Here is a 95,410-nt window from a genome sequence, read left to right on the forward strand (position 1 = left end):
CACCCCGAAGGGATCAACTCGCTCGACTTGCATGTGTTAGGCATGCCGCCAGCGTTCGTCCTGAGCCAGGATCAAACTCTCAATAAAAAGTTTAATCTGTTGCTCAAATTACTTTGAGTCTTTAATAATTTAAAAACTCTCAAAAGAATTGCTGGATTTATTTTAACTATATTCTGTTCAATTTTCAAAGACCATATTTGTTATCGCTTCAAGCGACTTTCTTATCTTATCACTTACTTAACTTTATGTCAACAACTTTTTTCAAAGTTTTTTTCACATCGTTACCTCAGCGACGAGATTTATCTTATCACTTATCCGATTTACTGTCAACACTTTGTTTTTGTGTTTTCGTTTCTTCGGCATCAGCGACGAGATTTATCTTACCATCTGATATACTCTTTATTTTGTTTATTTACGTTCATTTTATAAAATTATAATAATATTACTTCTATTTTCTTTATTTTTCTCTATTTTTCTATTATTGATACACCAGGATAAGAGTATTATCTTTTTTATCATTATTATTATAATTCTGCCCTTATATCTACCTTATTTCCTAAGAAATTCACCTATTTAGTTATATATGTACGTTTTTTTATCTTAAATCATTTATAGGATTTTTGTTTTTTAATAAAAATGGAACCCCATATTTTATAGGATTCCATTTTAATCTATATTTTATTCTTCTTTTTCAGCTTCTTCTAATAATCTATCTAAACTATTATCTTTTACTTCTACAGCAACTTCATTACCTGCTATATTATCTATAGTAAGTTGCTCATCTTTTTCTTCTTCACCAGTATTAGAAATTTTAGCAATAGCAACTATTGATTCTTCTTCACCAGTTCTCATTAATCTAACACCCATTGTAGCTCTACTTGTTATTGATATATCTGATACATTAATTCTTATAGCAACACCACTTGTATTTATAAGCATTAATTCATCTTCTTCTTTACATACAGTTGCTCCAACTACTTTACCAGTTTTATCGCTTATCTTATAAGTTATAAGTCCAACTCCACCTCTATTTTGTCTCTTATATTCTGTTAATGGAGTTCTCTTACCATATCCATTTTCACTTATTACTAGTAATTCTTCTTCATCAGAAGCTATATCCATACAAACTGCCACATCTTCATCTCTTAAATTCATAGACTTAACACCTGATGCAGTTCTTCCCATTGGTCTTACATCTGTTTCATTAAACTTAATTGCATTACCATCTTGAGAAACAATTATTATATCTGCATCTCCTCTTGTTACCTTAACCTTAAGAAGTTCATCTCCTTCTCTTAAGTTAATAGCTATAAGTCCACTTTTTCTTAAATTCTTAAATTCAGATAATGGAGTCTTCTTAACAAGACCTTTCTTAGTAGCCATGAATAGATATCCATCCACTATATTATCTCTTACAGTTAATACAGTTTCAATTCTTTCATCTTGCTCAATTTGTATAAGATTTATTATGTTTATACCCTTAGCTGTTCTTCCAGCATCAGGTATCTCATATGCTCTCTTCTTATACACTCTACCTCTATTAGTAAAGAATAATACATCTGAGTGAGTTGATGTAACAAGTACATGCTCTACAAAGTCATCTTCTTTAGTAGACATTGCTTGTATTCCTCTTCCCCCTCTTCTTTGAGCTGAATAAGTATCAGCTGATATTCTCTTAATATATCCAGAGTGAGTTAAAGTAATAACTGTTTCCTCTTCTTGAATTAAGTCTTCGATATCAATATCGTTAACTACTTTTTCTATTTGAGTTCTTCTTTCATCACTATATCTAGCCTTAATTTCTAATAATTCATCCTTAATTACACCTAATAATTTTTCTTCACTAGCAAGGATTGAATTTAAGTAATCTATAAGCTTCATTAGCTCAGCATACTCTTCTTCTATCTTATCTCTTTCTAAACCAGTTAATCTTCTTAATCTCATTTCTAAGATTGCTAAAGCTTGCTTTTCTGATAATCCAAATCTTTCGATTAAAGTATTTTTAGCTATTTCACCAGTTTTTGATCCTCTAATTATGCTTATAACTTCATCAATATTATCTAAAGCAATTCTTAAACCTTCAAGAATGTGTGCTCTCGCTTGTGCTTTTTCAAGTTCAAATACAGTTCTTCTTGTTACAACTTCTTTTTGGAATTCTATATAATTGCTTAATATTTGCTTTAAATTTAATACTTGAGGTTCATTATTAACTAATGCTAACATTATTACCCCAAAAGTATCTTGCATTTTAGTATGTTTGAATAATAGGTTTAGAACTACACTTGGATTTGCATCTCTCTTTAATTCTATAACTATTCTCATACCTTCTCTATCAGATTCATCTCTTAAGTCAGATATTCCAACTATCTTTTTATCCTTAACTAAATCAGCAATATTTTCTATTAGCTTTGCTTTGTTAACTTGATAAGGAATTTCAGTAACTACTATTCTGTGTCTTCCATTTTCCTCTTCAATGTCAGTCTTAGCTCTTACAACTATTTTACCTTTACCAGTTTCATAAGCTGCTCTTATACCTGCTTTACCCATTATTATTCCACCAGTTGGGAAGTCAGGTCCTTTGATACAAGTCATAAGTTCCAATCCTGTAGATTCTGGATTATCTATTAGCATTACTGTTCCATCAATTATTTCTCCTAAATTATGAGGAGGAATATTTGTTGCCATACCAACAGCTATACCTGATGATCCATTAACTAAAAGGTTTGGATATCTTGAAGGTAATACTACTGGTTCTTGTTCTTCACCATCAAAGTTTGGCATAAAATCTACAGTATTCTTATTAATATCTCTAAGCATTTCTACTGCGATTTTATTCATCTTTGCTTCTGTATATCTCATTGCCGCTGCACTATCTCCATCTACAGAACCAAAGTTTCCGTGTCCGTCTACAAGCATGTATCTCATTGAGAAATCTTGAGCCATTCTTACTAATGCATCATATACAGATGAATCACCATGTGGATGGTACTTACCTAAAACTTCCCCAACTATTCTGGCACATTTTCTGTAACCTTTGTTTGGTTCTAATCCTAGTTCTTGCATTGCATAAAGAATTCTTCTATGCACTGGCTTAAGTCCATCTCTTACATCTGGAAGTGCACGACCAACGATTACGCTCATTGCGTAATCGATGTAGCACTTTTTCATTTCTTTATTTATATCTACATGTATAAATTTTCCCTCGTTTAAGTTCATGTACTCACCTCATAATAGTACTAAAAAACAAGTACTAAATATCTAAATTGCTTACTTTCTTCGCATTCTTTTGTATGAAATCTCTTCTTGGCTCAACTTTGTCTCCCATTAAGATAGTAAATATTTCATCAGCTGCAATTGCATCCTCAATAGTAGCCTTTAAAAGTATTCTATGTTCTGGGTCCATAGTTGTATCCCATAATTGAGAAGCGTTCATTTCTCCAAGACCTTTGTATCTTTGGATATTAATAGAACTATCTTTTCCACCAAACTCTTCTAGTATTTTATCTAGTTCTTCATCGGAATAAGCATATTCTTCTCTCTTACCCTTACTAACTTTATAAAGTGGTGGTTGAGCAATATATACGTGTCCACCGTCTATAAGAGGTCTCATATATCTAAAGAAGAATGTTAATAATAGAGTTCTTATATGAGCACCATCAACATCGGCATCGGTCATGATTATTATTCTATTATATCTTAGTTTTTCTTCATCGAAGTCTTTTCCTATTCCAGCACCAAAAGCAGTAATCATAGCTCTTATAGTGTCTGAATTAAGAATTCTATCTAATCTTTGTTTTTCAACGTTTAGTATTTTACCTCTTAAAGGTAATATAGCTTGGAACTTTCTATTTCTACCTTGTTTTGCAGATCCTCCCGCTGAATCCCCTTCGACTATATAGATTTCACACTCTGCAGGATCTTTAGATGAACAATCTGCTAGTTTACCTGGAAGCGTAGATCTTTCAAGTACTGATTTTCTAGTAAGTTCTCTAGCCTTTCTTGCTGCATCTCTTGCTCTTGCAGCCATTAAAGCTTTATCTATTATAATTTTACCTACTGCTGGATTTTCTTCTAAGAATGTACTTACACCTTCTCCAACTATAGAATCAACTACTCCTCTAACTTCAGAGTTACCAAGTTTCGTCTTTGTCTGTCCTTCAAATTGAGGTTCAGATATTTTTACAGAAATAACAGCTGTAAGGCCTTCTCTAGCATCATCACCAGAAAGGTTCTTATCATTTTCTTTTATATGTCCAAATCTTTTTGCGTAATCATTTATAGCTCTAGTTAACGCAGTCTTAAATCCTGAAAGGTGAGTTCCACCTTCAATTGTATCTATGTTATTGGCAAAAGAATAAAGATTTTCATTATATCCATCATTGTATTGAAGTGATATTTCTGCAATAATACCATCTTTTTCACCTTCAACATAAATAGGTTCTGGATGTAATACTTCTTTATTTCTGTTTAAGTACGAAACAAATTCTTTAATACCACCTTCATAGTGATATGATTCCTCTTGCCCGTTTTCTCTTTTATCTATTAATGTTATAGCTATTCCTTTATTTAAGAATGCTAACTCTCTTAATCTATGTGCTAATATATCAAAGTCATATTCTGTTTCTTCAAAGATTTCATGGTCTGGCTTAAAAGTAACCTTTGTTCCATGTAAAGATTCATCTGCCTCAGCAATTTCTGTTACTTCACATAAAACATTACCTCTAGAATATTTTTGTTGCCATACCTTACCTTCTCTTGTAACAGTAACTTCACAATACTCAGATAATGCATTAACTACAGAAGCACCAACACCGTGAAGACCACCAGACACCTTGTATCCTCCGCCTCCGAACTTACCGCCGGCATGTAGTACTGTCATAATAACTTCTACTGTAGATTTACCCATCTTTGGATGTATTCCAACTGGCATACCTCTACCATCATCAATTACAGTTATTGAATTATCTTCGTTTATAATTACTTCGATATTCTTACAAAAACCTGCTAGAGCTTCATCAATACTGTTATCTACTATTTCGTATACTAAATGATGAAGACCTCTAGAACTAGTACTTCCTATGTACATACCAGGTCTTTTTCTAACGGCTTCTAACCCTTCTAAGACCTGTATCTGACTTTCATCATAGCTTTGTTTATTTTCTTCCAACATAAATTCCTCCTAAAATACTAATTTTTATTACGTGTGAAGGCTAAATATTGGACTTAAGTATTATAATCAATATTTGTTCTCTTTGTTAAAGTAGAAGATGATATAGGTGATAAATATACCTTACTCATTTTATTAACTTCTGCAATCACAAACGACTTTGGCGCTTCCTTTGTGATTCTTTCAACAAATCCATCTTCTTCAGCCATTCTTAAAAAAGATATTGTATCTGAACTATACATAGATGTCTCAATATCAAAAATACCAATCACATCTTTTATTGGTACAACTACGTTTTCTCCTAAATGTAAAAACATAATAGTTCCTCCTCCTAGTTTAGGATTGCACCATCCTTTACTTTAAAAACTTTAGATTTATCATCTAAGTATTCATACAAGTCTTCTATCCCCGTGCAAGTAATTATGGTTTGAATTTCCCCAATGGTACTTAAAATATATCTCTTTCTACTAAAATCTAGCTCAGATAGTACATCATCAAGTAATAAAACCGGATATTCACCTGTTAATTCTTTAATTATTTTTAAAGATGAAAATTTTATAGTTAATACAGCAGTTCTTTGCTGCCCCTGTGAACCATAGCTTTTAGTATCAATCTCATTTATGAAAACCATAAAATCATCTCTATGAGGTCCAACTGATGTAAGCCCTTTATCGATATCCTTACTTCTATTTTTCTCAAGCTGAGAATAAAAGCTTTCTTTGATATTTTCTAGATTTTTAATAGTACTTACATATTTAAATTCTATATTTTCTTTACCAGATGTTATATCATTGTGTATCTGTTTTGAATATTGGTTTAATTTATTTATATAATTAATTCTCTGCATAACTATATTATATCCAAATTCAACCAATTGCATATCATATATATCTAAAATATCTTTGTTTATAGATCTATTTTTTAATACAGTGTTTCTCTCATTAAGAACTTTGTTATACTGAACTAAATTATAATAATATTTAGAATCTAGTTGACATAACTCCATATCTATAAATTTTCTTCTAACTCCTGGCGAATCTTTAATTATCTTTAAATCCTCCGGCGAGAACATAACAACATTAAAGTTACCAAATAGTTCTCCAATTTTGTTTATCTTTATTTTATTTATCCTTATAGCCTTTTTCCCATCTTTAAGGATACTTATATCTATTCTTTTATCTAATCTCTCTCTGCCTACAGTTACGCTTAAAAAGGCATTTTCAGACTTCCAATTGATTAATTCTTTATCTCTAGATGTTCTATGAGATTTTGCAAAAGCGCAATAATAAATCCCCTCGAGGATATTAGTTTTGCCTTGAGCGTTATCTCCCATAAAAACATTCACGTTTGGTCCTAAATCTATATTTAAAGCTTCATAATTTCTATAATTAAGCATTTGTAATTTTTTTATAAACATTTTTAAACACCCATAATTATAACATATTAGAGCTATAAAAGTGATAAAATGGGAATTTATTGATAATTAGACCACTTTATAGGCTTCTCCATTAAACTCTACTACGTCACCTACATATAATTTTTTTCCTCTTTGCGTGCATATTTCTCCATTAACAGAAACTAATTCGTCTAAAATATACATTTTAGCCTCTGATCCTAATGATGCTGCCCCACAAAACTTTAAAAACGAATCTAATTTTATAAATTCTGTATTAATTTTAACTTCTACCATTTCCATTTCCCTGTATTAATATGCATAGTTTATACAGGTTCCTCCTATCTAACTAGTCTAACTGGTAAGACTAAATATTTAGCATTATTAGTTTCACTTCCTCTAATAACACATGGACTAACTGCTGATGACATTTCTAAAATTACATTTTCATCTTCCATAGTCTTTAATACATCTAGGATATATCTTGAATTAAATGCAATTTCTATTCCTTCACCTTGCAGATTTATCGCAACTTCTTCCCTAACTTTTCCCAATTGAGAATTAGAACTAATTATAACACTCTCATCTTGAATATCTAATTTTATTAAATTACTATTTCCATCCTTAGCCATTAAAGATGCTCTTTCTAACCCATTTTGGAATTCTTGTTTATTAACATTAACAAGTAGTTTATATTCAGGTGGTAATAAAGATGCATAATTAACAAATTTACCATCTAATAATCTTGAAATTATCTTAGTATTATTTAAGTTAAATAATATATGATTATTAGTAAATGTTATTTGTACTATATCATTGTTATCTTCAAGTATTTTAGCAACTTCGTTAAATGTTTTACCTGGAATAACTACTTCGATACTATCATCAATATTTAATAATTCAGTTCTTACTGCTAATCTGTAACCATCTAAGGCTACTAAATTAAGATGTTTATCTTTAACTTCGAAAAGTATACCTTGTAATATTGGTCTAGCTTCATCTTGAGCAATAGCAAATGATGTTCCTTTAATCATATTTTTTAATATATTTTGAGGAACTTCAACTGTTATATCTTCATTGATTGTTGGTAATGCTGGATAATCAGCTTGGTTCATAAATACAACATTAAATAAAGATTTTTCACATGCTATTTGTATTCTATCATTTTCAACTACCTCTATTTTTACATCTGAATTAGGTAATTTTCTTATAATTTCAGAAAAAATCTTAGCATCTATTACTATTTTTCCTTCTTGTAAAACATCAGCTTCAACTTTAGTTTCTATACTTACATCCATATCAGATCCAATAAGTGTTAAACCAGTTTTAGTAGCTTCTATGTAAATACCTTCTAATACAGGCATAGTAGTTTTTCCTGTTATAGCTTTAGTTACTATAGAAATACCTTCCTGTAATTTTTGTTTAGAACAGATGATGTTCATAATATACCTCCTTAGTTATTCACAAGCATTTATAAATAAATATATAGATAAATATAAAATTTATATAATAATAATAGTAGTAGGGGCTGTTGATATGTGGATAAGTACTTCAACCCCTGATTTTTCAATAAATTTTATAAAAAAAATACTGTGGATAAGTAATTAAAAATTTCACTACGTTATCCACATTGTTAACATACAAAAGTGTACTAAGATTTTATCCACAGCCTATTCACTATTTATTATGTACAGTTGTTAGTTATTTTTGAGTTAGCTTCTTCGTTATATCATTTATAGTGTGTTGTAGGCTTTCATCATTATTCAAGCTTTCAGAAATTTTCTCATAAGCATGAATAACTGTAGTATGGTCACGTCCTCCGAATTCTTCACCTATTTTAGGTAAAGACATATCAGTTAATTTTCTACTTAAATACATTGCAATTTGTCTTGGATATGCAACGTTTCTTGTTCTTCTTTGAGATTTTAAATCCTCTACTCTAAGATTAAAATAAGCAGCGACTACATCTTGTATTATGTCTATAGTTATATTCTTATTTTGTTTATTAGAGATAATATCTTTTAAGGCTTCACTTGCTAAATCTACAGTAATATCTCTATTAGTTAATGAAGAATAAGCAACTATTCTTATTAATGCTCCTTCTAATTCTCTAATATTAGATTTAATTTTTGTAGCTATATATACCATAACTTCATTAGGAACATCTAGCTTTTCTACATCTGCTTTTTTCTTTAAGATAGCCATACGCGTTTCAAAATCTGGCGCTTGGATATCTGCTATTAGTCCCCATTCGAATCTAGATCTTAATCTGTCTTCTAATGTAGGAATTTCTTTTGGTGGTCTATCAGATGATAGGATTATTTGTTTATTCGCTTCATGTAATGTATTGAATGTATGGAAGAATTCCTCTTGAGTTCTTTCCTTACCAGCAATAAATTGAATATCATCTATTAAAAGTACATCTACATTTCTGTATTTATTTCTGAATTCTTCATTTTTATCATCCTTAATTGCATTGATAAGTTCATTTGTAAATTTTTCTGATGATACATAAACAACTTTTGCATTTGGGTTATTTTGAAGTATATAATGCCCTATTGCGTGCATTAAGTGAGTTTTTCCAAGACCAACTCCTCCATAAATAAATAAAGGATTGTATGCTTGAGCTGGAGATTCAGCAACTGCTAATGATGCAGCATGAGCAAATCTATTACTATTGCCAATGACAAAAGAAGCGAAAGTATATTTTGGGTTTAATGTGCTAGACATTTCATCATTTACTGTAACTGACATAGTGTCTTTATTATTTGAAGCTTTTTTCTTTTCAGGAACTTCCTCTATATCCTGAATTTCAGATGCAATTAAAAATTCAATTTTATATAGTTTTGAGCATGCAGCTTCAATTGAATTAATAACTAGATCTTTATATCTTTTCTCTAATATATCCTGAGTGAAGGAATTAGGAACACTGATTTTGATAGTGTTTGAAGAAATAGATATAGGTTCGCAACTTTTAATCCATGTATTAAAGCTGACCTCAGACATTTCACTTTTTATTATATTTAATGTTTTTTCCCATAATCCTTTTAACTCAGTCTCCATTTTGTTTCCTCCAAAAATAAATTTTAAAAAAGTTATTAACAATATAATAACATAGTTATTAACACTAAAGGGATTATGTTAATAACTTGATAAAAAATATTAACATGTAGATAATTATGTATATAAGTATATAACAAGAAAATTATCCACAAGTATGTTATATGTAAATATGAACAATATTAACAATGAATAATTAGGATAAATGTGATAATAATATATACGTATCGTGTAGTTATTCAGAAAAAATGAACAAGTTATACACAAAATAATCCACAGCTGTGGATAAGTAGGGTTATTCACAAACTTATTCACACTTAATTCTATAATAGCACACATAAATGTAAATTATCAATAAGTTATCCACAAAAAATAAACTGTGAATAATTTTATTAACATATTATTAGAATTTAATTCATATTGACAGTAAAAAGGGAAATCTATATAATATATTAAGTAAATCTCAAATTTTTAAAGTGGTAAAAAGTTTTTACTATATAAAATTTCACTCAAAGGGGGTGTATTTGAATGTTCATGACTTACCAACCAAAAAAGAGACAAAGAAAAAAAGAACATGGATTCAGAAAGAGAATGAGCACTGCTTCTGGTAGAACAGTTCTTAAGAGAAGAAGACAAAAAGGAAGAAAAAAATTAACAGCATAAGGGCCGCATTTAGTGGCCTTTTTTCTGCAAATAGCGGAAAATAAGGAGTTTTGTTGTACCTATGATATATAAAATTAGAAAGAATGCAGAATTTAGACTTGTCTACAGAAGAGGTAAATCTTACGCTAACAATCTTCTAGTTCTATATGTTTTTAATAATAGAAAGAATTCGTCATCGGATGGAGACCTATATAATAAGGTAGGGATTTCTGTTAGTAAGAAAGTTGGGAATAGTGTTGTTAGAAGCAGAAGCAAAAGATTAATATACGAAAGCTATAGATTAAATTGTGATAATTTGAAACAAGGATTTGATTTTGTATTTGTTGCTAGAACGTCTATTAAGGATAAAAAATTTAAAGATGTTGAAAATGCTATGATAAGCTTATTTAATAAGGCAGGACTACGTTAAAATGAAGAGATTACTTTTAAAGTTAATTCATTTGTATAGAAAATATTATTCTCCAACAAGGCCAGCTTGTTGTATTTTTGTACCAACCTGTTCTCAGTATGCAGAAGAGGCTATAACAAAGTACGGGGTGGCCAAAGGTGGATATTTAAGTATAAAGAGGATTTTACGTTGTAATCCTTTTAACAAACATGGGGGATATGATCCAGTTAAATGAGGAGGTTATTAGAAAATGTGGGATGCGATAGTTAACGCAATGGTAAATATGTTTAATGGACTACATAACTTCATTGTAAGTTTAGGAGTACCAGCAGAAAGAGAAGGTCTTTCTTATATTTTAGCAATTTTAATTTTTACAGTAATAATTAGATTATTAATTTTACCGTTAAACATTAAGTCAACAAGATCGAATGCAAGAATGCAAGAGATTCAACCGGAAATGAAAAAGCTTCAAGCTAAGTATAAAAATGATCCACAGAAGTTACAATTAGAAACTTCTAAATTAATGAAAGAAAATAATGTAAGTATGTTTGGCGGTTGTTTACCAACATTATTACCATTACCAATATTATTTGCTTTATATCGTGTATTTTATAGTATTACACCAACACAAGGTGCAGATTTATCATTCTTATGGATAAATAATGTATTCCAACCAAGTGGATTTAATATGACAGGTATACTATTAGCAATATTAGCTGCATTAAGCACATATATTCCATCTTTACTATTAAGTAAATCAATGCCAACTCCAGAAGAAGGCGGAATGAATATGAGCACAATGAACATAATGATGGCTGGTATGATGGGATTCATGTCAATTAACTTCCAACCAATCTTAGTTATGTATTGGATAGCAGGGGGAGTAATTCAATTAGTTCAAACTTATTTCTTAAATTACTTACCAGCTATGAAAAAGAAAAAGGCTAAAGAAGCAGCTGCTTTAGCATCAAAACCAAATAAAACTACAATAACAACAAAGAAAAAGAAAAAATAGTTTAATCTTATTAGGCGGGTGAATAGGGTATGAAAATTATTGAAATGACAGGTAAAACTGTTGATGAGGCTTTAAAAAATGCTTTACATGAATTAAATCTAACAGAGGATAAGGTTGAGTTTGAAGTACTTGAAGAAGGTAGTAAGGGACTATTTAATTTAATAGGAACTAAGCCTGCTAAAATTAAAGTTACTGTAAAAAGGGATCCAGCCTTAGAAGGTAAAAACTTCTTAACAAATGTTTTAAATTCTATGGGAGTTACAGCTGATATTGAAGTTAGAGAAGAAAATGATACTATCTTCATTAACTTATCTGGGCCTAAGATGGGATTAGTAATAGGATATAGAGGAGAAACATTAGATTCGTTACAATATCTAGTTTCTTTAGTAGTGAATAAAAATCACGATGTTCCTTATAAGAAAGTTGTGCTTGATACTGAAAATTATAGAAGTAAGAGAGAAGAAACTTTGAAAAGAGTAGCACAAAAAACAGCATATAAAGTTAAAAAGACTGGTAGACCTTATAAGTTAGAACCAATGAATCCATATGAAAGAAGAATTATTCACTCAGCCTTACAAAGCTATAATGATATAAACACATATAGCGAGGGAGAAGAACCTTTTAGAAGAATAGTTGTTAGTCTTAAAAGATAGAAAAAAAGGATGTTGCAAAAGTGCAGCATCCTTTTTTAAGTTAATAGACAATGGTTATGAGTACAAGGCGAAGCTGCTATGCAGTTTTTAATATTATTTTTCACAAATTTCGTGAAAATTTCATCTATTATTCTTAAATAGAAACTTTTAATTCTTAACGGCTATAACTTTGACTTATATAAAATAGTCTTGTAAAATGAATATTATTGAAATTAGGGTATAATAATTATAAGAAATGACAAGTGACAAATTAATTATTAAAGTAAGTTATAGCTTAATTTATAAAAAAATGTAATTTTTAGAAACTATGAAGTTAGCTTGATAAATAATTTGTCATTTTAACTTGTCACTATATTAAGCGGAGGATATTAAATGAAGGATTTTGATACAATTTGTGCCATTGCAACGGCATTAGGTGAAGGCGGAATTGCAATAATAAGAGTATCTGGTGATAAAGCTTTAGATATTGTCTCAAAAGTTTTTAAAGCTCATAGTGGTCAAGATATTAAAACTATGAAATCTTACACTATGAAATACGGACATATTTATGATATAGATAATAAAGAATTAATTGATGAAGTTATTATTAGCTTTATGAAAGGGCCTAAAAGCTTTACAGCAGAGGATACAGTAGAAATAAATTGTCACGGAGGAGTTGTTTCTACTAATAAGGTGTTAGAGACTGTTATAAAGGCTGGGGCAAGATTAGCAGAACCAGGAGAGTTTACTAAAAGAGCGTTTTTAAATGGTAGAATAGATTTATCTCAAGCAGAAGCTGTTATGGATATTATAAAAGCTAAAACTGATCTTGCTATGAAATCAGCTTTAATGCAAAGTACAGGACACTTATCAACTCAAATTAATAAGCAAAGAGAGTATATGTTAAATATATTAGCTTTAGTTGAGTTTGCTGTTGATTTTACTGAAGATGATGAAGATGTTGATCCTAGTATACCTCTTAAAGTAGCAGAAAGCTTAGAGAAGAGTATAAGTGAAATGAGTACATTATTAAGAGGTGCTGATGAAGGAAAGCTTATAAGAGAAGGTTTAAGCCTTGCTATAGTAGGTAAACCTAACGTTGGTAAATCATCATTATTAAATGCTCTTTTAAGAGAGAAGAGAGCTATAGTAACAGATATTGCTGGTACAACTAGAGATGTTATTGAAGAATATATTAATTTAGATGGTATTCCTGTTAAGGTAATAGATACAGCAGGAATAAGAGAAACAGAAGATATAGTTGAAAAGATCGGAGTAGAGAGATCTAAAGAGAAGCTTGAGGAAGCAGATTTAGTATTATTAGTATTAGATACTTCAAGAGAATTAGATCAAGAAGACAAGGATATAATTGAATCAGTAAAAGATAAAAAATGTATATTAATATTAAATAAAATTGATTTAGAGTGGAAAATTGAATCGGATATCTTAGATAGTTTTGAAAATGTAATTAAAATTTCTGCAAAAGAAGAAATTGGATTAGATGAGTTAAAGCAAACTATAAAAGATTTATTCTTTAATGGAAAAATAGATGCGGAAAGTTTAATAATTTCTAATTCACGTCATAAGCAAGCTTTATATAGAGCTTTAGAAAATGCTGAAAATGCTTTAGTAAGAGTTAAAAATAATGAGTATTTAGATTTAATATCAATCTATGTTACAGCGGCTTTAAGAGCTTTAGGAGAGATTACAGGTAGTGAGTTAGAAGAAGATTTAGTAAATAAGATATTTAGTGATTTCTGTGTAGGAAAGTAGGGAAGTAAAGATGAGATATAGTGCAGGAGAATATGACGTAATAGTAGTTGGAGCAGGGCATGCAGGATGTGAAGCAGGTCTTGCTTCAGCAAGAATGGGTTTAAAAACATTAGTATGTACTTTAAACCTAGATGCAGTTGGTTTAATGCCTTGTAATCCTAATATAGGTGGAACTGCGAAAGGGCACCTTGTAAGAGAAGTTGACGCTTTAGGTGGAGAAATGGGTGTTAACATAGATGAGACGTTCATTCAATCAAGAATGTTAAACACATCAAAAGGGCCAGCAGTTCACTCACTTAGAGCGCAAGCTGATAGAAAAAAATATCAAGATAGAATGAAGAGAACTTTAGAAAATCAAGAAAACCTTGAATTAAGACAATTAGAGGTTTTAGACATAGAAGTTGAAGATGGAAAAGTTGTTGGGGTATTAACTAAGAATGGAGCTTTTTATAAATGTAAGGCTCTTGTACTTACAACAGGTACATATTTAAGAGCAAGAATTATTATTGGAGATGTTTCTTATAATAGTGGACCAAATGGATTAGCAGCAGCTAATGAATTAACAGCTGCGTTAAATAGAATAGGTATTAAGACTAGAAGATTTAAAACAGGAACTCCTGCTAGAATTAATAGAAGATCTGTAGATTTTTCAAAAATGATAGAACAACCAGGGGATGAAAAAATAGTACCATTCTCATTTATGAATGAAAAGATTGAAAAAGATCAAATGTCTTGTTGGTTAACTTATACTAATGAAGAAACTCACAATATAATAAAAGAAAATATAGATAGATCTCCTATGTACAATGGTAGCATAGAAGGGGTAGGGCCTAGATATTGTCCATCTATAGAAGATAAGGTTATGAAGTTCCCAGATAAAAACAGACATCAAATATTCATTGAACCTGAAGGTGAAGATACTCTTGAAATGTATGTTGGCGGGATGTCATCATCTTTACCAGAAGATGTTCAAATTAAGATGTATAGAACATTACCTGGATTAGAAAATGTAGAATTTTTAAGAACAGCTTACGCTATAGAATATGATTCAATAGATTCAACAGAACTTAAGCCAACATTAGAATTTAAAGAAATTGAAGGTCTTTATTCAGCTGGTCAATTAAATGGAAGTTCAGGGTATGAAGAGGCTGCAGCACAAGGTTTAGTTGCCGGAATAAATGCAGCGTTAAAGGTTCAAGGAAAAGACCCTATGATATTAACACGTTCAGATGCATATGCTGGGGTTTTAATAGACGATTTAGTTACTAAAGGTACAAATGAGCCTTATAGAATGATGACTTCTAGAGCAGAGTATAGATTGCTTTTAAGACAAGATAATGCAGATTTTAGATTAACTGAGATTGGAAGAAAAGTTGGATTAGTTTCTGATGAAAGATATAACAAATTCTTAGATAGAAAAGCTAAAATTGAAAGTGAAGTTGAAAGATTAAAAAATCTTCAAATAACTAATAAGAGAGAAAATAACGAATTTTTAGTATCGCTTAATACAGCTGAGCTTAAAAAGCCAATAAGTATGTATGAGCTTATAAAAAGACCTGAAGTTGATTATTTTGTTTTAGCACCGTTAGATCCAGAAAGACCAGAATACACTGATGATATTGGTGAGCAAGTAAATATTATTGCAAAATATGAAGGATATATAACAAGTCAGTTAGAGCAAGTAAATCAATTTAAAAAGTTTGAAAAGAAGATATTGCCTGAAGATATAAATTATTCAGATGTAAAAGGATTAAGAATAGAGGCAATTCAAAAATTAAGTGCAATAAGACCAATTAGTATAGGGCAAGCATCAAGAATTTCAGGAGTTTCTCCTGCAGATATATCAGTATTATTAATATATTTAGAAAATCAAGCTAGAAGAGCAAAACAGGAGGACTAAAATGGAATTTTTTGATTTAATGTCAACAGCTGCAAAAGATGTAGGAATAGAATTAACTAAAGAACAATATGAAAAGTTCATTAAGTATATGAGACTTGTTCAAGAATGGAATGAAAAAATAAATTTAACAGCAATAACTGAGGATAATGAATTTGTAAAAAAGCATTTTATAGATTGTATAAAAGCGTTTAAATCAAATGCTATAAAAGAAGCAAAAACTTTAATTGATGTTGGAACTGGGGCTGGTTTCCCTGGTCTTCCAATAGCAATATTAAGTCCAGAGACTAAAGTTACTTTATTAGATTCACTTAATAAGAGAATCAATTTCTTAAATACAGTAGTAAGAGAATTAGATTTAAAGAATGTAACAACAATTCATTCAAGAGCTGAAGATGGAGCAAGAAATCCAGAATTAAGAGAGCAATTTGATGTTGCTACATCTAGAGCGGTAGCTAATATGGCTGTATTATCTGAGTTCTGTATGCCTTTTGTAAAGAAAAATGGGTACTTTGTTGCATTAAAAGGGCCATCTATAGAGGAAGAATTAGAAAATGGAGCTAACGCAATTAAAACTTTAGGTGGAGAATTAAAGAATATTATAGAAGTTGAGGTCGAAGGGACTGACTTAAATCATAATATAGTTGAAGTATTAAAAGTAAATAAATGTCCAAAAACCTATCCTAGAAAAGCAGGAACAATTAATAAAAAACCTATAAAATAGCATAAAAGTATATATTTTTATTGAAATTTATGGCATAATTAAACTTTAGAGAGAATAAATTGTATATTTGTGTAGAAATATAGATTAATATAGTTTAATTTGTATTACGAAAGTCTCATATATAAGAAGGAAATGATTAATTAATACAGAAATGTTAAAATATGGGATAAAATGTTGAGTAATTAGATATAAGGGATGGGCGGGAGAAATGAGTAAACAGATAATAAATATAAATGTAGATGAGATATTTCCAAATACATATCAGCCAAGAAGATATTTTAATGAAGAGGCTTTACAAGAATTATCTGCATCTATAAGGGAATATGGAATAATTCAACCAATAACGGTAAGAAAAAGAGGCGAAAAATTCGAACTAGTTGCTGGTGAAAGAAGATGGAGAGCTGCAAGAATTGCAGAATTAAGTCATGTTCCATGTAACATAATAGAAATTACTGATACAGAATCAGCTGAAATTGCTTTATTAGAAAACCTACAAAGAGAAGACTTAAACTTTATGGAGGTTGCCGAAGCTTATTATAATTTAATTAACGATCATAAGTTCACTCAGGAAGAATTAGCTAAGAGAATGGGGAAAAATCAATCTACAATAGCTAACAAGCTAAGATTGTTAAAGTTAAGCCCAAAAGTTAGAGCAATATGTTTAGAAAATAATTTAACTGAAAGACATGCTAGAGCATTATTAGCTTTACCGAACGAAGAGTTGCAATTAAAAGTTTTAGATAAAGTAATAAAAAATGGTCTTAATGTTAAGAAAACAGAGGAGTTAATCAATTCTGAGTTGTTAGAAAAAGCAGCAGAAGAGAGAAAAAGTAAAAGAAGAGGCGTTATGCCAGGAAAACTATATGTTAATACTATAAAACAAGTATTCAATAAATTTGATATACCAGCTGAATATAAATTAAAAGAATTAGATGATAGTATAGAGATTACAGTATCTATTCCTAAAAATAAATAGAAGAGAGCAGTACGGATTAAGTACTGCTCTTATTAATTTCTAAGGAATAATTAAGAGTTTTGATTTAAGGATAAAATTTATTATATATAACATGTAAATATATTTTTAAAATTATAGCAATTTTATTTTTAGTATATTACATAATTGAAGTCTAAATGTAAGAAAGATAAATATGAGATAAAGTCTTATTAATTTATAATTAAGTCATGCTTTGATAAAAGGAGTTGGCTTTTATGAAAAAAATAATGGCAATTATTAAGATTATATTTTTAGTTATATTTATAGGGTATGATGAAGAAAAATTTCATTTAGCATAAAAAATGTTTCACATGAAACATTTTTTTTATTTGACATAAATTTTTATTATGACGCCCTTTAATTATGGAAAAAAAGCAGATATAATAGAAATAAAAGGGAGGGGGGTGGAGTCCTTAATAGGACAAAACTTATGAAGAAAATATGTATTTTTAACCAAAAGGGTGGAGTTGGTAAGACTACTACTAATATAAATTTATGTGCTTACTTAGCAATGGAAGGATATAAAGTTTTAACTATCGATATTGACCCACAAGGAAATACTACTAGTGGATTAGGATTAGATAAGAAAAATTTAGAATTTTCAATGTATGACGTATTAACAGCTAATGTTTCTTTAAGTGATGTAATACTTAAAAGTGAATTAATACAAAACTTATATATAGCTCCGGCAACAATGGAATTAGCTGGTGCTGAAGTTGAAGTTATTAATAGAAGTGATAGAGAAACTATACTTTTAAATGAAATAGCAAAAGTTCAAGATGACTTTGATTTCATTTTTATAGATTGTCCTCCATCATTAGGAGTATTAACTATTAATGCACTTACTGCAGTTGATTCTGTACTTATTCCAATTCAATGTGAATTTTATGCATTAGAAGGTGTTGGACAATTAATAAATACAATTCAGCTTGTTAAGAAATCTTTAAATAAGTCATTAGATATTGAAGGGGTAATAATGACTATGTATGATTATAGAACAAATTTAAGCAATGAAGTCTATGATGAAGTTAAAAAGTTCTTCAATGAAAAAGTCTTTAAGACTACTATTTCAAGAAATATTAGATTAGCTGAAGCTCCAAGTTTTGGACTTCCGGTAATGTTATATGATGAAAAATGTAAGGGTGCAGATGCATATAAGGCTTTAACAAAAGAATTTTTAAGCAGACAATAGGAAGGTGAATATCATGAGCAAAAAATTTGGATTAGGTAAGGGATTAAATGCTCTTATTCCAGAAGATACAAATTTAGGTCCTTCAATTAATAAAATAGAGAAAAAAACTTCAGATAAAAATTTAATAGATATTAATTTAATAAGAAGTAATATAGATCAACCAAGAAAAACTTTTGATGATGAAAAAATTATTGAATTATCAGAGTCAATAAAGCATCATGGAATTGTTCAGCCGATTATCTTAAGAAAAGAAGAGGATAATTATGTTATAGTAGCAGGTGAACGTAGATGGAGAGCTGCTAAAATGGCAGGGCTTAAGGAAGTTCCTTCGATAATAATGGATTTAACAGATAAGCAAGTATTAGAAATATCATTAATAGAGAATATTCAAAGACAAGATTTAAATTCAATTGAAGAAGCGATGGCATATAAAAAATTAATTTCTGATTTTGATTTAACACAAGAAGAATTAAGTAAGAGAATAGGTAAATCACGTGTTGCTATAACTAATACAATTAGGTTATTAAATTTAGGTGAGGATGTTCAACAATATTTAATAGAAGGTGTAATATCAGAAGGACATGGTAGAACCTTACTAGGCATTTCAGATAAAAAATTACAGTATGAGTTAGCTCAAAAGGTTATAGATGATAAATTATCTGTAAGAGAATTAGAAAATATTATTAAACGAATAAAAAAAGATGTAGATAATTCTTCAAAAAAGAAGTCAGAGACTGAATTAACGAATCCATACTATAAGGATATAGTGGAAAGATTACAAAATTACTTCGGTACAAAAGTAAATTTAAGTAATAAAAATAATAAAGGTAAAATAGAAATCGAATATTATTCCGAAGAGGATTTACAAAGAATTTTAGAAATAATTAAATTATAATGTTTCATGTGAAACATGGAGGGACGGATAAAGGTGAGTAATATACTAAATATAATTAATGAGTACTCAGGACTTATAGTGATTGGATTAGCTATTATAACATTATTATTGTTAATAACTACAATAGTTTTATTACTTTCAGTTAATAAAGTAGAGAAAAAATATAGAAAAATGATGAGAGGAACAAATAGTAGAAATTTAGAAGAAGTTATAAATTCTAATTTAGATAATATTGATGTTGCTCTTAATAATTCTAAGGAATCTCTAGAAAGATGTGAAAAAATAGCTGAAGATTTAAAATCATGTGTAAACAAGGTTGCTATAATGAGATATAAGGCTTTTGAAGATGTAGGAAGCGATTTAAGTTTTTCTATAGCTATATTAGATTCTTATAATGATGGAGTAATTATAACTGGTATTTATTCTAGACATGATAGTACTACATATGCAAAACCTATAGATAAAGGAATATCAAGATATGATTTATCAGAAGAAGAATTACATGTATTAAATGAGGCTATAAATAAGTAGATAGCAAAAGGATAGTAAGTAAAATTACTATCCTTTTTTATTTAATTTGCTAATTGAAAATTTATTAGGTGAAGAAAAATCTATTGAAATTTTATTCAAACATTTTTGTATTCCGTTAGTAATACAATCAGCTAATGACATAACAGTAAATAATCTAGTATTTTGAAGAACAATAAATTCTAAGCTACCAGATATATTGACAACTCCTGTAATACTAAGATCTCCAACTGAGGGTAAATCTTTATTAAGTGCTAAACCTGGGTTAAGAGGTTTTTCCTCTATAAATATTTTACCAACATTTTGAACATTTCCTAAAGAAGAATCAATAGCTATTATATAAGGATTAATAAAATACTTTTCTATTTTTTCTAATATAGTAGTTATATTTTTTGAGTGAACTGGGGTTTCCAAACAACCATATATGTATATATTATTTTTATGCTCAGATTTCAGTTTATAACCAACTAAAGGACCAAGAGAATCACCAGTACATCTATCAGTTCCTATACATAAAAAAATAATAGGTCTATTATCTAGAATAGGTTCTTTTAGTTTTGAGTATAAATAATCTCTAATTTTATTAACTGTAGTTGGTGACATAGAATCTTCACAAAAATATTTATCCATAAAACACTCTCCTTATATAGAAATTATTGACAGTTTTTATAGAAAATATTCAAAATATAATAAAAAAAGTGCGAGCTAACGCTCGCAAGTGAAAGAGTGGTTTTGTCGAAGTAAAAATACTACTATTATAGCAGGGAAAAGTTAACTTAAGTTAAAGTAAAAAGTATATACTTCCTAATATTTACATATACGATATTTTTTTGTGATGCCTGTGATATTTTCTATTTTGATTAAGTAAAACTTTTCCTAAAAGTGCTTCGCACTTTATACATATAATTTGTTTATTTTATTGAGTGAGTCCACTGTATATTTTATTTCATCTAAAGTATTAAAGTATCCTAAACTTAGTCTAACGGTTCCGTTAGGATATGTTCCAATTGTTTGGTGAGCTAACGGAGCACAATGAAGACCACTTCTATTACTGATTCCGAAATCAGAATCTAAGATATATGAAAGTTCACTAACATCTAAGTTATTATGTGTAATAGATACACATGATGTTCCATTAGATGGATCTAAATCACCATAGATATTAAAGTTATTAATATTAGAAATCTCATTAATTAAATAAGATCTTAAATAAGAGTTATGTTCATAAATAGTATTAAGGCCTTCTTTTTCAATAAATTTTATACCTTCATATAATCCGATTATACCAGGAATATTTAATGTACCAGATTCAAATTTATCAGGTAAAAAGTCTGGCTGAGTTAATGAATGAGAAAGACTTCCTGTACCACCAAGAATATATGGATTACAGATTTTATTTAACTCATCATCTATGATAAATCCACCTATACCTTGAGGACCAAGTAAACTTTTATGTCCAGTAAATGCTAAAGCATTAAGATTAAATTTTTTAAAATCAACTTCTAATACCCCTGCACTTTGAGCAGAATCTAGTATGAAAAATATATTATTCTTTTTGCATAATTCTCCGATTCTTTGTATAGGTTGAATAGAACCAGTAATATTAGAGGCATGAGTAATTACTATTAGTTTAGTATTAGGTTTAATTGCTTTAGAAATTGAATTTACATCGAGTATTCCGTTTGATTTTGCAGAAACTATTTCTAGATCAATACCTATATTTTCTTTTAAATTATATAAAGGTCTTATAACGGAATTATGTTCCATAGAAGAAGTTATGATATGATCTCCAGGCTTTAATATTCCATTAATCAATATATTAAGCGATGAAGTTATATTATTAGTAAAAATTACATTTTCAATCTTATGAAAATTAAAAAAGTTAGCTATTGTTTCTCTAGCTAAAAATAAATATCTATTTGATTCTAATGCGTTAGAGTGATTAGCACGTCCAGGATTTCCACCAATGTTAGTTAAATAATTATAAATTGAATCTGAAACTGATTTTGGCTTTGGAAATGATGTACTTGCATTATCTAAATATACATTCATAGTGCTTACTCCTTGTAAAATTAGTCTTATAAATATGATAAAATAAATAGAGAAAAAAGCAAGAGTGTATTACAAAATTTTGAAATAGATGAGATATTAAAGTAATATATTTATTATAAGACCAAAGTAGGTATAATATAATTAAGAAGAAGATTTTAGGAGGACAAGATGAAGTATTACATAATAGTTTTTAAGAATACTCATACAGCTATGAGTGGAGAAAAAAAATTAAAGGAAATAGGGATGAATTTTAGAATTATGCCAACACCAACTACAATAACTCAAAGTTGTGGAATTTGTATAAGATTAGAAGATGAAGAAAGCGTTAATAGAATAATTAATGAAGAAGTCATAGAATTTAAGGCAATATATAAAAGAGATAACGGATGTTATGAATTAATAAAATAATAGGGAGGCGTTAGTAGGTGAATAACATTTTAGCTCTTGCTAAGATAGTTTCAACAGATGAGGGTAAGTATGCGTGGAGCTGGGAAGGTTTAAAAGTAAATCCAGATACTTTAAATTCATGGATAGAAACAGGTCTTTCTGTGATTTTGAGAATCGTTATCGTATTTATAGCTATAAATTTAGTTATAAAAATAGGTAATAAAATAATTAATAAATTTGTAGATAAGCAAGTAAAAAGTAAAATGAGTTTTTCGTTAGATCCTCAAAAGGCGATAACTATAGGTGAAGTCTTAAAGAGTGTACTGAAATATACTGTTTATTTAGTTGGGGTTGCACTTATGTTTTATGATGTTTTTGCAAAGATACCGGTTGCTTTAGCAAGTGCTGGGGGATTTGCAATAGGTCTTGGGGCTCAAAGTTTAGTTAAGGATTTAATTAATGGATTTTTTCTTTTATTTGAAGATCAATATGGGGTAGGGGATCACGTTACTATTTCTAACTTTACTGGTATAGTTGAAAGTATGGGAATCAGGACAACTGTTTTAAGGGATTTTACAGGCGATTTACACCTTATTCCAAATGGTTCTATATTAGAGGTTACTAACCATTCGAGAGGTGATATAAGATTTATAGTTGATGTGGATATAGCTTATGAAGAAAATATAGACCAAGCTACAAATGTAATTAAAGCTGTTAATGAAGCTTTTGAAGAAAAGCATAAAGATAAGCTAAGAGGGCATATTGAAGTGCTAGGAGTTACTTCATTAAATCCATCGGGAATAACTATTAGGGTTATCGGAAGAGCAAAACCATTAAGCCAATGGGAAATGGAAAGAGAATTAAGAAAAGAAATTAAAGAAGCATTAAATAAATCAGGAATAGAAATTCCTTATCCAAAGACTTATATTGTAAATAAATAATTTTATTTTTAGGAGGCTATTATAAATGATAGAAACTTTTGAACTAGGTGATATAGTAGAAATGAAAAAAGAGCATCCTTGTGGAAATAAAAACTTTGAAATCATAAGAGTTGGTGCTGATGTAAAAATTAAATGTACTGAATGTGGTAGAATAATAATGCTTCCACGTCGTAAATTCCAAAAAGATGCAAAAAAGGTAGTAAAAACAAAAGAATAAAATAAAAAAAGCTTGAAATAGTCAACATAAAGTGATAAACTTTTAAATTGTAATCCTGCTGCGTATGTAGCAGCCGTTAAGTCCAAAGGAGGTGAAAATGATGAGAAAGTACGAAACTATATTTATACTACACCCATCATTTGATGAAGAAGCTGTAAAAGCTAACATCGAAAAGTTTAAAGGTGTTATAGAAAATGGTGGAGGAACTATCGAAAACGTAGATTTCTGGGGTAAGAGAAAACTTGCTTACGAAATAAAGAAAGTTAACGAAGGTTTCTACACATTAATCAATTTCGAAGCTAACCCAGAATTACCAAGTGAGTTAGACAGAATATTCAGAATCACTGATGGTGTTATAAGACATATCATTGTTAAACAAGAAAACTAGTAGGTGGTGTTAAAGAATGAATAAAGTAATTCTAATAGGTAGATTAACTAAAGATCCTGAGTTAAAGTATACTCCAGGAACAGGGACTGCCGTAACAACACTAACTTTAGCAGTTGATAATTATAACAGCAAATCTGGCGAAAGAACTGCCGATTTTATTCCTGTAGTAATATGGGGAAAGCAAGCTGAAAACACTGCTCAATATATGAGTAAGGGTAGTCAAATTGCAATAAGCGGTAGAATCTCAGTTAGAACATATGATGCAAAAGACGGCACAAAGAGATATGTAACAGAAGTTGTTGCTGATACATTTAACGGTGTAAGCTTCTTATCAAAAGGTAATGGAGCAGGCAATAATGGAGGTTCATTCGGTGGCGGAAATGGATATTCTACTCCAGCAAGCAATGATGTGTTTGGTGGAATGAGTTTCGAAGAAGACATGACTCCAGTAGATGATGGAGATATGCCATTCTAGAAAGTCTAATTAATTTTATAAGGAGGGAACTAGCATGAGAGATATGAAAAGATCTGGAAAAATGAGAAGATCTAAGAGAAAAGTATGTGCTTTCTGTGTTGATAAAGCTGAATCAATAGATTACAAAGATGTAGCTAAGTTAAGAAAGTTTGTTACAGAAAGAGGTAAGATATTACCAAGAAGAATTTCTGGAACTTGCGCTAAGCACCAAAGACAATTAACAGATGCTATAAAGAGATCAAGAAACATAGCTTTATTACCATTTACAACAGAATAGTAATAAGATTATTAGCCCCTGAGAATCAGGGGCTTTTGTGTTATATAAAAATAAAAATAATTTACATAATTTGTAATACAATCCCTTATATAGTTGCATTAATATAAAAATAACTTTAAAATATAAGTTACAGGGTATTGGAATAGAGGTGAAATAATGAGAAAAGAAGAATTTAATATAATGGCCAATATTAAGATGATAGAAGAATTAAAAGCGAACTTATTGTGTCTTATAGGAGATCTTTATACTCTTTTAACTAGAGGTACTAATATAGCTAGAGACTCTATATTAAATTGTATATCTGGTGCTATTTTAATTCTTTATGTTTTAGCACAAAAGTTAGGATATAGTTGCGATGAAGTTGATGATGATATGAGTAAAAAGCTAAAGATTGGTATTACAGAAGAGCATGAATATGAGAGAGAAGGTAAAAATTTAAGTAAGCTTCAAAATCATATAAAGCAGCGTTAATAATATAAGGCTTAGGAGGCTTTCAATGAAGGAAAAACTTAAGGATTATCAACAAGTGATAGTACCAGCTATTTTTATATTTATAAGTATGATATTTTTCTATAATGATAAGTTTATAGTAGGAAGTATTATATTATTGGCGTTTATTATATACAGTTATTACTTAAATTTGAATGAGCGTTATAAAGATGAAAAGGATAAAAGAGTAGTATCTAAGCTTAAATTAAATATTAATGATAATATTTCAAACATGATAGCTCCAATTGCTCTTATTAATGAAAATGGAGATATTATATGGGCAAATAAAAAATTAGCTAATGAATTAGATTTAAAAGATAATGAAGTACAAAATATTGTTAGTATTACAAGAAGCATAGATTTACAAAAGCTTTTGAAATGTGATAAAGATTTAAGTCAGCGTATAAAGGTAAAAAACTATGTTTATAGTATATATGCTAGCAAAATAATTGGAGAAGATGAACTTATTAATGATGTATATGCAGTGTATTTTATAGAAGTTAGCAATTTGAGTGATTTAAATACAACTAAAGAAAGTGTAATGTTAATTGAAGTAGATAATTTATCTGAGGTTCTTGAAAGTACAGAAGAAAGTGAAAGACCTTTACTTGTAGCAGAAGTAGAAAGAACTATTAATTTATATGCTCAAAAGTTGAAAGCACTAATTGTTAAATATGGTTCTAATAGATATGCATTATCGATTATAGATAAGTATATTACTGAAGAAATAAATAATAAATTTGATATATTAGAAAAAATATCTGAAATTGAACGTGGTAATAAGTTTGAACTTACTTTAAGCATTGGAATAGGAAGAGGAGGAGCTACCCCTCAAGAAAATTATAATAATGCAGTTACTGCTAAGGAGCTTGCTTTAGGTAGAGGTGGTGACCAAGTTGCCATAAAAAATAATGAAAAGATAATTTTCTTTGGTGGAAATACTAGAGAGTTTGAAAAGAGAACAAGAGTAAGAGCAAGAGTTATTGCTCATGCATTAAAGGATCTTATCTATGAGAGTAGTAATGTATTAATTATGGGACACAAGAATCCAGATATGGATTGCTTAGGTGCTGCGGTTGGTTTATGGTCTACAATAAAGCAAATGGGCAAGAATTGTAATATTATTTTAGATAATGATAGAAATGCTATTGAATATTACATGAGTAGGTTAAAAAGTGATAGCAAGTATGATAAAACATTTATTTCTAGAGATGAGGCAGAAAAAAATATCAATGATAAATCTTTATTAATAGTAGTAGATGTTCATAATAAAGGGTATGTAAGTAATATTGACTTAGTTGAAAAAGTGTCTAGAAAGATAATTATAGATCATCATAGAAGAAGCCCTGATATAGTTGAAGGCACGTTATTAAATTATATTGAGGTATATGCATCATCTACCTCAGAAATGGTAACAGAACTAATTCAGTATATGGTACAAAAGCCTAGAATATCAAAGGTTGAAGCTGAAGGGCTTTTAGCTGGTATTGTTATGGACACTAAAGAATTCCAATTTAAGGCTGGAGTTAGAACATTTGATGCAGCGTCATTTTTAAGATCTATAGGTGCTGATACATTGGAAGTTAAAAAAATGTTTAATGATAGTTTAGAAGATTATTTAGTTATAGCCGATACTATTAAGAATGCAGATGTAAAAAATAAGGTGGCGATAGCTGTTTGTCCAAGTAATGTTGATAATACAGTTATAGTAGCTAGAGCAGCTGATGAATTATTAACTATCTCAGGAATAGAGGTATGCTTTGTTTTAGCTGAAATAAATAATAATGTAATAATAAGTGGACGTTCTCTTGGGGATGTTAATGTTCAAGTTATATTAGAAGAACTTGGTGGCGGTGGTCATATGAATATGGCTGGAGCTAAATTAAAACTTTCTATAGAAGAATCTATAGAAGCTTTAAAAAATTCTATAGAAAAGCATTTAAAGTAGAACAAATGTGACAAGAATAAAAGATAAAGGATAGGTGTATAAGATGAAAGTTATTTTATTACAAGACGTAAAGAAAATGGGAAAAAAAGGTGATGTTATAGAAGCATCAGATGGATATGCTAGAAACTATTTATTTCCTAGGAAATTAGCAGAAGAAGCAACAGCAAATGCTTTACACGTTGTTAATGCTAAAAAGGAAAATGAAAGAAGAAAGAAGCTTGCTGAACTAGAAGCAGCTCAAAAGTTAGCAGCTGAATTAAAAGGTAAAGAAGTTACAGTAAAAGCTAAAGCAGGAGAAAGTGGAAGATTATTTGGAGCTATAACAAATAAAGATATAGCTGAAGTTATTAACACAACATTTAAATTATCAGTAGATAAGAAAAAAGTAGTAATGGAAACAATAAAAATTGCGGGAACATATGATGTAGAAATTAAATTATATCCAGAAGTATCAACAAAGATAAAGGTTATAATTGTCCCTCAACAATAAGGAGGATTTAATTTGGAATTACAAAATATATTAGATAGTGATTTACCGTTAGAGTCAAAGGTGAATGTATTATTTGAGATACTTAATAATGTGCTTGATGAAGGTGCTGTAAGAGCTAGAACTGTTAGATTTAAGTTAAATAAGTATGTTAATTCACCAAAAATAAACGAGAGAATATATGCACTTAATGTTATTGCATCAGATGGAAAAGGAGCGAAGGTAGTTCCAAATGATGATACAGCACGAGATATATTAGAGGATGTAGTTTATTGGATATCTGAAAATATAGCTAAAAAATATGTGCAAAGACAAATAGAAACTGAAGTTGAAAAGAGTCTTGTTGAGAGACAAGAGAAGTTTATGGATGAACTTAGACTTTCTATAATAAGAAAGCAAAAAGGTTCTGAAAATAGCAAAACAGCACTTAAGCTTGAGAAGCTTGAGAAGCTTGATGCTAAAAAGATAAATAAAAATGTAATGAATCTTTTAAGACCAGAAACTTTTGAAGAGATTGTTGGGCAAGAGAGAGCTGTTAAGTCATTAATATCAAAGATGGCATCTCCATACCCACAGCATATAATCCTTTATGGGCCTCCAGGAGTAGGTAAGACATCAGCAGCAAGACTTGCTTTAGAAGAAGCTAAAAAACTTAAATTTACGCCTTTTGATGAGGAATCAAAGTTTGTTGAAGTTGATGGAACAACATTAAGATGGGATCCGAGAGAAATAACGAATCCTCTATTAGGCTCAGTACATGATCCTATATATCAAGGTAGTAAGAAAGATTTAGCTGAGATAGGTGTACCTGAACCAAAACCAGGTTTAGTTACAGATGCACATGGTGGAGTTTTATTCATTGATGAAATCGGTGAATTAGATGAAATACTTCAAAATAAACTTTTAAAAGTTTTAGAAGATAAAAGAGTAGAGTTTTCATCATCTTACTATGATCCAGATGATGAAAACATACCAAAATATATAAAATATTTATTTGATAATGGAGCACCGGCTGATTTTGTTTTAATAGGGGCTACGACTAAAGATCCAAGTGAAATTAATCCAGCTTTAAGATCAAGATGTACAGAGGTTTATTTTGAGCCATTATCTGCTACAGATATAGAAGGAATAATTGAAAATGCAGCTAAAAAGTTAGAAGTAACTTTAGAAGATGGTGTTGCAAAGCTTATTAGTCAATATACTATTGAAGGTAGAAGAGCTGTAAATATATTATCAGATGCTTATGGATATTCTTTATATAACTCTCAAGGGGAAGATACAAAAGGAATAATAAAGATAAGCGATGTAGAAGAGGTATTATCTATAGGTAGATATTTACCTTATGAAAGAATAGATAATTTAGACAGTTCTGAAGTAGGGCATGTATATGGATTAGGAGTAAGTGGATTTGTAGGATCTACTATAGAGATTGAAGCAGCTGTATTCCCTGCAAGAAAAAAAGGTGCAGGAACTATTAAGTTTAATGATACAGCAGGTTCAATGGCAAAGGATTCTGTATTTAATGCAGCTTCTGTTATAAGAAAGATTACTGAAAAAGATATAAGAGATTATGATATACACGTTAATGTAATTGGTGGAGGAAAGATAGATGGGCCTTCAGCAGGAGCAGCTATAACTGTTTGTATAATTAGTGCTCTTACTAATAGACCAATACGTCAAGACATTGCTATTACAGGTGAGATTTCATTAAGAGGTACTGTGAAGCCAGTTGGTGGTATATTTGAAAAAATATATGGTGCTAGAAGAAAAGGAATTAAACTTGTTGCTGTCCCTAAAGATAATGAAAAAGAAGTCCCTCTAGGGCTTAGTGATATAGAAGTTAAATCTATAACTAATATAGAGGAACTTATGGAGATAGTATTTGAGAAGTAATGTGGATTAAGCTTCCTTAGTAGGAAGCTTAATTTTATTGTGTGAAAAAAAGAATTTTAATATACATAATATAAATTTCTTTAGATTTTGTTATAATAAATTTAGAATACTTAGGAGGGAGGGTTACTTATATGGAAACACCAATGATGAGAAGTTTACCACAGAGTATTGAAGCTGAACAGTCTGTTATAGGTGCTATGATAATAGATAAGAGCGCTATAGCAAAAGTTCTTGAAAAGCTTAAAGAAGATGACTTTTATAGAGATGGTCATAAAATAATATATAAGGCTATACAGCATATGTTTTCGCAAGATATGGCTGTAGACTTAGTAACATTATTAGAATATTTAAAGACTACTGATAACTTAGATAAAGCTGGTGGAGTTACTTATATATCAGAGTTAAGTGCTTCTGTACCAACAACGGCCAACTTAAGTTCATATATAAAAATAGTTGAAGAAAAATCTACTTTGAGAAAGCTAATTAAGGCATCTACAGCAATCATAGAGGAAAGTTATAATAGCGGTGATGATGTAGGAAAGGTTATTGATATAGCTCAAAAGAAGATGTTTGATATAGCTGAAAAGAAAGACTCTAAAGAGTATGAACCATTATCAAACGTTCTTGAAAGAGGATTTTTAGAAATAGAAAGATTATTTAATAACAGAGGAGCAATAACAGGGGTTGGATCTGGGATAAAAGACCTAGACGCAAAAACATCTGGATTCCAAAAAGGTGATATGGTGCTTATAGCAGCCAGACCTTCAATGGGAAAAACAACTTTCTCACTTAATATAGCTGAGAATGCAGCATTAAAAGAGGGGAAGAGTGTAGTTATATTTTCTCTGGAAATGTCTAAGGAGCAATTAGCTTATAAGTTATTATGCTCTCAAGCAAATGTTGATATGTTAAAACTTAGAACTGGTAATTTAGATGATGATGACTGGGAAAGAATTGCGAGAGCTACAGGACCATTATCTAAGGCAAAAGTGTATATAGATGATACAGCAGGTCTTAGCGTTATGGAAATGAGATCTAAGTGTAGAAAGATAAAAATGGAACATGGTATTGATATGATACTTATAGACTACTTACAACTTATGTCTGGTAGCTCAGGTAGTGATAATAGACAACAAGAAGTATCGGAAATATCAAGATCTATTAAGGCATTAGCTAAGGAGATGGAGTGCCCAGTTATAGCTTTATCACAGTTATCTCGTGCACCAGAGCAAAGAGCTGACCACAGACCAATGCTATCTGACTTAAGAGAGTCAGGATCAATTGAGCAGGATGCTGACGTAGTTATGTTCTTATATAGAGATGAATACTATAATAAGGAAAGTGAAGACAAAGGAATTGGTGAATGTATTATAGCTAAGCAAAGAAACGGCCCGGTTGGAACTGTTAAAATGGCTTGGATTGGAGCACACTCTAAATTTGCAGATTTAGATTTAGTTCATAAAGAATAAATAATATTAAAATATTAAAAAGATGCTTATATTAAGAAAGCATCTTTTTAATTTAGAAATCACCTTGAAATATTATGAGAACTTGTATAGAATATATTTAATTATTAATAAAAACACTATTAAAGGATAGGTGAATGTATTGATTACTAAGGAAATGACTATTGGTGAAGTTATAAAGGCTAATGTTAATAAAGCTGATGTACTTATGCAATTCGGAATGGGATGCGTAGGGTGTCCATCTGCTCAAGCAGAGACGGTGGAAGAGGCTGCAAGAGTTCATGGTATAGATTTAAATGAGTTATTAGATGCTCTAAATAGATAATAGTATATATGGTATTTTAAAGTCAGCATTGCTGGCTTTTTTATTATTTTATAAAAATTAAATTATAAACTTAATTTAGAATTTTAATATTATAAAATTTATGTGGTAAAATATGTTTAGCAATAAATTAATGGAAAGTGGGCGTATTAAGTGGGAAAAAGATTTGAAAGAGAATATGAGATTCATTATTATGATGTTGATGTAAAATTACAATGCAAAATTGAATCTATAGTTAATTACTTTACAGACATAGGAACGAAGCAATCAGAGAAGCTTGGTGTAGGAATTGATTATATGACAGAAAGAAATTTGGCATGGGTATTCTGTAAGTATGATGTAAAGATAAATAGATATCCTAAATATGGAGAAAAGATTAGAGTAGCTACAAATGCTTTGGGATTTAAGAAATTTTATGCATCAAGATTATATGAAATATTTGATGAAGAAGGTAATAAAATTGTTGAAGCAGTTGGAATATTTTTATTGATAGATATTAATAAGAGAAGAGCGGTAAGAATACCTGTAGAGCAATATGAGTTTTATGGTGTTAGTGAAGAAGAAGAGTGCAATATAAATGTTTCAAAATTAGAAAAATTGAAAGAGGAAATGTACTCAAAAGAATTTAAAGTAAGATATACTGATATAGATTCTAATACACACGTTAATAATGTTAAATATATAGAATGGGCATTAGAATCAATACCGGTAGAGATATTATATAAAAATAACTTAGTTGAATTAAGCGTAGTCTTCGAGAAGGAATGTTCCTATGGAGATGAAATAAAATCAATATGTGAAATTAAAGAAAATGATGATCAATATATTATTTTACATAAGATAGAAAATGCAGAGGGAAAAGAATTAACAACATTAATATCAAAATGGGATAAATAGAATGGTAAATGACAAATGGAGAATGGCAAATTGATGAATAAAGTCAGTTATGATGACTTTTTAAAAATATTTTTAAGAAACTGCAAAGCAGGTTCACTATTTAATTTGCCACTTACCATTGTTAATTTGCCATTTGTTAATTTGCCATTACTTATTTGCAATTGATTTTGCAGCTACATATCCAGAACTCCAAGCCCATTGTAGATTAAATCCACCACAATCTCCGTGAACATCTATAAGCTCACCAGCAAAATATAGATTAGGAACTATCTTAGATTCTAATGTATCTGGATTAATTTCAGAAGCATCAACTCCTCCAATAGTTACTTGAGCTTGATTGAAATCATTTGTACCGATACAAGTAAATTTCCAACCTTTTAGCGTTTGAATTAATTTGTTTTTTTCTTTCCAAGAAAGTTCATAACATGGCATATGTAAATCAGTAATACCGCATTCTTTTAAAAGAACAGGTATTATTTTTTTGTTTATTACGCCTATGAAAGCATTTATTATAGGTCTATGAGAAAGAAGAGCAAAATGACATTCTAAGAAATCTATTAACTCATCTTTTGTATAGTTTGGCATAAGGTCAACAATAACTTCTGTTTTTTTGCTATTGCTAGTAGCTTGAGACGCTAAAGCTGATATTTGAAGTATCGGAGGACCAGAAATACCGTAATCAGTGAATAATATTTCACCAAAATCTTCTTTGACTTCTTTATCATCTACAAATAATTTTGCATAGCCATCAAATTTAACGCCTGAAAGTGCTTTAAGATGTTCATATTTTAATTTTAATTGAACTATTCCAGGTAAAAGCTTTGTTATTGAATGTCCTAAATTTTTTGCTAAATAATATGCAGAACCATCTGATCCTGTTTTTGGAGCAGATTTTCCTCCACAGGCTAATATTAAGTTTTCACATGTGAATAATTTATATTCTTCATTACTTGTGGATAATTTAAAAACTTTTCCCTTGTGGATATCTTTTATTTTGCAGCTTGTGTATAAAGGTATGTTTCTATCTTCTAGTGACATTTTTAAAATATCCACAACTGAAGAGGCTTGAAGGGACTGTGGATATAATTTTCCTCCTTTTAGAGGAACTATTGGAAGACCTAAAGATAAAAAATAATTTAATGTATCATCTACACCAAATTGACTTAAAACAGACGAAAAGAAATTATCACAATTACTATGATAATTAATAAAAGGTTCAGCAACACATCTATTAGATATATTACATCTACCATTTCCTGTAGTTAATATTTTTTTTCCAACTCTATCAGTACCTTCAACAATGGCTACATCTATCCCAAAATCTTTAGCAGTTATAGCAGCTATCATTCCAGAAGCTCCACCACCGACGATTATTAAATCATGATATATCAAAATAAGAACACTCCTTTAATATTAGTTTTATATAAAAAGTTTGAAATACTTTTTTAGTTAAGAGTTAATGATCAAAAGTTAATAGTTGAGATAAAACTATTATTTAGTTTATTGAAAATATATATTTTAAGAAAATTAATTTTAATCTAAATATATAACTCGTAACTTTTATCTTTTAACTATATATTGTGTAATTTTCATAAAGCAAATTAAAATTTAACAATACTAAATGAAATACACTACTGGCATATGTTTGTAGGTTTAAGTTAGCCTACCAAAATTAAAATTTGGAGAATTAAAGAAAACTCATACTCATATACGATTGAATGAGTAAGTTTCACCAACTAAATTTAAAATTAAATAGTTTAAGGAAACACACTACTCGCATACGCTCGTAGGTGTAAGTTCGCTTAACCAAATTGAAATTTGGAAGCTCACTTAATTCTATCACAGTAATATTAGTAAAAAAACTATGGAATACTATATTGAGAGGTGAGAGTATTGTTAGTTAAAATTATTGACCAAACTTTAGAGGATTATGAAAAAGAGTTTAAGGTTAGAAGGATGAATTATGATCAAGTAGTAGTAAATTATCCTAATAGTAAAGGTATTAAGGTATTTGATAATAATGAGATAGAATTTATCACAGAAAGTGAAGTAGATGAATTTTTAATAAAATATAATGATTTTTTAAAAATAAAATTAAATAGAGGAATATCAGTAGCACTATATAAGGCTCTTTTAGAAATTATAGAATCACAATTAAATATTGAATTTAAAAATTTAAACTTACTAAGAGATAAACATAATGTAAATAAAAGAGGTGTTTGGGAAAAAGAAATAATAGCTGTTATAAATAATAGTATTCCAGTTAAAATTTTAGCTGTAGGACAAAACTTTAAAAAAATAGGATTTAATATAACTTTAGATGAAATTAATAAAGATGAATTTTTTGAAATGTGTCTTTTTGAAATTGAAAAAATACAAAATGAAATAAAATTAAAAGAAGATTCATTAAGTAGATATGGTATGGCAATAGAAAATTTAAAAAAAGTAGAAAAAAATAAAAGTGCTGAAAAGCCAGTAAAAATGCTGACTTAAGGGTGGATAGTGATAAGCTAAAAATAAAAAATAAAAAAAAGTTTTTAAAAAGTGTTGACACCATATTTAATTTTATGTATTATAGTTAATGTGCTCGGCAGAGAACGAGCAAGAAACCTAGGCCCCTTGGTCAAGCGGTCAAGACACCACCCTTTCACGGTGGTAACAGGGGTTCGATTCCCCTAGGGGTCACCATTTTAATATGGAAGCATAGCTCAGCTGGGAGAGCATCTGCCTTACAAGCAGAGGGTCACAGGTTCGATCCCTGTTGTTTCCACCATAAATGGCTCAGTAGCTCAGTTGGTTAGAGTGCCGGCCTGTCACGCCGGAGGTCGAGGGTTCGAGCCCCTTCTGAGTCGCCAATTTTTTAAAAAAACTATATAATATGCTGGTGTGGCTCAATGGCAGAGCAGCTGACTTGTAATCAGCAGGTTGTTGGTTCGACTCCGATCACCAGCTCCATTATATGGCCCCTTGGTCAAGCGGTCAAGACACCACCCTTTCACGGTGGTAACAGGGGTTCGATTCCCCTAGGGGTCACCATTTTAATACGGAAGCATAGCTCAGCTGGGAGAGCATCTGCCTTACAAGCAGAGGGTCACAGGTTCGATCCCTGTTGTTTCCACCATAATGGCTCAGTAGCTCAGTTGGTTAGAGTGCCGGCCTGTCACGCCGGAGGTCGAGGGTTCGAGCCCCTTCTGAGTCGCCAATTTAATTTTGGTGATAAAATATAATATTTATGCTGGTGTGGCTCAATGGCAGAGCAGCTGACTTGTAATCAGCAGGTTGTTGGTTCGACTCCGATCACCAGCTCCATGAAACTCTAGATAATTCTAGAGTTTTTTTGTTTTTATATTATAATACAAAAATTAAATTTATTTATAAAAAAAGACACTTTACTTTGTAAAATTAATAGTTTAAAGATTTATTATTAATTTAAGTAAAGCGTCTTTCTTATTATTTATTGTTGTTGAGATCTCATTCTTGCAAGATTAAGCTTTATTCTAACATCATTACCGTAAAACTTAAAGAAAGTGAAATTACCAACTAAACGAGAATAAACTCTAGTAGTATAACTTTTTTCTATATCTGGAAGATTTAAATTTGTTGATATAATCATCTTTTTATTATTTAATAACTTTTTATTTATTAAGTTAAATAATTCATTAGTAGAAAAGTCTGTTACTTGTTCAGCTCCTAAGTCGTCTATTATTAGTAAATCACAATTTATTAATAAATCTTCAAGTACATAGTTATTATTGAAAGTTATTTCTCTTAAGTCTCTTATTAAATCGTTAGATGTCTTATAGATAACTAGATATCCTTTATCTAATAACTCTTTAGCAATACACCAAGATAAAAATGTTTTACCATTTCCTGATTCACCATAAAATAAAAGGTTAGTATTATCTGTATCGAAATTAGCTAAATAATTACCTCTTACAAACTCATAAATTTTCTCCATGTTTTTACGTTGAGAATTTTTATAATTACCGCTATTTTCAGAAGAAAATAACCTTATATCAAAGTTATTAAAATTGCAAGTAGCTAAGTTATTTGATAATTTAGAAGTTTCATAATATAAATTTACAAGTTTAGTTTTAAAGCAACTACATCTCTTAGTTCCTATATAACCAGTATCTTGGCATTTTGGGCATTGATAATGAAGTGTCAGATAATCTGTAGGATACCCATAAGACGTTAGTAACTCGTATTTTTGCTTTCTAAGCTCTTGTATATCAGCTTTAATATTATCTAAATCAGATTCAGATGCACCTTTTAATATAGCCATAGGTAAAGCTAAGGAAAGTTTTTGAATCGTATTATCTAATTCAATTATTTCAGGAGCTTTTTGAAGAATTTCATTTTTTCTATTTTTTAAATTACGATTTTCATCTTCACGTATTTTTTCGTAAATATTCATTAATTTTTCTTGATATCCCTTAATCATTGTTATACCATCCTAAAAGTTCTTTTTCCAAATCATCATAGTCTTTTGATGATTTATTATTAATATTTTGACCAATAAATCTTTTGCTATTATTACTAGTATAGTTCCCCTTAGATGGAGCAATACTAGAAGGTTTTGAATCTTTTTCCTCAATAGCAGCAATTGTTTTTAGGTTGTTCTTATTCCAGTTAGATAAGATTCCGTCAATATATTTAAAATCTGCTCTATTTAAGCGTTGAAAACATATATTGCAAGCTTTTTCTATGACATCTAGAGGAAAATTAAAATCATTTATCCATTTATCTAACATTTCTTCTTGTGGTTTCATTAATTCAGGATTTTTAATACCTAAGTAATTTAGAATATGTCTAATTTTTACCCATTTATCTTCATTTTTCTTGATATAGTTTTGAGCTTCTTCAACTGTGGTTATATTCATATCTTTCCAAGCCATTGCTACTTTTTCTATATATCTATAATCACTTTTTCCACGAGATACACAATATTCAAAAAGAATCAGTATTAATTCTGATGAGAAATTGAAATCATCTTGCCAACTTAAGTAAGTAGTCATTTCTTTAGGAGATAGAGGTCTTCCTAAAAGTCTTTCAATATCATTTAGCATATCCTTAGTTGAATTTTTATTTAATGCTTGAAGTAAGTTTATTTCTTTACTTTGAGATTTAGATTCTTTAACTAAATCAACAAATTCAATATTAAAATTACCCATTTTATCAATTGGAATAAGCTTTATTAGTCCTTCATCATTCCAATAATTTAAGGCATTTAGTACATCAGATTCAAGCAAATTTAATGAAGTAGCTAATATTGATGATGTTACACCCATTTCACCACAAGTATTATATTTAAGCATTAATAGATATACCTTTATAAATTCTCCACGGGCTTTAGGCATATATTTTTCTATAAATATATTACTAACGGGAGTAAAGTCTAGTTGTTTATTTTTTAGCATAAATGTGCTCATAAATATTCTCTACCTTTCTTGAACTATTACGTTTAAGCTAATTATAACAAAGGTGATATTAACCCTCAACATAACAATTAAAGAAATGATATGTATATTATTTTACTTCTTGGGAAAATTAAAAAATGTTGTAAATAAAACTAAAAAAGAGGAGTGATAAAAATGTACTCGCAGAAGAAGGATGAAAAGTGTGTCATACGAAAAACCACTTTATCCTTAATAGTATTAACAATATTGTTATTTCTTATATCAGAAATAACTAATGGCTATAGTATACATGGAAATAGGAAAACAGTTCAGTGTATTAATGTTATTAATGATTCAAATGAAATACCACAAGGAGTTTATTTGGCAAATTCAAGTGATATTTCTAATAACTATAATGATATTGTTAATTTGGAGAGTAAGAATCTAAATGCAAATATAGATAATATAAATAGAAATGTTAATGGCTTTGCTATAACTGTAGATAATAATATTTTTGGATATGTACTAAGTGCTCAAGAAAAAGATGAAATAATTGAGAGTGTATGCGAAAGTTATATTAGAGAATTAGGAGTTAATGTTGAAGATATATCTTATATGAAGATAAATGGAAATATAAAAGTGACGCCTACTGAATTAAAGTTGTGTCAATTGAGTAATAGTAGTGAAATATCAAAAGATATTTATGAGGCATCTATAATAAATAAAAGTTTGTTGGATTTAGAGTTAAGTTTAAGAACCTTTCAAGAAGAAAATATAGAATCACCAGTTATAGTTGAAGAAGATAATAGTATATATATGGGTGAAGAAGTTATTGTACAAGGATCTGATGGAACAAAAGAAGTTTATAAGGAAGTCGTATATGATGGACTTACGAAAGTAGAAGAAAATATATTAAATGAGAACGTATTAGTAGAGCCTATAGCTACTGTAGTACATAGAGGAAGTAAAAATCCATACTATGATGGAGTAAGTTTTTTAGAGAGACCAGTAGATGGGGGATATATATCATCATATTATGGAGAAGATAGAGTTAATTCGTATCATAAAGGACTTGATATAGCTGAAAATCTTGGAGAAGATATAATAGCTTCTTTCGAAGGTAAAGTAATATATGCTGGATATAATGATGGAGGGTATGGAAATTTAGTTATAGTTCAGCATAGTGACGATATGAAAACATATTATGCTCATTTAAGTGAGATATACGTGTCTCTAAATCAAGAAGTGAAAAAAGGAGAAATAATAGGTGCTGTAGGAAGTACTGGATATAGTACTGGACCTCATTTACATTTTGAATTAAGGATAAATGAAACACCTGTAAATCCTCTTAATTATATAGTCAAAAAGTAAAAGTGCTTTATGGCACTTTTACTTTTTAAATAATTTATTTAAATTTATACATCCTTCTCCCTGAGTATTTAGTGGTAGATCTAAGTTAGTAGATGAAGCTGTTAACATAGATACTATATCATCAAAGGAGAGTGTAGGTGTAAGTTCATATAATAAAGCACATATACCAGATATATATGCAGCTGATATAGATGTGCCGCTAAAGCTTTTGTATGAAGATGAAAGTTTAGGTGCATATATTTTAGTATTATTTTTTTCAGATATATAAGATGTATTACAGTTAAGAGATACAATATCTACACAAGCAGCACAAAAATTAGGTTTAAAATCTTTTTTTGGAGCACCTGTAGATGAGTATTCATAAGGAGTTGTTTTTGAAGTTGTATCTAAACCGCTTACTGTAATAGCATTTTTACTTAGAGCTATTCCCATAATAGAGCCTTCAATACTATTACTTCCACTAGGAAGTATAGGTGTAATACCTAAATCAACAGCTTTTTTTAGTATTTTATCAAAAAGTGAGAATATAAATTTATCATGATTTAAGCTTTCAAAGGGTAAACATAAAATTTTTATATTATACTTAGGACTTATAGATATTAACTCATTTATAGCATATAGTACATCTGAGACATATCCTTTTCCTAATCTATTAAAAGCTTTTATCACATGAAGCTCTGAGTTAGGAGCAATTCCTTTATATATTCCATTAGAGGATTCACCATTACCAGCAATGACTCCACAAGTGCATGTACCATGTCCGTTATCATCATATGGGAATGAGAGACCATTAATTAAGTCTGTGAAGGTAGCAATTCGATTAAAAGGTGTTGTTAAATCACGGTGAGGATATACACCAGAATCAATTACTCCAATACCTACCCCCCGACCAGAAGCATTTATACTATTAGATAATCTAACTCTATTAGCAGTTTGTACGCTTATACCACAAAGATTAAAAAATTGATCTAAGCATATATATTCAACTTCAGGGTATTCTAATAATCTATTTATAGATTGAGAGTTTAAAATAGCACATATAATATTATCAATATTAATATTTCTTAATATAGTTCCTTTATATGATAAGATTCTTTTTTCAATAGAATCCTGAAAGTTTCTACATTTAATTAAAACCCTATAACTCCTAGATGTATTAAATTCCATATAATTTTTAAGATTAGAGTCTAGTTTTTTATTTAAAGAGAACATAAAAAACTCCTTAAAATTAATCCACATTATATAGTATAAAACTAAGGCTATTTTTGTTAATTAAGAAAAGAAAAAAAGTGCGAAGCACACTTCGCACTTTTTTAATGCTTCCATTTAAAGATTACAATACCTGCAATCATAACGATTACTCCTATTATTTGGCTTATTCCAAAACTACTTCTTTCTGAGCCAAATAAACCAAAGTAATCTATAAGTCCAGCTGAAGCTAATTGAGCAACTAAAATAGTTCCAATTCCAAGGGTAGTTCCTAATGAACCAATACTAACCATAACAGTATAAGTAATTACTACGCCTATAAATCCCCCTAATAGATAGAGTTTATTGACTTCTTTTATAGCACCAAAATCACCTTTTCTGAAAAAGCATAAAATTATTAATGCTAATGCTAAGCCTGTTGCTTGAACTATTGTAGTAGTTTCCCATGAACCTATTTTTTCATTTAGCCTAGTATTAAATACGCCTTGAATAGTCATTGATATGCCTGAAATAATAGCACATATAAATCCAATCATTAATAATCACCTCAAGTATATTATGTGAAATTAATGGATTAATTATATAAAAAAAAGAAACTCTTTTGAGTTTCTTAATATTAATCTCCATAAATAAAAGAATTTATTATATCTTTTTCAGAATATCCAAGAGTTACTCCAAGACTTAAAGTATCTTCCAATAAAGTTAAAAAGTGATCAGAAGATGTTGATACTATTAAATCATTTATATCTATATATAAATTTAAGAATTGGTCACTTAAACAATAATCATTTGGTTTAAGTTGTACCTCATAATCTGATATATATTCTCTATATAATCCTAAGCTAATTATATGAGCAAGAAAATCAACATATTTTTTAAATATAATGTCTTTATTTAAGCTTGAAGAAACATTTTCTAAGTAAGTATAGCATTTAGTTTCTTCAGCAATTGAGCCTAATTTAACATGAAGCTCAAGATGCTTTCTAACCCACAGCTTATATTCAGGAAGCTCATGGTTTATTAAAAGTTGCTTATTTTTTTCAAGTTGTGATTCAACTATAGATGAAATATTCATAAATAACCTCCTAATTAGGATTAATATAATATATTTTACAGAAAGAATTTACTCTTGAAAAGGTTGGTAAACGAATACAAAAAAATAAATTTTTATAAAAAAAGCACTGACTATAAAAAATAGTCAATGCTAAAAATCTAATAGAAAATTAAAAATCTTTTAAAGGATATGTTTGAATTAAAGTTTCTCTCCTAGTATTAGATATTTTCCATAATTCTAGTCTATTTACTTTTAAAGTTGAAAGGTTAAATCTTGAATCTAATGGAGCGATAACTCTTTTATTGTCTTTGTTATTATAACTTATATTAGCTAAAGTAAGCTGTAAATTTTTATCAGATTCAATTCCTTTAACATTAAATCCATGTAATTGAAGGTTATCAGATAATAATCTATTTAATCTTTTAATATATCCAACATCTTCGATTTCTAAATTTAATGTTTTACTAGAATCACAAATGCTAACTTTTGAAGAAACCTCTACTTTAAAATTTTTATAAGGCTTAACTATTTTATCAACAACTGTATTAAGCTTATCTATATTTGGATTTTCTAAAATTTCTAATGGAATATATGGAATTGGAGAGTTTCTGTTAGCTCTATATTTTTTTGATAAATTTCTTTGTATAGGGCTTAAGTTTTTGTATGATTCATCATCGAATAATGCAACTAGATAATATTTCATATTATAACCTCACAAGTAAATTTTTGTATATACTTTCTAAAAATTATATCATATTAGTATATAGGTTTTCAAACAATATATTCACTAATATAATATATACGGTGAAAATAAAGGATTTTTGGCAGAAAAAAACCTATTAACTACTTATTAGTTTATGATATAATAAATGAGGTTAACTTAAAAGAGGAATAGTTAAAAAATTACCTCTTGAGATATATTTTGGATAATTTTATGAAAAATAGGATAGATTAATGTATATAAAAATAGATAAGGGTGAATAGGATGGAAACTTTAATTATAAATGGAGGCAATGCCTTAAGAGGGTCTGTTGAAATTAATGGTGCTAAAAATGCAGCAGTTGCCATTTTACCAGCGGCAGTTTTAGCAAGTAATCAAAAGTGTATTATTGATAATATACCGGACATAGAAGATGTTCATTGTTTAGAAAGAATATTACAAAGTCTTGGATGTGTTGTAAACAAAATTAATAATAATACTTTAGAAATAGATGCTACTGATATAACAACTGTAAATGCATGTACAGAAGATGTAAGAAGAATGAGAGCATCTTATTATTTTATAGGCTCTTTATTAGCTAGATTTAAAAAAGCTAGGGTTGAACTTCCAGGTGGATGTCCTATAGGGGTTAGACCAATAGATCAACATATAAAAGGATTTGAGGCATTAGGAGCTAAAGTAACTATAGAACATGGGGCAGTTTCAGTAGAAGCTGATGAATTACATGGTGCAAATATTTTCTTTGATGTTGTTTCAGTAGGAGCTACTATAAATGTAATGATAGCAGCTACTATGGCAGAAGGAACAACTATATTAGAAAATGTAGCAAAAGAACCTCATGTAGTAGATGTAGCTAATTTCTTAAATAAAATGGGTGCTGATATAAAAGGTGCTGGAACAGATGTTATAAGAATTAAGGGTGTTAAATCTATAAATGGATGTAATTATAGTGTAATTCCAGACCAAATAGAAGCAGGAACATTTATGATAGCTGCAGCAGCAACAAAAGGTGATGTAACTATAACTAATGTTATTCCAAAGCACTTAGAATCAATTTCTGCAAAGCTTATGGAAGTTGGAGCTATAGTTGAAGAGGGTGATGACAGTATTAGAGTTACTGTTGATAAACCTTTAAAGGGAGTAAATGTAAAGACAGCTCCATATCCAGGGTTCCCAACAGATGTACAACAGCCAATGGCAGCTCTATTAAGCATAACTGAAGGAAGAAGCTTAGTAGTAGAAAGTATATGGGAAAATAGACATAAGCATACTGATGAATTAAAGAAGATGGGTGCTGTAATCAAGGTTGAAGGAAGAACAGCTATAATAGATGGTGTTGAATCTTTAGCAGGAAGCAGAGTTAGAGCTACAGATTTAAGAGCTGGAGCTGCAATGGTAATAGCAGGATTAATAGCTAATGGAGAAACTGAAATAATAGATATAGAACACATAGATAGAGGATATCCTCATATTGAAAATAAATTTAGAGCTTTAGGAGCTGACATAAGAAGAGAAGATAGATAATTGGGGGAAAACAAATGATATTTTGCTCATTATATAGTGGAAGTAGTGGAAACAGTATTTTTGTAGGATCTGAAAAAGCTAAAATATTAATAGATGCTGGGTTACCAGGGAAAAAGATAGATGAAGCTTTAAAGAGTATTGGGCAAAAGGCGGAAGAACTTGATGGAATATTCATAACACATGAGCATAGCGATCATATTAAAGGTGTAGGTATTTTATCAAGAAAATATGATATACCTATATATGCCCCGCGAAGTACATGGCAGGCTATGGAAAAAAGCATTGGAAAGATAAAAGAGCATAATATAAAGGTTATGGATAAAAGATCCGTAGTATCAATAAATGATTTAGATATTAAATCATTTAATATACCTCATGATGCAGCAGCTCCAGTTGGATATACAGTGAACCTAGGTAATAAACAAGCTAGTGTTGCAACTGATTTTGGAATATTTACTAAAGAAATTTGGGATAATATTAAGGATTCAGAAGTTATGCTTTTAGAAAGTAATCATGATGTAAGTATGGTTGAGTATGGTCCATATCCATATAACTTAAAAAGAAGAATTTTAAGTGAGATAGGCCATTTATCCAATGAAGATTGTGGAAAAGCAATAGTTAATATATTAAAAGCTGGATTAGGAAAGAAAATAATATTAGGACATTTAAGTAATACTAATAATCATCCAGATTTAGCATACCAAACTGTTGTTGATGTATTGACGAATAGTGGAGTTAATATCGGATCAGATGTTATTCTAAGCATGGCTAATAGAAATAATCCAAGTGAAATAGTAAAGCTGTAGGTGAAAATTATGATAAAGTATGTATGTGAAGAACATATAGATGATATTATGGATGACTTAATTAACGAATATGAAACATTCCCTATTATGGAAGAATGTGAAGACAAGCAATGTGAGTATTGTAAGAATAGAAGTAAGTATTTAGTTAAAATAACAGATGCTTAAGTATTGAAAAAGATAGTAAATATTTAGTATAATTATGTAATAAGATAACATGTAATATAACATCGTAAGAAGAGGAGAAATTACAATGAGTTTATATAAGCAATGGACAGATATGGTTGTAGAGTACGTTAAGACAAAAGGTGAAAATGCTTTCTGGGCAGAGTACACTAAGATTGAAAGCAGAATCTATAAGGATTTATTAGCAAAACATACTGAAGTTCAAACAATAACAATTGCTGAGTTTGCTAAGAAATATGATACAACAGAAGAGTTTATCATGGGATTCGTTGATGGAATAAATGAAAGCTTAAAGACTGTATATGACTTAGAAAATTTAACTGCTAATGATGAAATAGCTTTAGATATCGATTTAGAAAAATTATACTTCAATATGTTAGAAGCTAAGGCTGAATACTTATATAACTTACCACAATGGGATGCTATATTCTCAGAAGAAAAGAGAAAAGAAATTCAAAAAGCATACAGAGAATCAACTATGGTTAGAAATGAAAACAAAGTTGGTAGAAACGATGCATGTCCATGTGGAAGCGGAAAGAAATATAAGAAATGTTGTGGAAAATAATATAGTTTACAAAAGAGCTTTGAATATCAAGGCTCTTTTTTTATAAGTTGTATTAAATAAAAGGAGAGAGTTTATGGATAGTAATGTTAAATGGGTAAATGAAGAGAAAATATTAAGAACTATTAATTCATTAGAAAAGAATAATATGAATGGGTATATTGTAAACAGCAAAGAAGAGTTGATAGATATGATAATAAGCCTAACTAATGAAGGGGATAAGGTGAGTTGTGGAGGATCTATGTCACTAGTGGAGACAGGCGTTATGGATCATTTAAGAAGTGGAAGATATGACTTTTTAGATAGAGCAAAAGAAGGCTTATCAGCAATGGATATAGATAGAATATATAGAGAAAGCTTTTTTGCAGATGCGTATTTTTCAAGTACGAATGCAATTACTGAAGATGGAGAGTTGTATAATGTAGATGGAAATGGTAATAGAGTTGCAGCTCTTTTATTTGGGCCAAAGAAGGTTATAATAGTTGCAGGGGTAAATAAGATAGTTAAGAACTTAGATGAGGCTATAAAAAGGAATAGAGAAATCGCAGCACCAGCAAATGCAAAGAGATTAAATAAAAGCACTCCATGTACTAAGGTTGGATACTGTATGGATTGTAAGAGTGCAGAAAAAATATGCAGAGAATATACTCTTATAAAAAGTCAAAAAGATAAAAATAGAATACACGTAATCTTTTTAAATGATAGTATAGGATATTAATATTTAAAGTTAATTAATACGTATGTTTTTGTATCAATATATGGTCAAATTAAATAAAGTATATTAAGTTATAATTATTATGATGGAGGATACTATGTTTGATGTATTTTCATACGTATTTTCTAATGTATTTGACTCTGTAATAAACAATAGTCAATTAATAGATAATATAGTAGATAGTGTGCTAAATAGTGATATTGTAAATGATATGGTTAATACTCTAGAGAATATGGTAAACTTAAATATAGATTGTAAAGAGTATAAAAGAAAATATTTGATAGAAGCAGATTTACCAGGGGTTTCAAAAAAAGATATAGATATAGATTATACCAATAATTATATATCTATAAATATAAAGAGAAATCAAGTATTCTCTAATGGTAAAAATGTTGCTATAGCTGTAATACAAGGTGGAAATGATATATCAAAAGATTTTTATGTGGAAAATATAGACCCATATAATATTAAGGCCGTTTTTAAAGATGGAAAGTTAAAAGTATATATACCAAAGAAGGATAGGTTAAAAGAAATAAGTCCTATAGTAGAAGTTAGTGATTATACTTGTGAATGATATTTAGTATTTAACATAGGAGGAAAGATAGATGAACATAACTGTAATTTCAGTAGGAAAGTTAAAAGAAAAATATTTAAAGTTAGCAATAGACGAATATGCAAAAAGGCTAGGGAGATACTGCAAACTAGATATAATAGAATTACCGGATGAAAAAACTCCAGATAATGCATCGGAAAAAGAGGAGTTAATTATAAAAGATAAAGAAGGACAACTAATATTATCTAAGATTAAAGATAATATGTTTGTTATAGCTATGGACTTAAATGCTAAACAGATGACCTCAGAAGAGTTCTCAAAGTTTATTGAGACTCAAGGGGTTATGGGTAACTCTAACATAACTTTTGTTATAGGAGGCAGTCTAGGGTTATCACAAGATGTTATTAAGAGAGCAAATTATAAAATATGTTTTTCTAAGATGACATTCCCACATCAATTATTTAGAGTAATGTTATTAGAGCAAATATATAGAGCTTTTAGAATAATGAAGAATGAACCGTACCATAAATAAATGAGGTTTTGGATAGAATTGGATATATAAATGGACGATAGGTGTGCTTTAATTTTTGCAATGAAACTTACAAAAATCTAAAGTTTGAATTTTTGTTGGGTATTTTAATTTTATTTATAGATTCTTCATTTTTCACTACTTGAGAAAATTAGAATTTGTTTTTCAGAATCTGTAGCATTGAAAAAATTTTTAAAATTATATATACTATAATTATACTAAAATATAAGCATAAAAAATATAAATGTAAAGGTGTTGTAAATATGCGCAAAGAGGTAATTTTTAATTAAATTAACTGAATAAGGATTATTTTTAAAAGTATATGAAAAATCTTGAATAACTCAAGGTTTATTTGTGGTAGAATCAATTATTGATAATATTGATATTACCATGTTTATTTGTGTACTCTTACAGCTTTTTTTGTTTAAGGAGATTATTTTGATGATTTATATATTTAAATATGAAGATTATGAAAAACAAACAAATTTTTTAAGAAATACTAGGATGGTGATGATTAATGGTTAATAAACTTTCAGCATATAAAACTTATTTATTATTTTCAGCTATTACAGCAATGTGTTTTTCGTTAGTAGCTACAGTTATGATAGTGTATCACATTGAAATAGTTCATTTAAATCCACTTCAGCTTATACTTGTTGGAACTACTTTGGAATTAGCATGCTTTATATTTGAAATTCCTACAGGTATAGTTGCAGATGTGTATAGTCGTAAACTATCTATTGTTATTGGGGGAGTTTTAACAGGAGTGGGATTTATTTTAGAAGGTTCTATTTCTAGTTTTGTTTTCGTACTTGTAGCACAGATTGTATGGGGATTAGGGTCTACTTTTATCAGTGGCTCGCTTGAAGCTTGGATTGCGGAAGAAGAGAAGAATAAAGATTTAGATGAAATTTATATAAAGGGAGCACAAGCAGGGCAGATAGGAGCATTTATTGGAATAGTACTAAGCACTGTAATAGCTAATTTCTCTGTAAGGCTTCCTATTATAGTTAGTGGAGTTTTATTTATAATTCTTGCATTATTTTTATGGTTATATATGCCAGAAAATAATTTTAAACCATCTGCTCCTGGGGATTTAAATACATTCAAAAAGATGGTATATACATTTAAATCTGGTCTTAAATTTGTAAAAAGTAAATCTATAATTATGATTTTACTTGCAGTAACTTTATTTTATGGATTATCAAGTGAAGGTTATGATAGACTTTCTAATGCGCATTTTTTACAAGATACTACACTTCCTAAACTTGGAAACCTTAGTTCAGTGACTTGGTTTGGAATTTTTGGAATTTTAGGAATGATATTGAGCTTCATAGTAATGCATTTTATGGCAAAGAATCTTAAGAATGAGGATAATAGGAAAAATGGAAAACTATTATTATGCATAAATATACTTTATATATCGTCTATGTTGATATTTGCTCTTACAAGAAACTTTAGTTTAATGTTAATAGCTTATTTGGCAACAAATACCTTTAGAATTATAAATGAACCTATATTCAGTGCGTGGTTAAATGGGCATATAGATGATAATTCTAGAGCTACTGTGCTTTCTATAAATGGACAAATGAATTCCTTAGGTCAAATTTTAGGTGGACCGATTATAGGAATCATAGCTACAAATATTTCAGTAAGTATTGGTATAGTATGTACTTCATTATTAGTAGCACCAGTATTAGTGTTATATATTATTTCTATGATAATGGATAAAAAAATATCATGAATATAAGGGATTAAAAATGAAGATAATTTGATTGAACAATACAAGAAGGTTCGTAAATTTTTTGTAGAAATCTTCAAAAACACTTTTAAATTACAATATTAGAATTAGGTTAATTACTGTATTAAAAGATAAATTAAATATATATTATTAACTTAGAAAAACAAACTTTTACTTGTATTTATGTATACAAGTAAAAGTTTTTTACTTTCTTAGAAGGGAGAAATTTATAATGAAAAAGGTTTATTTAAAAAATCAATTAAAAGGATATCCTATAGAAGTAATCAGTAATGTTTTAGACGTCATTAATGTATTAGGTGAAAATTATGGAGCTAATAGAGATATAGAGAAAGATTTAGGAGGATATATAGTTATAGCAGAAAATATCGTTGTTATCGAAATGTTAAAGAAAGATAAGTTACAAGGTTTAATACCAGAATATACTGATATTATTGAATGTAAGGAAGGAGTTAATTGGACTTCTTCCTTATTTTTGCTTTCAAGTGATTATGCAATTGTAGTAGTAACAACAGAAGAACTTTCTAAGTTCCTATTAGAATAAATGGAGGTTAATTTAATGTGAGTAAGAATATAAAAGAGGATAAGATAATCAAGGAAACTAAGTATTGTAAGATAATAAATCAAGGAAAAGTTGGAGATGATGAATATACATATACAATAGAAAAGATATATATCAAGGAACTAAAAAGGAATGAAATAAGATTCTGTGTATATAAATCTACTAGAAGAGGTGATGAGACTTATATTCCAAGAAGTCTTGATGTAACTGAATTAGAGTTAATGGAGTTAATAAAGAAGTCCATTAAAGAGAAAGTATTTTCAGATGAATTCATAGAAATGTTGAAGCAAGAATTAAAATAGCTACTTAATTACAAGAAAAGTAATTAGGTAGCTTTAATTATTTTTAGGAGGATTAAGATGTTTAAGAAAGAGAGCAGATATATAACAAGAGGAGCTAATGAAAAGTTAGATTTAAGATTACAACTTATACTTTGGAGTATGATTGATAAATTGAATGAAGAAATTAAGGAATTAGACTACTTACAAGTTTTCAAGATAAGAAAATGTGAAGAAGGAATTGTTATTGAACATAGTCAAGAAGTTCCAGAGTATAAAGAAAAGTATGTTATAGATTTAGAAAATATAGAGGTTAATGGAAACATAAAAGTTTTCGTAATAGATGATAATGAATACTCAACTATGATGTTAGCAGAAGAATATTAGGAGGTAATAAGATGAAAGAACTAAGTAAAGAAAAGTCTTTTGAGTATAGTTCTAAGGAACTACTTGGAGTAATGCGTTTTGATTTCTATGATGGAGGGCTTGCTAATCAATGGAATCCTAGAGATTTAATAATTGAATTAAATGATAAAAAGGAAATAGATTTAAAGAAGCTACAACAAGAACTTAACTACATTCAATTTGATTTAATAAAGAGTTTTGATACTGTAGTAAGGTTCTGTAATGGTAGAGGATATGATAATGAAACATTAGTCTACATAGATTTAGAAGTTGCTAAGTATGTAATCAAATTAGTTCCTGTAAGAGATAGTTACTCATATATTTATACATATTTAAAGGAGGTGAAATAGATGGATATTATAACTGTAATAAAAGTAGTTGGTACTATATTAACAGTTGTTGCTACTTCAATAGAAGCAGTAAATAATAAGTAAAAATATAAGATAAGTTAAAAAAGCTATATGATGATAGAGAGAAATTGAGCAAAAAGCAACAAAAACATATCAGAAAACAGAGATTTTTTAGATAGTGAAGAAAAGTAGCCATTAGATTAAAAAAGCTCAAAAAAGAGCTAAATAAGTTGCTTTTAAATTGAATAAGTAGATAATAGAAAAGTTTTAGGTCACTAATTTTACTTAAAAATAAAAAAATGAAAAAGATAAAACATATAAATAATGGAACTTGGAAAGAGGGAACTCGGAACTCTAAAGGAGTGACGGGGGGATAGGGGGGCTAAAGCCTTAATAAAAAAATAAATAAAAATAAAAAAATATAATCAGAATAGAGAGAAAAAAAGAATAAAAAATAAATAATAAATATATACAATTAATAATAATTAAATTATATATAATACCAATAAATAAAATTAAAAGAGTTAATGTTTCTATATTTTAGGAGCATTAACTTTTTTTATATTAAATTTAAAATTAATTTTCAGTAAGTTTTTAATGATTTTTTCAATGAATTATTCGCATGAATAATCATTTTAAAGTAGCTATTATTTTTTATGGGAGGTGAAGTTAATATATGGATATTCAAAAAGAGCATTTTAATGGAGTGTATTCTACTATTTTTGAACATATGGGTGAAAAAGTTACAAGAGAAATACATAGTGTATTTGGAGGTCAACAATTTAATTTTCCTAAGAAATTATACTCTAAAGAATATGTAATTAAATATTTACAAGAGAATTACAATGGTAAAAATGTAAGAAAATTAGCTAAAGAATTAGATTATTCAGAGAGATGGGTTCAATCAATAATAAATAGAAATAATATTAAATTTAGATAAAAATATTTAAAGATTGATAAATTTCGACAAAAAATAAAATTAAAATATAGTAATATTGTATTAAATGAAATTGCTGGAATGAGGGAGGTAGTTTAATGAATGTTTTTGATGCTGGAGGATTAACAGCGTTAATTGCACTTATATTTACATTAATATTAGGAACAGGGTTTTTTATTCTAATTAATAATATTTTTGAGATATGGTATTTAGGATTTGGAGCAATGGTTGGTGAGTGGCTTCTATGTTGTGCTGTAGGTGCTTTCATAGTTAATTGGATGAGTGGATTAATTGGAGGAATATTTACAGTATTATGGATTTTGATAAAACTAGCTATAGTTATAGCAGTTTTATTTCTAATAGGTTCTTTTATTTATTCTAAAATTAAAGGGGAGAAATAATTTAATAAAGGGGGAGATAAGTATATGAATAAGAAAAATAAGTCTATAATAATAGGATTAGTTGTTCTTATACTGTTATTTATAGTAGGAATTATAGGTAAAAGAATCAATGAAGAAAATGCAGTAATAAAGAAAGCCGAAGTAGCTATTAATAATGGTGATTATGATAATGCAAGGGATATATTATATACTGTTGTTGATGGAAATAATAAAAAAATAGATAAATTATGGAATGTGGTTGTTAGTTACCAAAAGGCTCAAAGTTCAGGAGTAGATTCTGGATTGAAATATCTTAATGAAATTGATAGCAGTTATAAAAAATATGATAGATTAAAAGATGATGTAGAAAATCTAAAAAAAGAATTGTTAAATGTTAAAAAAATAAGAAAAGAATTTTTAGTAAAAATAGAAGAGGTTAAAAGCTTAATTGAAAAAGGAGAATATGAACAAGCAGAAGAATTAAGTAAAGAAACATCAGAATGGCAATATATAGAACAAGCAGATATAAATACTATGTATGACTTACACGTAAAAGCTAGTGAATTGTTATCTAATCAAAGAAAAGATAATTATGCTAAAGAAGAGGCTGAAAGAAAAGAAAAAGAAGCTTTAGAAAAAGAGAAACAAAATAAGTTGAAGATTGAAACAGACGAGAATAACTTTTCAAAAACAGTAGCACAAGAAATGTTAGATAAAATGAATGCTGATAATGGAAATACACGTAATTTCTATGAGCTATCATCAGATTTAAATATAGATGAAACTGGTAAAAAGTATTTTGATGTTGTAGCTAAAGATAAGGATTGGATAAAGTTTGATGATAATACAATATTAGCGAAATATAGATTGTATTCTAATGGAGAGTTAGTAGAAATACAACAATAAAAAAAAAAGAGGGTTGAACCTCTTTTTTTTTTACAAAAATGAGAAATATCAAGTAAAACTGCGAAATTAAAAGTTGGAAGAGAATTTCCAATAGTATATTTAAGGATTATTTTAAATAATAAATACAAAAAAGTAATAAATTAGGAGGTTTTTAAGCGAGGAAGTCTAGGAGGAAAAAAGATAAAAAATTTTAAGCCTAGACTTCCTAGACAGGATAAAAATTTAAAAAAAGTAAATTAAAGTTAAAAAATAAAATTCATAATTTATTGGAAATAGCTGAAAATGGCTTGAAATAGCCAAAAATGATTTTGGCGTTTTTGGTTTGTTTAGTGTATCATAACAAACGTAGAAGCGATTCATTACCTTACTTAATAAAAATAAGTGAGGAGAAAATGTATGTTAGAAGATGAAAAAATCATAGAGTGTGAAGAAATGGGAATAGAGTTTTCAAAGAAAACTGGAAAGGTAAAATCCTTCAATCCTAATAAATTTGCCACTTTTACAGCTAAAAAATTACAAATTATCTATAATAAAGATTCATTTTATGTATATAACGATGGTATATGGAATAAGATTTCTGATATGTACTTATTTCAGAAATTAAGAGGTAAGCTACAAACTTATTCGGATAATATATGGTCTTTGAAAAATGAAAAGGAATACATAGGAGCTTTAAAAAGAATAGTATTTTTTGAAGAGGAACTTAACTCTAACAAAAGATATATAAATCTTAGAAATGGTATGTTTGATTTAAACACATATAGCTTAATGGAACATAGACCTGAGTTCTACAGTAGTATTAGAATACCTGTTGATTACAATGAAGAAGCTGAATGTCCTAATTTCATTAGATTTCTTAATCAATGTTTTAATGGTGATGAAGAAGCTATAAATCTTGCACAAGAGTGGGTTGGATACATTTTAACAGCAGAAACAAGAGCACAAAAAGCACTAATCTTGTACGGCTTAGGAAAAAATGGTAAAGGTGTTTTCATTGATATCATTAGTGAACTTATTGGTCAAGAAAATATTTCAAGTATACCAATGAATGAACTTAGTAGACCATTTTCTAGAGTATGTATATATGGAAAGTTAGCTAACATTAGCAACGAGAATGAGTTTAATGGGGCTTCTCTTAATACTCAATATTTTAAGGCTATAGTTGGTGAAGACATAATAACTGCTGAACAGAAAAATAAACCTGTAATTCAGTTTAAGCCTACTGCTAGAATGGTATTTTCAACAAATAATCTACCTCATACAAATGATGGAGGTTATGCTTTTATGAGAAGATTATGTATGCTTCATTTCAAAAATGTAGTTAAAGAAGAAGATAGAGATTTCTATTTAAGAGAAAAACTAAAAGAAGAACTTAATGGAATATTTAATTGGGCTTTAGTAGGTCTAAGGAGATTAAAAGAAAATAATTTTAGATTTTCTGAATGTAACAGTTCCAATAAATTACTTAAACAGTATGAAATGGAACTTAATCCGATGATACTATTCTTTGAGCAATGCGTTGAAAAAGAACATAGTGACCATAGAGAAGATAATAGAATAATCTACAATACATACAAAAGCTGGGCTAGAGCTAATGGAATGGAAGGACAAGCTAAAATAAGTGTTCAAAAGTTCTGGAGGAAATTTGATGCTTATGCTAAGTCATTAGGATATGAATGTGAAAGTAAGAAATCAAATTCATTTAGATACCATACTGGAGTAAAAATAGTTGGATGTTTTAGGATTTCATTAGATGATTCTAGAATATTTGGACAACTAGGTGGCTAATTGGTGGCTAAGATAAAATGCTGAAATTTAGATGTACCAACAACTAGGGCTAAAGGACTAAGAAAATTCATGAAATATCAAAAAGAAGATGTTTCATGAATAATAAACTGAAAGAAGGTGGTAACATATGCGTCCATACGTCCTAGACTACATAAATCAATAGAATAGACTTGAGACTAAGAGACTGAGAAAAGGACTGAGTGAGTCCTAAAAGTGAGGTAATGAATAAATCAAGTAATAAGCAAAAGGAGATTAAAAAATGGCAGTAGTAAAAAGATGGTCAAAACCGAAGGTTAAATATGAAAATATGAGAGAAGAATATGAAAACAAAGAAACAATAGAAGAAACAGTAGAAGAAATTGAAGAAGTAACCCAAGAACAACAGTACAATTTAGAAAACTTTAAGGCTTCTAAGTCTAAACAGAAAAGTGTAATAAAAATCAATCAAGGAGTAGCTACTATAATAAATACTGAAAAAAGTGGTAAAAGGATTGTCTTTTCAAATAATGTCATGGAGGAGTTAGGTAATCCACCTAAAATACTAATTTCATGTTCAGATAATGCAATTGCTGTAGGAGAAAGATTACCAGACAATCAAAACTTTTTAAGTATAAAATACTCTAAAACAAAAGGGACTATATATTCTGCTGGTATAGTAAATGAGCTAACCGAAATGTATCAATTAGATTTTAGCAACAGAACTTCAATTACATTTTCAGAAGTTAATTATACTACATACGAAAATTATAAAGTAGCGATAATAACTATAGATTAAGTGGAAGGTAATAACATATGAATGAATTAACAATAGACGATATAGTTGAAGCAATAACAGAGATACTAAGCCTATACATAATAGCTTCAAAAATAGATGGGGTAGAAGAAAATTAGAAAATCTACTAATCATTGAACTTATATAGTTCGGTGCTTAGTGAAATTAAATGATTTAGGAGGAGTACATAATGGAGAGCAATAGAAAAATAGAAAAGATAAGATTAGAAGATTCAATAATTCAAATATGTGAGAATAGGACAAGCATAAAAGAACAAGAAGAAATAATGAATAGTGAATGGTTCATAAATTGGATTAAAGAAAATAATCAATAAAAAATAATCAATAAGTAAGCAGAAAATAGAAAAATAAAAGGAGAGATAAATATGGCAATCATAAAGAAAGATGGAGTAAGTGTAAAAATAGAAGAAGGATATAAGAAATGTAAAATAGTAAGCTGTGAATTTAATGACAAAAAGATTGTTAAGGGTAAAGTTTTTGAGCAAGGATATATAACTTTTGAAATAGAGAATGGAACATCAATAAAACAATACATGCTTATAGCCCCTTGGACTACATACTTATTTTATAAATTAATTAAAGCTATTAAAGGAAGTGATTTTAATGTATATGATGAGTATGAAAAATTTAATATGAATGAATTAATAGGTGCTGAAGTTGTAATAGAATTAAAAATTGAAATTAAAAATGGTGGAGAATATATGAATGTTACTAATGTTTATAATATCGAAGATGGTGAAATTATTATAGAACATGACAGAAAGTTAAAAGAAGAGAGATATTCAGAAATGGAGAAAAACAACATGATGAGCATGGAGTACATAAATAACAAGGTAGATTTGCTTTAATCAGAATAGAGCTTTAAAAATTAATAAAGATTTAGAAGTTATCCTATAGTGGGTAACTTCTAAATAATCTAATTCTTAAATGATATAAAAATAAAAGTTAAGTATATATTATAAATTTGATTAGAGATTAGGAGGAGTTCTATGGGATTTAAGAAATTGGTTAATGATATAAAAGTTGAGAAAAGAAGGAAATTAATTGCCATATATTGCCGGGTGAGTACTGAAGAACAATCTGAGAACGGTTACAGTATAGATGAACAAGAAAGATTACTAGAAGAATGGTGTAAGAAGATGGGATATGTAATCTATAAATGCTATTCTGATAGAGGAATAAGTGGAAAAAACATAAAAGATAGACCAGCATTAAAAGAACTTTTAAGTGATGCTAAAGCAGGAAAGTTCGATATGGTTATATCTTGGAAGATAAACCGTGTAAGTAGAAAGTTAGAAGATGTTTTAAAGATTGTAAATCTATTAGAGAAAAACAATATAACATTCAAATCTTATTCAGAACCTTTTGAAACAGATACACCAGCAGGAAGAATGCAATTTCAAATGATGGCTTTAATAGGAGAGTTTGAAAGGGGGACTATTGCACAGAATGTTAAGATGGGGATGATTGCAAAGGCAAAATCTGGAAATTGGTGCGGTGGACGAGTCTTAGGATATGACTTAGTACCTAATAATTCACCAGAAGAAGAAAAAAAGGGAAAAAATAAACTAAAAATAAATGAAAAAGAAGCTGAAATAGTAAGGTTTATTTTTAATGAATATAGCAAAGGAAAAGGATATAAAGCTATAACTAATCAAATAAATAAGTTAGGATATAAAACTAAGAAAGGAAATGATTTTTCAGTAGGAAGTATAAGAGATATACTAACTAATCCAGTATACATAGGAGAAATAAGATATAATGTAAGACAAAATTGGAGTGAAAAAAGAAGAAGAAATATAAATCCTAATCCAATAAGAGTTAAAGGAAAGCATGAAGCTATTATAGATAGAGAGCTATGGGATAAAGTTCAATTAATTTTAGAAAGCAAGAAAGGAAAGCCTTCAAGAATATATGATGGAGAATATCCATTAACAGGGATATTAAGATGTCCTAAGTGTGGAGCTGGCATGGTGATTTCTAGGACAACCAATACATTAGCAGATGGTAGTAAAAAGAGAATAGCTTATTACTGTTGTGGTAATTGGAAGAATAAAGGAACTTCAGTATGTAATAGTAATACAATAAGAGTAGATAAAGCTAATGAATATGTGTTTAAAAAGATTGAAGAATTAGTATCTAATGAAGCAATGATTAAAGCAGTTGTTAAAAATATTAATAAGGAAAGAAAAGATAAAGTTAAACCAGCTAAAAGATTGTTAGGTGACATAGATAAAGAGCTAGAAAAACTGGACAAAAGAAAACGAAAAATCTTTGAAGCATATGAGGATGACATTTTAACTAAAGAGGAGTTTCAAACTAGAAAGAATGAACTAAATGAGAAAATCAGAATTTTAGAAGAAGAAAAGAAGCCGTTACTAAACACAATTTCTGAGGAGGTAAGTGAAGAGATACCATATGAGTTCATTAAAGATATACTTATGAATTTCAGTAAGATATTAAATAGTAGTGTAAGTAGAGAGCAACAGAAAAAGTTACTACATATGATAATATCTGAAATAACGATGAATGAATCAAGAGAAATAGAATCAATAAAACTTAATATAAATGATAAGCTAGTTGAATATCTAGTAAAAGAAGGAGGAGTACCTATTAAAGGTATTCCTTCTTCTTTTATGTTAATAAATGTTGGATTGAAGGTATTGAATTTAGATGTTGTTATATAGATTATTATTCAATTAGCATTAATATAGTATAATTATATTAATACTAATTATTTTGAGGAGTGTATTGTAGAATGAAAGATGAGATGATTGAATTTTTGATAGAATCAGGTTCAGAGATAACTGGAGCAACTACTGGTGCAGTCATTGGCGGAGTTGTTGCTGGACCAGCAGGAGCTATGCTTGGGATAGCAGGAGGAAAAGCTGTAGAAAAAGTATTTTCAAAGCTAGGTTCAGAAATAAAGAATAGGGTATTATCAAAAAGAGAGAATAATAAAATAGGAGCAACAGCTACATATGCGTTAGAGAAAATAGATGAAAATATAAAAAGTGGTAAGAAGTTAAGAGATGATGGATTTTTTGAGAATGATGATACTAATAGGTCAACAGCTGATGAAATTGTAGAGGGTATAATGTTTTCAGCTCAAAGAGAACATGAAGAAAAAAAGCTAAAGTATTATGGTAATTTAGTAGCTAATATTGCATTTGATAAAACTATAAGTAGGGAACAAGCTAATCAATTAATTAATATATCAAAGAGGTTAACTTATAGACAAATAAAATTAATAAATTTATTTGCTATAAATCAGCAGTTACCAATTCAGATATTAAGAAAAGAAGACTATACGAATGGTGGAGTAAGTGGATGTACTTTGATATCTGTATTACAGGATACACTTGAATTGTATAATATTGGGCTAGTTGGTGGAAATGGTAGTGTTATTTTAGAAATGCCATATATAGCGCCAGCTGATATTAGAGTTCAAGGTATGGGAGCTATGTTATATAATTTAATGGAGTTATCAAAGATGCCGTATACAGAATTAGAAGATTTAATAGAGGTACTAAAATAGAAAAAAAACCTCACTTAATACTGATACGGAGAACCGTATCATAAGTAAAGCTACAATTCTTAGATTTGATCAGTAAATTATCTGATTCGCGTAATAATATTATCTAAAAAGATATTGAAACTGTAAGCGTATATTCTAAATGGCGGTAAGAGTAAAATTTTATATAAAGAAAATAATAAGAAATAAGCTTTAGAATGAGAGTATTCTGAAGCTTATTTCTATTATTAAAGAAGATAATTAAATTATCTTATACCTTGTTGAAAGTCAAAGGTATTAAAAGGATCATATTTTTTATTTATTCGTTGAAGATAGATAGAGTTATCTCCGTAATATTCATATAGATAATTATCAAGTGGATAATATGGAAAGTTTATATATGAGCCATCTGTTATATTATAAATAAATCTTGATTTTTCTTCTATCCACTTAGTATTTTCAGCTTTATATTCGTTATCTTCAAAGTCAGACTCGATAGCAATAATATAATTGCTATTTCTATAGTAAAAAGCTGTATCAGATTTATCTATTTTACTTACTTTACCTCCAAGGCCATATAGATTTAATAAAGTGGTTTGAGAGCCTTCAGGACGTTGTTCGTTTATTATATCAACTAATTTTGAAATCTCATCATAAGAGTATTCTCTAGATACGAATCTACTATATGAAATAAACCGTTCATATTGATTATAGAAAGATCCAATTATTTCAGTAGATTGAAGGAAAGAGACATTTTCATAAGTTAAATTGCAACCTTCTATATTCATAAAAGGTGATAAAATATCCATTAATTCATTAGGGGTTCCATAGAGTAGTCCGGTACAGTAAATATAATAACCATCGTAAGCTGAGTTTGCTATACTAGATTTCATATTTATTTTATCTGGAGCATTAGTTATCCAATGCTGCCATGTATCTAAGAATTTTATTTGATTATATTTATTAATATTTGAGTAATAAATATTAAAGGTAGTAACTAAATCAACTTTTGGAGGTAGATTGAATGTTAATGAAACAACTATACCAAAGTTTCCACCACCACAACCTTTTAAGGACCAGAATAAGTCTGAATTAGTATCTTTATTTGCAGTTATTAAAGAACCTTCATAATTAACTAATTTAGCTTCTACTAAACTATCACAGCAAAGTCCTAAATATCTACTCGAATATCCCCAACCACCACCAAGAGTTAATGCTGCTATGCCAACTGTTGGAGAGGAGGCACCAGGGAATGGATAACCGTTTGCTCCAAGAAAGTTATATAATTGGCCTAATAGAGCGCCACCTTCTGCAGTAACAGTATTATTTTCATAGTTAATATTAATTCTGTTTAAATTACTAATATCTATAATAAATAATCCATCATCAATAGAGAAACCTTCATAATTATTACCACCAGAACGAATTCTAAGCTTAAATCTATTTTTTCTTGCAAATAATACTGCTTTTTTTACATCATCAAATGTCTTGCAATATGCAATTGCAGTTGGATATTTATCTATAGATTTATTCCATTCTTGTCTAGCATCATCATAATAATTACTTGAAGGAGTAATTACTTCAATCATTTTAATCACCGCCCATAAATATTAAATTAGGTTATAATCTATATTATTTATTTAGGGCGTATAAGGTTAATAAATTATTTTAAAAATGCAAAAACTAGACTAAACGTTAAGGTTTGTCATTATTAATAGACTATGATATCATAAAGACCTACAATTAGTTCCTCATATTAATTTTATTAAATTAGTATTATTAGTTTATAAATGAGGAATAACAATAAATTTATTTACAAGTGGAGGAAAGTGAATTATGGATAATCTACCAAATTGCCCAAAATGTAATTCAGAATATACTTATGAAGACGGAAATCTATTTATTTGTCCAGAATGCGGACATGAGTGGAATACACATTCTGTAAGTGAAAATAATGAGGATGAGTTAGTTGTTAAAGATGCTAATGGAAATATCTTAAAAGATGGTGATTCTGTTACAATAATAAAAGACCTTAAAGTAAAAGGTGCCTCATCTGCTTTAAAAGCTGGTACAAAGGTTAAAAATATACGTTTAGTAGATGGAGACCACAATATAGACTGTAAAATTGATGGATTTGGAGCTATGAGCTTAAAATCTGAATTTGTTAAAAAGTTATAATTAATAAGACTAAGCTATTTGAACTATCTTGTTTATTTAAAACTAAGTAATTCAATTAACTTAGTCTTTTTTTTATAGATTTTATATAATATTTTAATTAAACATGATTTTATTAAAAGAAAAATATAATCTAACCTTATTAAAAATAATCATAAACATCTATTATAATTATATGTATTAAAAATATAATCATAGTGTGTTTAAAAATTATGATTTTTTACTTTATAAAAATATCGAAATAAGAAATATTATGGATAATAATGTAATAACCATAAATTTCATGTAAAAATATAATATAATTTGCTCCATCTGTTTTTATAATATATGCAAGCAAAATATGAAAGTTATAGAATTAATTACATTAAATTACATAACATATATTTACAAAGAAATAAATATAAAAAAATACTTCAATTTTCAGAAAAATAATTTTAAAACAAAAGTATAGATAGGTTGAATAATATAGAATCAAATGTATTATAAAATCATAAAAAAATAGTAAAATTATATAAAATATAGTTTTAAATGATTTATTTAATAAATAAAAAGTTGTTTTTATAGTAATATAATAAAAAATTATTAATTAAATATTTTGGGGTTAAATACAAATGAGAGAAGCGAAAAAATAAAAAATGAAATTATAATATTAATATATTTTAATATAATGAATATTCTGAATAATATTCTTGGAGATGATTTTATGCTTATATAAAAGTTTTTAAATTATCTTAAATAGGTTGTACTATTCTGAATAATATGTTGTAATAAATATAATTTATCAAAAAGGACAAAAATATAGTTAAGGATAAATTGGAGGAATTTTTATGGGAAAAATAACTAGCAAGAATAATGATTTATTAAGAGATGCAAAACAAAAAACGTCACCAAAAATATATAGTCTTTTATTAGATTTGGTTAATGATGGTAGAGAAGACCTAGCTGAAATGGTACTAAAAATAGATTATTTAATAGAATATGCAAATAAATCAATCAAAGCAAAAGATTTTGAAGAAGCAAAAGAAGCTATTCAGAAGGCTGAAGAAAGAACTAAGATGCTTAAAAGAGCTAAAGCAGATGTGGAACATTTAACTTACTTAATAGAAGGTGTAAACAAAAAGCTAAAGAAGTGATAAAACACTTCTTTAGCTTTAATTTATGTTATTATTTATTTTTTCTATCTCTGTTGAATCCTTTATTTTTACCGCCACTTTTGCCACCTTTTCCTTTTGAACCAGTAGCTACTTCAACGTTTATCTTTCTCTTATTAATCTTGTTTCCTGAACATTTAGTTAATACTTGTTGGTGGATTGCTTCATCAACATTTACAAATGTGAAGTTTTCCATTATATCAACATTTCTTATTTGAGAAGCTCCAACTTTAGCATTATCTTTTATGTAATTTATTAAATTCTTTATTGTTAATCCATCTCTCTTACCAGCTGAGAAGAATAATCTTACGTCTTGACTCTTAGGTGCAACTAAAGCATCTGTTGAATAGTCAAATGAAAGGTTAGTATCAAATTGACTCTTCATTAATGAAGCAATAACTTCAACTGCATCATATCTTTCATTTAATTCTTTAGCAACATCTACAAACTTATCATAATCTTTAGCATCAATTATTGAGCTAACTTCATTTATCATATTAGCAAACTTATTGTTGTATATTTCTTGAACTGTAGGTACAGATTTCTTTATGATATCACTCTTAGTTGTATTACGAATTTGTCTTAAGTATCCAAATTCTCTTGGAGTGATTATGCTGTAAGCAGTTCCTTCTCTACCAGCTCTACCAGTTCTACCTATTCTATGTACATAAGATTCGATATCTTGTGGTAATTCATAGTTAATTACGTGAGTTACACCTTCAACGTCTATACCTCTTGCAGCAACATCAGTAGCTACTAAGAATTTTAAAGCTCCATCTTTGAATTTCTTTAAAGTTTTCATTCTTTGAACTTGAGACATATCTCCGTGCATACCTTCAACCATGTAACCTCTGCTTTGCATAGCTGTTACTAAATCATCTACACCTTTTTTAGTTCTACAGAAGATGATTGATGATTGTGGCATATCAAAGTCTATAAGTCTGCAAAGAGCTTCAAATCTTTGATCTCCATGAACTTCGTAGAAGTATTGAGTTATTTTTGATGCAGTCATTTCTGTTTTAGCAATAGCTATATATTTAGCATCATCTTTTAAATATTTCTTAGTTAATTTTTTTATTGGTGCTGGCATTGTAGCTGAGAATAATAAAGTTTGTCTTTCTTCAGGAATACTCTTCATGATTTCTTCCATGTCATCAATGAATCCCATGTTTAACATTTCATCAGCTTCATCTAAAACAAAAACTTCTACTTTATCTAATGGTAAATTTCCTCTTCTAATATGGTCTAATACTCTACCAGGAGTTCCTACTACAATATTAGCTCTTTTTAAGTCTCTAGCTTGATGATGAATAGGTGCTCCACCGTATACAGCAACTATGTTAAGTTTTTCGTACTTTGTTAATTTAATTAACTCATCATGAACTTGTAGTGCTAATTCTCTTGTAGGTGCTAATATTATAGAAGCTATTGAATCTCTATTTTTTATGTTGTTTATTATCGCACAACCAAATGCAGCAGTTTTACCAGTTCCTGTTTGAGCTTGACCTATTATGTCAAAGCCTTGTAAAGTTACAGGAAGACTTTCTGCTTGGATTGGAGATGGTGATGTGAAGCCTAAATCATCTATAGCTCTTAATAAACCTTCTCTTAATCCTAAATCTTTAAATGTTAAATTTGTCATATAATACCTCTTTCTTATTTATGTTAATTACTATTTCTCTAGAGTTAAAAACCTATATATTTAAATCAATTTAAATTACGTTACTTTTTATCGACTTTACTAAGTATATAGTAAAATCTAAGTTTATGCATCAAGTATTTATTGTAAAATAAAAAAATAATATCAGAAATACCATAGAAAACGTTGTCATTTACATAAAAAGTAATTGAAGGTAAGAATATGAGTTTGACATTTAAAAATAAACATTTAAAATAATAAAGCGAGATAGCTATTTATTAATAACCAAATAGACTATTGTGTTATTGTGTCATTAAGAGTAAATGGTATTTGAAATGCCATTTACTCTATTTTTTTATAAAAAAATGACTTGAATATTCAAGCCATTTTTAAATTACTTAGGTAATTTTGAACAAATTATTTCTTCAATTTTAGATGGTAAATTATCAATTTCCTCTTTAGTTAATGAAGAAGTATCAATTGGAGCATGAATTGTTAGCTCTACATTTGCAGGTTTGATCCAAGGTCCATTACCATGTTCCATGATTTTATAAGAACCATTCATAGTTACAGGTATAACTGGAACTTTTGATTTTGTAGCTAATTTAAAGCTGCCAGCTTTAAATTCACCAGTTTTATCTCCACGACTTCTTGTACCTTCAGGGAAAATAACCATATTATAACCGGCTTTAAGATTTTTAATTCCATGAATGATAGCTTCGCTAGATTTTCTAAGACTGCTTCTATCCATGAACACGCACTTCATTAATCTCATCCAAGTTCTAACTAGTGGAATTTTTTCAGTTTCTATTTTAGCAACAAAACCTATTAATATAGGTATAGTAGAAAGATATATTGGAATATCAAAGTTACCTTGATGATTACCTATGAATAATACAGTTTTATCATTAGGTATATTTTCAATACCATTAACATTTATTTTTACACCAGCTATCTTCAATAGTGATTTAGCCCAAAGACTTGTGCATTTATGAATAAGTTTCTTACTTTCTTCAATTCTATCTTTTTTTATTAAGTAGTTAACTCTAAAAACAAAAGGTATGCTTATTATTAAACTAATAGCAAACCAAATAAACCAAATTATAGTTCTAATCATATTCAATTCAACCCCTTAAATTTATAAACTTATTTAAAGTATACTATAAGTAAAATTTAAAATCTATGCTTTTATTGGTTGAAAGTATAGTTATAAAACTTTGAAAATAGCAACTTTCTTAAATTTTAAATACCAAATTAAAACAAAAATAAAGGATAATATTTGTAGTGAACAATAAATTTTAAAAACATATAATGAAATTAACTAAAAATTATAAGAGGAGACTTAAAGTGTCTAAATTTATTCCGGAAAAATTATTTGTAGAATATAAAGACATAGATATAAACAATAAAAAAGATAGAAAATATACATTAACTCATTCTGATGAAACAGCAGATTTATTTTTAACTATAGATAAAAAATATAACTATGAAAAAACAAATGAAACAAGAGATGAAGTATTAGCTGAATGGAAAGAGAGTGATGGGAGATATACATTAAAAGTATATCTTCAAATAAGTTTAGATTCAGATTTGTCTAAAACTATTATTAGAGATAAGATTTTTAGAGAAGAGCTTCCATTAGCGTTAAAGGCAATAGTTTATGGAGATAAAGAATTCTTAAAAGAAAATTCGGAGTTATATAAAGCTAAGGTTATAGTTAGTTTTAAGTCAGATACACCTAAATACAACAAGGTTGAAGAGTGGGGAATAGTTTTAGATTATTTAGAGGATTATAGTAGATGTAATAAGAGTATATCAAAATTATATGTGAGAGATACTAAAAATAATGAAATAGAAGAAGCTTTAATAAGAACTTTAGCATTATATATAAAAATTCAAGTAAATATTTTTGCTGGTAGAGACGCTACTTATTGTTTGAGAGATGCAGAGTTATTATATTCTAAAAAAATAAATAAAGATGATTATTTACAAGATGAATATGAAGTAGCTATAGGACTAAAAATAGGAATTCCTACACCAATATATAATAATTTTATTATAATATTCTTAATTAAAGATAATGTGATTAATATCAAAGATTCTAAGATGATAAATATGTAAAATAGGCAAAGTAGAAAAATTTGACATATATAAATAGATGTAATAAAATATATTTAGCTAGTGTGCTCTCATAGTTCAATGGATAGAATAGTCCCCTCCTAAGGGATAGATACAGGTTCGATTCCTGTTGGGAGTACCAGTAAAAATCCACAACCTTAATAAAAAGGATTGTGGATTTTTTTTATATAAGTAAGAATTCGAATATAAGTAAAGTTGTATGAAAATTTCACTTTTTGAAAAAACAACATATTTGTATAATATATAATTTAAGTAAAGGTTTTAATTTTTTAAGGTCTTTTTTTGAAAAATCACATACCCAATATATGTAAACGATATTAAAATTTAAATTGTAAACAAATAAAAGGGGGAGAAAAAAATGAGTTTTTTTGACAAATTTCAAAGCGGAATAGAAAAAGTAATGGGACCTTTTGCTAATGTAGTATCAACTAATAAGTTTATAAGAGCATTAACAGCTGGGTTTATGGCAACTATGCCAATTTCTTTAGGAACAGCAGCAATTGCAGTATTAGGAAATCTACCTATTACTCCATGGCAAAATTTCTTAGTAAGTATGGGACTATATCAAGTTGCACAAGATTTTATATCATTAACGTTATCATTATTAGCTATTTATGTAGTTATAAGTATTTCTTATAACTATACAAAGATTGAAGGAAAAAATGCTATCACAGGAGCAGTAGTATCAGCAGCAGTATTTATTACATTAATGCCAATTAAAACTTCAGAAATTGATGGAGTTATGGCTACGTCATTGTTGACAAGTAATATGGGAAGCAATGGTATTTTTGTTGCTATGATCGTAGGTCTATTAACACCTTGGATTTTTTGTAAATTAATGAATAAAAACTTAAAATTAAAACTTCCGGATTCAGTACCACCTATGGTTGCTGATTCATTAGCACCAACATTTGTTGCAATGATCTTATTCTTTGGGGTATTCATGATTAAATGGGGTATTTCTTTAACATCATATGGAGATATATTTACATTTATAACAGAGGTAATTTCTAAGCCAGTTATGTATTTTGGTACATCACCTTGGGCATTGATTTTTATGTATTGTTTTATGAATTTATGTTGGTTCTTTGGGATTCATCCAAGTCCTATATTGAGTTGTTATATACCAGTTTTAATGGCAGCAGGTACTGCAAATACAGAAGCTTTCTTAGCAGGACAAGCATTACCATACTTAACATTCTCTATAGTAGGTGCGGCAGTATATGTTGGAGGAAACGGTAATACTTTAGGATTATGTATTGCGACGTTGTTTGCAAAATCTGAAAAGTATAAATCAATGAGAAAGTTAGTTATACCAGCAAATATATTTAATATTAATGAACCAATTATTTTTGGATTCCCAACAATGTTAAACCCACTATACTTTATTCCAATGGTATTTACATCTTTAGCATCTGGGGCTGTAGCAATATTATTAGTTAATATTCTACCAGTGACATTAAATCCAACTATATCTTTACCATGGGTTACTCCTGGATTTGTTAGTTCAGTAATGAGTGGTGGATTAAATCTATTATTAATATGGGGAGTATCAGTAACAATTCATTTCTTAATGTACTTACCATTCTTTATGGTAGATGATGCTAATGCTTATAAAGATGAACAAGAAATGTTAAAGGCAAGTGAAATTGCTGCTGATTAATATAAAAGGAATAAAGAAAAGTTGAATTTTTATTAATTCAACCTTTCTTTATATTGAATATTGAAATTTAAAATGGTGAGAGGAGTATTATTATGAGTTTTCCTGAAGGATTTTTATGGGGAGGAGCTACAGCTGCTAACCAATATGAAGGTGGATATATTAGTGGAGGTAAAGGATTAGCGACTGCAGATGTAATTACAGATGGTGATCAACATACACCGCGAAAAATAACAATTGAATTAGAAGATGGAACAAAAAAGGCTATAAATAGATTTGAAGATTTACCAAAAGGAGCTAAGGCATACATAGATGAAAATATATATTACCCAAGTCATGTAGCAACAGATTTTTATAATCATTATAAGGAAGATATTGCATTAATGGCTGAGATGGGATTTAAGTGCTTTAGAATGTCTATAAATTGGTCAAGAATTTTTCCAAATGGCGACAATAAAATACCAAATGAAGAAGGTTTAAAATTCTATGATGATGTATTTGATGAATTACTTAAGTATGGAATTGAACCTGTAGTAACAATTAATCATTTTGATATTCCATTAAATTTAGCTATTGAATATGATGGATGGTTAAATCGTAAGACTATTGGTTTCTTTGAAAGATATTGTGAGACTATATTTAATAGATATAAGAATAAGGTTAAGTATTGGATGACATTTAATGAGGTTAATTTCTTAAGAGATTATACTACATTAGGAATAACTGAAGCATCAAATTTACAGAGGCAACAACAAGCTATCTATAATTTATTATTAAGCAGTGCAAAGGTTGTTATTTTAGGCCATAAGATTAATCCAGAATTTAAAATAGGATTGATGGTAGCAAATATACTATTTTACCCTGAAACTTGCAATCCTAATGATGTAATAAAAACTATGGAACTAGATAGAGGATTTAAGGATTTTTATTTAGATGTACAAGTTAGAGGATATTATCCATCTTATAAGCTTAAAGAATTAGAAAGATTAAATATAACCTTAGAAAAAGAGGATGAAGATGATGAGATACTAAAAGCAGGTACAGTAGATTATATAGCATTTAGTTATTATAACTCTGGTGTTGTTTCAACAAAGGAAGATAAGAATAAGACTGGAGGAAATCAATTAGGAGGAGTAAAAAATCCTTATTTAGAAGAATCACAATGGGGATGGCCTATAGATCCTCAAGGTATAAGAATAGTATTAAATAGATTATACGATAAGTATCAAAAACCATTAATGATAGTAGAAAATGGTTTAGGGGCAATAGATAATGTTGAAGAAAATGGATCAATAAATGATGAATATAGAATAGATTATTTAAGAAAACATATAGTTGAAATGAAAAAAGCTGTTGAATATGATGGAGTAGATTTGATGGGATATACACCATGGGGATGTATTGATTTAGTATCAGCTGGTACTGGAGAGATGAAGAAGAGGTATGGATTTGTTTATGTTGATATGGATGATAAGGGAAATGGAACATTAAAAAGAAGTAAGAAAAAATCATTTGAGTGGTATAAGAAGGTTATTGAATCTAATGGAGAAATACTTGATTAGTAGTTAATAAAATTTATTAGTGAAATGGGGAGAGGTTATTATGGTAGATGTTCAAGAATCGGATCAAGTTATAAAGGTATTTAATGTTGGTGATACTGTATATTTTGAATATAAAAATGAGTATGAACCTTTTGAAAAGATAGGTGAACCATGGATAAATGATCCCCATAATATATGCACTTATTGTGATCAATTTTCAACTGGTAACGGGGTAATTGGGAGGCATTGGCATGAGTCTCTAGAAATAATATATATGGTCCAAGGCAGTATTGAAGTTACTACGGCGAATGGAAATATATTAGTAGGTGATGGAGAGGCAATTGTTATAGGTGGAACTACATTGCATGGCATAAAATCAATAAGTAGTAGTGGTAATCATCAATGTCTACACATTAAGTATGATTTCTTATTAAAATATTTAAATCGTGATGATTTTACATTAAAGATATTCAAGATAAGTAATATATCAAAATTTTTGTTTTATTATGAAAATGTTATAAAACATATAGAAGTTAATAATTATATTTCTCAAATGAAATATAAGGCTAATCTATTATTATTATTAACTACTATTGTTGAAGATGAGAATTATGCTAAAGAGAATATTGTTACTAGTAATTTTAATGATACGATAAATAAAATAATTTACTATATAAATTTTAATTATAAAGAGAATATAACTTTAAATTATGTAGCTGAAAAATTTAATTATACGCCACAAAATATTTCAATATTATTTAAAAAGTGCTTGGGAAAAACATTTCATAAATACTTAACAGAAATAAGATTAGAGAATGCAGTACATTTACTTTTAAACTCAGATAAAAAAGTTATAGATATATCTTTAGAGTGTGGCTTTCCAAATGAAATGGCATTTATAAATAAATTCAAATTGAAATATAACATGACACCTAATGCTTATAGAAAAAACAAAAGTAAATGATAGGATATAAGCTTCAGAATGAAAGTAATGAATATTAAATAAAAAGACTTGAGATTATGAGGAGAAAAAGAATGTATTTAGGAATTGATATTGGAGGAACTTTTATAAAATATGCATTAATAGATGAGAATAATAATGTAGTAGAAAAGTGGAAAAAGCCTTCTGAAATGAAAGAAAGTAAAGATGAATTTTATGATTATTTATGTGATGGCTTAGAGAATTATGAGTATGAAGCGATAGGTATATCAGCACCTGGAGTAATTGATAGTAATTCTAATGTATTATCTAAAGCAGCTCCCAATGTATGCGTTATGTGTGGCACAAATGTAAATGAAGAGGTATCAAAAAGGACAAGCAAGAAGGTTTACACTCTTAATGATGCTAAAGCAGCAGGATATTGTGAGTTTAAAATAGGCAATGGTAAAGGGACTAAGTCTAGTGCTTATTTTGTAATTGGAACTGGAATTGGTGGATGCATTTGTGATGACCGTGGAGTTATCAAGGGGATGAATGGTATAGCAGGAGAATTTTCCCCTTTATTATTAGATTATAAGAATGGAAAAGGAAAGTTTTTTGCTACAATTGCTTCGATGTCAGCTTTAATTGATATTTATAATAGCAAAACTACTGAATGCTTAAAATATGGTACAGACGTATGTGAGAAGTATTTAAATGGTGATAAAATAGCAGTAGAAGCCATTAATGATTGGGTAGATAACATTTGTGTAGGTTTATATAACATTGTTTTATTCTTTAATCCTCAGGTCATATGCTTAGGTGGTGGAATTAGTGAAGAAGATTGGTTTATTGATCTTGTAAGAAAAAAATTTAGTAGTATGAAGGTATATTTTATGGATATATGTACTACTAAGATTGAACGTTGTTTATATAGCAATGATTCAAATATTTTAGGAGCAGTTTTATATGCAAAAGAAAATATAGCATAATAATTTTTGATAGATGTAAAAGGGGAGAATACTATGGCACAATTAAAAGTAGACTTTATGTCAAAAACATTAATGAGAACAGTTAGTATTAATGTTATTTTACCTGTAGATAAGTTGGTGTTTGATAAAGAGGAAGAAGTTAAACCTTTTAAAACTTTATACTTACTACATGGTATATTTGGAAATAATGGTGATTGGATTAGTGGAACAAGAATACAATCATGGGCTCAAGAAAAGAATATAGCAGTAGTAATGCCTTCGGGAGAAAATAAGTTTTATATAAATAATGAGTACACTTGTGAGAGATTTAGCGACTTTATAGGTGAAGAACTAGTTGAAATGACAAGAAGGATGTTCAACTTATCTCATAAGAGAGAAGATACTTTTATAGCTGGATTATCTATGGGGGGATATGGAGCCATAGTTAATGGACTTAAGTTCTATAATACATTTGGATATGTAGCAGGACTTTCATCAGGACTTGTTTTAGATGAAGTTGTATATGGGACAGAAGAAGGAATAACGGCTATGATGGGTGGTCGCCAATATTACACAGGGGTATTTGGTGATGTATCAAAGATAAAAGGAAGCGATAAAGATTATGAAGCATTAGCTAAGAAATTATCTGGAGTAGAGGCAGCTCCTAAGATATACTTATGTTGTGGCACTGAAGATTTCTTAATAGATGCGAATAGACAGTTTAGAGAAGTATTAATAGAAAATGGTTTTGATGTAACTTATGAAGAGGGACCAGGAGAGCATAACTGGTATTTTTGGGATGAATATATTTTAAAAATATTAAATTGGCTTCCATTAAGTGAATCAGTTCAAGGTATTAATAGTGGAAATGTAGGGATATAATAACTTATATTAATTTGAATATAGAAAAAGGAGCTTAATTAAGCTCCTTTTCTATTTTTAGATATATTTTTAGTTTCTTTACTTTCAAAAACTACTTTTAATCTTTCTAATCCTAATATTAATGCTCCACCAATAATGAAGAATATAAAGCTAAAGCTTGATAAGTTCATAGCTGGTTTTGCTACTTCTAAAGTTGTAGGTCCCATAAATATTGCATATAGAGAACCAATCATAAGTCCTAATATTAAATATACTGTTTGAGATCTGTATTTCTTTAGTACGAATTTAATAACTTTTATTGTTGTTGCTATACCAGTTAATACTCCTAAACCGAATATTATTAATATTGGTAAGTAAGAGAAATTAAAAGTAAGAACTTCTTTTACAGCACCTATTATTCCGGTATAAAGTCCAAATATTAAAAGTAATGTTGAACCTGATATACCTGGAAGTACCATTGCAGAAATAGCTATCATACCAGCTACAAATACAAATATACCTAATCCGATTGACAAGCTATCTAATGAAAGGTTAAGACCACCATTAGAAGATGCTGGATTGAAGTAAGTAATAAGAGCTACTATAGTGATTCCTATAATAGTAAATAAAATATTTTTGTATTTTCCAACTATAGAATCCTTCTCTTGACTTATTATTAATGGAATTGAAACTACTATAAATCCAGTAAATAAAGAACTTATTTTGTAGATTTGAGCATCGAATATTGATGATAAGAATAGTACTGATAATACCATTCCAGTAACCCAACCAATTCCTAATTTAAATAAGAAAATTAAAGAGTTCTTTTTGTTATCCATATTATCTCTTGATATCAATGAGTTTAGTGAATTTATAAAATCATCATAAAAACCAAGTATAAATGCTATAGTACCACCTGAAACTCCAGGAACACTATCAGCTAAGGCCATAAAAAAGCCACGAATAAAATTAATAATAAACAAATTATCACCTCAAAATTATGTTAATTTATGTTATAAGAAACATTTTAAATCAAATACTAAAATTAAACAATAAGATAAATTCAAAATCTTGGATTTTGTAAATAGAACTTTCTAGGATTTTGGATTTTAAAGTTACATAGAGTGTACTACTATTAACGTATGTGAATAGTGAGTTATATTTAAAGTGTTAAAATATTTATAAATTGTATTAAATATGAATTTACATTTAATTTATTGGAAATTTATATCATATAATTTTAGCGTATGATATAATTAAAAATAAAATATTTTTGTAAATTAGGAGAGTGATTATTTTTGGACACGAGTCTCATATGGCAGATAGGAATACTAATAATTTTGCTTATCATGTCAGGATTTTTTTCAATGTCAGAAACAGCACTAATGTCTTTAAGTAAAATTAGGATAAGGCATATGGTGGAAGAGGGAGTAAAGGGGGCTAAGCTAGTTGAGAAACTAACGGAAGACCCAAATAGGCTTTTAGGAGCGATACTTATAGGAAATAACGTCGTAAATATAGGTGCATCTGCGCTTGCAACTACTATTGCCACGAAAATATTTGGTTCGGCAGGAGCAGGAATTGCAACAGGTGTAATGACTATATTAGTACTTATTTTCGGGGAAATAACTCCAAAGTCTATAGCAAAGCAAAAATCTGAAAAGGTTGCTTTAAAGGTAAGCAAGATAATCAATGTGATTGTTAAAATACTAAAACCTTTTATAGGTATTTTTACTGCTATATCTTCAATATTTATAAGATTATTTGGCGGAGATCCAAAGGCAAGTGAACCATTTATAACAGAAGAAGAATTAAGAACCATGGTTGGTGTTAGTGAAGAGGAAGGTGTATTAGAAGATGTTGAAAAAGAAATGATTTTCAATGTTTTTGATTTTGCCGATGCTCATGTAAAAGACGTAATGGTTCAAAGAGTAGATGTAATAGCTGTGGATATAGATGCAAGCTATGAAGAAGTTTTAGATATAATAAAGACTGAACAATTCTCAAGAATACCGGTATATAATCAAACCATTGATGATATTGTGGGAATATTAAATGTAAAAGACTTAATTATGGCTGAAAAAAATTCAAAACCTTTTAAGGTATCTGATTACATGAGAGAGCCATATTATACTTTTGAATTTAAGAAGATAAAAGAACTTTTCAAAGAAATGAAGAAGACTAGAAATCATATATCAGTAGTATTAGATGAGTATGGTGGAACTGTTGGAATAGTTACTATAGAAGATTTAATAGAAGAAGTCTTTGGCGATATAGAAGACGAGTATGATGATTATGAAAAAGAAATAGAAGTAATTAAAGAAGATGAGTTTGTAGTTGATGGAAGTGCAAGACTAGATGATATAAGTGAACTTATAGGTGTTAATATGGAATCAGAAGAATTTGATTCCGTTGGAGGCTTAGTCATTGGAGAATTAGGAAGATTCCCAGAGCAAAATGAAGAGGTTCAATTAAACAATATAAGGTTCGTAGTAGAAGAAGTAGATAAAAACAGAATCAAGAAAGTTAGAATATATACTTAAATTAAATAAAGTGCGAGCTAAGGCTCACAAGTGAAAAGTCGACTTCGTCGAGGTGAAAAGGCTACTATGTAGCAGGGAAAAGTTAACTATGTTAAGGGGAAATGCTACTATAGTAGCAGAAAAAAGTATTTCACCTCGTTAGAGATCCTTTCTCTATTGACGTAGGCAATATTTTTCCCGCAGCTTCAGCTGACTTTTTCTCTTTGACGAAGTCAAACTTTTCAACAAAGTGCTTTGCACTTTATTTTTATGGTGATTTTATGAATTTTATGGATTTAGCATTAGATGAAGCACAAAAGGCATATGATTTAGGAGAAGTTCCTGTTGGAGCTGTTATTGTTAAAGATGGAGAAGTTATAGCTAAAGCATGTAATATGAAAGAAGCAATGAAGTTATCTACAGCTCATGCTGAGGTTTTAGCAATAGAAGAGGCCAGTAAAGCTATAGGTGACTGGAGATTAAATGGATGTGATATGTATGTTACGTTGGAACCTTGTGCGATGTGTGCTGCGGCAATAGCTCATTCTAGAATATCTAATTTGTATATAGGGACTTTTAACATTGATATGGGTGCTTGTGGAACTGTGATTAATCTTTTAGATTATGATATATTTAATAGTAGAGTTAATACTAATTGGTGTTATGATAAAAGGTGTAGTGATATGCTTACTAAATTTTTTGATACACGAAGAAAGAATAAAAAATAGAGAGGAGTTGATTATGTGAATCCAGTTGCTTTTGAAATTGCTGGAATGCAAATTAGATGGTATGGAATAATTATCGCTTGTGGTGTTTTAGCAGCTTTTGGAGTTACATATATAACTGCAAAGAAGAAAGAATTAAATTTTGATATTATTATCGACGGATTTTTATGGAGTTTTCCTTTAGCTATAATAGGGGCTAGGGTATATTATGTTGCCTTTGAATTTGAAAATTATCATTCAATATGGGATATGATTAATATTAGAAATGGTGGAATAGCTATTCATGGTGGACTTATTGCTGGATTATTAACAGCTTATATATTTACTAGAGTAAAGAAAGTTAATTTCTTTGAATACATCGATGTTGTAATGCCAGGAGTAATATTAGCACAAGCTATTGGAAGATGGGGAAATTTCATGAACCAAGAAGCTCATGGTGGACCGGTTACAGAACAATTTATAAGTAAGTTTCCTCAATTCATTCAACAAGGAATGCTTATAAATGGAACTTATTATCATCCAACATTTTTATATGAATCTATATGGGATTTATTAGTTTTTGCAATACTTATTTATATTTTATATAAGAAAAAGCAACAACATGGTATTGTTTTGGGAAGTTATATGATACTTTACTCTGTTGGAAGGTTCTTTATAGAAGGATTAAGAACTGATAGTTTAATGTTTTTTGGTTTAAGAATAGCCCAAATAGTTAGTTTAACTGGAATATTGTTAGGTATAGTAGTTATAATTTTTGCTTGTAAGAAAAAAACTAAAAAATAGGATTAATTTACATGATTAGCATAAAGAGCATTATATATAAATATATTTATGTATAAATGCTCTTTTGTTATATAAAAATGAAATGTAATGGGCAATATAGAAGAAGATAATTAGGTTGACCTTTTTTAAGTTGTATGTTAACATATGTGTATAATTAGATAACGTGTCAAAACGTTAAAGTCTAGAGGAATTTATTCTAGTAATTATGGAGAGATGTCCGAGTGGTCGAAGGAGCACGCCTGGAACGCGTGTATAGGGGAAACTCTATCGTGGGTTCAAATCCCACTCTCTCCGCCATAGCCGTGCTAGATGGGGAGTCAGCGGTGCCCTGTAACCTGCAATCCGCTATAGCAGGATTGAATTCCTCACCTAGGCTTTAGTCTATATGGTCTGCCCCTATGCAAGTGATGTTGAGGGTGGGGTCCCACGCGACTTAAGACTATGAACCTCGTCAGGTCCGGAAGGAAGCAGCGATAAGTAGCCCCTGAGTGTGACGTGGATAAATCTAGCCTGAGTTAACTACATAGGTAACGCATATAGATTACTGCCGAAGTGAGGTGCACGGTTTTCATTAAACCTTTCTATAGGAAAGGCTTTTTTAATGTTTAAGAAAGTTATTTGAAATTAAGAATTTGACTATAAATTCTTGAATCTAAGAGATAATAGAAAAATTAATATATATTATCTTTTTATAAAATTTGGTTACTCTTCAATAGGATTAACAATATAGGACAAAAAACAATAGGACAGGAAAATAGGGACATTTCTTCTTACTCAAGAAATATCCCTATTTTTCTATGCTTTTTTATTTTTCTAAGTTTATAAACTGATAGTTTATATTGCTTTTTTCATCAGTGAATATTTCTGATTCAAAAGTAATGTTCCAGTTATTATAATCTATTTCAGGGAAAGTGGTATCTCCTTCGAAGTTTTTAAAAACTTTTGTTAAGTAGATTTTATCCACAGAATTAATAAACTGATTATAGATTTCTCCTCCGCCAATTATAAACACTTCCACAGGAGAATTTTTAAAATTGTTGATAATATCGTTGATATTGTGGATAACTTCTACAGAAGGATTATCCACAGTGTAATTTTTATCTCTTGTCAATATTATGTGTTTCCTGTTAGGGAGAACCCCTGGTAATGATTCAAATGTTTTTCTACCCATAACTATTGTATTACCAGAAGTAATTTTTTTAAATCTCTTTAAATCGTCAGATATATGCCATAAAAGTTTATTATCTCCACCTATAACATTATTCTGTGCAATGGCAACTATTAAACTAATCATAATTATATCCCCAATTCAAATTTTAGTTGTGGTTTAACTGGCTCATAATCTACCATTTCAAAATCATCGATTGTGAAGTCATAGAAGTTTGTTTTACCTTCTTTAAGTATTAACTTAGGTTGTTTATCACTAGGTGTTCTAGAGATTAATTCTTTAGCCTGTTCTATATGTCTATCATAAATATGTAGGTTATCTACAACGTGCATAAATACTCCAGGCTTTAATCCAACGTGTCTAGCTACCATCATCATTAACGCTACATATTGAACTTTGTTAACATGACCTGCAACACAATAATCAGAACTTCTTTGATGAAGGGTTACATCAAGGAATTCTCCTCTAACAGACCACACAGTAAGAAAAGCACAAGGATGTAATCCTTCAGTTTCTTCGAAATCTGAATATTGATATAAATCTATAATATGTCTTCTAGTGTAAGGTTCATTTTTTAATCCTTTTAGTAATTTGTTCATTAGATCATATTTTCTAACAGTAGCACCATATCTTTGGCCTATTGTATTAGAGTTATTTACTTCCCAGTCTCTCCACCACATAATTCCGTATTTTTCTTCTAATACTGATAAGTCATTGCTTTGGTCTTGATATATCCATAGAATTTCTTTGATAGCTGATTTCCATGCTGTAGGTCTTAAAGTAGTAATAGGAAGTTCTTCTTTAGATATATCGTACTTTTCAACAACTTGGTTTATATATAGTGTATGAGCAGGAGTCCCATCTTTATATTTAGGTCTTATTTTGTGACCTTCTGTACTTGTTCCGTTTGTAAGAATTTCGTTTAATGTATTTTTAAATAATTCATCTGTTTTTGATATAAAGTTTTTAGTCATAGGTTCACCTCGAAAATCTATTTTAATATCATTATAGCATAGTTAATATTAAGAATAATTATTAATAAACAAATATAAAAAGAAACACAAAAAGTTAATTTAATAACATAAACTTGGATATAAATAACATTATAATGTTAAAAAAATAACTATAAAAATTTGAGATAAGAAAGATTGTATGCATAAAAATTAATAATTATGCATATGGGCTTTTTGCTATCTGTTAATGTTTTTTAAGACTAGTTTTAAATAAAGTAGATGTTTAAATTTTGGATTAGGGAAAAATCTTTAACTATTAATAAATATTGGGTATAATAAAAGTAGATTAAATAGAGATAAAATGAGGTGAATCCCTTGGCATATACTGCTTTATATAGAGAATGGAGACCTAAAACGTTTTATGATGTAGTAGGGCAAGAACATATTACAACTACATTAAAAAATCAAATTTTAAATAATAGAATAGCTCATGCGTATCTTTTTTGTGGAACAAGAGGTACAGGAAAGACATCAACTGCGAAGGTTTTTGCAAAAGCGTTAAATTGTTTAAATCCTAAAGATGGAGAGCCTTGTAATGAATGTGAAATGTGTAAAAAGATAAATGAGGGGTTAGCAATAGATGTTACAGAATTAGATGCAGCTTCAAATAATGGGGTAGATAAGATTAGAGATATTATAGATGATGTTAAATATCCACCTCAAGAAACTAGATTTAAGGTATATATAATGGACGAGGTTCATATGCTTTCAGCTGGGGCTGTTAATGCTTTCTTAAAAACATTAGAAGAACCACCAAGTAACGTAATATTTATTTTGGCAACAACAGATCCTCAGAAACTTCCTATAACTATCCTTTCAAGATGTCAAAGATTTGATTTTAAGAGAATAAGTAATAGTGATATAACAGATAGACTTAGAAAGATAGTTACAGAACAAGGTGTTATGGCTGACGATAAAAGTTTGAACTTAATTGCAAGAATTTCTGATGGAGCAATGAGAGATTCTTTAAGTATATTAGATCAAGCAATTTCTATGGGAAATGGGAATGTTCAATATGACACTTTAATAGGTATGCTAGGCCTAGTAACAAATGAGCATTTATTTAATTTAACAAATGCTATTATTCAGAGAAGTGTTGAGAAGGCTATAGGAGTAATAGAGGATGTAGTTTTTTCAGGAAAAGACATTTATTTGTTTATAAAAGATTTAATATCTCATTATAGAAATTTACTTATGGCAAAAGTAACTAATAATCCAGAAGAAGTATTAGATATGTCAGAAGAAAATATAGCACTTATCAAAGAGCAGTCTGCAAGATTAAGAGCTGAAGAAATAATGAGATGTATAAGAATACTTCAAGAAGCTGAGGGAAATGCAAAATTAAGCAAACAAGCAAGATTATATTTAGAATTGGCTATAATAAAAATGTGTAAAATAGAATATGATACATCTAATGAAGTAATATTATCAAGATTAAATAAATTAGAAGAAAATTTAAAGAGTGGTAATATTAAAGTTGTGGCAACTGAAGGTGTCAAAAGTGAAATAGCAAATACAAAGCAAATTGTTGCTAATAAAGCAGTTAACAAACAACTTAGTTCTACTTCTCAGAATATTCAAGGTGGAAATAGTAATTCTACATTAAGTATTAATGACGTTCAAAAGGCTTGGAAAGATATATTAGATAGATTTAAGGCTAGAAGAGCTATGATAATATATGCTTCTATATTAACTGGAAGACCTGTAGCTTGCTCAAAGGGAATAGTAACTATTCAATTTGATAGTGATTATAAGTTAAGTAAAGATAGATTAGATAAGGCTGAATACAAAAGCGTGATTAATGATATATTCTCAGAAGTATTAAGAGAAGAGGTTAAAGTTAATTTTATTGTAGAAGAAGAAAATAAAGGTGAAAAGCGTACAGAAGATATATTAGTAGAAACATTTGGCGCAGATTTGGTTGATATTATAGATGAATAAGAGTCATTTAGAATTATATTTTTAGATTATCGCTTATAGTAAAATATTTTAAAATAATATATAATAAAGAATATATTTTTATTTCAAGGAGGATATGTTATGGCAAGAGGTGGATTCCCAGGTGGTTTCGGTGGAGGAAACATAAATAACCTAATGAAGCAAGCTCAAAAGCTTCAAAAAGAAATGGCTCAAGCTCAACAAGAGTTAGAAGAAAAAGAATTCGAAGCTTCAGTTGGAGGCGGAGCTGTATTAGTTAAAGTTAATGGTAAGAAGGAAGTTCTTTCAATAAAAATTAAAGAAGAAGTAGTAGATCCAGATGACGTAGAAATGTTAGAAGATTTAGTACTTAGCGCAGTTAATGAAGCATTAAAGAAAGCTGAAGAAGAAACAGCTAACAAAATGGGTAAATTAACTGGTGGAATGAATATACCGGGAATGTTTTAATATATATTAGAGGCATACAAAGTAAAATCTTTGTATGCCTTATAAATTAAGTGAGACTCAAAATCTGCGATTTTGTTAATCGAACTTACTCCTATGAACGTAGTGAATAGTGAGTTTCATTTAGATTCAAAATCTAGGATTTTGTTAATCGAACTTAACTGAAAGTTAAAATTTATGATTTAAAACAAAGGAAGGAGGAGTAATATGGACTTTTATCCAGTTGCCATAGAAAAATTAATTGAAGAATTTGCAAAGTTGCCAAGCATTGGTCAAAAGACTGCTCAAAGGTTAACATTACATATATTAAATTTGCCAGAAGAAGAGGTAAAAGAATTTGCAGATGCATTAGTTAAGGCTAGAGGAACAATAAAATATTGTTCTATATGTGGAAACTTTACAGATAAAGATCCTTGTGCAATATGTTCAAATCCAAGCAGAGATAAGAATGTCATATGTGTAGTGGAGCAACCAAAGGATATAATGACTATGGAGAAGGTTAAAGAGTTTAACGGAAGTTATCATGTTCTTCATGGAAATCTTTCTCCAATGCAAGGAAGAGGGCCACAAGATATAAAATTAAGAGAACTTGTTGCAAGAATGAGTGCTGATGTAAAAGAGGTTATAATAGCTACTAACCCTAATGTAGAAGGTGAAGCTACTGCTATGTATATATCAAGAATACTTAAACCTTTAGATATTAAGGTTACAAGAATAGCATCTGGTCTACCGGTTGGTGGGGACTTAGAGTACGCTGATGAAGTTACACTTTCAAAAGCACTAGAAGGAAGAAAAGAAATATAGAAGTACTTAGAATATAAAAGTTGAAACAATATATATAATTAAGCACTGACTTGATAATATAAGAATTTTTATCATTTATCTCATAAAAATTACTAAAGGATTAGAACTAGCTTAGGCTCAGAAAAGTAAAATTTTTTAACGTAATTTTTATTACATAAATAATAAAGTTCTAGATAATATCCAGTGATAAGTTTACATATATATATTATTTCAACTTTATTTTTATAGGTATATTATGAAGCTGAAAATTCATTTAGGGAGTTTTAAATGTATTTAAGTTAAGTATTATGAATAGAATTTACTAATAATGTTAATAATAACAAGTAAAAATATTTTTAGGAGGTTCTATGATTAAAAAGAATATATTAGATTTTCTGTTAATTAAATATGAAAAGGAAGAACGTATAAGTCAGCAGATATTAACAGAGTTAAGAGAAACAATTAATGAAATGGAAGCTGCTGAAAGTCTATTTAATAATACTAACGATCCTAGACTTATAGAAGCAGCAATATATAAAGAAACAGCTGCTAAAAAAAGATTTGATTATTTATTTAGCATTGCCAAGGAAGAATATGGAGAAATTATAGAAATATAACATATAAACTGGTATAATATAGCATAATATTAATTGTGTAATATTATATGGAGGTTATATTATGGATATGGAACTTATTATTTACGGACTAGTAGGTTTAGCTTTATTATTTTTGGTTATAAAGTTACTTAAGTGGCCGATAAAGATACTTATAAATGGACTAGTTGGGATAGTATTATTATACCTAACCAACTACATAGGTGCATATTTTAATTTTTCTTTAGTAATAAACCCTGTGACAGCACTTATTGCTGGATTTTTAGGAATACCAGGGATAATATTTTTAATAATATTTAAGTTGTTTTTTTAAAACTACAGGGAACCTATTTTGGATAGGTTCCCTGTAGTTTCATAGATGGGAGTTAGAATATTTTGAATTGCCAATGAGTGAAAAGCTCTTATATAAGCATTTTATGGAGTAATATAAAAAGTGTTACTATAAAAAAATCAGGGTGTAAGCACTACATCCGCTTACACCCATTATCATAAATAATCATCATATATGATGATTATTTATGATATTAATTTATCCAATGAATATATAAATATACGTGTAAATTCTTGTAAGTTATAATTTAAAATTATATAATCTTAAGAGAAATACAATGCTTATATAAAGTTATAAGAGTAGATTTAGAGTTAATAATAAATTTAGCTTTTTAAGAAATACAAAAAGGAGGAATGTTTATGGCAGCTGGAAATGGAGTTAATTGTGCATATTGCCCTGAACTTAAGAAAGGGACTTGTGATGGAAAAGGTGATGGATGTGTATGTTATAAGTGCCCTAGACATTTAGGTCAATGTATATGTGTTAAATATTGTAGAGAAACAGAATCAGTATTAATTTTTGATGAGGAATAGATATTAAATAAATCTTATGTGGAAACATAGGATTTTTTTTATTGACAATATTTCATAGGAACAATAATTAATTAATATAAATATTATAATAAAAATAAGATTATATAAAAGAAAAGGAGGCAGAAAATGCACAAGAAACTTTTTATACCTGGACCAGTAGAAGTTAAAAAAGAAGTATTGGAAAAGATGGCCACTCCTATGATTGGGCATAGAAGTAAGGAAGCATCAGAATTACAAAAATCTATAAGCGATAAAATGCGAAAGTTATTTTATACAGAAAGTGAAATATTATTATCCACCACATCTGGAAGTGGACTTATGGAAGGAGCTATAAGGTCTTGTACAGCAAAAAGAGCAGCTGTATTTTCTGTTGGAGCCTTTGGGAAAAGATGGTACGAAATGGCTGTGAGCAATAATGTTCCTGCAGATATTTATGAAGTGGATAAAGGGAAGGCTTTAAATGTTAATGAGATAGATAAAGCTTTATCTACAGGGAAATATGATTTTTTAACAGTAACTCATAATGAAACTTCTACAGGGATAATGAATCCAATCGAAGAAATTTCAGAGGTGGTTAAAAAATATCCAGAGGTTGTATTTGCTGTTGATGCAGTAAGCTCTGCAGCTGGAAGTAAAATTGAGGTAGACAAATATGGAATAGATATATGTATAACTTCAACTCAAAAAGCCATAGGATTGCCACCTGGAATGGCAATATGTACTTTTTCTGATAAAGCAATAAAAAATGCTGAGAAGGTTAAATTTAGAGGAACATACTTGGATTTATTAGCTTTATATAAATATATTAAAAAGAAGGATTATCAATATCCATCAACACCATCAATTTCACATATGTATGCACTTGATTATCAATTAGATTATATTTTAAATGTAGAAGGACTAGAAAATAGATTTGCAAGGCATATTGAAATGGCAAATGTAGTTAGAGAGTGGGGAAAAAAATATTTTGAGTTATTTCCAGATGAGAGATATATATCAAATACTTTAACTACTATTAAAAATAATAGAAATATAAGTGTAGCAAATTTAAATAAGGAATTAGGCAGAAGAGGATTCCAAATTTCTAATGGATATGGGGATTTAAAAGAAAAAACATTTAGAATAGCTCACATGGCTGACTGTACAGTTGAAGATATAAATGAATTACTAAGTCATATAAATGATATATTACAATTGAAATAGCTTGCAATTGTAGATAAAAGGGGGGGAATTATATGATTAAAGTATTAACAAATGACGGCTTAAAACAAGAGGCTATTGATAATTTGAAACTATTGGGGATTGAAGTTACTAATTATCATTATAGTAAGGAAGAATTGAAAAATATTTTAAAGGATTTTGATGTTATTACAATAAGATCGGCAACTAAGATAGACTCTGATATATTAGATAGTTTAACTAATAAAAGTAACCTTAAATTGATAATAAGAGCAGGTGTAGGAGTAGATAATATAGATGTGACCTATGCCAATAAGTTAGGGATAGAAGTTAGAAATACACCTAATGCAAGTTCAGATTCTGTAGCAGAACTTGCAATTGCTCATATGTTTTCAGTTGCTAGATTTTTGGCAGATTCAAATTTTACTATGAGGATGGGTAGTTGGAATAAAAAAGAGTATGAAGGTGTAGAGCTTGCAGGAAAAACTCTGGGCATAATAGGAATGGGACGTATAGGAAGATCATTAGCTAAAAAAGCATCAGCAATTGGTATGAATGTGGTGTATTACACAATCGAAGGTAAGTATGATGACCTTACTTATAAGTTTGAATCATTAGAAGATTTATTAAGTACATCTGATTTTATTTCATTACATGTTCCTTATGATAAGAAAACAGGATGTCTTATTGGTAAGAAGGAATTTGAGTTAATGAAAGATGGAGTATATTTAATAAATTGTGCAAGAGGTAAGGTAGTAGATGAAGAGGCATTGGTAGAGGCTTTAGATAATGGAAAAGTGGCTGGTGCAGGAATAGATGTGTTTGAGCAGGAGCCCACATTAAATAAAAAGCTTATAAATCATAAGAGAGTGAGCGTAACTCCTCATGTTGGGGCATCAACTAAAGAGGCGCAGGATAGAATAGCTAGTGAGGTAGTAAATATAATAATAGATTTCTTTGATATAAAGTAGTTTTTTAGAAGGAAGTGGTACATTAACATGGCTATAATAAGACCTTTTAGAGCATATAGACCTGTAAATGATTTAGTTGAGTATGTGGCAGCTCCACCATATGATGTTGTTAATAGTGAAGAAGCTAGGGCGTTAGTAAAAGATAATAAGTACTCTTTTTTAAGAGTTGATAGAGGGGAAGTAAATCTATCTAAAGACATATACAAATATGATGATAGAGTATATGAATGTTCTAGAGATTTATTAGATAGTATGATAAAAGAAGGAATATATATTCAAGATAAAGAGCCTATGTTCTATATTTATAGGCAGATTATGAATGGAAAAAATCAAACAGGATTAGTTATATGTGCATCTATAGAGGAGTATATAGAAAATAAAATAAAAAAACATGAAAATATAAGGGATGATAAAGGTATAGACAGAGTAAAGCATATAAAATATTGCAATGCTCATACAGGGCCTATATTTTTGGTTTATAGAGAAAATAAGTCTATAACAGATATTATAAATAAATATATTAAACTTAATCCTATATATAATTTTGTAGCTGATGATAATATAACTCATGTTGTTTGGAAAATTGATAACAAAGATGATATAAAATATATAACGGAATCATTTTATAATATAGAAAATTTATATATTGCAGATGGACATCATAGGATAGAAGCTGCAGCTAGAGTTGCTATGGAAAATAAAAAAAATAATAATAAAGATAATTTTAATGATGAAATAAATTATTTTTTAGCTATAGCCTACCCTGACAGTGAGGTAAATATATTAGATTATAATAGAACGATAAAAGATTTAAATGGATACACTAAGAAAGAATTTTTAGAAGAGGTATCTAAAAAATTTAAAATTAAAAAATCTGATAACAATAAGCCAGTATCGCCAGAGAGAAAGCACACATTTGGTATGTATATTGATAAAGAGTGGTATATACTCGAAGCTAATAGAGAAATAATAAATGAAAAGGTAAAGAGTGAGGAATTAGATGTATCAATTCTTCAAAATAATATACTAGCTCCTATCTTAGGAATAGATAACCCTAAAAAGTCAGATAGAATTGAATTTATTGGAGGAATAAGAGGGCTTAAGGAGTTAGAAAAAAGGGCTGATACAGATATGGCTGTTAGTTTCTCGTTATATCCTATTGAGATGAGCGATATTATGAGCATTGCAGATGAAGGTGGAATTATGCCGCCAAAATCAACATGGTTTGAGCCAAAGCCAAGGAGCGGAATTTTTATACACAAGTTTAATTAGTGGTAAATAACAAGTTAACAGTGACAAGTAAATAAAAAAACTGCTTATGCAGTTTTAGAAAAAATATTTTTAAAGTCAGCAATGCTGACTTTAATCATTTAATTTATCACTTGTCGGTTTTAACTAAATTAAAGTTTTGTTATCATTGACTTTAATATAAATGTAGAATTCTTAACTCCGATAGGTGTGAATTTTTCAAAGTCCATATGAGCTCCGTTATTTGCATTATCAGATATTGATCTAATAACTACAAATGGTATTTTGTTTAAGTAACAAACGTGAGCTATACTTGCTCCTTCCATTTCACAAGCTAAAGCTCCAAATTCAGCTTCAAGCCATTTGATTTTGTCTATAGAAGCAACGAACATATCACCAGAAACTATTCTTCCAGAGAAAGTTTTAAAATCTGTAGCTTCTTCACAAGCAGCTTTAGCAGTTTCTATAAGTTTAGCATCACATTTGAAATCAAATGTATCTAATCTTGGGATTTGCCCCATAGGATCTCCAAAGGCTGTTGTATCCATATCGTATTGAACTAAGTTTTCAGCTATAACTACATCTCCAGGATATATATCTTTTCCTATACCACCAGCAACACCAACATTGATAACTGCTGAAACATTATATTCAGATGCAAGAATTTGAGTACATATTGCTGCATTAACCTTACCTATACCACAAACAACAGCTACAACCTCTTTTCCCCATAGCATACCTTTGTGGAATTTCATATTTGCTTTAACTTGAACATCTTCTAAGCTCATATCTTTTAAAAGAATTTCTAATTCTTCAGACATAGCGCCTATTATACCTAATACCATAATAAGTCCTCCTATAATATAATTTAAAACAATATTAGTCTACGAATATTATAATGGTTATTTTAAATTTTTAGTAGCTTTCTATTAAATTTAAATAATATCTTTTGTTATTGTAAGAAAAAAACATTGTATATGAAAGTATTATGGTCTAAAATAGTAAAAAATAATACACAAAGGAGAGTAAGACGATGTCATTAAGTCCAGTATGTAGAACCGGATTACTTATAGGAAATGAAGGATTAGATACATTAGCTAAATCTAAGGTAATAGTATTTGGTGTTGGTGGAGTAGGAAGCTTTGTAGTAGAAGCACTAACTAGAGCTGGGGTAGGAAATTTAATTTTGGTAGATAATGATACAATATGTATTTCAAATTTAAATAGACAAATTCATGCTACACGTAATACTGTTGGTATGATAAAAGTTGAAGCTATGAAAGAAAGAGTTTTATCGATTAATCCAGACTGTAAAGTAGAAGCAAAACAAGTATTTTTAACAGCTGATAATCTTGAGGAAATAATACCAAGTGATGTTGATTATGTAGTTGATGCTATAGATACTGTAACATCAAAGTTAGCTTTAGCTAAGTATTGTTATGAAAATAATATAAAAATTATGAGCTCTATGGGAACAGGAAATAAAATGGACCCAAGTCAATTTAGAGTTACAGATGTATTTAAGACAAAGGTATGCCCTCTTGCTAAGGTTATGAGATCAGAGCTTAAAAAGAGAGGTGTTAAAAAGTTAAAGGTAGTTTATTCTGAGGAAATGCCAATGACACCAGATAAAGGTGATGCTGTTCCATCAGGTAAAAGACAAACTCCAGGTAGTATGCCATTTGTTCCACCAGTAGCTGGAATGATAATTGCAGGAGAAGTAATAAAAGATTTAGTTGGAATAAATAAATAAATAAATAAATAAAGTGCAAATCACTTTGGGGAAAGTTTGACTACATCAAAGGAAAAAAATCACTACTGGATAGGAAAGATATTGCCTATCTAGTAGTGAAAAGCATATATACTAATACTTTTTATTTTAATGTTAGTTAACTTTTCCTCACTATAAATAGTAGCATTTTTATATCGATTAAGTCAGCTTTTAACCTATAAGTTTAGTTAGTAACATTAACATCTATTGTATATTTTTCTCCTATTAGATTATAAATAATTTTTTCAAGAGAAGATTTAGTATTTGAAATAGCTTGATCCTTTAATGATTTGCTATTCATCATTATTTTAAACTCATCATAAAGCTTTGTTCTCAAATCTCCAAATTCTTCAGAGGATAGTTGAATATCACCAAATCTCAATAAGCCTAATTCAGGATCAGAATATCTTGTTTTAGTTTCATCTATATTAATGCTAAAAATCTCAGGAGATGTAATAGATATAGTAATATGTTTATTTGAATTATCTAAAATTATATCTTTGGTGGTAATATTAGAAAAATCTACGGAATAAGAGCAGTTAGCGAAAAACGTTATAGTTTTACATTTTTTGAATATATCTAAATCAAAAAAACTTTTGTCTATTAATACACTCTGGCTTAATTCGACTTCTAAAGGAATGAGTTTATTTACAGTTTTAACTTCATTAACTAAGGTTTCTTCGGTTAGTATAGTAACATCTTTATATATATTTAGAAAAGAACCTATGTTTTTTAGTTTATATGAATATCTAAATCCTAAAAAAATTCCTAATGATAATATTACTAATGAAAATATAAGTAGTTTTTTAAAGTGAAATTTCTTAAATATTTTCTTTATAAATTTAAATATAAGCTCACATCCTGTATAATTATTTTAATAAAATATATTATTATGAAAAAATATATATTACAAATTGAATTAAAGTTAATATAAATAAAATTTGATTATAATGTTAGTTGAGTTTTAGATAAATTTATTTGTATAATAGGATAAGATAACTAATTTTTAGGAGATTTACTATGGAAAACCAAAAGGAAATATATATTGAGCTAGTTAATGGAACATTAAATGATTATGTTATTAAAGATAAAGATAAAATACTTATAGGCAGATTTACAATAGTTGAATTAGACAAAGAAAATAAAAAATGCAATGTAAAGTTAAAGTTTTATAGAGATAAAAACTATGATTTATTAAAAGATGCAATAAAGTCAATATTAAAAGCTATATTTAAAGATAATGATATATTTAAGGCGAATTTTATAGTGAATGAAAATACCAATTTAAGTCCTTTTTTAGATATGGGATTTACTTTAGAAGCAATATTTACAGATAATCTTTTCATAAAGGGAAATTTCCAAGATGAATTAGGGTTAGGTATAAATAGAAATGAATATATTAATTGTAGTAGAAATACTATAGTAGAATTAAAAGGACGTAATATTAAAATAAGAAATTTTACTCCTGATGATGCAGAAGAGCTTACTGAATATTACATAAGAAATAAAGATCATTTAAAAAATTTTGAGCCAACTAGAGATAGTAGCTTTTACACGTATGAGGTACAGAAAGAAATATTGCTAGAGAGCTATAGACAATTAATGACAGGAGCAGGTAGTGATTTAGGAATATATAAAGATGATAAGCTTATAGGGAAAATAAAGATTTCTAATGTTGTTTATGGGGTATTTAAGAACGGAATAGTTGGATACTCAATAGACAAAGAGTATGAAGGTAAAGGGTATATGAAGGAAGCTGTAAATCTAGCTTTAGAATATGCTAAGAATTATTTAGATTTACATAGATTAGAAGCTTCAATCCTTACTGATAATGTTAGATCTAAGGGAGTATTATTATCTTGTGGGTTTGAAGAGGTTGGATTAAACAAAAACTATTTATATATTAATGGTAGCTGGAGAGATCACATAACTTTTTATAAGATAATATAGTTATAGTATTATAGGAGAGTATGTAAATGGGAATAGTTTTAACAAATGATACGATAGTAAGTAAAGTTTTAAATAACAATATTATACTAGTTAGAGATAAGTCAGTTGAGAAAATACTATTTTGTAGAGGGATTGGATTTAACAAAAAGTTTGGCCAAATATTAGAAGCTGCTTTAGAAGTAGATAAAATATTTACTATTGAAAATGAACAAAATCAAGAAAATCTTAAAGGGGTCATTAATAGGATTGATAAAAGTTTTATTGGTTTATGTGAAGAAGCTATAAGAGAAGTTTCTGATAAGTTAGGTGAAGAATTAAATGAATCAATTCATATAAGCTTAATAGATCATTTAGCGCTTGCTATAAGAAGAATTAAAAAAGGTGAAGATATAGAAAATCCATTCATAGTGGAGATAGAAACACTATATGCTAAAGAGTTCGAACTATCAAAAATATTTGCAGAAAAAATATATGATGCTTATAAGGTTAGTTTTCCTGATGGTGAATTAGGTTTTATTACTTTACATATTCATTCAGCTAGAAATAGTGGCAAATTATCTAATACTATAAAATATAGTTATTTAAGTAATACTGTAATAGAGTATATTGAAGATTGCTTAAATATAGAGATTGATAAAAAGTCATTAGATTATGCTAGGTTTGTAACTCATATAAGATTTGCAATAGAAAGAATACTTACAGATAAAAGATTGAAGAATGATTTAGTTGGTGTTATAAGGAATGTATATCCACTTGCATACAAAATAGCCCAAGAAGTATCTAAATTTATTGAAGAAGAATTAGAAAAAGAAGTTACTGAAGATGAAGTTGCTTATTTAGCAATGCATATTGAACGATTTAGGGTTTCTATTGAGACATAAAAAAAGCTAAGTAAAACTTAGCTTTTTTTATATTTAAAATTAAACTTCAAAATTTACTACTGCAGTTTCTCCAGCAACAACTGAACCAGATTCAACAGGAGTTATTGATTTAGCAGCATCTACATTAGTTATTAATACTGGAGTAGCTAAAGATAATCCTTTGCTTAATATAAACTCTCTATCTATTTTTATTATTGGAGTACCAGCTTTTACTTTTGTTCCTTGTTCTGCTAATTGTTCGAAACCTTCACCGTTTAAGCTAACAGTATCTACTCCGATATGAACTAATATTTCAAGTCCATTTTCTAAAGTCATAGCGAAAGCATGCTTAGTTTTGAATACTAAAGATAATTCTCCATCAGCAGGAGCAACTACAGTGTCTCCAGTGATCATTATAGCCATTCCATCACCTGCTAGTTTTTGTGCGAAAACTTGGTCTGGAACTTCTGATAGTGGAATTGCATTTCCTGTTGCAGCTGCAACTAAAAAGTTCTTTGGAGCTTCTTCAACTTTTGATTTTGACTTAAATAAATTCTTAAAAAAATTAGCCATATTATTTCCTGAATAAATCAGGAAGTCACTTCCTTTCTCAAAGCAAATTATTATTATAAAAATAAAAGGCATAAGTTTAATCTAACAAGAAAAACTTATGCCTGATTTAACAGTAACATATTTTAATTTTATTATATATATTCAAAATAATGGTGTCAATGCAAAAAGAATAAAAATATTTATCTGAAATCGTTGACAAATGTTGAATTAAAATATAAAATAACTAATATAAATTTAATAACATTTAAATATGAAGCGTGTAACCAATAAATAGGGGCATTAGCTGAAGAGGATATTTCTATATTCTTTTCAGCTTTTTTTATTGCTTAAAATTAAAAGAATAACTTTGTTGGAGCATTTAATATTTAAATAATATAAAAAATAGGAGGATAATTTATTATGATGAAGTATTTTCAAAAATTAGGTAAATCTTTAATGCTTCCCGTTGCAGCGTTACCAGTTGCAAGCATCTTAATGGGTATCGGTTATTGGATGGATCCATCAGGATGGGGAGCAAATAGTGCAGCAGCAGCATTTTTAATAAAAGCTGGTAGTGCACTAATAGATAACATGGGTATATTATTTGCAATAGGGGTTGCGGTTGGTATGTCAGATGATAATGATGGCACAGCTGGATTAGCAGGTCTTGTTTCATGGTTAATGATAACTACATTATTAGCACCGGAATCAGTAGCAATGCTTAAAGGGATAGATGTTGCAGAAGTTCCAGCTGCTTTTGGTAAAATAGCAACTCAATTTACAGGTATATTATCTGGAGTAATTGGTGCTACAGCTTATAATAAGTTTAAAGGAACTAAGTTACCAGCAGCATTATCATTCTTCAGTGGTAAGAGATGTGTTGCTATAGTGACAGCAGGAGCATCAATAATTGCTGCACTAGTATTATTATTTGTATGGCCTGTAGTTTACGGAGCACTAGTATCATTTGGGAAATCAATAGTTTCAACAGGAGCAATCGGTTCAGGAATTTATGCATTCTTAAATAGATTATTAATACCAACAGGACTTCACCATGCACTTAACTCAGTATTCTGGTTTGATGTAGCTGGAATAAATGATTTAGGTAACTTCTGGGCTGGAACAGGTACTTATGGAGTAGTTGGTATGTATATGACTGGATTCTTCCCGGTTATGATGTTTGGTCTTCCAGCAGCAGCTTTAGCTATGTATCATACAGCTAAAGACAATAAGAAAAAAGCTGTTTATGGTTTATTATTAGCAGCAGCAGTAGGTTCATTCTTTACAGGAGTTACAGAACCATTAGAATTCGCATTTATGTTCTTAGCGCCAGGACTATACGTTCTTCATGCTGGATTAACAGGTATATCAGCATTTGTATGTACATTATTACCAACAAGAGCTGGATTTAACTTCAGTGCTGGTTTAGTTGACTACATTTTAAGTTTCAAAGCTCCAATGGCTGAAAATCCAATAATACTATTAGCGGTTGGATTAGTATTTTCAGTAATTTACTATATAACATTCAGATTTGCAATTACTAAGTTTAACTTAAAGACTCCTGGAAGGGAAGAAGAAAGCGAAGATGAAGTAGAAGTTAAGCTTTCAAACAATAACTATACAGAAATTGCATCTACTATATTAGAAGGTTTAGGTGGAGCTGAAAATATAGTTTCAGTAGATAACTGTATTACAAGATTACGTTTAGAAATTAGAGATAATACAAAGGTAAATGAAAAAATTATTAAATCAGCAGGTGTAAGTGGGATTATAAGACCAGGAAAAACAAGCATACAAGTTATAATTGGAACACAAGTACAATTTGTAGCAGATGAATTTAAATTGTTATGTAAAACTAGTAACGATATGTAATTTGTGAAAAGTAAATGATAAAATAAGGTGTAGTTAGCTAAACTACGCCTTTTTTATATGAATAATTAGAAGAGGTAATTCTAAAGATAAAACTATAAATAATGAGGTAACGTTATTATGGGAAGTAAAATTAATAAGTTATTAAACTTTTTTCAACTATTAGGAAAAGCTATTATGATACCTATTGCGGCTCTACCTGTAGCGGCATTGATGTTGAGATTAGGTAAAGCAGATGTATGGGGACCTAACTTGTTTGGAGGAAATGGTATACCGTGGATGGTTGCTGCAGGAGAAGCAGTAATAAATCAAATGAATTTATTATTTGCAATAGGTATATCTGTTGGATTAGCAGATGATAATAATGGAAGTGCAGGCTTAGCTGGAGCTATTGGATATTTTGTGTTTACAAATGTGACGTATAGTTTTGCTGATCAGTTATATCAAGGTAGTAGTATAATTGATATGGGAGTTTTAGCCGGAATGATTGCGGGAATAGTTGCAGGATTACTATATAATAAATATAAAGAGATAAGATTACCTCAATTTCTAGGATTCTTTGGAGGAAAAAGGTTTGTTCCTATTGTAACATCTTTTGTAATGTTATTATTAGGATTAGTATTTGGTGGTATTTGGCCTAATATACAAGAGAGTATAAATTCCTTTGGTAATACGATAGCTACATCTGGAATAATAGGAGCATTTATATTTGGTTTTTTAAATAGATTATTAATACCTTTTGGGCTTCATCATGCACTAAACTCAATATTTTGGTTTCAATTTGGAGAATTTACTACTGCAAATGGTGAAGTTGTTACTGGAGATATGGTTAGATTTTTAAGTGGAGATCCAACAGCTGGTATATTTCAAACAGGATTCTTTCCTATAATGATGTTTGCTCTACCGGCAGCATGTTTGGCAATGATTTTAGCAGCTAAAAAAGATAGAAGAAAAGCAGTTACAGGTATGTTGGTAAGTATAGCTTTTACATCATTTTTAACAGGAATAACAGAACCTATTGAATTTTCTTTTTTGTTTTTAGCCCCTGGGTTATTTCTGATACATGCTATTTTAACAGGATTATCATTAGCTGTTACATCATTTTTAGGAATTAGGGCTGGTTATTCTTTTTCTGCTGGATTTATAGATTACTTATTAAATTTTAATTTGGCAGAGAGACCTATCTTGTTAATATTGGTAGGAGTGGTTATGGGAGTTATTTATTTTATAATTTTCTATTTCTGTATAACTAAATTTGATTTAAAGACTCCTGGAAGAGACGAGGATGATGATAATATTGAAGAATGTAAAGAAAAAGAGGAGGTAAATGTTAATAAATTAGAAGATAAAGAGGTAGCTATTAAACCATTAAGGTCTAAGCTAGATAAAATTGCAGAATGTATTATAGACGCAGTTGGAGGAAAAAATAACATCGAACATGTTGATTCGTGTATTACTAGAATAAGGTTGCAATTAAAGGATAGTAATAAGGTAGAGAAATCAAAGCTAAAACAGATAGGTGCTACAGAAATAATAAGATTAGGAAAAAATAATGTACAAATAATAATAGGAACTGTGGCAGACCCTGTAGTAAGCAGAATAAGAAGAGTAATAAAAAATGTTTAAATATTAGAGAAGAGATGAATAATCTCTTCTTTTTTGTGGAAATATAAATGTACATTATAAATAAAAAATACAACATATGTAATAAAATAGAATATAAAATGAATAACTTATCCTGGTGTATCAATAGTCGAAAAAAGACTAAAAATGTAGAAAAACAGAGAAATATAAAAATAAACTTAATAATAGGATAAATTAAGATATATTTATATTTATCAAGGTGATATTATAGATTATGTTCTTAGGGAGCAGCGCTTCCAAGAATAATAAAGCTTCTAACTTCAATTAAGTTAAAACTTATTAAAAAAAGTATTGACATAATAGTTAGTAAGTGGTAAGATAAGAAAGTCGCTTGAAGCGATAACAAAATATGGTCTTTGAAAATTGAACAGAATATAGTTAAAATAAATCCAGCAATTCTTTTGAGAGTTTTTAAGTGAGATTCTAAATTTTAATTTAGAAAATCGAACTTACAACGTAGTAGCGTTGTTACATTTATAAACTCAAAGTAATTTGAGCAACAGATTAAACTTTTTATTGAGAGTTTGATCCTGGCTCAGGACGAACGCTGGCGGCATGCCTAACACATGCAAGTCGAGCGAGTTGATCCCTTCGGGGTG

Annotated in this window: 98 protein-coding genes, 10 tRNA genes, 2 rRNA genes and 1 other RNA gene; 85 read left to right on the forward strand and 26 right to left on the reverse strand. The window is 28.9% G+C overall.

Annotated features, from left to right (window positions below):
- From LQE93_RS13045 to dnaA, 8 genes are all read right to left on the reverse strand, one after another.
- Window positions 1-87: ribosomal RNA gene (locus tag LQE93_RS13045) — 16S ribosomal RNA — on the reverse strand; the annotation flags it as partial.
- A gap of 591 nt (window positions 88-678) precedes the next feature.
- The gene (gyrA, locus tag LQE93_RS13050; protein WP_055266822.1) at window positions 679-3,216 is read right to left on the reverse strand and encodes a DNA gyrase subunit A; all 2,538 of its coding nucleotides are present in this window, start codon (window positions 3,214-3,216) and stop codon (window positions 679-681) included.
- A gap of 34 nt (window positions 3,217-3,250) precedes the next feature.
- Entirely contained in the window at window positions 3,251-5,170 is a 1,920-nt protein-coding gene (gyrB, locus tag LQE93_RS13055; RefSeq protein ID WP_172675767.1) for a DNA topoisomerase (ATP-hydrolyzing) subunit B, read from the reverse strand.
- Window positions 5,171-5,223: 53 nt separating this feature from the next.
- Window positions 5,224-5,484, reverse strand: coding sequence for an extracellular matrix regulator RemB (gene remB, locus LQE93_RS13060; protein ID WP_055266820.1), 261 nt, complete (start codon window positions 5,482-5,484; stop codon window positions 5,224-5,226).
- Between the two features lie 14 nt (window positions 5,485-5,498).
- A complete protein-coding gene (gene recF, locus LQE93_RS13065) occupies window positions 5,499-6,584 on the reverse strand; it encodes a DNA replication/repair protein RecF (RefSeq protein ID WP_231073970.1) in 1,086 nt (361 codons plus the stop codon).
- A 66-nt stretch (window positions 6,585-6,650) separates the two neighbouring features.
- Window positions 6,651-6,857: an RNA-binding S4 domain-containing protein gene (locus LQE93_RS13070; protein ID WP_055266828.1), complete on the reverse strand. Its 207-nt coding sequence runs from the start codon at window positions 6,855-6,857 to the stop codon at window positions 6,651-6,653.
- Window positions 6,858-6,901: 44 nt separating this feature from the next.
- Window positions 6,902-8,002: a DNA polymerase III subunit beta gene (gene dnaN / locus LQE93_RS13075; RefSeq protein WP_055266816.1), complete on the reverse strand. Its 1,101-nt coding sequence runs from the start codon at window positions 8,000-8,002 to the stop codon at window positions 6,902-6,904.
- A 259-nt stretch (window positions 8,003-8,261) separates the two neighbouring features.
- Entirely contained in the window at window positions 8,262-9,623 is a 1,362-nt protein-coding gene (gene dnaA, locus LQE93_RS13080; protein ID WP_055266814.1) for a chromosomal replication initiator protein DnaA, read from the reverse strand.
- Window positions 9,624-10,148: 525 nt separating this feature from the next.
- Here dnaA and rpmH point away from each other — a divergent pair.
- The 12 genes from rpmH to LQE93_RS13140 all read left to right on the forward strand — a co-directional run bounded on the left by rpmH (window position 10,149) and on the right by LQE93_RS13140 (window position 20,324).
- Window positions 10,149-10,283 (forward strand): 50S ribosomal protein L34, encoded by a 135-nt coding sequence (gene rpmH / locus LQE93_RS13085; RefSeq protein ID WP_032116814.1) that lies wholly within the window; start codon window positions 10,149-10,151, stop codon window positions 10,281-10,283.
- 61 nt (window positions 10,284-10,344) lie between these two features.
- Window positions 10,345-10,692 carry a ribonuclease P protein component gene (rnpA, locus tag LQE93_RS13090; protein ID WP_231073971.1) on the forward strand — a complete coding sequence of 116 codons (348 nt, stop codon included), beginning with the start codon at window positions 10,345-10,347 and terminating at the stop codon, window positions 10,690-10,692.
- A gap of 1 nt (window position 10,693) precedes the next feature.
- Complete coding sequence (gene yidD, locus LQE93_RS13095) at window positions 10,694-10,906, forward strand: membrane protein insertion efficiency factor YidD (RefSeq protein WP_055266810.1); 213 nt, start codon at window positions 10,694-10,696, stop codon at window positions 10,904-10,906.
- A gap of 15 nt (window positions 10,907-10,921) precedes the next feature.
- The gene (yidC, locus tag LQE93_RS13100; RefSeq protein WP_055266808.1) at window positions 10,922-11,686 is read left to right on the forward strand and encodes a membrane protein insertase YidC; all 765 of its coding nucleotides are present in this window, start codon (window positions 10,922-10,924) and stop codon (window positions 11,684-11,686) included.
- A 29-nt stretch (window positions 11,687-11,715) separates the two neighbouring features.
- A complete protein-coding gene (jag, locus tag LQE93_RS13105) occupies window positions 11,716-12,339 on the forward strand; it encodes an RNA-binding cell elongation regulator Jag/EloR (RefSeq protein WP_055266806.1) in 624 nt (207 codons plus the stop codon).
- A 372-nt stretch (window positions 12,340-12,711) separates the two neighbouring features.
- On the forward strand, window positions 12,712-14,091 hold the full coding sequence (gene mnmE, locus LQE93_RS13110; protein ID WP_186838405.1) for a tRNA uridine-5-carboxymethylaminomethyl(34) synthesis GTPase MnmE: 1,380 nt from the start codon (window positions 12,712-12,714) through the stop codon (window positions 14,089-14,091).
- A 10-nt stretch (window positions 14,092-14,101) separates the two neighbouring features.
- Window positions 14,102-15,991, forward strand: a complete 1,890-nt coding sequence (gene mnmG, locus LQE93_RS13115) for a tRNA uridine-5-carboxymethylaminomethyl(34) synthesis enzyme MnmG (RefSeq protein WP_186838404.1) — start codon at window positions 14,102-14,104, stop codon at window positions 15,989-15,991.
- Window position 15,992: 1 nt separating this feature from the next.
- Window positions 15,993-16,712, forward strand: coding sequence for a 16S rRNA (guanine(527)-N(7))-methyltransferase RsmG (gene rsmG, locus LQE93_RS13120; RefSeq protein ID WP_055266800.1), 720 nt, complete (start codon window positions 15,993-15,995; stop codon window positions 16,710-16,712).
- 208 nt (window positions 16,713-16,920) lie between these two features.
- Complete coding sequence (gene noc, locus LQE93_RS13125; protein ID WP_055266798.1) at window positions 16,921-17,688, forward strand: nucleoid occlusion protein; 768 nt, start codon at window positions 16,921-16,923, stop codon at window positions 17,686-17,688.
- A gap of 448 nt (window positions 17,689-18,136) precedes the next feature.
- On the forward strand, window positions 18,137-18,898 hold the full coding sequence (locus LQE93_RS13130) for a ParA family protein (RefSeq protein ID WP_055266796.1): 762 nt from the start codon (window positions 18,137-18,139) through the stop codon (window positions 18,896-18,898).
- A gap of 13 nt (window positions 18,899-18,911) precedes the next feature.
- Complete coding sequence (locus LQE93_RS13135) at window positions 18,912-19,793, forward strand: ParB/RepB/Spo0J family partition protein (protein WP_055266794.1); 882 nt, start codon at window positions 18,912-18,914, stop codon at window positions 19,791-19,793.
- Window positions 19,794-19,826: 33 nt separating this feature from the next.
- Window positions 19,827-20,324 carry a DUF4446 family protein gene (locus LQE93_RS13140; protein WP_148315769.1) on the forward strand — a complete coding sequence of 166 codons (498 nt, stop codon included), beginning with the start codon at window positions 19,827-19,829 and terminating at the stop codon, window positions 20,322-20,324.
- Window positions 20,325-20,351: 27 nt separating this feature from the next.
- Here the strand turns inward: LQE93_RS13140 and yyaC are convergent, their stop codons facing one another.
- Window positions 20,352-20,951, reverse strand: a complete 600-nt coding sequence (gene yyaC, locus LQE93_RS13145) for a spore protease YyaC (protein ID WP_055266790.1) — start codon at window positions 20,949-20,951, stop codon at window positions 20,352-20,354.
- A gap of 264 nt (window positions 20,952-21,215) precedes the next feature.
- A complete protein-coding gene (locus LQE93_RS13150; RefSeq protein ID WP_055266788.1) occupies window positions 21,216-22,373 on the reverse strand; it encodes an aminotransferase class V-fold PLP-dependent enzyme in 1,158 nt (385 codons plus the stop codon).
- Between the two features lie 168 nt (window positions 22,374-22,541).
- Between LQE93_RS13150 and LQE93_RS13155 the strand changes: the two genes are divergently transcribed.
- The 13 genes from LQE93_RS13155 to LQE93_RS13215 all read left to right on the forward strand — a co-directional run bounded on the left by LQE93_RS13155 (window position 22,542) and on the right by LQE93_RS13215 (window position 32,560).
- On the forward strand, window positions 22,542-22,781 hold the full coding sequence (locus LQE93_RS13155; protein ID WP_055266786.1) for a DUF3343 domain-containing protein: 240 nt from the start codon (window positions 22,542-22,544) through the stop codon (window positions 22,779-22,781).
- A gap of 17 nt (window positions 22,782-22,798) precedes the next feature.
- Window positions 22,799-23,701, forward strand: coding sequence for a mechanosensitive ion channel family protein (locus tag LQE93_RS13160; RefSeq protein WP_084759025.1), 903 nt, complete (start codon window positions 22,799-22,801; stop codon window positions 23,699-23,701).
- Window positions 23,702-23,726: 25 nt separating this feature from the next.
- Window positions 23,727-23,918 (forward strand): DUF951 domain-containing protein, encoded by a 192-nt coding sequence (locus LQE93_RS13165; RefSeq protein ID WP_055266784.1) that lies wholly within the window; start codon window positions 23,727-23,729, stop codon window positions 23,916-23,918.
- Window positions 23,919-24,018: 100 nt separating this feature from the next.
- Window positions 24,019-24,306 carry a 30S ribosomal protein S6 gene (rpsF, locus tag LQE93_RS13170; protein WP_055266782.1) on the forward strand — a complete coding sequence of 96 codons (288 nt, stop codon included), beginning with the start codon at window positions 24,019-24,021 and terminating at the stop codon, window positions 24,304-24,306.
- A 16-nt stretch (window positions 24,307-24,322) separates the two neighbouring features.
- Window positions 24,323-24,781: a single-stranded DNA-binding protein gene (locus LQE93_RS13175; RefSeq protein WP_055266780.1), complete on the forward strand. Its 459-nt coding sequence runs from the start codon at window positions 24,323-24,325 to the stop codon at window positions 24,779-24,781.
- A gap of 34 nt (window positions 24,782-24,815) precedes the next feature.
- Window positions 24,816-25,058 carry a 30S ribosomal protein S18 gene (rpsR, locus tag LQE93_RS13180; RefSeq protein ID WP_055266778.1) on the forward strand — a complete coding sequence of 81 codons (243 nt, stop codon included), beginning with the start codon at window positions 24,816-24,818 and terminating at the stop codon, window positions 25,056-25,058.
- A 156-nt stretch (window positions 25,059-25,214) separates the two neighbouring features.
- Entirely contained in the window at window positions 25,215-25,529 is a 315-nt protein-coding gene (locus LQE93_RS13185) for a MazG-like family protein (protein ID WP_055266776.1), read from the forward strand.
- A 25-nt stretch (window positions 25,530-25,554) separates the two neighbouring features.
- Window positions 25,555-27,495, forward strand: a complete 1,941-nt coding sequence (locus LQE93_RS13190; protein WP_231073973.1) for a DHH family phosphoesterase — start codon at window positions 25,555-25,557, stop codon at window positions 27,493-27,495.
- 43 nt (window positions 27,496-27,538) lie between these two features.
- Complete coding sequence (rplI, locus tag LQE93_RS13195) at window positions 27,539-27,985, forward strand: 50S ribosomal protein L9 (protein ID WP_055266771.1); 447 nt, start codon at window positions 27,539-27,541, stop codon at window positions 27,983-27,985.
- Window positions 27,986-27,997: 12 nt separating this feature from the next.
- The gene (gene lonC / locus LQE93_RS13200; protein WP_055266769.1) at window positions 27,998-29,875 is read left to right on the forward strand and encodes a Lon family ATP-dependent protease; all 1,878 of its coding nucleotides are present in this window, start codon (window positions 27,998-28,000) and stop codon (window positions 29,873-29,875) included.
- 131 nt (window positions 29,876-30,006) lie between these two features.
- Window positions 30,007-31,344, forward strand: coding sequence for a replicative DNA helicase (locus LQE93_RS13205; protein ID WP_055266767.1), 1,338 nt, complete (start codon window positions 30,007-30,009; stop codon window positions 31,342-31,344).
- A 139-nt stretch (window positions 31,345-31,483) separates the two neighbouring features.
- A complete protein-coding gene (locus LQE93_RS13210; RefSeq protein WP_055266765.1) occupies window positions 31,484-31,666 on the forward strand; it encodes a DUF1858 domain-containing protein in 183 nt (60 codons plus the stop codon).
- 150 nt (window positions 31,667-31,816) lie between these two features.
- Window positions 31,817-32,560 (forward strand): acyl-[acyl-carrier-protein] thioesterase, encoded by a 744-nt coding sequence (locus tag LQE93_RS13215; protein WP_055266763.1) that lies wholly within the window; start codon window positions 31,817-31,819, stop codon window positions 32,558-32,560.
- A 147-nt stretch (window positions 32,561-32,707) separates the two neighbouring features.
- Here LQE93_RS13215 and LQE93_RS13220 read toward each other — a convergent pair whose 3' ends face one another.
- Window positions 32,708-33,952 carry an NAD(P)/FAD-dependent oxidoreductase gene (locus LQE93_RS13220; RefSeq protein WP_055266761.1) on the reverse strand — a complete coding sequence of 415 codons (1,245 nt, stop codon included), beginning with the start codon at window positions 33,950-33,952 and terminating at the stop codon, window positions 32,708-32,710.
- A 501-nt stretch (window positions 33,953-34,453) separates the two neighbouring features.
- Between LQE93_RS13220 and LQE93_RS13225 the strand changes: the two genes are divergently transcribed.
- The 9 genes from LQE93_RS13225 (at window position 34,454) to LQE93_RS13265 (ending at window position 35,869) form a co-directional block, all read left to right on the forward strand.
- Window positions 34,454-35,053: a hypothetical protein gene (locus LQE93_RS13225; protein WP_231073975.1), complete on the forward strand. Its 600-nt coding sequence runs from the start codon at window positions 34,454-34,456 to the stop codon at window positions 35,051-35,053.
- A 120-nt stretch (window positions 35,054-35,173) separates the two neighbouring features.
- Window positions 35,174-35,248, forward strand: a tRNA-Glu gene (locus LQE93_RS13230).
- A 9-nt stretch (window positions 35,249-35,257) separates the two neighbouring features.
- Window positions 35,258-35,333, forward strand: a tRNA-Val gene (locus tag LQE93_RS13235).
- 5 nt (window positions 35,334-35,338) lie between these two features.
- Window positions 35,339-35,415, forward strand: a tRNA-Asp gene (locus LQE93_RS13240).
- 25 nt (window positions 35,416-35,440) lie between these two features.
- A tRNA-Thr gene (locus LQE93_RS13245) sits at window positions 35,441-35,515 on the forward strand.
- 6 nt (window positions 35,516-35,521) lie between these two features.
- Window positions 35,522-35,596, forward strand: a tRNA-Glu gene (locus LQE93_RS13250).
- Between the two features lie 9 nt (window positions 35,597-35,605).
- Window positions 35,606-35,681, forward strand: a tRNA-Val gene (locus LQE93_RS13255).
- A 4-nt stretch (window positions 35,682-35,685) separates the two neighbouring features.
- Window positions 35,686-35,762 (forward strand) — tRNA-Asp (locus LQE93_RS13260).
- Window positions 35,763-35,794: 32 nt separating this feature from the next.
- A tRNA-Thr gene (locus LQE93_RS13265) sits at window positions 35,795-35,869 on the forward strand.
- A 145-nt stretch (window positions 35,870-36,014) separates the two neighbouring features.
- Here the strand turns inward: LQE93_RS13265 and LQE93_RS13270 are convergent.
- Complete coding sequence (locus LQE93_RS13270) at window positions 36,015-37,004, reverse strand: ATP-binding protein (RefSeq protein ID WP_055266757.1); 990 nt, start codon at window positions 37,002-37,004, stop codon at window positions 36,015-36,017.
- Window positions 36,997-37,992 carry a DnaD domain protein gene (locus tag LQE93_RS13275; protein ID WP_231073977.1) on the reverse strand — a complete coding sequence of 332 codons (996 nt, stop codon included), beginning with the start codon at window positions 37,990-37,992 and terminating at the stop codon, window positions 36,997-36,999. The genes LQE93_RS13270 and LQE93_RS13275 overlap by 8 nt, the downstream gene beginning before the upstream one ends.
- A 162-nt stretch (window positions 37,993-38,154) precedes the next feature.
- Here LQE93_RS13275 and LQE93_RS13280 point away from each other — a divergent pair, with 162 nt between their 5' ends.
- Window positions 38,155-39,330 (forward strand): peptidoglycan DD-metalloendopeptidase family protein, encoded by a 1,176-nt coding sequence (locus LQE93_RS13280; RefSeq protein ID WP_186838396.1) that lies wholly within the window; start codon window positions 38,155-38,157, stop codon window positions 39,328-39,330.
- Window positions 39,331-39,348: 18 nt separating this feature from the next.
- Here LQE93_RS13280 and LQE93_RS13285 read toward each other — a convergent pair whose 3' ends face one another.
- From LQE93_RS13285 to LQE93_RS13300, 4 genes are all read right to left on the reverse strand, one after another.
- Window positions 39,349-40,542, reverse strand: a complete 1,194-nt coding sequence (locus LQE93_RS13285) for a S8 family serine peptidase (protein WP_231073980.1) — start codon at window positions 40,540-40,542, stop codon at window positions 39,349-39,351.
- A 101-nt stretch (window positions 40,543-40,643) separates the two neighbouring features.
- On the reverse strand, window positions 40,644-41,075 hold the full coding sequence (locus LQE93_RS13290; protein WP_055266749.1) for a DMT family transporter: 432 nt from the start codon (window positions 41,073-41,075) through the stop codon (window positions 40,644-40,646).
- An 80-nt stretch (window positions 41,076-41,155) separates the two neighbouring features.
- Window positions 41,156-41,614, reverse strand: a complete 459-nt coding sequence (locus tag LQE93_RS13295) for a dUTP diphosphatase (RefSeq protein ID WP_055266747.1) — start codon at window positions 41,612-41,614, stop codon at window positions 41,156-41,158.
- 148 nt (window positions 41,615-41,762) lie between these two features.
- Complete coding sequence (locus LQE93_RS13300; protein ID WP_055266745.1) at window positions 41,763-42,296, reverse strand: hypothetical protein; 534 nt, start codon at window positions 42,294-42,296, stop codon at window positions 41,763-41,765.
- 282 nt (window positions 42,297-42,578) lie between these two features.
- Between LQE93_RS13300 and LQE93_RS13305 the strand changes: the two genes are divergently transcribed.
- The 21 genes from LQE93_RS13305 (at window position 42,579) to LQE93_RS13405 (ending at window position 58,881) form a co-directional block, all read left to right on the forward strand.
- Window positions 42,579-43,838, forward strand: a complete 1,260-nt coding sequence (locus LQE93_RS13305) for a UDP-N-acetylglucosamine 1-carboxyvinyltransferase (RefSeq protein ID WP_055266743.1) — start codon at window positions 42,579-42,581, stop codon at window positions 43,836-43,838.
- A gap of 14 nt (window positions 43,839-43,852) precedes the next feature.
- Window positions 43,853-44,644 carry an MBL fold metallo-hydrolase gene (locus tag LQE93_RS13310; RefSeq protein WP_231073981.1) on the forward strand — a complete coding sequence of 264 codons (792 nt, stop codon included), beginning with the start codon at window positions 43,853-43,855 and terminating at the stop codon, window positions 44,642-44,644.
- A 9-nt stretch (window positions 44,645-44,653) separates the two neighbouring features.
- Window positions 44,654-44,809, forward strand: coding sequence for a CxxH/CxxC protein (locus tag LQE93_RS13315; RefSeq protein ID WP_070205693.1), 156 nt, complete (start codon window positions 44,654-44,656; stop codon window positions 44,807-44,809).
- Between the two features lie 85 nt (window positions 44,810-44,894).
- The gene (locus LQE93_RS13320) at window positions 44,895-45,392 is read left to right on the forward strand and encodes an SEC-C metal-binding domain-containing protein (protein WP_055266739.1); all 498 of its coding nucleotides are present in this window, start codon (window positions 44,895-44,897) and stop codon (window positions 45,390-45,392) included.
- A 73-nt stretch (window positions 45,393-45,465) separates the two neighbouring features.
- On the forward strand, window positions 45,466-46,107 hold the full coding sequence (locus LQE93_RS13325) for a lactate utilization protein (RefSeq protein ID WP_055266737.1): 642 nt from the start codon (window positions 45,466-45,468) through the stop codon (window positions 46,105-46,107).
- Window positions 46,108-46,201: 94 nt separating this feature from the next.
- On the forward strand, window positions 46,202-46,678 hold the full coding sequence (locus LQE93_RS13330; protein ID WP_055266735.1) for an Hsp20 family protein: 477 nt from the start codon (window positions 46,202-46,204) through the stop codon (window positions 46,676-46,678).
- 31 nt (window positions 46,679-46,709) lie between these two features.
- Window positions 46,710-47,189, forward strand: coding sequence for a 23S rRNA (pseudouridine(1915)-N(3))-methyltransferase RlmH (gene rlmH / locus LQE93_RS13335; protein WP_055266733.1), 480 nt, complete (start codon window positions 46,710-46,712; stop codon window positions 47,187-47,189).
- Between the two features lie 514 nt (window positions 47,190-47,703).
- On the forward strand, window positions 47,704-48,930 hold the full coding sequence (gene tetA(P) / locus LQE93_RS13340) for a tetracycline efflux MFS transporter TetA(P) (RefSeq protein ID WP_004455690.1): 1,227 nt from the start codon (window positions 47,704-47,706) through the stop codon (window positions 48,928-48,930).
- Window positions 48,931-49,159: 229 nt separating this feature from the next.
- Window positions 49,160-49,489 carry a hypothetical protein gene (locus LQE93_RS13345; protein ID WP_004455704.1) on the forward strand — a complete coding sequence of 110 codons (330 nt, stop codon included), beginning with the start codon at window positions 49,160-49,162 and terminating at the stop codon, window positions 49,487-49,489.
- A gap of 17 nt (window positions 49,490-49,506) precedes the next feature.
- Window positions 49,507-49,809: a hypothetical protein gene (locus LQE93_RS13350; RefSeq protein WP_004455733.1), complete on the forward strand. Its 303-nt coding sequence runs from the start codon at window positions 49,507-49,509 to the stop codon at window positions 49,807-49,809.
- Between the two features lie 57 nt (window positions 49,810-49,866).
- The gene (locus LQE93_RS13355; RefSeq protein WP_231073983.1) at window positions 49,867-50,172 is read left to right on the forward strand and encodes a DUF960 family protein; all 306 of its coding nucleotides are present in this window, start codon (window positions 49,867-49,869) and stop codon (window positions 50,170-50,172) included.
- Window positions 50,173-50,183: 11 nt separating this feature from the next.
- Window positions 50,184-50,540, forward strand: a complete 357-nt coding sequence (locus tag LQE93_RS13360; protein WP_055227691.1) for a hypothetical protein — start codon at window positions 50,184-50,186, stop codon at window positions 50,538-50,540.
- A gap of 676 nt (window positions 50,541-51,216) precedes the next feature.
- The gene (locus LQE93_RS13365; protein ID WP_004455721.1) at window positions 51,217-51,480 is read left to right on the forward strand and encodes a Mor transcription activator family protein; all 264 of its coding nucleotides are present in this window, start codon (window positions 51,217-51,219) and stop codon (window positions 51,478-51,480) included.
- A 95-nt stretch (window positions 51,481-51,575) separates the two neighbouring features.
- A complete protein-coding gene (locus LQE93_RS13370) occupies window positions 51,576-51,878 on the forward strand; it encodes a hypothetical protein (protein ID WP_004455678.1) in 303 nt (100 codons plus the stop codon).
- A gap of 24 nt (window positions 51,879-51,902) precedes the next feature.
- A complete protein-coding gene (locus LQE93_RS13375) occupies window positions 51,903-52,763 on the forward strand; it encodes a hypothetical protein (RefSeq protein WP_004455726.1) in 861 nt (286 codons plus the stop codon).
- A 396-nt stretch (window positions 52,764-53,159) separates the two neighbouring features.
- Entirely contained in the window at window positions 53,160-54,551 is a 1,392-nt protein-coding gene (locus tag LQE93_RS13380; protein WP_231073985.1) for a DNA primase family protein, read from the forward strand.
- Between the two features lie 259 nt (window positions 54,552-54,810).
- The gene (locus tag LQE93_RS13385) at window positions 54,811-55,326 is read left to right on the forward strand and encodes a hypothetical protein (protein ID WP_004455707.1); all 516 of its coding nucleotides are present in this window, start codon (window positions 54,811-54,813) and stop codon (window positions 55,324-55,326) included.
- Between the two features lie 187 nt (window positions 55,327-55,513).
- The gene (locus tag LQE93_RS13390) at window positions 55,514-55,657 is read left to right on the forward strand and encodes a hypothetical protein (RefSeq protein ID WP_004455699.1); all 144 of its coding nucleotides are present in this window, start codon (window positions 55,514-55,516) and stop codon (window positions 55,655-55,657) included.
- 51 nt (window positions 55,658-55,708) lie between these two features.
- Entirely contained in the window at window positions 55,709-56,191 is a 483-nt protein-coding gene (locus tag LQE93_RS13395) for a hypothetical protein (protein WP_004455709.1), read from the forward strand.
- 141 nt (window positions 56,192-56,332) lie between these two features.
- Window positions 56,333-58,030 (forward strand): recombinase family protein, encoded by a 1,698-nt coding sequence (locus tag LQE93_RS13400; protein WP_004455693.1) that lies wholly within the window; start codon window positions 56,333-56,335, stop codon window positions 58,028-58,030.
- Window positions 58,031-58,101: 71 nt separating this feature from the next.
- Window positions 58,102-58,881, forward strand: coding sequence for a hypothetical protein (locus LQE93_RS13405; protein ID WP_004455718.1), 780 nt, complete (start codon window positions 58,102-58,104; stop codon window positions 58,879-58,881).
- 242 nt (window positions 58,882-59,123) lie between these two features.
- Here the strand turns inward: LQE93_RS13405 and LQE93_RS13410 are convergent, their stop codons facing one another.
- On the reverse strand, window positions 59,124-60,446 hold the full coding sequence (locus LQE93_RS13410) for an FAD-dependent oxidoreductase (protein WP_231073986.1): 1,323 nt from the start codon (window positions 60,444-60,446) through the stop codon (window positions 59,124-59,126).
- Window positions 60,447-60,693: 247 nt separating this feature from the next.
- Here LQE93_RS13410 and LQE93_RS13415 point away from each other — a divergent pair, with 247 nt between their 5' ends.
- The gene (locus tag LQE93_RS13415) at window positions 60,694-61,035 is read left to right on the forward strand and encodes a zinc ribbon domain-containing protein YjdM (RefSeq protein WP_055266729.1); all 342 of its coding nucleotides are present in this window, start codon (window positions 60,694-60,696) and stop codon (window positions 61,033-61,035) included.
- Window positions 61,036-61,859: 824 nt separating this feature from the next.
- Entirely contained in the window at window positions 61,860-62,165 is a 306-nt protein-coding gene (locus LQE93_RS13420) for a hypothetical protein (RefSeq protein WP_055266727.1), read from the forward strand.
- A gap of 31 nt (window positions 62,166-62,196) precedes the next feature.
- On the opposite strand, the gene LQE93_RS13425 is transcribed toward LQE93_RS13420, so the two are convergent.
- Both LQE93_RS13425 and LQE93_RS13430 read right to left on the reverse strand, forming a co-directional pair.
- On the reverse strand, window positions 62,197-63,825 hold the full coding sequence (locus LQE93_RS13425) for a DEAD/DEAH box helicase (RefSeq protein ID WP_231073987.1): 1,629 nt from the start codon (window positions 63,823-63,825) through the stop codon (window positions 62,197-62,199).
- 391 nt (window positions 63,826-64,216) lie between these two features.
- Window positions 64,217-64,939 (reverse strand): lysophospholipid acyltransferase family protein, encoded by a 723-nt coding sequence (locus LQE93_RS13430; protein ID WP_231073989.1) that lies wholly within the window; start codon window positions 64,937-64,939, stop codon window positions 64,217-64,219.
- 230 nt (window positions 64,940-65,169) lie between these two features.
- On the opposite strand from LQE93_RS13430, the gene LQE93_RS13435 reads away from it, so the two are divergent.
- The 7 genes from LQE93_RS13435 to LQE93_RS13465 all read left to right on the forward strand — a co-directional run bounded on the left by LQE93_RS13435 (window position 65,170) and on the right by LQE93_RS13465 (window position 71,934).
- Window positions 65,170-65,943 carry a staygreen family protein gene (locus LQE93_RS13435; protein WP_231073991.1) on the forward strand — a complete coding sequence of 258 codons (774 nt, stop codon included), beginning with the start codon at window positions 65,170-65,172 and terminating at the stop codon, window positions 65,941-65,943.
- 64 nt (window positions 65,944-66,007) lie between these two features.
- Window positions 66,008-66,082 (forward strand) — tRNA-Arg (locus LQE93_RS13440).
- Between the two features lie 237 nt (window positions 66,083-66,319).
- Complete coding sequence (locus LQE93_RS13445) at window positions 66,320-67,624, forward strand: PTS sugar transporter subunit IIC (protein ID WP_055266721.1); 1,305 nt, start codon at window positions 66,320-66,322, stop codon at window positions 67,622-67,624.
- 92 nt (window positions 67,625-67,716) lie between these two features.
- Entirely contained in the window at window positions 67,717-69,183 is a 1,467-nt protein-coding gene (locus LQE93_RS13450; protein WP_055266719.1) for a glycoside hydrolase family 1 protein, read from the forward strand.
- A 40-nt stretch (window positions 69,184-69,223) separates the two neighbouring features.
- The gene (locus LQE93_RS13455) at window positions 69,224-70,126 is read left to right on the forward strand and encodes a helix-turn-helix domain-containing protein (protein WP_055266717.1); all 903 of its coding nucleotides are present in this window, start codon (window positions 69,224-69,226) and stop codon (window positions 70,124-70,126) included.
- 71 nt (window positions 70,127-70,197) lie between these two features.
- Entirely contained in the window at window positions 70,198-71,073 is an 876-nt protein-coding gene (locus LQE93_RS13460; protein WP_231073993.1) for an ROK family protein, read from the forward strand.
- Window positions 71,074-71,106: 33 nt separating this feature from the next.
- Window positions 71,107-71,934, forward strand: coding sequence for an alpha/beta hydrolase (locus tag LQE93_RS13465; RefSeq protein WP_055266713.1), 828 nt, complete (start codon window positions 71,107-71,109; stop codon window positions 71,932-71,934).
- A 38-nt stretch (window positions 71,935-71,972) separates the two neighbouring features.
- On the opposite strand, the gene LQE93_RS13470 is transcribed toward LQE93_RS13465, so the two are convergent.
- Window positions 71,973-72,896 (reverse strand): DUF368 domain-containing protein, encoded by a 924-nt coding sequence (locus LQE93_RS13470; protein WP_055266711.1) that lies wholly within the window; start codon window positions 72,894-72,896, stop codon window positions 71,973-71,975.
- A gap of 315 nt (window positions 72,897-73,211) precedes the next feature.
- Here LQE93_RS13470 and LQE93_RS13475 point away from each other — a divergent pair, with 315 nt between their 5' ends.
- The 5 genes from LQE93_RS13475 to ffs all read left to right on the forward strand — a co-directional run bounded on the left by LQE93_RS13475 (window position 73,212) and on the right by ffs (window position 76,508).
- Window positions 73,212-74,456, forward strand: coding sequence for an HlyC/CorC family transporter (locus LQE93_RS13475; RefSeq protein ID WP_055266709.1), 1,245 nt, complete (start codon window positions 73,212-73,214; stop codon window positions 74,454-74,456).
- Between the two features lie 260 nt (window positions 74,457-74,716).
- Window positions 74,717-75,163: a nucleoside deaminase gene (locus LQE93_RS13480; protein WP_055266707.1), complete on the forward strand. Its 447-nt coding sequence runs from the start codon at window positions 74,717-74,719 to the stop codon at window positions 75,161-75,163.
- A gap of 15 nt (window positions 75,164-75,178) precedes the next feature.
- A complete protein-coding gene (gene lgt / locus LQE93_RS13485) occupies window positions 75,179-75,943 on the forward strand; it encodes a prolipoprotein diacylglyceryl transferase (RefSeq protein WP_231073996.1) in 765 nt (254 codons plus the stop codon).
- A gap of 207 nt (window positions 75,944-76,150) precedes the next feature.
- Window positions 76,151-76,240: transfer RNA gene (locus LQE93_RS13490), tRNA-Ser, on the forward strand.
- Window positions 76,241-76,243: 3 nt separating this feature from the next.
- Window positions 76,244-76,508, forward strand: an RNA gene (gene ffs, locus LQE93_RS13495) — signal recognition particle sRNA large type.
- A 240-nt stretch (window positions 76,509-76,748) separates the two neighbouring features.
- On the opposite strand, the gene LQE93_RS13500 is transcribed toward ffs, so the two are convergent.
- Together LQE93_RS13500 and LQE93_RS13505 are read right to left on the reverse strand one after the other, a co-directional pair.
- A complete protein-coding gene (locus LQE93_RS13500; protein ID WP_231073997.1) occupies window positions 76,749-77,237 on the reverse strand; it encodes a dihydrofolate reductase in 489 nt (162 codons plus the stop codon).
- Between the two features lie 2 nt (window positions 77,238-77,239).
- A complete protein-coding gene (locus LQE93_RS13505; RefSeq protein ID WP_231073999.1) occupies window positions 77,240-78,085 on the reverse strand; it encodes a thymidylate synthase in 846 nt (281 codons plus the stop codon).
- A 354-nt stretch (window positions 78,086-78,439) separates the two neighbouring features.
- On the opposite strand from LQE93_RS13505, the gene dnaX reads away from it, so the two are divergent.
- The 9 genes from dnaX (at window position 78,440) to LQE93_RS13550 (ending at window position 86,189) form a co-directional block, all read left to right on the forward strand.
- Complete coding sequence (gene dnaX / locus LQE93_RS13510; RefSeq protein ID WP_231074001.1) at window positions 78,440-80,065, forward strand: DNA polymerase III subunit gamma/tau; 1,626 nt, start codon at window positions 78,440-78,442, stop codon at window positions 80,063-80,065.
- 99 nt (window positions 80,066-80,164) lie between these two features.
- The gene (locus tag LQE93_RS13515; protein WP_055266699.1) at window positions 80,165-80,509 is read left to right on the forward strand and encodes a YbaB/EbfC family nucleoid-associated protein; all 345 of its coding nucleotides are present in this window, start codon (window positions 80,165-80,167) and stop codon (window positions 80,507-80,509) included.
- Window positions 80,510-80,713: 204 nt separating this feature from the next.
- The gene (recR, locus tag LQE93_RS13520; protein ID WP_055266697.1) at window positions 80,714-81,310 is read left to right on the forward strand and encodes a recombination mediator RecR; all 597 of its coding nucleotides are present in this window, start codon (window positions 80,714-80,716) and stop codon (window positions 81,308-81,310) included.
- Window positions 81,311-81,657: 347 nt separating this feature from the next.
- The gene (locus LQE93_RS13525) at window positions 81,658-81,906 is read left to right on the forward strand and encodes a DUF2508 family protein (RefSeq protein WP_055266695.1); all 249 of its coding nucleotides are present in this window, start codon (window positions 81,658-81,660) and stop codon (window positions 81,904-81,906) included.
- Window positions 81,907-81,967: 61 nt separating this feature from the next.
- Complete coding sequence (locus LQE93_RS13530; protein WP_055266693.1) at window positions 81,968-82,216, forward strand: pro-sigmaK processing inhibitor BofA family protein; 249 nt, start codon at window positions 81,968-81,970, stop codon at window positions 82,214-82,216.
- A gap of 377 nt (window positions 82,217-82,593) precedes the next feature.
- On the forward strand, window positions 82,594-82,767 hold the full coding sequence (locus tag LQE93_RS13535; RefSeq protein ID WP_055266691.1) for a hypothetical protein: 174 nt from the start codon (window positions 82,594-82,596) through the stop codon (window positions 82,765-82,767).
- Window positions 82,768-82,893: 126 nt separating this feature from the next.
- Window positions 82,894-83,970 carry a pyridoxal-phosphate-dependent aminotransferase family protein gene (locus LQE93_RS13540; RefSeq protein WP_055266689.1) on the forward strand — a complete coding sequence of 359 codons (1,077 nt, stop codon included), beginning with the start codon at window positions 82,894-82,896 and terminating at the stop codon, window positions 83,968-83,970.
- Between the two features lie 32 nt (window positions 83,971-84,002).
- Window positions 84,003-84,917 carry a D-2-hydroxyacid dehydrogenase gene (locus tag LQE93_RS13545; protein WP_231074002.1) on the forward strand — a complete coding sequence of 305 codons (915 nt, stop codon included), beginning with the start codon at window positions 84,003-84,005 and terminating at the stop codon, window positions 84,915-84,917.
- Window positions 84,918-84,944: 27 nt separating this feature from the next.
- Complete coding sequence (locus tag LQE93_RS13550; protein WP_055266685.1) at window positions 84,945-86,189, forward strand: DUF1015 domain-containing protein; 1,245 nt, start codon at window positions 84,945-84,947, stop codon at window positions 86,187-86,189.
- A 128-nt stretch (window positions 86,190-86,317) separates the two neighbouring features.
- On the opposite strand, the gene LQE93_RS13555 is transcribed toward LQE93_RS13550, so the two are convergent.
- A complete protein-coding gene (locus LQE93_RS13555) occupies window positions 86,318-87,010 on the reverse strand; it encodes a 5'-methylthioadenosine/adenosylhomocysteine nucleosidase (protein WP_055266683.1) in 693 nt (230 codons plus the stop codon).
- 188 nt (window positions 87,011-87,198) lie between these two features.
- Between LQE93_RS13555 and LQE93_RS13560 the strand changes: the two genes are divergently transcribed.
- The gene (locus tag LQE93_RS13560) at window positions 87,199-87,918 is read left to right on the forward strand and encodes a tRNA threonylcarbamoyladenosine dehydratase (RefSeq protein WP_055266681.1); all 720 of its coding nucleotides are present in this window, start codon (window positions 87,199-87,201) and stop codon (window positions 87,916-87,918) included.
- A 202-nt stretch (window positions 87,919-88,120) separates the two neighbouring features.
- On the opposite strand, the gene LQE93_RS13565 is transcribed toward LQE93_RS13560, so the two are convergent.
- Complete coding sequence (locus LQE93_RS13565; RefSeq protein ID WP_084759021.1) at window positions 88,121-88,786, reverse strand: DUF4230 domain-containing protein; 666 nt, start codon at window positions 88,784-88,786, stop codon at window positions 88,121-88,123.
- A 170-nt stretch (window positions 88,787-88,956) separates the two neighbouring features.
- On the opposite strand from LQE93_RS13565, the gene LQE93_RS13570 reads away from it, so the two are divergent.
- The gene (locus LQE93_RS13570) at window positions 88,957-89,886 is read left to right on the forward strand and encodes a GNAT family N-acetyltransferase (protein WP_055266677.1); all 930 of its coding nucleotides are present in this window, start codon (window positions 88,957-88,959) and stop codon (window positions 89,884-89,886) included.
- Between the two features lie 26 nt (window positions 89,887-89,912).
- Complete coding sequence (locus tag LQE93_RS13575) at window positions 89,913-90,767, forward strand: PRD domain-containing protein (RefSeq protein ID WP_231074004.1); 855 nt, start codon at window positions 89,913-89,915, stop codon at window positions 90,765-90,767.
- 39 nt (window positions 90,768-90,806) lie between these two features.
- On the opposite strand, the gene LQE93_RS13580 is transcribed toward LQE93_RS13575, so the two are convergent.
- Window positions 90,807-91,319, reverse strand: coding sequence for a PTS sugar transporter subunit IIA (locus LQE93_RS13580; RefSeq protein ID WP_055266675.1), 513 nt, complete (start codon window positions 91,317-91,319; stop codon window positions 90,807-90,809).
- Window positions 91,320-91,718: 399 nt separating this feature from the next.
- Here LQE93_RS13580 and nagE (LQE93_RS13585) point away from each other — a divergent pair, with 399 nt between their 5' ends.
- The 3 genes from nagE (LQE93_RS13585) to LQE93_RS13595 form a co-directional block, all read left to right on the forward strand.
- The gene (nagE, locus tag LQE93_RS13585; RefSeq protein ID WP_231074005.1) at window positions 91,719-93,170 is read left to right on the forward strand and encodes an N-acetylglucosamine-specific PTS transporter subunit IIBC; all 1,452 of its coding nucleotides are present in this window, start codon (window positions 91,719-91,721) and stop codon (window positions 93,168-93,170) included.
- 117 nt (window positions 93,171-93,287) lie between these two features.
- Window positions 93,288-94,793, forward strand: a complete 1,506-nt coding sequence (gene nagE / locus LQE93_RS13590; protein WP_231074006.1) for an N-acetylglucosamine-specific PTS transporter subunit IIBC — start codon at window positions 93,288-93,290, stop codon at window positions 94,791-94,793.
- A 530-nt stretch (window positions 94,794-95,323) separates the two neighbouring features.
- Window positions 95,324-95,410 (forward strand): 16S ribosomal RNA (locus tag LQE93_RS13595); the annotation flags it as partial.

The organism is Clostridium sp. NSJ-145, assembly GCF_021044725.1.
Taxonomy (GTDB): Bacteria; Bacillota; Clostridia; order Clostridiales; family Clostridiaceae; genus Clostridium; species Clostridium disporicum_B.

Bases quoted from the DNA above. Each gene is read 5' to 3' on its own strand.
- gyrA (WP_055266822.1), bottom strand. From the start codon at position 3,216: ATGAACTTAAACGAGGGAAAATTTATACATGTAGATATAAATAAAGAA.
- gyrB (WP_172675767.1), bottom strand. From the start codon at position 5,170: ATGTTGGAAGAAAATAAACAAAGCTATGATGAAAGTCAGATACAGGTC.
- remB (WP_055266820.1), bottom strand. From the start codon at position 5,484: ATGTTTTTACATTTAGGAGAAAACGTAGTTGTACCAATAAAAGATGTG.
- recF (WP_231073970.1), bottom strand. From the start codon at position 6,584: ATGTTTATAAAAAAATTACAAATGCTTAATTATAGAAATTATGAAGCT.
- LQE93_RS13070 (WP_055266828.1), bottom strand. From the start codon at position 6,857: ATGGTAGAAGTTAAAATTAATACAGAATTTATAAAATTAGATTCGTTT.
- dnaN (WP_055266816.1), bottom strand. From the start codon at position 8,002: ATGAACATCATCTGTTCTAAACAAAAATTACAGGAAGGTATTTCTATA.
- dnaA (WP_055266814.1), bottom strand. From the start codon at position 9,623: ATGGAGACTGAGTTAAAAGGATTATGGGAAAAAACATTAAATATAATA.
- rpmH (WP_032116814.1), top strand. From the start codon at position 10,149: ATGTTCATGACTTACCAACCAAAAAAGAGACAAAGAAAAAAAGAACAT.
- rnpA (WP_231073971.1), top strand. From the start codon at position 10,345: ATGATATATAAAATTAGAAAGAATGCAGAATTTAGACTTGTCTACAGA.
- yidD (WP_055266810.1), top strand. From the start codon at position 10,694: ATGAAGAGATTACTTTTAAAGTTAATTCATTTGTATAGAAAATATTAT.
- yidC (WP_055266808.1), top strand. From the start codon at position 10,922: ATGTGGGATGCGATAGTTAACGCAATGGTAAATATGTTTAATGGACTA.
- jag (WP_055266806.1), top strand. From the start codon at position 11,716: ATGAAAATTATTGAAATGACAGGTAAAACTGTTGATGAGGCTTTAAAA.
- mnmE (WP_186838405.1), top strand. From the start codon at position 12,712: ATGAAGGATTTTGATACAATTTGTGCCATTGCAACGGCATTAGGTGAA.
- mnmG (WP_186838404.1), top strand. From the start codon at position 14,102: ATGAGATATAGTGCAGGAGAATATGACGTAATAGTAGTTGGAGCAGGG.
- rsmG (WP_055266800.1), top strand. From the start codon at position 15,993: ATGGAATTTTTTGATTTAATGTCAACAGCTGCAAAAGATGTAGGAATA.
- noc (WP_055266798.1), top strand. From the start codon at position 16,921: ATGAGTAAACAGATAATAAATATAAATGTAGATGAGATATTTCCAAAT.
- LQE93_RS13130 (WP_055266796.1), top strand. From the start codon at position 18,137: ATGAAGAAAATATGTATTTTTAACCAAAAGGGTGGAGTTGGTAAGACT.
- LQE93_RS13135 (WP_055266794.1), top strand. From the start codon at position 18,912: ATGAGCAAAAAATTTGGATTAGGTAAGGGATTAAATGCTCTTATTCCA.
- yyaC (WP_055266790.1), bottom strand. From the start codon at position 20,951: ATGGATAAATATTTTTGTGAAGATTCTATGTCACCAACTACAGTTAAT.
- LQE93_RS13150 (WP_055266788.1), bottom strand. From the start codon at position 22,373: ATGAATGTATATTTAGATAATGCAAGTACATCATTTCCAAAGCCAAAA.
- LQE93_RS13155 (WP_055266786.1), top strand. From the start codon at position 22,542: ATGAAGTATTACATAATAGTTTTTAAGAATACTCATACAGCTATGAGT.
- LQE93_RS13165 (WP_055266784.1), top strand. From the start codon at position 23,727: ATGATAGAAACTTTTGAACTAGGTGATATAGTAGAAATGAAAAAAGAG.
- rpsF (WP_055266782.1), top strand. From the start codon at position 24,019: ATGAGAAAGTACGAAACTATATTTATACTACACCCATCATTTGATGAA.
- LQE93_RS13175 (WP_055266780.1), top strand. From the start codon at position 24,323: ATGAATAAAGTAATTCTAATAGGTAGATTAACTAAAGATCCTGAGTTA.
- rpsR (WP_055266778.1), top strand. From the start codon at position 24,816: ATGAGAGATATGAAAAGATCTGGAAAAATGAGAAGATCTAAGAGAAAA.
- LQE93_RS13185 (WP_055266776.1), top strand. From the start codon at position 25,215: ATGAGAAAAGAAGAATTTAATATAATGGCCAATATTAAGATGATAGAA.
- LQE93_RS13190 (WP_231073973.1), top strand. From the start codon at position 25,555: ATGAAGGAAAAACTTAAGGATTATCAACAAGTGATAGTACCAGCTATT.
- rplI (WP_055266771.1), top strand. From the start codon at position 27,539: ATGAAAGTTATTTTATTACAAGACGTAAAGAAAATGGGAAAAAAAGGT.
- LQE93_RS13205 (WP_055266767.1), top strand. From the start codon at position 30,007: ATGGAAACACCAATGATGAGAAGTTTACCACAGAGTATTGAAGCTGAA.
- LQE93_RS13270 (WP_055266757.1), bottom strand. From the start codon at position 37,004: ATGATTAAGGGATATCAAGAAAAATTAATGAATATTTACGAAAAAATA.
- LQE93_RS13275 (WP_231073977.1), bottom strand. From the start codon at position 37,992: ATGAGCACATTTATGCTAAAAAATAAACAACTAGACTTTACTCCCGTT.
- LQE93_RS13280 (WP_186838396.1), top strand. From the start codon at position 38,155: ATGTACTCGCAGAAGAAGGATGAAAAGTGTGTCATACGAAAAACCACT.
- LQE93_RS13285 (WP_231073980.1), bottom strand. From the start codon at position 40,542: ATGTTCTCTTTAAATAAAAAACTAGACTCTAATCTTAAAAATTATATG.
- LQE93_RS13290 (WP_055266749.1), bottom strand. From the start codon at position 41,075: ATGATTGGATTTATATGTGCTATTATTTCAGGCATATCAATGACTATT.
- LQE93_RS13295 (WP_055266747.1), bottom strand. From the start codon at position 41,614: ATGAATATTTCATCTATAGTTGAATCACAACTTGAAAAAAATAAGCAA.
- LQE93_RS13300 (WP_055266745.1), bottom strand. From the start codon at position 42,296: ATGAAATATTATCTAGTTGCATTATTCGATGATGAATCATACAAAAAC.
- LQE93_RS13305 (WP_055266743.1), top strand. From the start codon at position 42,579: ATGGAAACTTTAATTATAAATGGAGGCAATGCCTTAAGAGGGTCTGTT.
- LQE93_RS13310 (WP_231073981.1), top strand. From the start codon at position 43,853: ATGATATTTTGCTCATTATATAGTGGAAGTAGTGGAAACAGTATTTTT.
- LQE93_RS13315 (WP_070205693.1), top strand. From the start codon at position 44,654: ATGATAAAGTATGTATGTGAAGAACATATAGATGATATTATGGATGAC.
- LQE93_RS13320 (WP_055266739.1), top strand. From the start codon at position 44,895: ATGAGTTTATATAAGCAATGGACAGATATGGTTGTAGAGTACGTTAAG.
- LQE93_RS13325 (WP_055266737.1), top strand. From the start codon at position 45,466: ATGGATAGTAATGTTAAATGGGTAAATGAAGAGAAAATATTAAGAACT.
- LQE93_RS13330 (WP_055266735.1), top strand. From the start codon at position 46,202: ATGTTTGATGTATTTTCATACGTATTTTCTAATGTATTTGACTCTGTA.
- rlmH (WP_055266733.1), top strand. From the start codon at position 46,710: ATGAACATAACTGTAATTTCAGTAGGAAAGTTAAAAGAAAAATATTTA.
- LQE93_RS13345 (WP_004455704.1), top strand. From the start codon at position 49,160: ATGAAAAAGGTTTATTTAAAAAATCAATTAAAAGGATATCCTATAGAA.
- LQE93_RS13355 (WP_231073983.1), top strand. From the start codon at position 49,867: ATGTTTAAGAAAGAGAGCAGATATATAACAAGAGGAGCTAATGAAAAG.
- LQE93_RS13360 (WP_055227691.1), top strand. From the start codon at position 50,184: ATGAAAGAACTAAGTAAAGAAAAGTCTTTTGAGTATAGTTCTAAGGAA.
- LQE93_RS13365 (WP_004455721.1), top strand. From the start codon at position 51,217: ATGGATATTCAAAAAGAGCATTTTAATGGAGTGTATTCTACTATTTTT.
- LQE93_RS13370 (WP_004455678.1), top strand. From the start codon at position 51,576: ATGAATGTTTTTGATGCTGGAGGATTAACAGCGTTAATTGCACTTATA.
- LQE93_RS13375 (WP_004455726.1), top strand. From the start codon at position 51,903: ATGAATAAGAAAAATAAGTCTATAATAATAGGATTAGTTGTTCTTATA.
- LQE93_RS13380 (WP_231073985.1), top strand. From the start codon at position 53,160: ATGTTAGAAGATGAAAAAATCATAGAGTGTGAAGAAATGGGAATAGAG.
- LQE93_RS13385 (WP_004455707.1), top strand. From the start codon at position 54,811: ATGGCAGTAGTAAAAAGATGGTCAAAACCGAAGGTTAAATATGAAAAT.
- LQE93_RS13390 (WP_004455699.1), top strand. From the start codon at position 55,514: ATGGAGAGCAATAGAAAAATAGAAAAGATAAGATTAGAAGATTCAATA.
- LQE93_RS13395 (WP_004455709.1), top strand. From the start codon at position 55,709: ATGGCAATCATAAAGAAAGATGGAGTAAGTGTAAAAATAGAAGAAGGA.
- LQE93_RS13400 (WP_004455693.1), top strand. From the start codon at position 56,333: ATGGGATTTAAGAAATTGGTTAATGATATAAAAGTTGAGAAAAGAAGG.
- LQE93_RS13405 (WP_004455718.1), top strand. From the start codon at position 58,102: ATGAAAGATGAGATGATTGAATTTTTGATAGAATCAGGTTCAGAGATA.
- LQE93_RS13410 (WP_231073986.1), bottom strand. From the start codon at position 60,446: ATGATTGAAGTAATTACTCCTTCAAGTAATTATTATGATGATGCTAGA.
- LQE93_RS13415 (WP_055266729.1), top strand. From the start codon at position 60,694: ATGGATAATCTACCAAATTGCCCAAAATGTAATTCAGAATATACTTAT.
- LQE93_RS13420 (WP_055266727.1), top strand. From the start codon at position 61,860: ATGGGAAAAATAACTAGCAAGAATAATGATTTATTAAGAGATGCAAAA.
- LQE93_RS13425 (WP_231073987.1), bottom strand. From the start codon at position 63,825: ATGACAAATTTAACATTTAAAGATTTAGGATTAAGAGAAGGTTTATTA.
- LQE93_RS13430 (WP_231073989.1), bottom strand. From the start codon at position 64,939: ATGATTAGAACTATAATTTGGTTTATTTGGTTTGCTATTAGTTTAATA.
- LQE93_RS13445 (WP_055266721.1), top strand. From the start codon at position 66,320: ATGAGTTTTTTTGACAAATTTCAAAGCGGAATAGAAAAAGTAATGGGA.
- LQE93_RS13450 (WP_055266719.1), top strand. From the start codon at position 67,717: ATGAGTTTTCCTGAAGGATTTTTATGGGGAGGAGCTACAGCTGCTAAC.
- LQE93_RS13455 (WP_055266717.1), top strand. From the start codon at position 69,224: ATGGTAGATGTTCAAGAATCGGATCAAGTTATAAAGGTATTTAATGTT.
- LQE93_RS13460 (WP_231073993.1), top strand. From the start codon at position 70,198: ATGTATTTAGGAATTGATATTGGAGGAACTTTTATAAAATATGCATTA.
- LQE93_RS13465 (WP_055266713.1), top strand. From the start codon at position 71,107: ATGGCACAATTAAAAGTAGACTTTATGTCAAAAACATTAATGAGAACA.
- LQE93_RS13480 (WP_055266707.1), top strand. From the start codon at position 74,717: ATGAATTTTATGGATTTAGCATTAGATGAAGCACAAAAGGCATATGAT.
- LQE93_RS13500 (WP_231073997.1), bottom strand. From the start codon at position 77,237: ATGATTAGTTTAATAGTTGCCATTGCACAGAATAATGTTATAGGTGGA.
- LQE93_RS13505 (WP_231073999.1), bottom strand. From the start codon at position 78,085: ATGACTAAAAACTTTATATCAAAAACAGATGAATTATTTAAAAATACA.
- LQE93_RS13515 (WP_055266699.1), top strand. From the start codon at position 80,165: ATGGCAAGAGGTGGATTCCCAGGTGGTTTCGGTGGAGGAAACATAAAT.
- recR (WP_055266697.1), top strand. From the start codon at position 80,714: ATGGACTTTTATCCAGTTGCCATAGAAAAATTAATTGAAGAATTTGCA.
- LQE93_RS13525 (WP_055266695.1), top strand. From the start codon at position 81,658: ATGATTAAAAAGAATATATTAGATTTTCTGTTAATTAAATATGAAAAG.
- LQE93_RS13530 (WP_055266693.1), top strand. From the start codon at position 81,968: ATGGATATGGAACTTATTATTTACGGACTAGTAGGTTTAGCTTTATTA.
- LQE93_RS13535 (WP_055266691.1), top strand. From the start codon at position 82,594: ATGGCAGCTGGAAATGGAGTTAATTGTGCATATTGCCCTGAACTTAAG.
- LQE93_RS13540 (WP_055266689.1), top strand. From the start codon at position 82,894: ATGCACAAGAAACTTTTTATACCTGGACCAGTAGAAGTTAAAAAAGAA.
- LQE93_RS13545 (WP_231074002.1), top strand. From the start codon at position 84,003: ATGATTAAAGTATTAACAAATGACGGCTTAAAACAAGAGGCTATTGAT.
- LQE93_RS13550 (WP_055266685.1), top strand. From the start codon at position 84,945: ATGGCTATAATAAGACCTTTTAGAGCATATAGACCTGTAAATGATTTA.
- LQE93_RS13555 (WP_055266683.1), bottom strand. From the start codon at position 87,010: ATGGTATTAGGTATAATAGGCGCTATGTCTGAAGAATTAGAAATTCTT.
- LQE93_RS13560 (WP_055266681.1), top strand. From the start codon at position 87,199: ATGTCATTAAGTCCAGTATGTAGAACCGGATTACTTATAGGAAATGAA.
- LQE93_RS13570 (WP_055266677.1), top strand. From the start codon at position 88,957: ATGGAAAACCAAAAGGAAATATATATTGAGCTAGTTAATGGAACATTA.
- LQE93_RS13575 (WP_231074004.1), top strand. From the start codon at position 89,913: ATGGGAATAGTTTTAACAAATGATACGATAGTAAGTAAAGTTTTAAAT.
- LQE93_RS13580 (WP_055266675.1), bottom strand. From the start codon at position 91,319: ATGGCTAATTTTTTTAAGAATTTATTTAAGTCAAAATCAAAAGTTGAA.
- nagE (WP_231074005.1), top strand. From the start codon at position 91,719: ATGATGAAGTATTTTCAAAAATTAGGTAAATCTTTAATGCTTCCCGTT.
- nagE (WP_231074006.1), top strand. From the start codon at position 93,288: ATGGGAAGTAAAATTAATAAGTTATTAAACTTTTTTCAACTATTAGGA.